Annotated in this window: 73 protein-coding genes and 2 pseudogenes (2 of these 75 cut by a window edge); 34 read left to right on the top strand and 41 right to left on the bottom strand. The window is 54.1% G+C overall.

Annotated elements, in window-relative coordinates; translation table 11 throughout:
- Positions 1–953: the 5' end (the start) of a multiheme c-type cytochrome gene (locus Poly59_RS03730; RefSeq protein ID WP_186776000.1), read on the bottom strand. 955 nt of this gene lie to the left of the window's left edge; the window shows 953 of its 1,908 coding nt (coding positions 1–953); it begins with the start codon at positions 951–953; its stop codon lies beyond the left edge, outside the window.
- A gap of 675 nt (positions 954–1,628) precedes the next feature.
- On the opposite strand from Poly59_RS03730, the gene Poly59_RS03735 reads away from it, so the two are divergent.
- Positions 1,629–2,699: a cytochrome P450 gene (locus tag Poly59_RS03735; RefSeq protein ID WP_222436034.1), complete on the top strand. Its 1,071-nt coding sequence runs from the start codon at positions 1,629–1,631 to the stop codon at positions 2,697–2,699.
- A gap of 26 nt (positions 2,700–2,725) precedes the next feature.
- Here the strand turns inward: Poly59_RS03735 and dnaN are convergent, their stop codons facing one another.
- The 4 genes from dnaN to Poly59_RS03755 all read right to left on the bottom strand — a co-directional run bounded on the left by dnaN (position 2,726) and on the right by Poly59_RS03755 (position 7,651).
- A complete protein-coding gene (dnaN, locus tag Poly59_RS03740; protein ID WP_146532689.1) occupies positions 2,726–3,844 on the bottom strand; it encodes a DNA polymerase III subunit beta in 1,119 nt (372 codons plus the stop codon).
- Between the two features lie 582 nt (positions 3,845–4,426).
- Positions 4,427–5,536, bottom strand: a complete 1,110-nt coding sequence (locus Poly59_RS03745; RefSeq protein ID WP_246151357.1) for a helix-turn-helix domain-containing protein — start codon at positions 5,534–5,536, stop codon at positions 4,427–4,429.
- A 154-nt stretch (positions 5,537–5,690) separates the two neighbouring features.
- Positions 5,691–6,902 carry a cysteine desulfurase family protein gene (locus tag Poly59_RS03750; protein ID WP_246151358.1) on the bottom strand — a complete coding sequence of 404 codons (1,212 nt, stop codon included), beginning with the start codon at positions 6,900–6,902 and terminating at the stop codon, positions 5,691–5,693.
- Entirely contained in the window at positions 6,899–7,651 is a 753-nt protein-coding gene (locus tag Poly59_RS03755) for a hypothetical protein (protein ID WP_246151359.1), read from the bottom strand. The genes Poly59_RS03750 and Poly59_RS03755 overlap by 4 nt, the downstream gene beginning before the upstream one ends.
- Before the next feature lie 75 nt (positions 7,652–7,726).
- Between Poly59_RS03755 and scpB the strand changes: the two genes are divergently transcribed.
- The gene (gene scpB, locus Poly59_RS29240; protein WP_246151360.1) at positions 7,727–8,986 is read left to right on the top strand and encodes an SMC-Scp complex subunit ScpB; all 1,260 of its coding nucleotides are present in this window, start codon (positions 7,727–7,729) and stop codon (positions 8,984–8,986) included.
- A gap of 116 nt (positions 8,987–9,102) precedes the next feature.
- Here the strand turns inward: scpB and hemA are convergent, their stop codons facing one another.
- The 7 genes from hemA to rfbB all read right to left on the bottom strand — a co-directional run bounded on the left by hemA (position 9,103) and on the right by rfbB (position 18,747).
- Positions 9,103–10,383 carry a glutamyl-tRNA reductase gene (hemA, locus tag Poly59_RS03770; RefSeq protein ID WP_146532691.1) on the bottom strand — a complete coding sequence of 427 codons (1,281 nt, stop codon included), beginning with the start codon at positions 10,381–10,383 and terminating at the stop codon, positions 9,103–9,105.
- Positions 10,380–11,288 carry a cytochrome c biogenesis protein CcsA gene (locus tag Poly59_RS03775; protein WP_146532692.1) on the bottom strand — a complete coding sequence of 303 codons (909 nt, stop codon included), beginning with the start codon at positions 11,286–11,288 and terminating at the stop codon, positions 10,380–10,382. The genes hemA and Poly59_RS03775 overlap by 4 nt, the downstream gene beginning before the upstream one ends.
- Positions 11,289–11,499: 211 nt before the next feature.
- Positions 11,500–13,986 (bottom strand): ComEC/Rec2 family competence protein, encoded by a 2,487-nt coding sequence (locus Poly59_RS03780; RefSeq protein WP_146532693.1) that lies wholly within the window; start codon positions 13,984–13,986, stop codon positions 11,500–11,502.
- Positions 13,987–14,200: 214 nt separating this feature from the next.
- Positions 14,201–15,067, bottom strand: a complete 867-nt coding sequence (locus Poly59_RS03785) for a YdcF family protein (RefSeq protein ID WP_146532694.1) — start codon at positions 15,065–15,067, stop codon at positions 14,201–14,203.
- The gene (locus tag Poly59_RS03790; protein WP_146532695.1) at positions 15,060–16,139 is read right to left on the bottom strand and encodes a Gfo/Idh/MocA family protein; all 1,080 of its coding nucleotides are present in this window, start codon (positions 16,137–16,139) and stop codon (positions 15,060–15,062) included. Before Poly59_RS03790 ends, Poly59_RS03785 begins: the two co-directional genes overlap by 8 nt.
- 6 nt (positions 16,140–16,145) lie before the next feature.
- On the bottom strand, positions 16,146–17,075 hold the full coding sequence (rfbA, locus tag Poly59_RS03795) for a glucose-1-phosphate thymidylyltransferase RfbA (RefSeq protein ID WP_146532696.1): 930 nt from the start codon (positions 17,073–17,075) through the stop codon (positions 16,146–16,148).
- Positions 17,076–17,157: 82 nt separating this feature from the next.
- Positions 17,158–18,747, bottom strand: a complete 1,590-nt coding sequence (rfbB, locus tag Poly59_RS03800) for a dTDP-glucose 4,6-dehydratase (RefSeq protein ID WP_146532697.1) — start codon at positions 18,745–18,747, stop codon at positions 17,158–17,160.
- Positions 18,748–19,167: 420 nt separating this feature from the next.
- Between rfbB and Poly59_RS03805 the strand changes: the two genes are divergently transcribed.
- Positions 19,168–20,316, top strand: coding sequence for a Gfo/Idh/MocA family protein (locus tag Poly59_RS03805; RefSeq protein ID WP_146532698.1), 1,149 nt, complete (start codon positions 19,168–19,170; stop codon positions 20,314–20,316).
- A 6-nt stretch (positions 20,317–20,322) separates the two neighbouring features.
- Here Poly59_RS03805 and Poly59_RS03810 read toward each other — a convergent pair whose 3' ends face one another.
- The 3 genes from Poly59_RS03810 to Poly59_RS03820 are packed head-to-tail and all read right to left on the bottom strand — an operon-like array spanning position 20,323 to position 23,622.
- The gene (locus tag Poly59_RS03810) at positions 20,323–20,871 is read right to left on the bottom strand and encodes a serine acetyltransferase (protein WP_222436035.1); all 549 of its coding nucleotides are present in this window, start codon (positions 20,869–20,871) and stop codon (positions 20,323–20,325) included.
- A 10-nt stretch (positions 20,872–20,881) separates the two neighbouring features.
- A complete protein-coding gene (locus Poly59_RS03815; protein WP_146532699.1) occupies positions 20,882–22,168 on the bottom strand; it encodes a glycosyltransferase in 1,287 nt (428 codons plus the stop codon).
- A gap of 32 nt (positions 22,169–22,200) precedes the next feature.
- A complete protein-coding gene (locus Poly59_RS03820; protein WP_146532700.1) occupies positions 22,201–23,622 on the bottom strand; it encodes a sigma-54-dependent transcriptional regulator in 1,422 nt (473 codons plus the stop codon).
- A gap of 997 nt (positions 23,623–24,619) precedes the next feature.
- Between Poly59_RS03820 and Poly59_RS03825 the strand changes: the two genes are divergently transcribed.
- From Poly59_RS03825 to Poly59_RS03880, 12 genes are all read left to right on the top strand, one after another.
- The gene (locus Poly59_RS03825) at positions 24,620–26,011 is read left to right on the top strand and encodes an O-antigen ligase family protein (protein ID WP_146532701.1); all 1,392 of its coding nucleotides are present in this window, start codon (positions 24,620–24,622) and stop codon (positions 26,009–26,011) included.
- 72 nt (positions 26,012–26,083) lie between these two features.
- Positions 26,084–28,177, top strand: a complete 2,094-nt coding sequence (locus Poly59_RS03830) for a GumC domain-containing protein (RefSeq protein WP_146532702.1) — start codon at positions 26,084–26,086, stop codon at positions 28,175–28,177.
- Complete coding sequence (locus Poly59_RS03835) at positions 28,174–29,448, top strand: glycosyltransferase family 2 protein (protein ID WP_146532703.1); 1,275 nt, start codon at positions 28,174–28,176, stop codon at positions 29,446–29,448. The genes Poly59_RS03830 and Poly59_RS03835 overlap by 4 nt, the downstream gene beginning before the upstream one ends.
- 11 nt (positions 29,449–29,459) lie before the next feature.
- Complete coding sequence (locus Poly59_RS03840) at positions 29,460–30,428, top strand: glycosyltransferase family 2 protein (RefSeq protein ID WP_146532704.1); 969 nt, start codon at positions 29,460–29,462, stop codon at positions 30,426–30,428.
- Positions 30,429–30,436: 8 nt separating this feature from the next.
- Positions 30,437–31,033 (top strand): serine O-acetyltransferase, encoded by a 597-nt coding sequence (locus Poly59_RS03845; RefSeq protein ID WP_246151361.1) that lies wholly within the window; start codon positions 30,437–30,439, stop codon positions 31,031–31,033.
- A complete protein-coding gene (locus Poly59_RS03850; protein WP_146532706.1) occupies positions 31,030–32,043 on the top strand; it encodes a glycosyltransferase in 1,014 nt (337 codons plus the stop codon). Before Poly59_RS03845 ends, Poly59_RS03850 begins: the two co-directional genes overlap by 4 nt.
- The gene (locus Poly59_RS03855; protein WP_146532707.1) at positions 32,040–33,323 is read left to right on the top strand and encodes a glycosyltransferase family 4 protein; all 1,284 of its coding nucleotides are present in this window, start codon (positions 32,040–32,042) and stop codon (positions 33,321–33,323) included. The genes Poly59_RS03850 and Poly59_RS03855 overlap by 4 nt, the downstream gene beginning before the upstream one ends.
- On the top strand, positions 33,320–33,871 hold the full coding sequence (locus tag Poly59_RS03860; RefSeq protein WP_146532708.1) for a serine O-acetyltransferase: 552 nt from the start codon (positions 33,320–33,322) through the stop codon (positions 33,869–33,871). The genes Poly59_RS03855 and Poly59_RS03860 overlap by 4 nt, the downstream gene beginning before the upstream one ends.
- A gap of 290 nt (positions 33,872–34,161) precedes the next feature.
- The gene (locus Poly59_RS03865; protein WP_146532709.1) at positions 34,162–34,851 is read left to right on the top strand and encodes a sugar transferase; all 690 of its coding nucleotides are present in this window, start codon (positions 34,162–34,164) and stop codon (positions 34,849–34,851) included.
- 148 nt (positions 34,852–34,999) lie between these two features.
- On the top strand, positions 35,000–36,160 hold the full coding sequence (locus tag Poly59_RS03870; protein ID WP_186776001.1) for a glycosyltransferase: 1,161 nt from the start codon (positions 35,000–35,002) through the stop codon (positions 36,158–36,160).
- A complete protein-coding gene (locus Poly59_RS03875; protein ID WP_146532711.1) occupies positions 36,147–37,691 on the top strand; it encodes an oligosaccharide flippase family protein in 1,545 nt (514 codons plus the stop codon). Before Poly59_RS03870 ends, Poly59_RS03875 begins: the two co-directional genes overlap by 14 nt.
- Positions 37,692–38,278: 587 nt before the next feature.
- Complete coding sequence (locus Poly59_RS03880; RefSeq protein WP_146532712.1) at positions 38,279–39,253, top strand: sulfotransferase family protein; 975 nt, start codon at positions 38,279–38,281, stop codon at positions 39,251–39,253.
- 73 nt (positions 39,254–39,326) lie between these two features.
- On the opposite strand, the gene Poly59_RS03885 is transcribed toward Poly59_RS03880, so the two are convergent.
- On the bottom strand, positions 39,327–41,399 hold the full coding sequence (locus tag Poly59_RS03885; protein ID WP_186776002.1) for a TolC family protein: 2,073 nt from the start codon (positions 41,397–41,399) through the stop codon (positions 39,327–39,329).
- Between the two features lie 320 nt (positions 41,400–41,719).
- Between Poly59_RS03885 and rfbD the strand changes: the two genes are divergently transcribed.
- On the top strand, positions 41,720–42,559 hold the full coding sequence (rfbD, locus tag Poly59_RS03890; RefSeq protein ID WP_186776003.1) for a dTDP-4-dehydrorhamnose reductase: 840 nt from the start codon (positions 41,720–41,722) through the stop codon (positions 42,557–42,559).
- A gap of 144 nt (positions 42,560–42,703) precedes the next feature.
- Positions 42,704–44,755, top strand: a complete 2,052-nt coding sequence (locus tag Poly59_RS03895) for a prolyl oligopeptidase family serine peptidase (RefSeq protein ID WP_246151362.1) — start codon at positions 42,704–42,706, stop codon at positions 44,753–44,755.
- Positions 44,756–44,825: 70 nt separating this feature from the next.
- On the opposite strand, the gene Poly59_RS03900 is transcribed toward Poly59_RS03895, so the two are convergent.
- Together Poly59_RS03900 and Poly59_RS03905 are read right to left on the bottom strand one after the other, a co-directional pair.
- A complete protein-coding gene (locus tag Poly59_RS03900) occupies positions 44,826–45,566 on the bottom strand; it encodes a 3-keto-disaccharide hydrolase (RefSeq protein ID WP_146532716.1) in 741 nt (246 codons plus the stop codon).
- A 245-nt stretch (positions 45,567–45,811) separates the two neighbouring features.
- On the bottom strand, positions 45,812–47,449 hold the full coding sequence (locus Poly59_RS03905; RefSeq protein WP_146532717.1) for a dipeptidyl-peptidase 3 family protein: 1,638 nt from the start codon (positions 47,447–47,449) through the stop codon (positions 45,812–45,814).
- Positions 47,450–47,669: 220 nt separating this feature from the next.
- Between Poly59_RS03905 and Poly59_RS03910 the strand changes: the two genes are divergently transcribed.
- The 5 genes from Poly59_RS03910 to Poly59_RS03930 all read left to right on the top strand — a co-directional run bounded on the left by Poly59_RS03910 (position 47,670) and on the right by Poly59_RS03930 (position 53,409).
- Entirely contained in the window at positions 47,670–48,467 is a 798-nt protein-coding gene (locus tag Poly59_RS03910) for a hypothetical protein (RefSeq protein ID WP_146532718.1), read from the top strand.
- Between the two features lie 315 nt (positions 48,468–48,782).
- Positions 48,783–50,276, top strand: coding sequence for a glycerol kinase GlpK (gene glpK / locus Poly59_RS03915; protein ID WP_146532719.1), 1,494 nt, complete (start codon positions 48,783–48,785; stop codon positions 50,274–50,276).
- The gene (locus Poly59_RS03920; protein WP_390621424.1) at positions 50,273–51,862 is read left to right on the top strand and encodes a glycerol-3-phosphate dehydrogenase/oxidase; all 1,590 of its coding nucleotides are present in this window, start codon (positions 50,273–50,275) and stop codon (positions 51,860–51,862) included. Before glpK ends, Poly59_RS03920 begins: the two co-directional genes overlap by 4 nt.
- Positions 51,859–52,614 (top strand): MIP/aquaporin family protein, encoded by a 756-nt coding sequence (locus tag Poly59_RS03925; protein ID WP_246151363.1) that lies wholly within the window; start codon positions 51,859–51,861, stop codon positions 52,612–52,614. Before Poly59_RS03920 ends, Poly59_RS03925 begins: the two co-directional genes overlap by 4 nt.
- Before the next feature lie 447 nt (positions 52,615–53,061).
- Positions 53,062–53,409 carry an ISAs1 family transposase gene (locus Poly59_RS03930; RefSeq protein ID WP_146532721.1) on the top strand — a complete coding sequence of 116 codons (348 nt, stop codon included), beginning with the start codon at positions 53,062–53,064 and terminating at the stop codon, positions 53,407–53,409.
- A 272-nt stretch (positions 53,410–53,681) separates the two neighbouring features.
- Here the strand turns inward: Poly59_RS03930 and Poly59_RS03935 are convergent, their stop codons facing one another.
- The 8 genes from Poly59_RS03935 to Poly59_RS03970 all read right to left on the bottom strand — a co-directional run bounded on the left by Poly59_RS03935 (position 53,682) and on the right by Poly59_RS03970 (position 77,080).
- Positions 53,682–55,160, bottom strand: a complete 1,479-nt coding sequence (locus Poly59_RS03935; protein WP_146532722.1) for a sulfatase family protein — start codon at positions 55,158–55,160, stop codon at positions 53,682–53,684.
- A 788-nt stretch (positions 55,161–55,948) separates the two neighbouring features.
- Entirely contained in the window at positions 55,949–64,735 is an 8,787-nt protein-coding gene (locus tag Poly59_RS03940; RefSeq protein WP_146532723.1) for a dockerin type I domain-containing protein, read from the bottom strand.
- Positions 64,736–64,855: 120 nt separating this feature from the next.
- Positions 64,856–67,807: a protein kinase domain-containing protein gene (locus Poly59_RS03945; RefSeq protein ID WP_146532724.1), complete on the bottom strand. Its 2,952-nt coding sequence runs from the start codon at positions 67,805–67,807 to the stop codon at positions 64,856–64,858.
- Positions 67,804–68,421 carry an ECF-type sigma factor gene (locus Poly59_RS03950; protein WP_146532725.1) on the bottom strand — a complete coding sequence of 206 codons (618 nt, stop codon included), beginning with the start codon at positions 68,419–68,421 and terminating at the stop codon, positions 67,804–67,806. The genes Poly59_RS03945 and Poly59_RS03950 overlap by 4 nt, the downstream gene beginning before the upstream one ends.
- 154 nt (positions 68,422–68,575) lie before the next feature.
- Positions 68,576–71,236 (bottom strand): serine/threonine protein kinase, encoded by a 2,661-nt coding sequence (locus Poly59_RS03955; protein WP_146532726.1) that lies wholly within the window; start codon positions 71,234–71,236, stop codon positions 68,576–68,578.
- Between the two features lie 34 nt (positions 71,237–71,270).
- On the bottom strand, positions 71,271–72,608 hold the full coding sequence (locus Poly59_RS03960; RefSeq protein WP_146532727.1) for a protein kinase family protein: 1,338 nt from the start codon (positions 72,606–72,608) through the stop codon (positions 71,271–71,273).
- Positions 72,605–73,201: a sigma-70 family RNA polymerase sigma factor gene (locus Poly59_RS03965; protein WP_146532728.1), complete on the bottom strand. Its 597-nt coding sequence runs from the start codon at positions 73,199–73,201 to the stop codon at positions 72,605–72,607. The genes Poly59_RS03960 and Poly59_RS03965 overlap by 4 nt, the downstream gene beginning before the upstream one ends.
- A 198-nt stretch (positions 73,202–73,399) precedes the next feature.
- Positions 73,400–77,080, bottom strand: a complete 3,681-nt coding sequence (locus Poly59_RS03970) for an FHA domain-containing protein (RefSeq protein WP_146532729.1) — start codon at positions 77,078–77,080, stop codon at positions 73,400–73,402.
- A 555-nt stretch (positions 77,081–77,635) separates the two neighbouring features.
- On the opposite strand from Poly59_RS03970, the gene Poly59_RS03975 reads away from it, so the two are divergent.
- Complete coding sequence (locus Poly59_RS03975; protein ID WP_146532730.1) at positions 77,636–78,049, top strand: TraR/DksA family transcriptional regulator; 414 nt, start codon at positions 77,636–77,638, stop codon at positions 78,047–78,049.
- Positions 78,050–78,444: 395 nt separating this feature from the next.
- Entirely contained in the window at positions 78,445–79,497 is a 1,053-nt protein-coding gene (locus Poly59_RS03980) for a S1C family serine protease (protein WP_315852565.1), read from the top strand.
- Between the two features lie 8 nt (positions 79,498–79,505).
- On the opposite strand, the gene Poly59_RS03985 is transcribed toward Poly59_RS03980, so the two are convergent.
- Together Poly59_RS03985 and Poly59_RS03990 are read right to left on the bottom strand one after the other, a co-directional pair.
- Positions 79,506–80,942: an MATE family efflux transporter gene (locus Poly59_RS03985; protein WP_146532731.1), complete on the bottom strand. Its 1,437-nt coding sequence runs from the start codon at positions 80,940–80,942 to the stop codon at positions 79,506–79,508.
- Positions 80,943–80,948: 6 nt separating this feature from the next.
- On the bottom strand, positions 80,949–82,025 hold the full coding sequence (locus tag Poly59_RS03990; protein WP_146532732.1) for a rhomboid family intramembrane serine protease: 1,077 nt from the start codon (positions 82,023–82,025) through the stop codon (positions 80,949–80,951).
- A 337-nt stretch (positions 82,026–82,362) separates the two neighbouring features.
- Between Poly59_RS03990 and Poly59_RS03995 the strand changes: the two genes are divergently transcribed.
- A complete protein-coding gene (locus tag Poly59_RS03995) occupies positions 82,363–82,695 on the top strand; it encodes a HesB/IscA family protein (RefSeq protein ID WP_146533246.1) in 333 nt (110 codons plus the stop codon).
- Between the two features lie 138 nt (positions 82,696–82,833).
- Here Poly59_RS03995 and Poly59_RS04000 read toward each other — a convergent pair whose 3' ends face one another.
- Positions 82,834–84,294 carry a cellulase family glycosylhydrolase gene (locus Poly59_RS04000; protein ID WP_146532733.1) on the bottom strand — a complete coding sequence of 487 codons (1,461 nt, stop codon included), beginning with the start codon at positions 84,292–84,294 and terminating at the stop codon, positions 82,834–82,836.
- A gap of 115 nt (positions 84,295–84,409) precedes the next feature.
- Complete coding sequence (locus Poly59_RS04005) at positions 84,410–89,986, bottom strand: cadherin domain-containing protein (protein WP_146532734.1); 5,577 nt, start codon at positions 89,984–89,986, stop codon at positions 84,410–84,412.
- Positions 89,987–90,473: 487 nt separating this feature from the next.
- Between Poly59_RS04005 and Poly59_RS04010 the strand changes: the two genes are divergently transcribed.
- The 4 genes and pseudogenes from Poly59_RS04010 to Poly59_RS30590 form a co-directional block, all read left to right on the top strand.
- Positions 90,474–91,604: an exonuclease domain-containing protein gene (locus Poly59_RS04010; protein WP_146532735.1), complete on the top strand. Its 1,131-nt coding sequence runs from the start codon at positions 90,474–90,476 to the stop codon at positions 91,602–91,604.
- A gap of 196 nt (positions 91,605–91,800) precedes the next feature.
- Positions 91,801–92,826, top strand: coding sequence for an esterase/lipase family protein (locus Poly59_RS04015; RefSeq protein ID WP_146532736.1), 1,026 nt, complete (start codon positions 91,801–91,803; stop codon positions 92,824–92,826).
- Positions 92,827–93,126: 300 nt separating this feature from the next.
- Positions 93,127–94,228: pseudogene (locus tag Poly59_RS30585) on the top strand (hypothetical protein); the annotation flags it as partial.
- A 44-nt stretch (positions 94,229–94,272) separates the two neighbouring features.
- Positions 94,273–95,121 (top strand): annotated as a pseudogene (locus Poly59_RS30590) (hypothetical protein); the annotation flags it as partial.
- Here the strand turns inward: Poly59_RS30590 and Poly59_RS04025 are convergent.
- The 5 genes from Poly59_RS04025 to Poly59_RS04045 all read right to left on the bottom strand — a co-directional run bounded on the left by Poly59_RS04025 (position 95,118) and on the right by Poly59_RS04045 (position 100,758).
- Positions 95,118–96,257: a hypothetical protein gene (locus Poly59_RS04025; protein ID WP_146532738.1), complete on the bottom strand. Its 1,140-nt coding sequence runs from the start codon at positions 96,255–96,257 to the stop codon at positions 95,118–95,120. The pseudogene Poly59_RS30590 and the gene Poly59_RS04025 overlap by 4 nt on opposite strands.
- A gap of 61 nt (positions 96,258–96,318) precedes the next feature.
- The gene (locus tag Poly59_RS04030) at positions 96,319–96,957 is read right to left on the bottom strand and encodes a hypothetical protein (RefSeq protein ID WP_146532739.1); all 639 of its coding nucleotides are present in this window, start codon (positions 96,955–96,957) and stop codon (positions 96,319–96,321) included.
- The gene (locus Poly59_RS04035) at positions 96,954–99,299 is read right to left on the bottom strand and encodes a serine/threonine-protein kinase (protein WP_246151365.1); all 2,346 of its coding nucleotides are present in this window, start codon (positions 99,297–99,299) and stop codon (positions 96,954–96,956) included. The genes Poly59_RS04030 and Poly59_RS04035 overlap by 4 nt, the downstream gene beginning before the upstream one ends.
- The gene (locus Poly59_RS04040) at positions 99,296–99,913 is read right to left on the bottom strand and encodes a hypothetical protein (RefSeq protein ID WP_146532740.1); all 618 of its coding nucleotides are present in this window, start codon (positions 99,911–99,913) and stop codon (positions 99,296–99,298) included. The genes Poly59_RS04035 and Poly59_RS04040 overlap by 4 nt, the downstream gene beginning before the upstream one ends.
- Positions 99,914–99,948: 35 nt before the next feature.
- Positions 99,949–100,758 (bottom strand): hypothetical protein, encoded by an 810-nt coding sequence (locus Poly59_RS04045; RefSeq protein ID WP_146532741.1) that lies wholly within the window; start codon positions 100,756–100,758, stop codon positions 99,949–99,951.
- A 618-nt stretch (positions 100,759–101,376) separates the two neighbouring features.
- Between Poly59_RS04045 and Poly59_RS04050 the strand changes: the two genes are divergently transcribed.
- Positions 101,377–101,574 carry a hypothetical protein gene (locus tag Poly59_RS04050; RefSeq protein ID WP_146532742.1) on the top strand — a complete coding sequence of 66 codons (198 nt, stop codon included), beginning with the start codon at positions 101,377–101,379 and terminating at the stop codon, positions 101,572–101,574.
- Between the two features lie 58 nt (positions 101,575–101,632).
- Here the strand turns inward: Poly59_RS04050 and Poly59_RS04055 are convergent, their stop codons facing one another.
- Together Poly59_RS04055 and Poly59_RS04060 are read right to left on the bottom strand one after the other, a co-directional pair.
- On the bottom strand, positions 101,633–103,099 hold the full coding sequence (locus Poly59_RS04055; protein WP_146532743.1) for a sulfatase: 1,467 nt from the start codon (positions 103,097–103,099) through the stop codon (positions 101,633–101,635).
- Between the two features lie 117 nt (positions 103,100–103,216).
- Positions 103,217–104,296: a TIGR00266 family protein gene (locus Poly59_RS04060; RefSeq protein WP_246151366.1), complete on the bottom strand. Its 1,080-nt coding sequence runs from the start codon at positions 104,294–104,296 to the stop codon at positions 103,217–103,219.
- Positions 104,297–104,520: 224 nt separating this feature from the next.
- Between Poly59_RS04060 and Poly59_RS04065 the strand changes: the two genes are divergently transcribed.
- Positions 104,521–105,897 (top strand): Gfo/Idh/MocA family protein, encoded by a 1,377-nt coding sequence (locus Poly59_RS04065; protein ID WP_246151367.1) that lies wholly within the window; start codon positions 104,521–104,523, stop codon positions 105,895–105,897.
- Between the two features lie 84 nt (positions 105,898–105,981).
- On the opposite strand, the gene Poly59_RS04070 is transcribed toward Poly59_RS04065, so the two are convergent.
- Positions 105,982–107,028 carry an extracellular solute-binding protein gene (locus tag Poly59_RS04070; protein WP_146532745.1) on the bottom strand — a complete coding sequence of 349 codons (1,047 nt, stop codon included), beginning with the start codon at positions 107,026–107,028 and terminating at the stop codon, positions 105,982–105,984.
- Between Poly59_RS04070 and Poly59_RS04075 the strand changes: the two genes are divergently transcribed.
- A complete protein-coding gene (locus Poly59_RS04075; protein WP_146532746.1) occupies positions 107,016–108,308 on the top strand; it encodes a hypothetical protein in 1,293 nt (430 codons plus the stop codon). The genes Poly59_RS04070 and Poly59_RS04075 overlap by 13 nt on opposite strands.
- 4 nt (positions 108,309–108,312) lie before the next feature.
- Here the strand turns inward: Poly59_RS04075 and Poly59_RS04080 are convergent, their stop codons facing one another.
- Entirely contained in the window at positions 108,313–109,212 is a 900-nt protein-coding gene (locus tag Poly59_RS04080) for a class I SAM-dependent methyltransferase (protein ID WP_186776004.1), read from the bottom strand.
- Positions 109,213–109,317: 105 nt separating this feature from the next.
- Between Poly59_RS04080 and gap the strand changes: the two genes are divergently transcribed.
- Positions 109,318–110,307 carry a type I glyceraldehyde-3-phosphate dehydrogenase gene (gap, locus tag Poly59_RS04085; protein ID WP_146532748.1) on the top strand — a complete coding sequence of 330 codons (990 nt, stop codon included), beginning with the start codon at positions 109,318–109,320 and terminating at the stop codon, positions 110,305–110,307.
- A 182-nt stretch (positions 110,308–110,489) separates the two neighbouring features.
- On the opposite strand, the gene Poly59_RS04090 is transcribed toward gap, so the two are convergent.
- Together Poly59_RS04090 and gyrA are read right to left on the bottom strand one after the other, a co-directional pair.
- Positions 110,490–111,848, bottom strand: coding sequence for a polysaccharide lyase 6 family protein (locus Poly59_RS04090; RefSeq protein WP_186776005.1), 1,359 nt, complete (start codon positions 111,846–111,848; stop codon positions 110,490–110,492).
- Positions 111,841–114,708 (bottom strand): DNA gyrase subunit A, encoded by a 2,868-nt coding sequence (gyrA, locus tag Poly59_RS04095; protein WP_390621437.1) that lies wholly within the window; start codon positions 114,706–114,708, stop codon positions 111,841–111,843. The genes Poly59_RS04090 and gyrA overlap by 8 nt, the downstream gene beginning before the upstream one ends.
- Before the next feature lie 213 nt (positions 114,709–114,921).
- Between gyrA and Poly59_RS04100 the strand changes: the two genes are divergently transcribed.
- A protein-coding gene (locus Poly59_RS04100; RefSeq protein WP_186776006.1) for an MOSC domain-containing protein crosses the window boundary here: on the top strand, positions 114,922–115,343 show its 5' portion. Its footprint extends 223 nt past the window's final position; only the first 422 of its 645 coding nucleotides appear in the window; the start codon lies at positions 114,922–114,924; its stop codon lies beyond the right edge, outside the window.

Raw genomic sequence — 115,343 nt, forward strand, 5'->3', positions numbered from 1 at the left:
TGTGCAAAGTGACCGACGAAGCCTGTTTCGGGCGGATCTGTCGTGATCAAGTCGTAGTTGAACTTCACTTTCGCAAAGTCCTGGCCTGGGTGAAAATCCCAGTCTTGTTTCCCGGGCGCACTGATGGGTGCTAATCCTTGACGGTGGCACTGTGCACAGAGCGACTCCGCTTCGAGTCGTGAAAGCTTGGCTGGCTGAATCAATTTTGCAACGGGCGGGACAGGCGAGGACGCTTCGTTCTTGCCAGCGACCGACCGGTGGTAATCCACGTGTTGACTGCCAGCCCCGTGACATCGCTCACAGCCAATTGACATCTCGTGGATGGTGAAGTGATGTGGATTGTTGTCCGGCTTACGTTCCACATTGCCGGCATGGCAAAACAAACACTGGTCTGTCAACGAGCGTGAAAAACTGCCGTGCATTGGTGTGTCATACCCCGGTGACATAGCGTAGGCATCAGCCTTTGCATACCAAGTCAGTGGCGCCTGCAACAAAAAATCTCCGTCAGCGACTAGGTAGCTTTTGGCAAATTTAGCGCTGCCCATTACGTACTGAATCGGAAATTCTGACAAAACGAGCGGTGGCATCGCCGAAGTCTCTTGGTCTGATTCCAGCAACTTTTCGACATGCCAAACCGAGTCACCCCGCTGGGCCACTTCGTATCTGCGGTGGCTCTTAGGATGATCAATGGTGACGTTTAATTGTTCGGCTTTCGGATCAATCTTCGTAAGCGAACGACTGTGGTGCGAATCCAGATAACTTTCGTGACGCTGTGAATGGCATTCCCTGCAGGCCAACGAACCCACCCAAGCAGGTTCGGTCTCAGTTTTGACCGCGACCAACTCACTGGTGTTGGATTCAGGACGAACTGCCTGCTCAGACGACGGTGGCGAAAGCGAGCTCTTCGATTCGGTTTGGCCAGGCGAGCAGCCAGCGAGAAAGATCAGTAACACTGAGCAAGTGGCTGACAGTCGTAAATGACGCGCCAAATTGGTCATGACAAAGCAAAATTGATCGGGCCGCACTCGATCGTTCGGTAGTGATTGCCAATGCATAAGTTCATGTGCCTCGTTGCGCGGATTCACAGATCTTAGCATAGACATCGTACCGTCGAAGTTGACAAACGAGCACAGGCAGATCTTGCACTTCCGGAACTAGTAGCCACCTACTCTTTGCTGTTTGCTACCAACGCGGACCGCATGACAGTTTGCAACCGTCGATGATTTCGAGCCGATTAGTCTTGCTCTTCCGGCGCCGTTTTGAACTTAGCGGAGCAAATACCGCTTGCACAACGACGTACGAAAACAATACCAAAAATCGCCCTTTTTAATGATCAAATGTTAATCTCTTGGAGGGAAGAATCTGCCCTTCGTAATTTTCGTCGGTTGCAAGCGACTCACCGAGATCGGCGTGGGAGTTGTGGCTAATATTAGATTCGGTAAACCGACGAATGTCACCGTTCAATTTGCGATACAGTCTTAGACGCTCGGAACTTCTCCTCATCTATCCATCCCATTCGCATTGGACACCTCATGAATCTGGAATCGTCCGATAGTGCTGATCCTTTTCGAGAAGCTCGTCAAAAAGACGGAGTCATGCGTTGCCCATTTCGGGGGGAGGAGATCACGATGATTTTGCGGCACAGCGATGTTCGATCTGCTGCCGCTGATTGGCAAACCTACAGCTCCGACGCACCATTTCGTGTGCCGATCCCCTCGGAAGAATCGGTGCGAACGATTCGCCAATTACCCATCGAGCTCGATCCGCCACGGCACGCCGTCTTTCGTGCTCTAACCGATCCATTCTTCGCCCGCCCCAAACACCCCGAAGTCATTGCAGCGGTACGTGAAATCATTCAGCGAATTGTGGCGGATCTGGCGAACGGTGAACCTTTCGAGGCCAACGCCGATCTCGCGTTGCCGCTGCAATCGCGCGCTCTGACACAGCTCTTAAATGTTCCTGAATCCGAGGCCGAGGTATGGATCGGATGGGGCATCCATGTTTTCAGATCGACGGACGGTGACTTCAAATCCGGCAATGTCTTGGAACAGTATTTGAATGAGCGGTTTGATTTAGCGATGGAGCTTCCTGGCAACGACTTTTTCAGTGCACTGGCTCATGGCACCGTCGAAGGCCGGCCGTTGACCCGTGACGAGTGTCTCGGTTTCGCCAACTTGGCTTTCGCCGGCGGCCGCGACACCATCATCCACACTCTGACCTGCATCATTGACTACTTGGGCAAACACCCAGATTCGCTGGAATTTCTGCGAGCGGATCGTAGCCGCATCACCTTGGCGAGCGAGGAGTTCTTTCGCATCGCAATGCCACTGACACAAATCGGTCGTGTGTGTCCCCGCGGTGTCGAGGTGCATGGGTTGCGAGTCGAACCCGGTCAGCGAGTGGGACTGTGTTGGATATCGGCGAACCACGACGAAACGGTCTTCGACGCTCCCGAAACCATCAAGCTTGATCGTCGCCCTAACCCACACGTTTCGTTCGGCTTTCGTCATCACCTCTGCCAAGGTGCGGCTCACTCTCGCTTGTTGATCCGATCGTTTTTAGAGACGCTTTGCGACCAAGTCGATACCATCGAAATTCAGAGCGCCATCCCCGCCCGAGATGTCGAAGCAAAATTCACGCGAAAGAATGGGTTTGAAAGACTGGTTACAGTCTTTCATCCAACCGCCAGCGAAACGTAGATAGAATGTTCAACCGGCGCCTGCTCTTATCGGTCGCGAGCCATTGGCATAATAACGTAGCCGTAGCCATCGTCGGTTGTCAGCAGAGCCGGTGCGGCCCCCGATTCGATCTCCATGATGAAGTTCGATTCATTGTCCAACACTTTGCAAAAGTCGGCCAGATAACGGTGGTCCATTGTCAAAGTGATCGGTTCACCGTCGTAAGCGATCGGCAGTTCAATCTGTGACTCACCAATTTCAGCCGTACTGGCTTCAAGTTTCAAGGTACCGTCGGCAAACGTGAAATCGATCCCGCGACTTTCGTGATCGGTCACAATTGCCGCTTGGCGAAGTGCGGCGAACAGTGGTCCCACAGTCATATCCAACTGGATCGCGTTTTCTCGCTTGGGCAATACTTGTCGCCAATTCGGATATCGTCCTTCGACCAAGCGAGAGTAAATCACCGCACGGCTGGTTCGCAGCAACAGGTCGTTACTGCGAGCCGCGACATCGACGGTCTCGTCCTTGTCGGACAAGGCTCGTTCCATCAACTGAATCGCTCGCGTTGGAACGATCGTGCTGGATCCGGTCGTTTGGTGACCACCGATCGATTCGCCGACGCCTTCCATGCGTGCCAGTCGGCGACCATCGGTACCCACGGCGGTGACGGTTGATTCTTCCAGTTCCAACAAGACACCGCCCAATGCGTAGCGGCTGCTTTCGGGGTCGGTGGCGAAGACGGTTCGTTTGACCATTTCGCGAAACAGACGCGTCGGCAGAACGTGATACTTTTCTTCGTCGAAACCTGCGACAGCCGGAAACTCGTCTGGGTCGTTGCCTGGCAAGCGATACTTGCTGCGACTGCCTCGAACGCGAATCCCCGAGTCATCGGTTTCCATCGAGATCGTTTCGTCATTGCTCTCACGAAGGATGGCCATCGTTCGCTGGACGGGCAACAGAGCGGTGCCCTCGACTTCGATCTCGACGCCGTCTTCGAGCTCCAAACGAATACCGACTTCCATGTCCGTGGCCGTCAGAGTCAGCTTGCCACCAGCGGCCGTGACTTTGACGTTCTGGAGGATTTCTTTCGGTGACCGAGTCGGCGCGATGCTAGCAGCAAGCGAGAAAGCGTTGGTCAGGGATTCACGTTGGCAGGTGATCTTCATGGCTTATCAAGAATCTTCGTTGGACTGTTGATGACGGTGCCATGTTGTACCCCGTCCTGCCATCGAACGCATTAGGCCGCTCGGCTTGCTGGTTTGGTTCTTGATGGGTCTGTCTAAAGATAAAGTTATTTATAATTAACGTCGTCATCGTAATACGTCGGCCAAAACTGTCGGGAACCCACTGCTGGCTGTCGTAAGTCAATATTCAGACGTTAGTTACCGACTTGGCGACTTGGTGGGTAACCTGTCAGGGATTTGTTGGGCTGTTGTTGTAAGACGACGTGAAACTCAACATCCCCCAACACAGCGACTGGAAGTCCAACACAAATGCCGATCGAAGGTCAACAGAGTTCGAACAGGGTTTGAACAAGTTATCCACCGAAAAAAAGACTCAGAAACACTGTTTTCGCAGCTGAAAATCGGGTAGCGAGCGGTCTGAACCGTAGTCGAGTTGGCATTCAATTTGTCTGGATGGGAGCGTCTCAACGTACCGGCGAAAAGGTCCGTACGTGAGTTGGCGACGAGTTCGCGCAGGAGCGAGCGTCGACGCATGCATTAGTACCAACATGGTGACGTTCGCGATTAGACCGCGACGCAAAGCTTTTCGGTGACTTCATCGGCCGCCCGGCGGAGGTCCGAATCGTTCTCTAGCAGCGACTGTGTCTTGCGAATCGCGTGCAGGACCGTGGTGTGATCGCGACCGCCGAAATGGTCGCCGATTTGATGCATGCTCTTCCCCGTCATCTGACGAGCCAATAGCATCGCCAACGAACGGGCACGGACGAGATTCTGTTTTCGCGAGCTGCTGCGCAGTTCAGACGCTTTCATTTTAAAATAGCGAGCGACCGCGTTGGTGATCGACGACAGCGAGACTTCTTTGACATTTCCGAGTCGATCGATCGCCGACTGAATGGCTTCCATCGTCGGATCGCTCTCGTGCATTCGACACCACAGCGAGACCTGTTTCAGAGCCGCTTCGAGCGAACGGGCAGGCAAATTATCGCTCAGTCCGTCGTGAAGCACTTCCAGCAGGCCAGACTCGATCTCTAAACCAAAGTGCAAAGCCAATTCGCGCAGCAACTGTAGTCGCGAGGCACCGGTTGGCAGTTCGATTGGGATCGTCAATCCGGGCAACACGCGGCTGACCAACAACGGTCGCAACCCACGGACTTCCGAGGGCAAGCGACGACATGTCAGAATCGTCGCTAGTCCCATCGCTGTTCGTGTCTCGATTCGCATGGCCAATTCGTCCTGAGCCGCGGATTTGTCAGCGATCAGATGCAAATCATCGATGACCAGAATCGGAGCTTCGTTGATCTCGGTTCTTAGCGGTGGCAAGTCGTCTGCCGCGACCGCTTCTGCGTATTGCCTGGCAAAGTCGATTGCTGGGAAGTGAATCACTTTAACAGGTTCCCCGTCGATCGATTGATCAACCGCCTGACGAGCTGCCAAGTGCATTGCGATCGCTGTTTTTCCGGCACCGCTGGGACCGATCAGCAAGATTGGGTTGCCGAATTCAAAGACCGAGGTTTCGCTGGTCGAAACGAACGTTACCAGGCGGTTTTCTTCGCCGGCAATGAAATACGGCAGTGAACCGGAAGTGATGCGCGTATCGCGACGCCGGGCACGAACGGCGGGCCGTTCGAGCGGGAAGGACGTGACAGCGATCGTTTCTTCGACCAACGCGTTCAAAGCAAAGCCGGTGAACGAAAAGGAACGGAAAGATTGTGTAGCAGAAAGGTCTTAGGAGGCCCTGGTAGACTGGGGCGTTTACCGAGACGACGCGGGCATTGTAAGCGATTCATCCGAAAAAGCGAGTGGAAAAACCGTAGTTATCCACAATCAATCATTGTCGTAAACGTTTGTGAGATAACGATATACGTTCGATCGATGAGGATATTTCTTCGTTAGTGGAAAACTTGGACACTCCGAACCGCAAAGCCGAGCGAATTTCCGGTTCGGGCCGGCTCATCGCGGTCAACACATGGCTGGGCGGGCTGCTGCCACTGCTGCAGGCTGATCCACTGCTGCAAGCAACGCCGGCCATATCCAGACTCATCAGCATCGTTTGTCGATCACTTCCGACCAATGAAAGGCACGATGTTCCCGGCAATCGCGGTTTGGTTTGACCCTGAATCACGATCTCGGGGAATGATTTACAGAGCTGGCTTTCGAGGTGGTCGCGCAGTTTTCGCATGTGGCCGGTTGATGAGTCGCATTCGTCGAAGGCTAACTTCAACGCTTCGGCCATCCCGACGAAGAGCACGACGGGCTCGGTTCCGGGGCGAGTTTCCAGTTGTTGTTCGCCGCCGAATAACATCGGTTGCACGTTTATGTCGCCAGCGATCCACAGCGCGCCGATTCCGGCAGGACCGTGAAATTTGTGAGCGGTGAACGTGACCGCCGACAATCCAAGGGCTTCGACATCAAAAGGAACCTTGCCAATCGATTGGGTCGCGTCGACGTGCAACGGTACACCTGCGGCGCGACAGATCGATGCAATCCGATCGATCGGTTGAATCACACCGGTCTCGTTGTTGGCTGACATGATCGAAACGAGTGACGCGGTTTTGCCGCTGCCGTCGGACACGCCGGAAATCAGATCCGCCAGTTGGTCGACGCGAACTTCACCGTCCTGGTTAACGTCGAGCCAGCGAATCGGGCGACCGTTTCCGGGGAAAGCCTGGTGCCGGCGCTGGCTCGCTTGGGCCGCGGCCAGCACGCTTGAGTGTTCGATGCGGCTGATGACGATCGGACCGGGTGCCGGATCGCCGGCGCTAGCCGCCAGTCCAATACCGCTCAGAGCCAAATTGTTGGCCTCTGTTCCGCCGCTGGTCATGATCAATCGCGGTCCGCCGGGTTGGTCCAACCGCGTACCGATGGCACGCCCGATGATCTCCATGGCGTTTTCGATTTTTGCTCGCCCGCGACGACCGAGCGCGTGCAGCGACGACGGATTGCTAGGGCCGGACGACCACTCGCGAGCCATCACATCGGCGACGCGCGGATCGACCGCCGTGGTGGCGTTGTTGTCCAAGTAGATCATCGAAGCGATCACAGATTTGGGGCGTTGGGATAGTCAGCGGTCGCTTCTTGACGGACCCGGTCGGCCAGTTCGTTGCGGCCGGCCTCGCGAAGGTCGATGATCAGGCTGGCGTATTGTTCGGGCAGATACTGATCGATGGCGGCTTGTAGATCGGCGGGTGATTGGTTCGTCGCCGACAGACGCTGGGCGATTTCCATCAAACGAGGAATCAAAACGTACAGCTCGCGTTCAGCCAACCGCTGAACTACCGGCCACAGGACTTTGGCCATTTTCGGATGGTCGGTACTCCATTTTTCCCAGTACGCGTCAACACCAACAGATAATTCGAGTTGATCGGTCAACAATTGTGCGTCCAAGGGAGTCGCACCCGTCAATCCGCGGGATATTTGGACTAAGTGCCACACATCGGGGGGCCCAGTCATCACGGGGATCAAGTTTTTTTGCCGTAAGTAGGTCGCCGCTTTGGTGGTCGAACTGGAACGAGAGATTGGCGTGATTTGCAGGTGAACGAGTGGGATTTCGTAAAAACGGAAGTCTCGTTTTTGAAAGTGCGTTGGCGAAAACTCACTTCCGCTAACAAACCCTTGAGTACGGATGATTAAAAAACCGACGATTGCCAACATCAAACCAGCGGCAATTGATACCCAAATTCGTGCCGTTTTGTTGTCCTTGCGGCGGCTAGCAGCCGACCCGCCATTGCCGGGCGGTTGGTTCGCCTTGACCGCAGTCAAGGATTTCGGATGAGAAACCGAGGTGGACATGAACGGCTGCTTGCGAGATGTTGCGCGAACGAAGTAAGTGAAGTCAGTATTGGACAAGTCATTCTAGTTTAAGCCATGCAACGTCTTTGGTCCCCCGCCGCTGATCGCGTCGCCGTTTGGAGTGGTGGGTTTTCTGCGTCTTCACGCGGTCTTTGTGACGGGGCAAAGGGTGCGACGAAATTGCCGCGCCCGTACTCAGTAACGTCATTCCCATCCAGCTCGGCTGAAAACGTCGACAAAGTGTCCAGCGATTCAGCAGCCGATGACGAAGAACCCCGTGTCCGGCGAATGCGGTTAGAAGCGGTTTTATTGATTTCAAAAGCGCCTGTAAGCCCCCGAAAAGTTGCCCAATTGGCTCACTTGGCGGACGCTACCGAGGCTCGTACACTTGTCCGCCAGCTCAATCGTGTTTATGACACTCAAGGACGGGCGATTCGAGTCGAACATGTCGCTGGTGGTTTTCGGATGTTGACGCACCCGATGCTGGCACCTTGGTTGGCTCGGTTGGGACATTTGCCTCCAGCAGTAAGGCTGTCCACGCCGATGATGGAAACTCTTGCTGTCGTCGCCTACCGACAACCGGTTTCGCGAGCGGGAGCGGAGGCAATTCGCGGCGTTGCGTGCGGAGAGTTGCTGCGGCAGTTGATGGAACGAGATTTAATACGTATCACTGGTCGTAGCGAAGAACTGGGCAGACCGTATCTTTACGGTACCACCAAACGATTTTTACAAGTTTTCGGGTTATCAACGATCGACACCCTGCCACCCATTGATTGGCAGATGTTGCAAGAAGATTCCCCTCCAGATTTACCCCTTGATGATTTGTCGACACCCACGAAGGAGTCTGTCGTGAGTACCTCTGTCGCGCCAGTTCTAAGCTCAGATGTTTTCGGTCAATCCGAGATTTTCTCAACCGTCCTAGACCCAACTGCCATCGAAACGATCGTTTCGGTGGAGGGTGATTCATTGGAGTCGATCCGCACTGCCGCGGACGGGGTCACTGATTCGGCGCCCCAAGCCATTATCGAAGATGAAGAAGACGATGATGATTGGGACGACGACGATGACACCGACGACGATGATGATGACTGGGACGACGATGATGATGAGGACGACGACGACGACGACGACGACGACGACGACGAACTCGACGGCGACTGGGAAGAAGTCGACGACGATGATGACGAGGAAGATGAGGACGAAGAAGACGACGACGATGACTCGGATGACGACGACGAAGAAGAAGAGTCAGACGAATCAGATGATGACGAAGACTGGAGCGAAGACGACGACGTAGATGATGTCGATGAAGACGATGACGACAACTGGGACTGAGTCGTCGATGCGTCCATCGCAACCATTGGTCAGGACTTGTTTTTGATCAATGGATTCATCGAATCGTCTTGCCACAAGGGGAAAGCGAAATAGCCCAGGTAGCGTCCTAGCTCTCGCTATTCGTCGCCGAGATTAAACAGGTGGCGAACCGCCTCGACCAAGCCACGTCGATGGCCTTCCGCGGCATCGTCTTTGATCGACGTCAAAGGTGGGTGAAGCAGTTTGTTGATCAGTCGATCAAACGACTTTTCAATTTCCTTGACCGTGGCTGCATCGGATTCGCCTAGTCCGAGTTTGTTCTTCAAACGCATCAACTCATCTTGTTTTAGATCGGTTGCCTGCGTTCGCAACCGCTGAATCACCGGTCCGGCCCCGCGATGATGAATCGCGCTGATGAAACGTTCGGTTTCTTCGGCAATGACCTGTTTTGCTTTCGGCCATTCTTTTTGACGTTCGCGCCGGTTGCGTTCACAGGCAGCTTTTAAGTCATCGATACCGTACAAATAGACGCTTGATAGATCGCCAATCGAAGCTTCGAAATCGCGTGGTACGGCAAGGTCCAAAATCAGCAGCACGCGGTTTTTTCGTTTCGCGTGCAGTGGCAAAAACGTCGCTTGATCGATGATCGGCTCCGTCGCCGCTGTCGCGCCAATCAATACATCGGCTGCCACAACTTCATCTAACAGTTCTGTCCATGGCACTGGCGTTACATCAAAGGTCTCGGCAAGCGCGACCGCTCGTTCAAACGAACGGTTCAGCAGATGAATATCCTTGGCACCTGCCTGGATCAGATACCGCAAGGTTTCTTCACCCATTTCGCCAGCACCGCAAATAACAACACGTTTCTTGCTAAGCGAATCAAAGACCTCGGGGATCACTTCACCGACGGCCACACTCGGAACACTGACCCGGCGACGATGGATCGAAGTTTCTTGCTGGACACGCTTGGCAGCGCGATTGGCGGCCTGAAATACGTTATGCGTCAACGGACCGGCGGAACCCGATGTGCAAGCCAAATCATAGGCCTGTTTTACTTGAGCCAAGATCTGTGCTTCCCCGACCACCATGCTGTCCAAACTGGCTGCGACGGTAAATAGGTGCTCAACCGCTTCGACACCAGCGCGGTAAATCATTTGGTCAATGACTTCGTCGGTTGTCAAAGATCGCTGATCAGCTAGAAATCCGGCAACCGCATCCCGGTCGAGTGCTTGGTTATCACCTGATGTCGTATAAAGTTCGATGCGGTTGCAGGTGCTGATTAGCACCAACTCACACGATGGAAAACGATCGTGAAAATCAGCCAGCGCGGCACCGACCTGGTCACTGGTGAAGGCGATCTTCTCGCGAAACTCGACAGCCGCATCATGGTGGCTACAACCGATCATCTGCAGGTTCAAGGAGTCGTCTCCTCGATTACAGTTGTCGCGGTTGTGGATTCAATCGTCGCACCGGGTTCAGCGGCTGCACCTTTTTCGGCTTGGCCATGTGGCGTGGTCAGTACGCCGACGAGCGCTAAAACCAAAAAACCAAGACTCGCCAGCGTTAAGTAAACAGCCTTCCGGCCGCGGCTAGCTGGTGCATAAAAGAACTCAACTGCCGACGCACCCAACAACCAAACCAACAACAGCAAACTCAGCATCACGCCGCGGTCAGTCCAACTAACGTAACCCCAGCGATTCAGATTCATGACCACCCCGGACAGCAATCCCAGTCCGACGGCGACCGTGCTGATCACCAAGCAACGCCGGTTCATTCGGCCTAGGGTCTCGAGCGTTGGCAGCCGTAAAGCCGAACCGGCACGGTGACGTTTCAGACGCCAAGACTGGACCAAGTACATCACGCCGGCCAAAAAACCTACCAATACCGCTGCCGAACCGCCGGCCATGGATACTGCGTGAACGTTTCGCCACACCTCAACCGCTTCGGTGCGAGTAAACGGAGGCAAATCACGAACGGAAACCGCAAACGCGATCAATGCTAAAACCGCCGGCAAAAAGAAGAAGCTGACGATCGTATCGGGCCGCATCAAGTAGAACACAAAGAACGATATTGCTAGCGCAAGGGCTAACAGCAACGACCAATCCAACCATGTCGCCAGCATGCTGGCTTCGACACCTTCGATCGATGTAGCCCGCAGCAATACGTAGCAGACGTGCGTGAATAACCCCACCGTCATCATCACAATCACGGCCAAACCGCGACCAGGGATGCGGCCAAGCAGGCGCAGCAATTCCAACACCAGGACTATCAGATAGCTGGTGAAGAAACAGGGAATCGTGATCTCGCGGAGGATTGCCAACATGAGTTCGCGGGCGTGTGTCCGAGAAAGAAGAGCGGGAAAGACTCAATCCTACCTGCTGGGGAAAAAATGTCTGCGCCGCAGCCCCCAAGCAGCTTTGCATGCGGCGGCATTTTACGCAAAAGCGACGAAACGCCGTCTGTCACTGGGCCTCCCCCGACCCTTTCTTCGGCCGCCGCCTATTTCGCCGCCGCCTATCTCACCGCGACAGATTTCACCAAGGGTCACTTAACCAAGATCGGACCTCGGTTTCACCGTTCGAATCCATCCTGACTCGGACCGCTCCGTCACGAGCCGTCACATGAACGCGGCTGCCATAGGTCCCCAGCATCGCCGCCACGGCTGGTCGCTCGGCGCGCTGTCCACCGCTAACAATCGCCTCAGCCGGTCGGAACCACTGCAATACGACTGCGGCGTCCATTGCCAGACTGCCATGGTGCGGCGCCATCAACAATCCCCCGGGATCAGGCCTGGGAAGGTTCACCAGCACACCGGTGCCGGGCGGTTCCAAGTCGCCAGGCAACAGTAACGGTTTTCCGCCGTTGTCCAGCATCAGCACCAACGAGTTCGCGTTGTCGCTGCCTTCCAACCGCCGTGCGAGCGGATGCAGGACCGTGATCGTTGACCTACCACAACGAATTTCATTGCCGCGTGACAATTCGCGAATCGGAATTTTGTGTTGGGCAATCGCGTCTCGAACCGGATCGAGCGCAGATTCCGGCTCAGCCAACATGCCCGGCGGCGTGCATACCTGATCGATACGAAAACGATTCACGAGCCCCGGCAAAGCGTTGAAATGATCCGAGTCAGCATGAGAAAGAAAAACACCATCCAATTGAGTGATGCCAAGCGACCAAATTGCTTGATCGATGTACCGACTGCTACCCATGTCGTTGCCGAGCCGACCACAATCGTAAAGCCAAACGTCACCACTGCCAAAGCGAGCGATCACGCTGGTCCCATGACCGACATCGACAAAAGTGGCTTCGATTGCGTCTGCCTTTATCGGCGCTGTTCGAGTTGCCAAGGTAAACGCAATCGCAATCCACAATGCTACCCAACCGTATCGCATTCGCCGCACGCGATCGCTGTTTGTAAAACCTAGCGATGCCACGATCACGACATAGAACGCGACCACCCACCAAGTCGGTGGCGCTGGTAACCAGGCATGCCCCGTCGGAACCACGGCGGCCAGTTCGATGATCCATCGCATCGCTGACAAAAATCCATGGCACGCCATCGCAGGAACAATTGTAAACGGCGAATTGATCATCACACATGCTGCCGTCACGATTCCCGTTGCCAAGGATGCAAACAAGAACGGTCCCAACACAACATTTGTTGGAATGCTAATCCACGACACAACATTAAATTGGTGCCAGATCAAGGGCAGACTGATCATCGAAACGCAAAGACTAAACCACAGCAATTGACGCACGATTCCAAATCCCATTCGCAACCGCTTGATCGGCATCGACTGTGATGATTCGGCCAGTTCCGTTAATTGTTCCTCGCGGCGAATCGCGTCGTCGACCACTGGTGAACCCGTGCGACCTCGACCACTTGATAGCACCAACGTCGTGACTGCCATGAACGATAAATGGACACCAACACTAAAAACGTTTTCCGGATTCCAGATCACAAGAATTAGTGCGGCCAGGGACAACGTATTGATGGCTTGCCCTGGCCGCCGCATCCAAATCGCGAACATCAACGTTGACACTAAAACGGCGGCTCGCAACACCGGCGGACGTGATCCTGTGATTCCGCAATAGAAGACGCAAACACCTAGAACCAAGATGACTTTGGTGGTCATTGGCAACCGCAACAGCATCGCGATCCAAGTGGTCATCATCACGACGATCGCCAAGTGCATTCCGCTGACCGACAACAAGTGCGCCGTGCCAGTGACCAACAATTGGTCGCGAGTCGCGCTGTCTACGAAATCACGTTGTCCGATCACAATCGCGACGGCCAGAGGGCCTGTCGTATTACCCAAATGTTCCAGCAGCCCATCACGACTCTTCGCAGCAATGGTCGCCATCATTCGCGAAAAACCATATCCCGGTTCAAGCTTGCCGATCATTTCAATCTGCTCGGCGCGGTCCACGTCCATTCGGCCATGAAGACCTTGCCGACGATAGAAACTCGCCATGCTTTCTTCACCAGGATTAGTTGCAATTCCTACACCACGAAGACTACCAAAGACTCGTACGTGATCGCCTGGCATCCAATCATCACAGCGCCCATCAACACTGATCAGGACGCGCCCATCAATCGGAACAAAGTCTCGCCCATCACGAATCTGTCGCAGTGAGACTTCCAAACGAGTTTCCCAAGGCGACTGGTTTTCACGTCTGCGTCGGCTGATCATCGGGTGGGGACGAAGCACCGGTGATCGATCAATCACTCCTTCGACAATCGCAGGGACGGGATCATCATCAATCAACGAAACAACGGTCGCCCGCTCGTACCACCGTGACTGGATGGCGTGGTCCAATCCGCCAATTCCTAGCATAACAAGAACCGTCGCTATCCCCGAAACGTTCTTGCTGCGATCGCCGAAAAACACAATCCAGAATGTGCAAATCGTGATCCATCCGATCCAGATCGACAGACTGGATGATTTTGATGGGGTTAGTTCCCTTAACACTGCATCTGCCAAGATGCCCACGATCGACGCGGATGCCAAGAACAACATCGGTTGCGTTTGAGTCAACGTTCGCAAACGTGATTGCCCTGAACTTACTTCGCAGGTCGAATGATCCGCAGCCAACAACGGACACTCCTTCGATCAAAGCCCCGACGCAGAATGATTGACGCTTTCGCCGACCTAAACTTTACTGCATCGAATCATGCCAATGTTGATCAAGTGATGCCTGCGTGAAGTTAGGTGCATTTTTCTCGCATGATCCTTATCGGCCAATCAGACCCGCTAAACGCTCTTTCAACGCAGACGCAAAAGTCCCCATTGATTCGGCAGTCGGCACCCATCGGCTTGGCGTGAACGCGTCATAGACCGTCGTTCGAAATGCACAAGGATACGGCACGAAATCCAGATCTTGTTTATCGGCAAGACGCATCGCACGTCGCATGTGAAAGGCGCTTGTGATCAAGATAACTTCACCGTCGGCAGGAAACGTCTCGGGTGGGTTGTCCAAAAAATCACGCATCGCCTGCATCTCTTGGGTTGTGTTTTCGCCAAGGATACGAAAGATCGCCTCGTCCGGAATACCGGCTGATAACAACAAGTCGCGTCCAACGTCACAAGGATTGAACAGTCCATCTGGCGTAGCACCGGTACAAATGATCGAGCTGATCTTGTCAGCGTGGAACAACTGGGCTGCTGAAAAGACGCGTTCGCCATCCATGCCCAATTCGGCTGTGCCAGTTGGGCTGATCATCACACCACCGCCCAGTACAACAGCGCAGCGATAAGGCTGGGCGAGCGTATCGGGAATCGTTTGTTCCGGCCATTCCACGCTGGTCATGAACTTCGACGATGCATACGTGTTGCCGGTCACGTAGATCAAAGCGAAAATCAATCCAAAGGCAAGGCCTGCGGACCATTGCTTCCGAAGTGTGAACCAGAACGTGAACAGCATCGAACCGATCCAAGCCAAGCCGACCGGCATCGCCATCGAAGTTGCCGCTCGCGTAGCCAGCGTCTTCCCTTCGACAAAGTAGGTCAAACCGACCATTCCACCGGTAATCATGAAGGTGATGAGGGCTGCGCGAACGAGAGCTCGAAACGCGGGCGGAGGTTCCTGAACGTTATTCATCGGTCGGCGTTTTGTTTTTCGAGAGCAGCCCTAGGTCGATCACTTTTAAAATCTCAATCGACTGACTCAATGGCATCGTGGAACTTTCCGTCAATCCACGATCCAAACACTCCATCACTTCGCGGGCTTGATATTGGTACCCGTTGCCTCGGTAGCCAGCCGCTAGTGATTTTCCCGACTTAAGAAGTTGTCGCTTGACGGCGGATGCAACATGATGCACTCGAGCACTCACGCCGGATCGTGATTTCGATGATTGAGTCGCCGGTCCGGGGATCGAGGTATGAGTGATTTTGGCCCGAGTAGGCCGATACATTGGCGATTGGATTTCAATGAATCCCTCGGTTCCAATGATCGTTGCCACCGTTGGCGTTGCGGCTGAAATGTCGGCCATCACGGTCGCAATTGCCCCTGTTTGATAGTGCAATGATCCACCCGCTCGAACGTCCGCTCCACCTTGTCCGAACGCGCAGGTAATCCGAACATCATCGGGCATCCCTAAGTATTCAACGGCTAGCGAAATCGGGTAAACCCCCAAATCTCGCAGAGCCCCGCCCTGTTCAGGATGAAACAACCGCGGGTTGGACAGCGGTGTTTGACGCAGTCCGAAATCAGCAGCGACGGAGACGATTTCGCCAATTTCGCCGCTTCGAATACGGCTGCGAATATCGACCATCAATGGAATGAATCGTGACCACATCGCCTCCATGCAAAAAACGCTTTTGGCCTTTGCCAATGCCGCGATCTCGGACGCCTCGGCAGCGCTCATGGCAAACGGTTTTTCGCACAATACTGGCTTACCAGCTTCGATCGCTTGCAAGCACAACTTGCGATGCAGTGGCGCAACTGTACCGACATAAACAATGTCGACGCTGTCGCTGTGGATCACTTCGTCATAAGTTCCAAAGCTCGTTTCGATCGAATGAGACTTTGCGAAGTTGCTCGCACGCTCGGATGATTCCGAACCGACGGCCGTGACGGTCGCGTTTTCAAGCGATTGCAACCCAGACGTGAATTCACGAGCAGCATAGCCCGTTCCCAAAACGCCCCAGCGATAATTCTTGGATGACGACACTTCGGATCAAGCCACTTCGACGGCATCGACGCGAGCCGGGTCTTCGATCAATTGCTTGGCGACACCTTGCAGATACTTCCCGTAGTCGCTCTTCATCGGGTCAGCGAGTTCAGCAAGTTGTTCGGGAGTGATGAAGCCCATGCGAGCGGCAATTTCTTCTGGGCAACAGATTCGCAGCCCTTGTCGTTGTTCGATTGCGGCTATGAAGTTAGACGCTTGCAGTAACGCCATAGGCGTACCTGTGTCCAACCACGCGATGCCTCGACCGAACTTTTGAACGCTCAGCGAACCGTCGTCCATGTATTGCTGGATCACGTCGGTGATTTCATATTCACCACGCGGCGACGGCTTCACAGCTTCGGCAAACGCGACGACGCGATTGTCAAAAAAGTAGATGCCAGGAACCGCATACTTTGACTTCGGCTGTTTCGGCTTCTCAACAATCGCCGTTGGACGCCCATCGGCATCCATTTCGATCACACCGTAACGCTCGGGATCGCTGACTTCATAGGCGAACACGGTGCCGCCTGAATCGGATTGCGCGACCGCTTGCAGCGTCTTGGACAAACCGTGTCCGTAAAACACATTGTCGCCTAAAATCAGCGCGACGCTGTCTTTGCCGATGAACTCTTTCCCCAATACGAATGCCTGGGCCAGTCCGTTAGGTTCTTGTTGAACCTTGTATTGGATCGAGATACCAAATTGCGAGCCATCGCCAAACAATTGCTCGAACTTATTGATTTCGCCTGGCGACGAAATCAATAGCACATCATTCACACCCGCCAACATCAACGTCGACAAAGGATAGTAAACCAGCGGCTTGTCGTAGATCGGAAGAAGCTGCTTGTTGCATCCGAGCGTCATCGGAGCCATTCGAGTCCCGGATCCGCCGGCTAGAATGATTCCCTTGGTGCACGCAGGTTTAGTCGAAGTCATGAAGAGAATAGTCGTTTCTAGGATGTGATATCTTAAGGTTCGTTACCCTTCTCGGAATGAGCGAGAGGGTTGCAAAAGGTAACTAGGCGTCGATCAGTTGGTATTCGCTACCATCGGCTTCTTCATGACGAATTTCGTCGACCGGTTCTTGCTTGCCGTGTCCGGCATACAGGCGGTTCGGAGCGTTGAAGACGATGCCTGGGTGCAAGCTGATGTTTTTGTAAGCGTGAACAACGCCGGGCGGAACAATCACCGACTGCGGATTGGTAGCTCCGACGATGCGAGTGAATCGCTGACCGAACGTCGGCGAGTCCTTCCGCGAATCCCACAAGTACAAACGGAAGTCACCAGGTCCAAAGAATCCAAACAAGTCCGATTGATCGACGTGTTCGTGTGGTCCTCGTGAAACGCCCGGCAGCGTTTGACTCATGTAAGCCATGACTGGTTCGTTCCCAGCGGGGACTTCGTCGTTACGGAACAGTTCGATCAACCAACCGCGGCTGTCTTCGTACTTGCCAAGCTTGTTGAAGACGACGCCTTCGAAGGTACAATCTTCGTTTTGGTTGGGGGCCGCGTCGGTCATGTCTGACGAAGTGATGACGGCTGCGTCGTCGCCATCGTTCCTGTCGATACCTAGACGTTGGCCTTCGTATCCGTGTTTGCGAGTGCTTTCGATCCAGTCTTGGTTCGACAAGTACCATTTTACGGTCGCTTCGATGCCTTCGGCGAAGCTGACCGACGGGTGCCAGCCCAGTTCTTTCGACAGTTTCGACGAATCGATCGCATAGCGGAAATCATGTCCTGGGCGATCGCGAACGAATTCGATTTGATCACTTGACTTCTTGCCCGACGATGTCAGTCGATCAACCGTGTCGCAAATGCTATGAACGACATCTAGGTTTGACTTTTCCGTTCCGCCGCCAATGTTGTAAGTCGTGCCAACGCGGCCCGATTCAAAGATCAATCGCAGCGCCGTGCAGTGATCTTCAACATGCAACCAGTCGCGAACGTTCAAACCGGTTCCGTACACTGGCAACGGCTTGCCGTCTGCGGCTTTTGAAATGATCAGCGGGATCAATTTTTCCGGGAACTGGTAAGGGCCATAGTTGTTGCTGCAATGTGTGGTGATCGTAGGCAACGCGAAAGTTTCGTGGTATGCCCGTACCAAGTGATCGCTCGATGCCTTCGAAGCCGAGTAAGGCGAGTTGGGCGAGTACGGAGTCGATTCGGTGAACGCACCTTCGTCGCCCAGCGATCCGAACACTTCGTCGGTCGAAATGTGGATGAAGCGAAAGCTCGCGCTCTTGTCTTCGGGAAGGGACTGCCAATACTCGCGAGTCGCTTCTAACAATTCGTAAGTACCGACCACATTGGTTTGAACAAAGTCGCCGGGCGAACCGATGCTGCGATCCACGTGTGATTCGGCCGCCAAGTTCATCACCCCATCGACTTCGTAACGATGCAACAGATCCAGCATCAACATGCCATCGCCAATATCACCTTGGACGAAGGTGTAGTTCGGCGACGATTCGAGATCACGCAACGAGAACAAGTTGCCTGCATAGGTGAGCTTGTCGACGTTGATGACTCGGTACTGCTCGGTACGGATCAACTGCCGAACTAAGTTGCTGCCAATGAAGCCGGCGCCGCCGGTGATAAGAATCGTCCGCATGTGAGTTTCCAGAAGAAAATTGAGTTTGTTCGCGCTGCGAGCTCTCTCCATTTTGCAAGTGTCGTTCCGTATTGAAACCCAAAAACACGGAAAACTCTTCAAGCTTCCTTAACGTAAGCTAAGGTAGCCGAGCTCGCCATTAGCCGGGGAACAGCTAAGGAATCGCCTGATTTGATGATTCGGTTGAACGTGTTTTTCGTTAGCTTGCCCGAGAGTCAGATCAAATCGAGAAAAATGCTTCATCAGGATGAGTAAAGCGAGTTGTCCGAGTGGAATTCGTAGTCGCCTTGTTTGCCGGACCCTCACAGCTTCTCAATGTTTGTTGGGCTAGTAATTGCGTTTTCGTTGCTTCCGAATCAAATTGGTGGCTGTTTCTAGGCGGCGGGTTGCCGTTCCAATGTTGTTGAGGGCGAAGGTTTCATGCGTGTTGTGTTTGTCGGATGCGGTTTTGTCTCGTCCTTTTACGCTCGTACGATTCTGAACTACCCCCAACTGGTTCTGGCCGGCGCTACGGACATCGTTCCACAGCATGCTGACGAGTTTTGCAAACTCTACTCGACTAGGCATTACAAGGACTTGGACGAAGTCCTCGCTGACGGTTCGGTCGACGCGATCGCGAATCTGACCAACCCGAAATACCATTATGAAGTTTCTAAAGCGGCACTTCAGGCGGGCAAGCACGTCTACAGTGAAAAACCGCTGGCGACCAATTTAGATCACGCCACCGAGCTGGTGAACTTGGCTAAAACGAAAGGGCTGCAGTTGTCCTCGGCGCCCTGCAACGTGCTTGGCGAGGCCGCCCAGACGATGTGGAAAGAAATTCGGAAAGGTTCGGTCGGAAAGGTTCGGTTGATTTATGCCGAAATGGACGACGGTTTGATCCACCAAATGGGCTGCGAGAATTGGGTCAACGAGATCGGTCGTCATTGGCCGGTCAAAGACGAATTCGAAGTCGGTTGCACGCTCGAACATGCCGGTTACTACGTGTCATGGTTGGTTGCGTTCTTTGGGTCGGTAAAGAGCATGACGACATTCCCTGCCGTTTTGATTGCCGACAAGGGAACGCCGGTCGATATCCAAACCCCCGACTTCACGGTCGTTTGCCTTCGGTTCGCTGACGGCGTTGTGGCACGCCTAACCTGCAGCATCGTCGCCCCTCACGATCATCAAATGCGAGTCATTGGTGACGCTGGTACGTTGTCCGTCGAAGACTGTTGGTACTACGATTCGCCAGTCCATCTGGAGCCGTTTTCAAACCTCTCGATGCGACGACGCAAGATTCCGTTTATGACTCGGATCAAAGGGGTGCACCCGAGAAAAATTTCATTCGTGCGTAATCCCAAAATGCCTCACCGATATCGCACCGGTGGTCACAAAATGGATTTTGCACGCGGCATTGCCGAGATGGCGGATGCGGTGACCGAAGGACGCGACAGCCGTCTTTCCGCCGATTTTTCCCTACATATCAACGAGATCGTGCTGAAGATTCAGACGCCACCGGGCGGCAACACGACTCAGGAATTGACGACCTCAGCGGGTGAATTCAAGCCGATGTCTTGGGCGACTTAAGCCGCGTCACGATCGCATGATCACTCGCGCGGGAACTCCAACGGCAGTCGCGTTTGCGGGTACGTCTTTGATCACGACTGCATTAGCACCTATCTGCGAATGACAGCCGACGGTGACGCCGCCTAGAACGCAACCGCCGGCATGAACGTCGACATGTCCTTCCAATACCGGTAACCCTGGTACCTTTCCTACACCGATCACAGTGTGAGCGCCGAGCAGACAATTTGGGCCGATCTTTGCATCCGGGTGAACCACCACGCCGGAAGGATGTGGCAGGATCAACCCGCCTGCGATGTGGCAAGTCAGTGGGATGTCGGCCGCAGAAACGATCGACCAAAAACGATGGGAAAACACCCAGCGTTTCTTGGCCACGATAGCCGCCAAACGCATCACTCCAGTTTGTGATGACCACCACTGATATCGCCGAATCGAGCGCAGCAATTTTCTTGATGGATCAAAGAACATTCGCGGTTCTTCGCGTGACCAATCCGGAGTCGTCGCCGATGGCATGGATGGCGCTGGGAACGAAGTTTTCGATGCCTGATGCGAGTTCATGGTGATGGATTTAACTCGACGTCACAGCCAGCGGCATCGTCATGGGCGTGCCGTTTTTTTCGGCGGCTTCGAAGGTCCACTGAGCGCGACGTCGATACCAATTTTCCGCGGCGTGATAGATCGCCGCTTCATGCGCTGCTTCTGAAAGCTGGGTCAGTTTTTCGGGTTGCATTGCCAGTTCGGCCAATCGTTTTGCCGAGTTTTCGATGTCGCCGCGAGGCATCAAAAAGGTGGCTGACTCAGCCGACTGGCGCTCGACACAATAGTCGATGTCATAAGCGATTAACGGTAGCCCCGTTGCATAACCATCAAAGATCATTCTTGGTGTGTCTTCGGCCAATGGCGTGAACAATAAACCGTCATACGATCGCAGCTTTTCGAACAACTCGGGACCGTATGCCATTCGGCCCAACATTCGAATTGCGGATCGCATTTTCAATTCGTCAATACGTTTCTCGATTTGATCAAGTTGCTCGCCGTGACCGATGATGTCGAATTCAATGGGGACGCCAAGTTCGTGACACTTCGCAACGATATCGATCGAGTCGACGATCCCTTTGCGTGGTGTCAATCGTCCGCAATAAACAAAGCGAGGCGCACGACCACTTGCGACACGGTTGGACAACGCATGACATCGATCTACGATGAAATCGAGACTGACGATGTCATCAATGGAATAGGACGTGTCGTGGAACAGTTTGGCATTCTTGGCGTAACCGCCATATCGGTCGATGAGTTGTTGACCTTTCAAAAGGCTTAGGCTTGCCTGGCCAACCGACTTTCGAGTCCACCGTTCAAACATCTTGCTGTAGCCAACGCTTAGACCACGGTGCAAAATATCGCGGTCTGCATGCAATTGGCGACACTGAACCGAGATGTCGGTGTCCTGCACGAACACAGTTGTGCGGCCTTGCCGAACGCCTTCAAGAAACCCTTCGTATGAAATTGGCCGATAAACGTCGTCTAATCCAGAGTGAACAACCTTGGCTTTCGAAACCGCGTCACGAAGTTGCTGTTTCCAACCCGACCGATGTTTCAACCAATAATCGCGAATGGAACAATCAATATTGAACGAAGGGATCATTTGAAAGCCTTCGCCCGCCGCGTCGACCCTTTCGAGCGTCTGGGAAGATCCCTCGGGATCATACGCGCACGACGGAGCGATAACAGCGATAGGGCCAAACCGGCCTTCTAACGAATCACGTAGTAACCTAAGAGATTCGATCCAATCGGTTGCCAGATAATTGCCGCCGGCACCATCAACGTGGATGGGAACGTGAATGGCAATCAAGTACATAGCGCACTCTTAACAGGAATGTCGATGAGAAATCAGTAAGCTGATTTTGTTGCCGACTTGATTTGTTTTAGTTCGATGTCGAACCGTTTGATTTTTCGATAAATGGTGGCTTGACCAAGGCCAAGCAACTTTGCCGCTGCAACCGCGTTGCCGTTGGTGTCACGGAGCGCCGAAAGTATAGTTTTCTTTTCAACAGACTCCATTTGACTCAGGCCCGTTTCAGTCTCAGCTACGGCGCTTGCGGCAGATCGTGTTTCTGACTTGATTTCAATCGGAACGTTTTTGATTCCGATGTACGGCTCGCGAGCTAACAAAACCATTCGCGTGACTAAGTTTTCAAGTTGACGAACGTTGCCTGGCCAATCATAAGCGACCAAACAATCCATTGCGTCTTTGGAAAAACCAACAACAGGACGGCGATGTGTCTCGACCGATTTTTCTAAGAACGCTTCGGCCAAAATCGGGATGTCACTGCGGCGCTCACGCAAAGGTGGCATTCGAATGGGAAAGACATTTAATCGGTAGTAAAGGTCTTCGCGCATCAAGCCTTCGCTGACCATGTCTTGCGGTTCACGATTGGTGGCGGCGACGATACGAACGTTCGCGCTTCTGGCTTGATTGGAACCAACTCGCATGTAGGTGCCGTCCTGCAAAAACCGCAGCAGTTTGGCTTGCAGTTGGATGTCCATCTCGCCGATTTCATCCAGCATCAATGTGCCTTGATCAGCCGTCTCGCACCACCCTTCGCTCGTCGTATCAGCACCGGTGTACGAACCTTTCTCGTGACCGAAAAGAATGCTCTCCGAAAGCGTCGCGGGCAATGCTGCGACGTTAACCGGAACGAACGGCATGTGACTGCGAGACGAGCAATGATGGATCGCGCGGGCAAGCAATTCCTTGCCGGTTCCACTTTCACCCAAAATCAAAACGGTGGCATCGGTTTCGGCAACATCGTGAACCAACTCCAGGACGTCTTGAACAGCTTGGCTCTCGCCTAAAATTCCAAAGTTACGAGAATCTGGCTCCAATTGACGGGAAGCCTCGTTCCGGCGTGATCGGTTTCGTGAATCGTTGTCTCGCACGGCGCCGTCAACTAGTACTCGCAACTGAAAGAGGTCAGGTGGATTTGCCACCACGTCAACAGCGCCCAATTTTGTTGCTCGAACCGCCAACCCGATGGTAGCATCTGCCGCCATCGCAATCACGGGAATTGACCGCCACGATTGTCCAAGCGTGCTCAACATCTCAAACCCGCATCCCTCGATACCCAGATCCAGCAGAATCAGGTCTGGCGGGCTAGTTGCCAATCGCTTTAGCAAGTCGTCCATGCACGACGTCGCAGTAACTTCGTAGCCCCACTTCGTAAAATGCGAATGCACCGAACCGACGACGCTATTACCCTCGCAAGCAACGAGGATTTTAGGCTTTGACGATAGGCCGTGTGGGTGGACCATGGCAACTAAGGTGGGCAAGTCGGGGCATGAACTTGTTTATGTGATCAAAGTGATCGCATGGAAATTTCAAAGATGTCAGCTTCCCAGACGCGGGAGTATTTGCTAACGCACAATCTTAGTGCGTCAGTCTGTTTCCGAGAAATCAGATGTCAATGCAGTTAACAGAAGACGGCATCTTTTTTGCCCTTAGCGTTAACGCAGCGTGAATCAGGACCGGGGCGATTCTGATTGTGAGGAATATTATACGCGGCAATCGCTCGCTGGGAGTGTTGAATCAAGGGGAAAGCGGTCCGAACGGTTGGAAACAGAACGGATTTTGCGTAGTCACTTGGTTTTGCTGTTCGACACCAAATGCTCGTAAAATCAAAGCTTTTGAGATCGAATGATGCCACGTTCTTGTCTTGACTTCGCTTTTGGCATCAGCCGACCCGCGGGGGCGTATCTTCCCATCACAAGCTGATGAAACCAGGCTCAGTTTAACTGTGACATGTTTCGGCTTGCGCGATGGATGAATGCGGTTATGGAAGCGCATTATCGCTTAACACTGTGGATGATGAACGGTTGGTGATTGAATGAGTTTCAATTCATTGGCATGCCGTTCTCTATCCGTCGCGACCTCGATTTGACGCTTTATCGAAATGATCGGCTTGCTTCGGGTGTTTTTATCATTCTCGCGTGCTGGCTTCTGCCAATTGAAAATTGAAGTGAAGCGCGATCAAAAAATTTAATTTTCAGAACCTCGAGTTAATTTAGGTAAAGGGGGATAAGGTCGCCTTAGGCATCGGTTGTAACATTTCATAGCCCCCCAAGATTGACCGTCGCTTGGATGGTTGCGGCCGAACGCTACAAAGAACCTGCGAAACCGCGCTTCTTGGGTTGTTTGCGTGGCGGGTGGTACACGTTTTGCCACGTGTATACGACGTCCACCCGGCTGACGTTTGAGGCAGTCCAGGCTCTGGTTCGTCTTCAAGTGTTTCTTTTTTAGCTCTGTTGTTTCATGTTCTTCATCTTCGCTATCGTCATCGCCGCCGTGCTGGCGCTTGCTGCCGTCACCGGCGGGCCGTCTCATGCTATGCGCGTGGCTTGGTTGAGCATGTTGTTTGTTCCTTCGTGGTTGGCGCGAGGCGTTGGATCAATGACCGTCGATCTGCGGATGGTTACCGTGGTGATGGTCGTGCCGATTGCAATTTTCGGTGGCCGACTTGTCCGGCGGCTTAACTTGATCGACGCGATGGTGTTCTTGTTTCTTGGGATTGGTATCACTTCGCTCTTCCAGTCCGACTCGGCGTCGCCGACGGAGGTTGCTGCGGTCCTTGGCACCTTGTTGCTGCCCTACTTCTTCGGACGAATCCTGATTGGATCTCTGGCTGATCTTCGCGCGTTGGTGCCTTGGGCCTGTGCTGCTTGCATCGGGCTGTCGGTGTGGTCGGTATTTGAATCGACCACCAAAATCAATCCGATCAATGTATTGGCCCAGCGAACTGGATCGTTCAACTCCGAATCCGGTAACCGTATGAACTTGCGCCGCGCCGAAGGGCCACTAGGACACCCGATTTATTTCGGGATGACGCTGGCGATGTTGTTTCCTTGGGCTGCCGAGGGTGCTCGTTTGGCTCGCAAGCGTCGCTTGTCGCCAGTTTTCTTGTTGACGCCTGTACTCTGCGTGCTAGGTGTTTTCGGAACGATGTCGCGTGGCCCGATGCTCGCACTCGCCGCTTCTGCAGTTGCGGCTTTGTTTTTCTACCTTCCCTTGCTGAGGTTGCCCTTGATTGGATCGGCCCTCTTGGGCGGTCTTCTGATGTTTTCGATTTGGCCGACCGTGGTCGAGCAACTTGAATCATTCTCGGGTGAGAAAGCAGAGTATGTCGTTAATATTCAAGGCAAAGATCACGCCTACACGGGGACCAAGCACCGCGAACTTTTGTATTACGTCTATGCGGATGCCATGGAACAGGCGGCATGGCTTGGTCATGGAAAATGGGGTTCAAAAATCACTCACGAGATCATGCTCGAACCGCACCTTCGCGCTCAATTTCGTTCGATCGACAACCACTACATCTTGTTGCAGTTGAGTTGGGGGCTGCTGGGTCTGGGAGCGTTCCTCATGCTCGGTGTAATGGTCGTTGGCGGCGGCAGTTTGCTTGCCATCTACATTGATCCCGAAGATCGTCTGCTGATTGGTGGGATCACTGGTTCAATCGCAGCGATCATGTTGTTGTTGCTAACGGTATGGTTGGCATCCGACTTTGGATTCGTATGGTTGATGCTCGTCGGCATGTTAAGCAGTGCAATTACTGCCTGGATGAATCGAAGCTCGTCGCAACCTGCCGTCTCGCCTGTTCCAATTCCAGCAGCAGTTCCTTTGACCGTCTCATTTGGGCCGTCATAGCCAAAACAAAATCAATCGTATTCCGTTCAAATCTCATCAACCGGTTCAATCGCCAAGTTAAAAGAATCTGAAATGACCCAAACTCAACTCCATGCATCTTCCTCGTATTCACAATCGCCAAATTCGGCGCAGGAAGGTGGAACGGCTGGTGCAAGTGCATCGTCACATAGTTCAGCCGAAACTCGCCTGATCGAACTGGCAAAGAGGACCTGGAAATGGTTGGTCGTTGCTGCGGTTATCAGTGCTGGTGCTGGTTATTACTGGGCCAAGGAACATAACTCAACGACGTATCAAGTTGAGTCGCGTTTGGTTTACAACAAAACGTTTTTCGGTGCACCACTGTATCAAGGATTGGATATTCGGACATTGTTGAAGGAGTTCAACTCAAAAGAAGCCATCGCAGAACTGGTTGAGAAACGGGAACTATTGGCGCCAATCGACTTCATGAGCCGCCAAGTCGAAGCCAATGTTGACGGTGGTGAGGGTTCGGTCACGATCACGATGGAATGGGCTGATCAAAAAGACGGCATCGAAATGCTTGACGATTTGGTCGAGATAGGTCTTCGCAGAACTCGCAATATGCGCGATGAAGGCTTGGACCAGCATCTTTTAGGATTGCACAATGCGATTGAAAAAGAAGCGAAGCCCGAAATTGCAGCTTTGAAGGCGCAGTACGCCGCAATCAGCAAAAAGAACGGTGTTGATGACATCACCGTGGCAAGCGAGGAATGGAAATCAAAGCTTGAAGTGATGGAATCCGAGTTGCGAACGCAACAAGCAATCTTTCAAGCCACGCAAGAGCAGTCCGCTCGTTTGGAATCTGGAGTCGCCTTGGTCGCGACGTCGATCAAAGAAAGCGACTTTGTGCCGAAGCAAAAACCGGTCTCGGCCACGGCACTGCTAAGCCGCATTACCGACTTGGAATCGGACATCGTCGAGCAACGAAATCAAGCGATCGTGGAAGCGAAGCTGCGAAGTAAGGAAGCCGAATTGTCACGGATCGAGCCACTTGTTCAACGTGGATTGATGCCTCAGTCTCGCTACAACGAGCTATCAGCAGAGGTAGAACAATTGCGTTTGGAAGCTCGTGGTGATGGTGCAGTCGCAGACATGGAAGAAGAACTCGATCGTCTGAACCGTCAGATGGAATCATTTGGCGACGACCCATCCACGGCGGTCGAAGCGATGCGAGAATCCTCGCGGATCAAATCGGTGCTCGACATGCAGTTGGCAACCTCGCGAGTACATATCGAACACCTTGAAAGCGCGATCGGATATCTCGAGCCAAAAATTAACGAAATGAACAAGTCGATGATCCTTGCTCGAACACTTGAAAAAGCGATCGCTATCGAAGAATCAAAGCTTGAAGTTAAAGAAACGTTCGTCGAACAGCTTGAAACTCTTAAGCATGGTGACGCACACGGTTTTCGTGTGATCGAATCGGCAGCTCCCAGTATGATGCCAGAAAAGAACGACTTTCGTAAACAATTTGCAACTGCGTTTATGTTGTGCTTGATGGGTTTGTCGATTCCTGTTCTGGGAATTGGGCTGCGAAGTGTGATGCCTACGCCCGGGACGTCGTTGGCCGAGCGTATGAACATCGCTGAAATTGGCACCATTTCGAAATCGGAACTGCGAGCCGCATCGTCTACCGGAAAGAAGGCGACGTTGATTCCCGACTCAATTCGCATCGCAGCGGTGCGATTGCAACACGTTTCATCGGGTCTGGCCAATCGTTTGGTCCATGTCGTTGGGCTCAACGGGCGTAATGCGTCGATTGCAACGACAAAGCAGTTGGCTGCGTCGATGGCAAAGCTAGGTGAAGAAGTGATGGTCGTTTTGGTTGGTGAAACGACGCTTGACGAAGGTGAGACCTTCCGAGAAATCACCGAAGACGATCAATCGAGCCGATTGCGGATTGTAGCGATGGGCGATTTGCCTGCTGATGAGATTCTCTCACTGTTGCATACCGACTTCCAAACTGATGGACTGGTGCTGTTGACCGGATTGTCTTGCAAGAATCGCGCTGATGTGGAACTGGTCAGCCTGAAGTCGGGTGCCGTTTTGTTGTCGGCACCTGGTGGAGCGAAGTTCACCGACGCAGCTAATGAAGTGGTGGGAAGTTTGACCAAATTCAACGTCCCTATGATCGGAGTGATCTCTTGATCCTTGGACTAGCTAATGCTGAATTTGAAATCGTCCAACCTGTTTTGGCATCGGGGTGGATCACGGCGTTTGAGTGGACGATTGGGATGGTGGCGGTGACCTTCTTGATCCCCACCTTCATGTTGATGGCACAGTGTGTCGTGGGTTCCTTCCCTCGTCGTCGGTCGATTGATATGCCAACGCAATCAATCGGACGGCCGAGCGTCGATGTGCTGGTGCCAGCCCATAACGAAGAATCCGTTATCGGAGCCACGATCGATTCGATTCGTCGTCAGTTGATGCCGGGCGATCGCTTGCTGGTGGTTGCTGACAACTGTAATGACGGAACGGCCGACGTGGCACGCGCGTTCGGTGCGGTGGTGACGGAGCGTTTTGACGATACCAAGCGGGCCAAAGGTTTCGCCGTTGACCACGGATTGAAGATCCTGCAACAAGAACCTCGCGACGTCGTCTTGATGGTTGATGCGGATTGCGATGTCGTCGATGGCTCAATCGATCGATTGGCACGTTTAGCTATTTCGACGGACGGTCCGGTTCAAGCAAACTATCAGATGCCAGCCGCACAGAGCGGCGGAGCGTGGGGAGCGGTTTCAGGGTTTGCAACCACCGTGAAGAACCAAGTCCGTCCACTTGGTTTGCACCGGCTTGGATATGGTTGTGTGTTGTATGGATCGGGAATGGCCTTTCCATCGGCGCTGGCAAGTCGCCCCAATTGGGCCAGTGATAACATTGTCGAAGACATGAAGGTCAGCTACGACTTGATGATTGACGGACACTCGCCCCACTACTGTCCCGAAGCGATTGTTCGCGCTTCGTTGCCCGCTGAGCGTGGCAATGCGTTGGAGCAACGTAAAAGGTGGGAGCACGGTCACCTGCATACGATTGCGACCCAAACGCCGCGTTTAGTTGGATCCGCAGTCACGTCGGCACGGCCAGCATTATTGGTCGCGGCGATCGATTTGTTGATTCCGCCCTTGGCATTGTTGGTTCAGTGTTGGGTCGTCTCGATGCTAAGCATTTTGGTTGTCACTTGGACAATGCCGGTAAGTCATTTGCCATTGATCTTGATGACACTTGCCGGTGGATTTTTAGGGTTTGGTGTCATGACGGCTTGGTACGCTCACGGGCGAGATCAACTGACAATCAAGCAGTTGTGCATTGTGCCGTTCTACGTGTTGAGCAAGTTCCCGTTGTATGTTGCCGCAATTTTCCGACGGCAAAAAACATGGCGCCGAACAGACCGAGATTCTGCAAATGAGGTATGTGCTTAGCACTGTTCGTCATGCATACATCTGTTGTTATCGTTAATTACCGAACTGCCTCGTTAACATATGATTGTCTTGAATCACTTGCAAAGCATGTGGTGGGACGTTCCGACGTACACGTTACGTTGGTCGATAATTTGTCGGGCGATGATTCTGTGTCCCAGCTTCAGTCGGCGATCGATGATCGTGGTTGGAAATCGTGGGTCACACTGATGCCGCTTGATCGAAACGGCGGGTTTGCGTTCGGAAACAACGCAGCGATTCGAGAAGTCTTGGCGGCGGATGCCGAGCGAAAGCCCGACTACGTTTGGCTGTTGAACCCGGACACTTTGGTTCGGGAAGGATCGCTCGAGAAATTGATCGCGTATTTGGAAGCAAATCCGCAGTGTGGTTTAGTGGGCAGTCGACTTGAGGATCCTGATGGCACGCCTCAGCGGTCGGCATTTCGGTTTCCTAGTTTGGCCAGTGAGTTTGATGACGGACTGCGACTTGGTCTGGTATCGAAGGTGTTATCAAGCAAAACTGTTGCACCACCGATTTCTAATACGGCCGTCAAGACTGGCTGGGTGGCCGGTGCCAGCATGTTGGTTCGTCGCGAAGTATTTGAAGATGTTGGTTTGCTTGACGACGAGTACTTCATGTACTACGAAGAGACCGATTTTTGCCGACAGGCCTCGCTGGTTGGTTGGTACTGTGCGTATGAACCGGCCAGTCGTGTGGTCCATTTAGTTGGCCAAGCCTCGGGGGTCACGATTCGCAATGCCGTTCCGAAACGCCGACCGCAATACTGGTTCGACTCACGTCGCCGGTACTTTGTAAAGAACCATGGCGCTGTCTATTCCGGATTAGTCGATGTGGCTTGGGCAGTTAGTTACGCGTCCTGGTGTGTGCGATCAAAATTGCAAGGCAAACCCAGCTACGACCCACCGAAGTTGTTGGTTGACTTCGTTCGAAACAGCGTTTGGATGCGTGGGGTGACAACTTGATGGATTCGGTGAACCCCTCTGTATTCACGCTGATTCGCGAGGATTATCGAGCCAATGGCAGCGATTGGCACCGGCCCGGATTCCGTGCCTTGGCCACGTATCGCTATGGCGTTTGGCGAATGAGTTTTAAGTATCGAATCGTTCGAATATTGCTGGGGGTTTTTTACAAGGTTTGTCAGCGCCGGTGCATGCATGTGTATGGGATTGAACTTCCCTATTCAGCAAGCATCGGCCGCAACGTTACGATTGAACATCAGCATGGGATTGTGGTTCATGGTGCTAGTGTCATTGGCGATGGTTGCATCATCCGCCAAGGGGTGACGCTGGGGATCCGAGACGAAAAGTGCTTGGACCAGGCACCCCGGTTGGGTAAACGGGTCAGCGTTGGCGCCGGTGCCAAAATTCTTGGCGATGTTACCATTGGTGACGATGCAAAGATTGGTGCAAATGCGGTGGTGTTGTGTGATGTTCCGGCCGGTCAAACCGCTGTTGGCATTCCTGCGCGTGTGATTTGCAAGAAAACACATTCCGATCGCGACGGCTTTGATAACGGTGAATCTGAGTCGCAGCATGCAAGTTCTTCGATCAACGAGGCACTCGCATGAACTTAAGTGAAAACGTACGAAACGAAGTCGGTGTGGTCGCGATTGGACGCAACGAAGGCGAACGTCTCAAGCGTTGTCTGCAATCGGTCCAGGGTTACCGCGCGGTCGTGTATGTGGACTCGAATTCTTCTGACGCCAGCGTCGACATGGCCAAACAGATGGGCGTGTCGGTGGTCGAGCTTGATATGTCGAAGCCGTTTTCAGCGGCTCGGGCACGCAACGAAGGGTTCGACCGGTTGATGGAGTTGTTTCCTGAAACGAAGTACGTGCAGTTCGCTGATGGCGACTGTGAGATCGTGAAAGGATGGATCGATCGAGCGGTATCGGAAATGGACCAAGATTCGGCTCTAGCCGCAGTCGCGGGGCGTCGACGCGAACGCTATCCAAGCTTTTCGATTTACAACCAACTGTGTGATATGGAATGGAACACACCGGTTGGTGATGCCAAAGCATGCGGTGGCGATGCGTTGTTGCGGACTGCAGCGCTTTCGCAGGCGGGTGGATACAACCCGGTTGTGATTGCCGGCGAAGAACCCGAGTTGTGTGTTCGGATGCGATCAATGGGTTGGAAGATTCGTCGCGTTGATTGCGAGATGACACTGCATGACGCCGCAATGACTCGGTTTAAACAGTGGTGGCGGCGGATGCAAAGAAGCGGCCACGCGTATGCTCAGGGTGCGAACATGCACGGTGGCGCTCCTGAACGTCACTGGGTACGAGAGTTACGAAGTATATGTTTCTGGGCATTCGTTGTGCCACTGATCAGCCTTTTGTTGGCGTGGCCAACATCCGGGCTAAGCCTTTTGCTATTGATAGGGTATCCCGTTTTGATGAGGCGAGTCTATCGCTACTACCAAGGACGTGGGTTCACAAATTCGGACGCAAGATTGGCCGCTATTTTTGATGTACTTGCTAAGTTCCCCCAATTCGTCGGCGTTGCGGTTTTTTACGTGAATCATTTACAGTCCAAACACACAAAACTAATTGAATATAAGGGAGCCACCCAATGAGTGTCTTCGTAGAAACACGCCGGCAAATCAGTGAGCTTCCAGTTTCATCACCGACACCGGAATTTACAGGGAAGATAGCCTACTTGGTAAATCAGTATCCCTTTCCTAGCGGAACATTCATTCGTCGTGAAATTGAAGCAATGGAGAATTTTGGAGTCCAAGTTGTTCGGTTTGCAATTCGTCAAACAGATGTTCGCCTTTCTGAGCCGAAGGATTTAGTCGAGGCGTCGCGAACTCGAATCGTTCTAAATCTCGGTGTGATCGGTTTGTTTTCAGCGGCATTTGTCACGGCGCTGACAAGTCCCGGGAAATTTCTGAAGACGCTTGCCCTGACCATCAAGCTTGGCTGGCATTCCGATCGCGGTTTGTTCTGTAACTTGATTTACTTTCTAGAATCCTGCCAGCTAACACGTTGGTTGATTCAGGAAAAGGTCGAACACTTGCATGCCCACTACGGAACGAATCCGGCAGCGGTTGCGATGTTTTGCCGATCGCTTGGCGGTCCAACTTATAGTTTCACCATTCACGGCCCGCATGAATTTGACAAGCCACATTTCTTAAGACTCGGCGAAAAGGTGGCTCGTTCGAAGTTCGCAGTAACGATTAGCGAATACGGTCGTAGCCAGCTTTATCGGTGGACTGAACGAGAGCATTGGGGAAAGATTGCGGTTGTTCACTGTGGTCTCGATAAGAATTACTTCAGTCGAGAGCTCACACCGCCGCCTGCTGCCCGACGACTAGTTTTTATCGGTCGATTGGACGAGCAGAAGGGAACACACCTGTTGGTCGAAGCTGCCAAATTATTGCATGAAGACGGGGTCGATTTCCAATTGACCATGGTAGGTGATGGACCGATGCGTGGCGAACTCGAGACCATGATTCAGAGCTATGGACTCGATGAATGTGTTCGCTTAGCAGGTTGGCAGAACGATGACGAAGTCCGTGAGTCGCTGCTAGATTCTCGAGCACTTGTATTATCAAGTTTTGCCGAAGGCTTGCCCGTTGTGATCATGGAATCTTTGGCGATGGGACGGCCTGTTATTTCAACCAACATTGCAGGCGTTGGCGAATTGGTTCAGCCGGGTGTTTGTGGATGGCTGGTTCCCGCCGGTGCGGTTAGACCACTTGCCGATAAAATGCTCGAAGCGATTGAAATGCCTGTTGATCAATTGGCACAGTACGGCAAGGCTGGTGCCAGATTGGTGATGGCACATCACAATGCGATAACTGAAGCCGAGAAGCTTGCTCGATTGATTGGTTTGACCGAAATCCACTCATGAAATACGACGGAGATACGGTAAAGGCTTGGGCGGGCGATAGCCAATGGCGAGCCTGGCGTGCAGACCTTGCGAGGTTCAAGAAGCAAGGTCATTCAGGTTGGGGATCCGAGGGTTTTTGGGCTTTGACCTTGTATCGCATGCAACGTGCGATCGTGTTAAGCAAGTATCGACAGGCTTTGTTACCACTGAAAATGTTGCTGACACTCGTCAACAAGGTTTTCACGGTGGTTACTCTGATCAACTTGAACAAGAACGCCCCCATCGGTCCGGGCCTCTTCATTCCTCACGGTGGCCCCATCATCGTGCATCCCGATGCCAGCCTAGGGGCTGATTGTGCAATTCATCAAGTTTGCACCATCGGCGCGGGATCCAAGCCTGGCGCGCCACAGATCGGTGACCACGTGATGTTGGGTTGTCACAGTTGTGTGCTTGGGCCCGTTGTGATTGGCAATGGGGCTAAAGTCGGTGCCGGGGCGGTCGTGACATCGGACGTACCCGCGGGTGCAACCGCCGTCGGTGTCCCAGCGAAACCACTTGGAAAGGGTTGAAAAATCAGATTATTTTTCTCATGTTGACGAGAAAAAATTACCAATCCGATCAACTGAAGCGACGTTTTTCTCTCATCGAACTGATGACAATACCGCTAACGGGGATCAAACCCCGCTAACCGACTTCAACGGGGTGCATTTCAACGCCCCAAATTACCCTTTTTGTTGGCATACCGGTTGCAATCTTTGGTGGTCGAAGGGCGGTTCCGTGCGGGGCTTGATCGCAGCGACAAAGTCGTGATCATTGCCGCTACTTAGACTTCTGACTCGATATTCTCCTGTGATACACCATGTCCACTGTTTCAGCTAATGATTTTGCTACGATCCGCTACGACCGATTTGCTCGTCGTTTTGCGAATCTCGTCCGTAGTGCTTTCAGTTACGATCGTCTGAAGCGTTTGACTGATGTGGTGATTGCATCGACGGTGATTGTGATTCTGTCGCCCATGTTCGTGATTGTGGCGTTGCTGATCAAATTCACGGACTTCGGGCCGATACTGTTTGTACAGACTCGAATCGGCCAAGACGGCGTGCCGTTCTCGTGTTTGAAGTTTCGCTCGATGCGAGTCAACGCGGACGAGTTGAAGGCAAAGTTGCTTTCAGAAAGCCATCATAAAGATGGTCGTACGTTCAAGATGCGTAAAGATCCGCGTATCACTTCGATCGGCCGGATCATTCGTAAATTCAGCATTGACGAAATGCCACAGCTTTGGAACGTCGTGCGTGGCGAGATGAGCTTGGTTGGCCCTCGTCCATCATGCCCGCAAGAGGTGGCGATCTATCATCGCGAAGATTGGCAACGGCTTCAGGTCAAGCCAGGTTTGACTTGCATTTGGCAGGTTCGTGGTCGCGGTGACATCCCCTTCGAACAACAAGTTCAAATGGATCTCGAGTACGTCGAAGAGCGTAGTCTATGGCTCGACTTTAAGTTACTTGTCTTGACTGTCCCCGCGGTTGTGCTTGCCAAGGGTGCCTACTAGTCCCCTTTGAAGCTACTTTCGAATCATTCGACGAGTGGCATTTTCGATACATTTGTTGATTGGTCTTCGAGCCTTGTCTTTTGTAATGCTTTCACGTTCTCAAACCCTCATAGATTCCAGCCAGGATCGATTGGCAAACCAATCACCTATGTTGGCAAGAAAACGGGTTGGCATTGTGGAAGGGCCAAATGTCAGCCGCATGGGGTGTCTATCACGGATGGACATTGACGGTTTCGAATTGCAACCGCTGCGAACGATACCGGTGCATCGTTTGGGCAATGAAGATCGATTTTGGTCGTTCTCGCAATTGTCCGCCGATTCAAACTATGACTTGGTCCACGCGACGAACACTATTCCGCTGAATGCAAAGCGTTTTGTCGTGTCATTTCATGACGATCCGGCTCGGCGGCATGTGACGGGCAAACCGTGGCAAGAAAGATTGGGAACGCGAATACTCTCTTCGCCATCGTGCCGGGCAATCACGACACAGAGTGAAATCGCCAAGCGTCAACTTGTCGATCGGTACTTGTCAATTGGAATGACCGAAGCAGCAAAGAAGGTCATTGTCTATCGAGGTGAGGTTGGCGACAGCTATAGCGTACCGCGTGCCGCGTTCGCGGCAGTCGACGCGCGAGCGAGTCAATCGGAATTCGAAGGGCCATTACGATTGATTTTTATTGCTGAGGACGCGTTGGGCATGGGATTGTTACCGACCCTTGACGCTTGTGAATCGCTGCGTGCAGTTGGCACAGATATCCGGTTGACGATCGTTTCGACTTTGGCTTGTGGTGTTGACACCGTGCTGGGGCGATTTGCTCCATCGCGAGAAAGTCTTCACAACCGGATTCGGTCAGCGAATTGGGTAAAACATTGGGCGCCGCCATCGCGACGACGCGTGCGTCAACTAATCGCGAGGAATGATTTAATTGTGATGCCAGCGCTCGACAATGTATTTGGTTGGCAATTGGTTGATGCAGGGATGGAAGGTTGTCCGGCAATCACAACAAACGTTTTTTCGCTACCCGAGATTGTTGAGAATGAACAAACGGGATTGGTCATTTCATTACCAAAGAACAAATCTGAATGTTGGGTTGGATCGACACTGTCTGACAGTGTCAAACGCGATGCCATTATTGACGCCAATCACATTTTGCGTGATCAACTGACGATTCTGATTGCTCGTCTAAATTTCGATCGTGGCCGACTGCGAGAGTTGGGTATGGCGGCGCAAGCGAAGATGCAGCTCATGTTCGGACAGGCTGCTGCAGCAGAACAATTGCGACAGGTTTACTGCAATGCATGTTGCTGAATTGACCGTCAAATCAGAATCGACCAATGCAAGCGAATCGTCGTTCGACTCGGTCGACGAATTTTCGAAGCCTGAAGATCGCCAAGGTGTCTACGTCGCAGGGCCTTCGCGGACGGTTCTAGGCGCGTCCGCTTGGTCGATGGCTGGGTATGGATTTAGCCAGTGTTTTCGATTAGTCAACAACATGGTGTTGAGCTATTTGTTGATGCCGGAAGCATTCGGAACAATGGCAATTGTTAATTTGGTCGTCGTAGGCATAAGCATGTTTTCCGATGTGGGTGCCGGACCTTGCATCATCCAAAACGATCGCGGTGATCACTTCGAATTCTTGAACACCGCCTGGGTGATTGGAATCTTTCGTGGTGCGGTCATTACGTTAATCGCAGCTTTGTTAGCGATGCCTGTAGCAAGTTTTTATCAATTGCCAGAATTGGTTTGGTTGATACCGCTCGCATCGTTAACGGCGCTGATCAACGGTACCGCATCGACGGCGATTTACACGTCGCAGCGACATCTTGACCTTAAGTCACTTGCTTGGTTAGACATCCGATCGCAGGTGATCGGCAGCATCGCAATGTGCATTTTGGCGTTTTATTGGCCGACCGTGACGTCGTTGGTGCTTGGAACGATCGCAACGGCCGTCGCGCACACGATATTCAGCCATCGAATGATTTCGGGTTATCGCAATCAGTTCGCGTTCAGTCAAACCGATGCCAAGAAACTGTTCCATTTTGGACGCTGGATCTTTGTCAGCACTCTGATGATGTTCGCAGCGATGCAGGTTGACCGTATGATGATGGGCAAGCTGTTCGACATAGGAACGCTTGGCGTCTATAGCTTTGGTTTGGCGATCGCAATGTTGCCACGGATGGTAGTCGAAAAACTTTCGTCCGGGATTCTGTATCCCGTGTTGTCGCGATTCGCTCGCGGTTCTAGCGACGGATTGATGCCACAGTTGCGATCAGCCCGCGGTTCGATCCTGGCAGTGGGAGCCGCAATGGTTATTAGTGTGTTTGTGACGTGTCAGGACTTTTTTGAGTTCTTGTATCACGAGGACTACCATGCGGCCGGCTCGATCTGTCAGTGGTTATGTCTTTCGGCTTGGATCGCGATGCTGACAATGACATTGTCGCCTGCCTTAGTCGCGATGGGAAAGACGAAAGAAGTTGCAAACTCAAACTTTGTGAAGTTGCCTGCAACGATCATTGCATCATTAGCTGGCTTTCACACAGCCGGTCTAAGCGGATTTATTTTGGGATTGGCGATTGGTTCACTTATTGCGCACTTGGTCGTTGTCGATGCGTTGGCCAAGACTGGAATGTTGCTGGTCAAACAGGATTTAGTGACCACCTCCGTCGTGGTGTTGGCGATGGTTTTCGTCGTCTTTGTGCAGAACGCAGAGACGATCACTAAAACAGAAATGCGGGTAGCGTTCGCGCTTGTCGCCATCTCGTTTTGGATGTTGGCGATAGTACAGGTTCGCCAGTATCGGAAGGCCGAGCGAGCCAAACCGTCAACATCGATGGGCTGAGAAAATGGCTGCATCCGCCAAGTCCACCGTTGTCGTAGATACGCGGTTTGCTTCTTCCATGTTGTCGGGAACGCAACGCCGTTTCAGATTGGCTGTTTTCGTCGGTATCGCATCAGAGTCTTTTGCATCCGCTGGGGCGTATAGAAACCACCCAGAACCGTCTGTTCTTGGTCCCTGAGCTTGGAATGATGCACCCGTTTCTCGAGTGCTTCAAAATTTCGACTCAGGCACTCTGGTTACCAGAGTGCCCGCAGTGGAGTGGATTTGCACCACGTTGTTTCGAAAACGCGGTATGCCGCGTGTTTATCGAATTCAGGTTTGTGCGATTTGAGTCGTCTACAATTGAAGTGGTGTTTGTGTGGCAATAGGAGGTGATGTAAATCGCATATTGGAGCGTGAAAAACCTTGAATATGGATTGATTGCGGTGTTAAATGGTGGCAAAGCACATTGAGGTTAAGGTCACGTGACCACTTCATTCGAAAGGTGATCGCTGGCGAAGTGCACTGATTTTTGACGTTGTGACTCACTGTGTTTGATTGGTTTCATATCGTCATCAAATATCTTTCGCGATGCATCGGTAAATACAATGATTGAGTTTGAGCTTAACAACGACGTGGGGCCGAGCTTGGATCCATGTGTGTTCTTGTTCGGATGTGACCGTTCGGGCACCACGTTGCTGCGAAGCATGATGAACAGTCATCCCGAATTGTTGATGACTTACGAAGCACCGGCATCGATCATGTTAGAGGGTGCGTTTTCCGATGGCGGATATCGCGCTGTGATTGATGCGATGCGTTGTTTCCCCCAGTTTGATTCAGTGAACTGGGTGGGTGTGATTGACGAATTGTCAGAGTTGGAGAACGTCTCGTTAGCCGACACCGTGGGAGCCGCCTATCGAAATCTTTTGGTTCATGTTGGCAAGAGTCGCTGGGGTGACAAGACACCGGCTTACACCCGATTCATTGACACGCTCGCCGAGATGTACCCAAATGGAACGTTCATTCATATCGTTCGTGATCCTCGCGCGGTCGCGTTGTCTTGGATCGCAGCAGACTGGGGGCCAAATACCGCATTTCACGCTGGCCGTGAATGGTTGCAGCGCGTATCCGAAGCCAATGTTTCCATGGAGTTACTTCCCGAGTCACGGAAGTTGACCGTCCGTTATGAGGACTTGATGGCTTCCCCAGAACAAGTCCTAAAGACGATATGCGAAAAGGTAGACATCGATTACTCGAGTGAGATGGTGGTGTCTCGCGGAAAAGAGAGCAATGCGATGCCTGACCAATATCTCCAAAAATTGCATGCTCGTAGCCAGGAACAATTGGATCCATCGCGAAGCGAACGGTGGCGTTCGATGAATCGCCGTCAGATCGGGATGATCGAGGCGAATTCTTGGGAATTGATGCAAGAGTTTGATTACGAACCTTGCAACAGTTCGGCTCCACAGGTTTCATCGGTTCAAGTCACCGCATGCAAACTTGAAAACCGATGTCGTCAGTTCCTCAATCGATTTCGACAACACGGCACGGCACCGCCCTTCCCGTTACCACAGAATGATTGACGGGTTGGGGATTGAAGAGGCGCGTCGTTAAAAATTTGCGACCCACTTGTATTCTCGCCTGAAGTCGGCAGCCCTATTCAGTGAATTGGACGAACTGTTGTTGGCCGGTGACGTATCGCCACTGAACGATTTGCTGTTGAACAGCAATTTCGGCAGCTTGCTTCTTTAATAAAGAATCGATCAAGCTTGCTTCGGCGCGAATTTTCAAGTCAAGTGAGCCTTCGCCTTCACTGAACAGTTCGTTGCGTCCTTTGACTTGGGCGCGAGCGGTTTCAACTCGCTCAGTCTGAATGCGCAGTTGTTCGATACTCGTTATCACATCTTCCCAAGTTCGGGCGACTTCTGCGGCGATTTCTTGTTCGACCCGATCTTGCTCGGCAATGGCTCGTGCAAGTTGCAATTGAGCACGGCGAAGCGCCGCACAAGCGGCACGCTGGCCAACCGCACGAGTGAATTCAAGCTGGACAACCCAGTCATTGAAGCGATGCTCGGATACGGTTTCGATTGCTTCATCGAGTGCACTTTCGAGGCCCGTGACAGCGTAGTCGACTCGTAGATTCAGATCGGGGCGTAGGGTATCCGCGGCCAGTATGACAGCAAGTTGTGTTGCTCGGATGTTGGCCTGGGCTGCCAATACTTCGGGGCGGGACATTGCCGACATGTCGCCAATTTCTCGCTGGATATCAGCGCTGACGTTTGGCTCGTCGATCGCGAAATCATATTCGATTTGGCTAAGAGGTAAGCCCATCAATTGAATCAACGTGATTCGAGTCTTCTTAACCGCATTTAGCGCGAGTGCGTCATCGATTCGAAATCTCTGCCATTGGTCGTTGGCTTGTTCAAAATCGGGCAAGGTGCCTTCGCCTAGTTTGAGGGCTTCTTTTTCGAGCTCAAGAGTCTTGAGTGCTGTTTGAACAGCATCCTGAGTCACTTTGTGCGCGCGTTGAGCAAGTTTCCAATCCCAGTAGGCGTTCTGGACATCTCGTAGCGTTTTGTTGACTTCGGCCTGAAACTCGTGTGCGGCCAATGACTGATTCGTTCGCGCGATTCGCAATGGTGCTGTGGTCACGTTGCGACCCCTACCTTTACCAAGCGGTTGAATCAAGCTCAGGTTGATGTCAGTACCCCAAGCTGGATTCAGGAACGTGAAGTTACCGACTGGGGTGTCGTACAAATAGTCCATTCCCAAACCTGCGCTGATCGTACCACCCGTTTCAAGCAACTTGGTGATCGACAAGACGTTTTGGTTTGGTGCACCCAAGAAGTCATTTCGCTGCTCGTTCGCACCGGGCGTAAAACCGCCAGGCAAGACACCACCGGTGTTGATAAAGTTTCGGTATTGGCGATTGAGCTGTCCGCCGCGAATGCCTGCGTTGAACACAGGGTCAAAGACTGCACGCTCACTTGAAACAAAGGTGTTGACCTCTTGCGGCAGATAGCCCAACACCGTGATGGATTTGTTTTGAGACAGAGCAACTCGCACCGCTTCGGAAAGCGATAGCGGCTGAGTTCCGACGTAAGACGGTGTTTCTGCCGAATCGAATAGTGAGCTGTCGTTCGGATTGGGTAGCGACTCTTCCTCGGCGTCCTTCTCCTCAGCTTCGGCCTTTTCCTTAGCTTTCTCTTTCGCCCTCTTTTCAGCTTTCACTGATTCGGCCGCCTTGGCAGACTTTTCTTCTTCGGCGCGCTGCAGGGCTGCGGCAGCCTTGGCTACTTCATCATCGTTGATCGCCATCGGCTCGGCAACCTTCGGAGTGACCGTTGTCTTTACTGCTGCGGGATTCGATGATTCGAGTTTTGTCGCGGGCGGAATTTGCTTAACAACTTCAACTTCGTCGACTTCCTTGACCTGAAAGTTAGCGAATGGGTCGTTAGACGCAACCACGACAACGGGTTCACCGGCAACGATTGGCCGACCACCGGTCAAGGCAACCTGTCCGGGGGCACCGTGTTGGTCGCGAGCGTTGATCAGCTCTTCGGAAGAAATACGGTTGGGAATGCCGGTGGTTGGGATCGCTGGTAAGACTGCGGATGAAACTTGAGCGGCTGGTGCGACAGCAAAGTTTGCCGGTTGAGCTTCTGTGACGATCGCACCTTTGTCGGCTGGATTAAACAATTTTGCCGTCGAAACAACACCGTTGGACATTGGGCTTGCACATCCACTTACCGAAGTCAGCAGGGCACTCAACAATGCTGCTCTTTTGGTGTGTTTAGATCGCAACATGGCAACGAATACTCCGACGTGCCCGAAGGCGGTTGTTTTCCATAACAAAGGGGGCATCGATTGATTCGGATCAATCGTCCCTACGGAGGTATCGTCGCGCAAACCATCGGGATCGAAAGATCCTTCTGAAATGTCGCCTCGTACCGATCTGGAAGACTTTGTCGGCTGTCCGGTTTGTGGCGAATTTGGGCTACAATCCGGCTTTAGTTCGGTAAGATTCTCTCGATTTGGAAGGTTTCATTGTGATTTTTGTGACCGGCGCGGCCGGACAGCTCGGTAGCGCTCTGTGTCATACGCTGGGAGACGACTGTTTGGCACTGACGCGAGATCAACTTGACATTGCCGATTCGGCATCTATCGAGGCGTTGGTTCTGGCCAAGCGGCCAGACGTGATCGTTAACTGTGCGGCTTATACCGCGGTCGATCTAGCGGAGGACGAAGTTGAAAAATGTCGCAACATCAATGCGACAGCTGTAAAGTCGTTTGCTGACGCAGCAAATAAGGTAGGCGCGTTGTTGGTCCAGATCAGCACGGACTATGTATATGGCGGTGCGACAGTGTCGGACGGTGCCAATCGAGAGGACTCGCCATTGCGTGCACAAGGCGTCTACGCAAAAACGAAGCTCGCGGGTGAGGAGTTCGCCCAGACTTGCGCCAATCATTTGATCATCCGCACTTGCGGTATCTATGGTCACCTGCCAAAGCCAAAGAACTTCGTCGAGACGATGTTACGAGTTGGCGCCGACCGCGACGAACTGCGTGTCGTCGATGATCAATACTGCAACCCGACCTCCGCTGCGACCATCACCGGAGCGATCCTTGCACTGATCGATTCTAAGGCTCGTGGAGTCTTCAATGTCGCCGCATCACCAGCGATGACATGGTGTGATTTCGCTCGCGAGATTTTCAAGCAAGCGGACATGCCGACAAAGGTCGTTCCGATCACGACCGAAGAGTTTGGTGCCAAAGCTGAACGTCCTCGATACAGCGTCGTGGATACGTCGAAGTACACCCGCGTGACAGGGAAAACGTTACCCACGATCAATGATGACTTGGCAAAGTATTTGGCGACCCGGTCGTAAGCTGGATCGTCGACCGTTGAATTTTAAAACCTAATTTCACCGAGGTTGTTTACTGTGATGAAGCGTCTTGGATTGGCTGCCATTGGCTGTGCCTGTTCCCTAGTTCCGTCTTTCTCTTTCGCCCAAACGGGTTCCGCGACTGCCATGAAGTATCCCGATACCGTGACTGTGGATGTGACCGATGATTATTTCGGACGAAAAGTCAATGATCCGTATCGTTGGTTGGAAGACACCGAAAGCGAAGCGACAGCAGCTTGGATTGAAGCTGAGAATAAAGTGACGCAGAACTATTTGCAGTCGTTGCCGCAACGCGAGCCGATACGAGCGAGGCTGGAAGAGCTTTGGAACTATGAACGCTATAATTTGCCGGCGAAAAAAGGCGACTTCTATCTGTATTCGCACAATGACGGACTTCAAGATCAAAGTATTTTGTACAAGGCCTCGGGGTTGGACACAGATCGAGAGATTTTGATCGATCCCATGACGTTTTCCAAAGACGGCACGGTCGCATTGGCGGGAACGGCAACGTCGGATGACGGAAAACTAATCGCTTATGGACTTGCCGACGGCGGCAGTGATTGGCGTACTTGGAAAGTTCGCGATGTTACCAGCGGTAAGGATCTAACAGATGTCGTTGAGTGGGTGAAATTTAGCAGCATCGCATGGAAACCCGATAGCAGTGGTTTTTTCTATTGCCGTTACGATGCACCGGTCGAGGGTGCCGAACTGACCGGCACGAACGAAAACCAACGGATGTATTTTCACAAGCTAGGTGACAAGCAGAGCCAAGACACTTTGGTGCTCGAGCGACCTGATCAGCCAAAGTGGGGTTTCTCGCCCGTTGTGACAGATGACGGTCACTACTTGGTGATCCAAAACTGGCGAGGCACCGAGCCGCAATCGCAAGTCTTCATCAAGGATCTTCGTGATGACGATGCGTCTGTGGTCCCGATGATTACCGGATTTGACGCTGACTTCGTTTGGGTGGCGTCCGTTGACGATACTCACTACTTTGTCACCGACCACGAATCACCGAAGCGTCGCTTGATCGCGGTACCCGCCGGTGCCGAAAATCGTGATGCGTGGAAAGAAGTGATTGCCGAAACAACCGACGTGTTGGAATCAGCCAGTCTGTTCGGTACGACGTTCTATGTTTCGTATTTGAAAGACGCGCGGGGACGTGTGACACGGCATCACATCGACGGAACAGTGATCAACGAACTTTCACTACCCGGTGTAGGAACAGTCGGCGGATTCAGCGGCAAGCAAGATGCGAATGAAACGTTCTTTAGCTTCACCAACTATGTCACACCAACGTCGATCTACCGCGTTGATTTACAGACCGGAAAAGTGAGCCTGTGGCGACAACCCGAAGTTGCCTTCAACGTTGATGACTTTGTGACCGAGCAACTGTTTTGCAAAAGCAAAGACGGTACGAAGATTCCGATCATCGTGACTCGCAAAAAGGACACCATTCTTGACGGCAGCAATCCGACGATGCTGTATGGATATGGCGGGTTCAACATTTCGATCACGCCGGGTTTCTCGCCGGCAACGGTTGGCTGGATCGATGCGGGCGGTGTTTATGCGGTCGTCAATCTGCGCGGTGGCGGTGAGTATGGGCGCGAGTGGCATGAGGCCGGCATGAAGCTGAAAAAGCAGAATGTGTTTGACGACTGTATCGCGGCCGCCGAGCTTTTGATTGCGAAGAAGTACACGACTGCAACGCGTTTATCACTGTCGGGTCGCAGTAATGGTGGGTTGCTCGTGGGCGCTGTCGTGACACAGCGACCAGATCTGTTCGGCGCATGTTTACCGCAAGTCGGTGTGATGGATATGCTCCGCTATCACAAGTTCACAATCGGCTGGGCATGGGCATCTGAATTTGGCAGCAGCGACGAAGAAGATCAAGTCGATAACCTGCTGTCCTACTCGCCGCTTCACAATATCAAACCGGGCGTCTGTTATCCGGCGACATTGGTGACCACGGCCGATCGAGATGACCGCGTCGTGCCGGGGCACAGTTTTAAGTTTGCGGCGGCACTGCAGGCAGCTCAGTCGGTTGCACCCAACTGTGACCGCCCGACGCTGATTCGCATTGAAACACGCGCGGGACATGGGGCAGGAACGCCGGTCAGCAAGCAGATCGAAGAGTACGCCGATAAGTGGGCGTTCTTGCTGGAAAACTTGAAGTGATTTAAGACCGAACAACGCCCCGCTCGGACTCAGATGTCAGTGCGGGGCGAAGTGTGTCGGTATCTTGAAACTACTTCAACGACTTGTAGCGGATGTTCTTAAATTCTGCCCACATGGGTTTACCCGCATGCAGTTGCACGCCAAACAAGCCTTTGCTGAATGACTTGTCGGTCGCATTGTCGGTGAAGTCCAGCAACAGTTTGCCGTTGAGGTAGTGCTGGATGTGATTGCCTTTGGCAATGATGACCACGTCGTTCCAGTCGTCTACTTTCATGAGCTCTTTGAATGCGGCTTGATCCATCAAGTCATTTCGTAACACCTTTTTGCCGTCTTCGTTCCATTCGGCGACTTCGCCAACGATGCAGATACGTCCACGGGTGCCGCGTTCGTCATAGATGAATCCGGGGACGTTGGGGAAGTCTTCTTCGTTGCGTCCTTCGTACTGATAACCTTTTAATACCCAGTCATTCTTGACGCCTTTGGTGACGTGTTGCGATCGGTACATGATGCCCGAGTTGTTGGTCGCATTGCAGCGGAAGGACAAGCGAACTTCCAAATCATCCATCTCGTCATCAAAAATCAAGAACGTGTTTCCGGCGGCTACGTTCTCAGCGGTCGTTTCGCCGCGGATGACACCATCTTTGACGGACCACAGGCGGGGATCACCGCTCCATCCTTCGAGGTCGGTACCGTTGAAGATTGTGATCATGTCGGCCGATTCGGCTGGCGCGGTCAAGGCCAAGTCTTCGGCAGAAAGCAGCGAGCACGCCGAAAAGGTGGCAAGCACGGTTAGAGCGAGAGCGCGATACATAGGGGAGGTCTCCGGAGGGATTTTCAATTCGAGGAAGATGGAAGTTTAGAGTGGGCAACATAGCCAAGTCAGCCGCCGAGTATGACTGCTGATCCCCAGCGACTCAAATGGCCAGTCAAGAAAACGGACTCTCGACCGGCAATCCTTAAAATCCTGTGACTGGGATGATCGGCGGCGGTAACGGCAATCGTAATGACCAGCAAAAGCGTGGATTTCAACTGTATCGCGTTGGGGCGGTATTTCAACTATTTCAGGCTATTGGAAATGCCGAGAACGTCTTTTCCTTGGCGGAAGACGACGTCGACGGGGATACCTTTTTGGCTTAGCAAGTCTAATTCGGATTGCAATTGTTCGCCGATCACGCCTTTCGTGGTGATCAGATCGACAACCGCATCGTAGTCACCATCGCCTTGCAGTTTTAGCAAAAGTGACGAAAGATCCCGTGTTGCGTCGCGAAATTTGTCAACATTGACGCGGTATTTACCATCGTCTTGACGCTCGAAAGCATTTGCGTCACGAAAAAAGTTGAACCGAATCATGTTGGCCTTTCCGTGCGCGCTCGATGCGCCAAACCGGACGCTGCGGAAAATGCCGGCCATGAAGGTGACGTAGAAGTCCGTCAGATCTTCTTTAATCTCGCCCTTCTGGTGCAGTTGGTTGATCATGTGCAGACCCAAGATGTCAGCTTTGCCTTCTTCGATTGCGCCCGCATGTTCTTTGAGTGCTGTTCGAACGGGCCCGCGATCGTTGATCGTATTCTTGATGCCTAAGCCGTGCGCGACTTCGTGAAACATCGTATTACTGAAGAACGCGTCGAACGTGATGTGCTTACGTTGGTCATCAGCGATCAAGACGTCGGCGATCGGCAGCAAGATTTTGTCGAACTTGGCTCGCATGGCGTTCTTCAACTGCAACCGGCGAGTGCCCTTTTCAAGTTGGACTGTTTCATCGTTAGGCAGATTGATCGCAATGGTCTTGGATCCGGAATTGCAATCGCCGGCATAGTAGATCACGTCGTAGGCGTTCAATTCGGTGTCGGTTCCCGGTTTTTCTTGTTTGTAGGCATCGGCGACAGGCAACGTTTTCTGCAGTTCGGGTAAGAAGGTCGCGTACTTGGCCAGTCGCTCGCTCCAGTCTTTGTCTTTGACTAGCACATAAGCCTCGTGCGCCGTCTTGTAGCCAAATAACTGATCTTCGTAGTTTTCGATCGGACCAATCACCGTATCGATCGTATTGTCGTGCATTTCCAACCATGCCATATCGCTGGGGCGGTAGTCGTCGGTCAATAAAGCGTCAGCGCGGAGCAGCAGGTAGTGCCGAAGTCCTGCGTCGTCGGCGAGCCCAGCGGCATCGATTAACAACTGCGATGCTCGGGTCATTTCCTGTTTGAACTGGTCGCGGTAGGGGACCGATTTGAGCGATCCGTTTTCGTCGCGGCGGATGAAGTTGTAGAGCCCATCTTTGCCGGACAGGTCCGCTTTTTCGAACTCTTCCTTTGTCATATCAACGGGATAGAAGTTGGCACCAAGAGGCTTGGCACCTACGCCGTCAATAAATGGTTCGTTGCCGGCTAAGCGATCCCACGGCCCATAGTTGATCACGGTAAAGCGATTGTCCGTCGGATCCGAGATGCCGGCCAGCAGTTTCGATTTGTCGCCGTAAGCTTCGTACCAAAAACAATCGTCCATGATTTTTGCGGCATCGATCAACAGCCCAATCATCTGGCGTTGTTTCGATGTTAATGCGTCAATATCAGTGGTCAGTTCGACTTCGACGTATTGATCAACACGATCTTTGACGCTTATCGGACTCTCGGTCGTTGTTTGGGCCAAAGCTGGAAAAGAACTCAAGCCGATGGCGATCGAAGCAAGCAAGATTCGCATGGTATTGGGGGGTAAGTGGTCAGAAGCAAGCGATCAGATTCGACTAGTTTAGCGAATCATCCCAGCGAGTACTGTTGCGGAACGCCGCGGTTGTTCAATTCTGAAACGTGTGGTTTCAAGTTTGCATCAATGATTTACGGAAAAAGCCGTTGGCACAGTATCTGCGATGCGTCTGGGACGCGGTGTTTGTCTCAATCCATGTATTGCTGGAAACCTATTCATGCGAATTCAAAAGTTGTGTGCGTTCTTAGTGTTGGTCGCTTTTTCGTATGGGGCGGGACTGAACGATGTTGACTCGGCCGATGCCGCAGAATCGGATACCGCGCAAGATTTCTTTGCAGCAATCGATGCCCGACAATTGGAAGCGACATTCATACCTGCCGACGCGGCCGTGGCACGCGTGATCTTGCGGAACCTGACGAATCACAATTTGGATTTGAAACTGCCCGCCGCGATTGCGGGCGTGCCAGTATTGGCCCAGTTCGGAAACCAACAAGGCCAGGGAGCCGGACAGGGGCAGGCTCAAGCAGGCGGCGGTGGACAATCGGTTGGTGCGGGGATGCAGGGCCAAGGCCAAGGTCAGGGAATCGGCCAAGGAATTGGTCAAGGCTTTGGGCCGCAAGGAGGACAAGTTGGTGGATTCATGCGGATTCCACCTGGCAAGACGATGCGCATGAAGCTTGCCACGGTTTGTTTGCAACACGGCAAGCCTGAACCGAACCCACGGATGCAGTACCGAATAGTTCCAATTGCCGACTTCACCAACAACGCAATCATTGAACGTCTATGCACGATGCTGGGTCCCGACGACTTGAATCAGTCGGTTGCGCAAGCGGCGGCATGGCACGTGATCGATGGCATGAGCTGGGAATCGCTGGCACAGAAAAACCAGTTTGAATCCAAGTACGTTGGTCAGATCAAATTCTTCACCAGCGGCGAGATCGAGCAGGCTAAAAAGCTAGTGACTCGGTTGAACGATTCTTTGACGCTTGTATCGAGCGGCTACGAAACCCGGTAATTTCTTGTTTGCTCATCACCGCATGAAGACGTGCGCTCGTACGGGAAATCGGAGCAGACCGCGCGCGTCTGCTTGCAACACGAACGGGCAAGGAGCAGGCAGACGGCAAGTTACAAACGGCATCGGGTAAGTGTTAAGCTCGGTGGACTCTTGTCACTTGCGCTGTGTTCCAGTTCGAGTTTTGGATTCACCGTGTTGACGTTACCCATGGTTGCTTTGCACAACGGTTCGAAAACTGTGGGTAGCGGAAGAACAGCCGACGAAGATCCGAGTAAGCGAGATAGGTATTCACCCCTTACTACCCAAGTGAACTCAATGAGCGTTGTACTGGCATTCGATCAAGGCACCACCAGCTCTCGAGCGATCGTCTTCGATCACTCGGGGGCGATTCTCGGTGTTGCCCAGCAGGAATTTACCCAGCACTATCCTCAACCGGGCTGGGTGGAGCATGACGCGAATGAAATTTGGCAATCCCAGTTGGACGTCGCACGGCGAGTGCTTGCCCAGTGTGATTTGTCCGCCACCGACGTGGCCTCGATCGGCATCGCCAATCAACGTGAGACGACGCTGCTGTGGGATCGAGCGACTGGCGAACCGATCCATCATGCGATTGTTTGGCAGGATCGACGGACTGCACCATACTGCGATTCGCTGCACGCGGCGGGACACACTGAAATCGTTCAGCAGAAGTCGGGCCTGTTAATCGATTCGTATTTTTGCGCTACCAAGCTTCACTGGTTGCTCGAAAACGTACCCGGTGCGAGACAGCGGGCCGAGCGTGGTGAACTAGCGTTTGGGACGATCGACAGTTGGCTGTTTTGGAAGTTGACCGGTGGCCGTGTTCATGCCACCGACGTGACCAACGCTTCGCGGACGATGTTGTTGAATATCGAATCCTGCCAGTGGGACGACGACCTGTTGTCACTGTTCAACGTTCCGCGGTCCGTCTTGCCAGAGGTTCTGCCGTCAAGCCATCTGTATGGCGAAACGGACGCAGAACTCTTTGGTTCACCGATCAAGATTGGTGGCGCTGCCGGTGATCAGCAGTCCGCACTGTTCGGCCAAAATTGTACTCGCCACGGAATGGCCAAGAACACGTTTGGCACCGGTTGTTTCATGCTGATGAACATTGGCGACAAGCCAAAAGTATCGACGTGTAAACTGCTAACGACGGTTGCATGCAATGTCGGGGGCAGACGTGAATATGCACTCGAGGGCAGCGTTTTCATTGCCGGGGCCGTTGTCCAATGGCTGCGCGATGGACTTGGCATCATTGATGATTCAGCCGAGATTGAATCGCTTGCGGCAAGTGTTCCTGATAGCGATGGAGTTTACATGGTCCCTGCTTTCGCCGGACTCGGCGCACCGCATTGGGATTCTTTTGCGCGTGGAACGATTGTTGGAATCACTCGCGGTACGAAGCGAGCGCACTTGGCCCGTGCCGCGTTGGAAGGCATCGCCTATCAAGTCGCCGATGTACTTGATGCGATGCGACAAGACTCCGGGATTCCGATCGCAGAGTTGCGGGTCGACGGCGGCGCGTCGGCGAACGATTTGCTGATGCAGTTCCAGGCCGACATATTGCAAGTCCCTGTCGTGCGACCGAAAGTTATCGAGACGACAGCGCTTGGTGCTGCGTATTTAGCTGGGCTTGCGGTTGGCTTTTGGAACGACGTCAGCGAAATTGCCGACGTCTGGCAGACGGATAGGGTATTCCAGCCGAGCATGCCGGCAGACGAAGTCGCGCGGCGGCGGGCGCGATGGGCCGAGGCTCTGCAACGCTCGCTTGCATGGGAGCCAAATTTATGACTGTGATTGGGATGAGTCGAGACGAATCGATTGATCGTTTGCGACAACGGACCACACCATGGGACATCGTTGTGATCGGAGGCGGGGCAACGGGCGTCGGCGTCGCGATGGACGCGGCCAGTCGCGGTCTGGATGTTTTGTTGGTTGAACAATCGGATCTCGGCAAAGGTACGTCTAGCCGCAGCACGAAACTGGTCCACGGTGGTGTCCGTTATTTGCGTCAAGGCAACATCACGCTTGTCCGTGACGCACTTCGTGAGCGGACGCTATTGCGCAATAACGCCCCGCACCTTGTTCATGACCTGAAATTCTTGATCCCATGTCACAATCTTTGGCAGCGTTTGTTTTACGGCATCGGATTGAAGGTCTACGATTTTCTCGCCGGCGGAAACAACTTTGGCCGATCACATGGCGTTTCAACTAAGCATGCGATGGTTGCGGTCCCCGGGCTTCGCCGTGATGGATTTCGCGGCGGTGTCATCTATCACGATGGACAGTTTGATGATGCGAGATTGCTTCTGAATATGGCGCGGACCGCCCACGATCATGGTGCCTGTGTACTGAACTACATGACGGTCACGGATCTGACGAAGAATGACAAAGGTGCGATCACCGGCGTGACGGCAATCGACCAGGAAAAGGGCGAAGAGTTCCTTATCAATTCGCGCTGTGTCGTCAATGCAGCGGGCCCGTTTTGCGACAGTGTTCGAAAGCTAGATGACGGCAATTGCGAAGCGATGCTCGCACATAGCCAAGGTGTGCATCTGGTTTTGCCGAGAGCGTTCTTTCCTGGGGATACTGCAATGATTGTTCCCAAGACGCCTGACGGTCGTGTGATTTTCATCATTCCTTGGCACGGACACGCAGTCGTGGGAACGACCGATACTCCGATTTCCGATCCGACGCTTGAACCCGTGCCCCAAGTGGATGAAATTCAATTCTTGCTCGATATGTCAGCGGCCTATTTGTCAAAGGCTCCCAAGATCGAGGACGTGCTGAGTATATTCACAGGCATTCGCCCATTGGTCAAAGGAGATAAGTCGGCACGAACCGCGTCGTTATCGCGTGACCATGTGATTCGCGTTTCTAGTTCAGGGTTGTTAACGATCACTGGCGGAAAATGGACAACAGTGCGAAAAATGGCAGAGGACTGTGTCGACCGCGTCATTAAAGAAACTAAGCTGGCTTCGGCAAACTGCAAAACGCAATCGCTGAAACTGCATGGCTACACAGAGTCATCACTCGTGAACGATCCGCGTGGATTCTATGGTGCTGATTTAGAAGCAATCACAGCCTTGGAATCCGAGATTAATGAGCTTGCGAAGCCGATATGTGATTCACTGCCGATTCGAGAATCGGATATCATCTGGGCGGTTCGCAACGAGATGGCTCGGACGGTCGAGGACGCCTTGGCCAGACGAACTCGCGCCCTATTCCTTAACGCCGAGGCTGCTTTGAAAATCGCACCCGCCGTTGCTCAGTTGATGGCGGCGGAACTCGGAAAAGACGACGCGTGGTGTCGAGAACAAATAGAGAGTTTCGAATCCGTTGCTGCAAATTACATCCCTCAACAAGGTTCGAAATGATGTCTCCCTACACTGCCGAAATCATCGGAACCATGATGCTGATTCTATTCGGCAATGGGGTGGTGGCAAACGTCGTTCTCGCTCGCACGAAGGGCAACGACGGCGGCTGGATTGTGATTGCGGCAGGTTGGGGAATCGCTGTTTTTGTCGGAGCTTTTTGCGCCAACGAATTCAGTGGCGCGCACCTGAATCCTGCTGTCAGTGTTGCGATGGTGGTTGCCGGAAAGATGAGCGTTTTGGATGCGGGCGGGTACATCATGGCCCAATTCGTAGGCGCCATGATCGGTGCAATGTTGGTCTACCTTTTCTATCGTGAACACTTCAACGTCACTGACGACGCGGACGCAAAACTTGCGTGCTTCTGCACGGACCCCAGCATACGCAATTCAAAGCAAGCGTTTTTCTGTGAGGCGGTTGGCACGTTCGCGTTGATCTTGCCAATCTTCTTGATGGCGACCCCCAGTCTGACTCATGGCGATGCTGGCTCCGCTGGCGAATCAATTTTAGGACTTGGCTCCCTTGGCTTGTTGCCTGTTGGCTTGCTGGTCTTTGGAATCGGTCTGTCACTCGGTGGTACCACGGGATACGCAATCAACCCAGCCCGCGATCTTGGCCCTCGCTTGGTCCATGCCTTGCTGCCTATCAAGGGCAAACGCGATAGCGATTGGAGTTACGCGTGGGTGCCAATCATGGGACCACTGCTAGGCGCTGCTCTGGCCGCACTCCTGTACCGTTTTGTGTTAGTGAGTTAACTGGACAGCGTCGCCTTGATCGATGAACACGGTGTCTTGGAAATGACAATCTGTTTTGGCGTTAGCTACGGTCTGTCTGAGAACGAACAAGAAAACTCACCAGAGATCGCTGTTCCGTGGGGTTGTGACCGTTAGATTGCTTAGATGCCCAGAGTGACGTTTTGTGATTCCCAAAAAGTTTGGTTAGCTTTTTATAATCCGGAAATGGTCAGTTCGCTGTAGAGTCGGCTGGATCGATATCGACGCTTATTCTTCCGCGATAATTTTCTACCGTCTTCCCATTTATCCAGCCGTGGGCGTTTAGGAGGCTAACTTGGGTTGGTAGGGACTGCGACGTCAAGTGACGGTAGAGAAGTCTCGGGGCCGCGAAGAACGGCGTGAGTACTTCTGCATTGCGATCGACGATGATGAGATTTTCGTCGATTGGGCGGGAGCCAAAACGATGGCATGATTTACCGTCATCGCGAAGGTGAAGGTAATGTCGCCGAGCACGATGAAAGCATGTTCTTCATCAGCAGCTTGCCAACGAAAGTGAAACGCCTGAGCAAGTTCATTCGTGACCACTGGCAGATTGAAGACAGTGAGCACTATGTCTTGGATGTAACTTTTGCCGAAGATGCCAGCCGAATTCGCCGTGGAACATCGCCGGAAGTTTCAGCCGCAATTCGACGCATGGCACTAGATGTTTTGCAACGCGACACTACTGTGAAAGACAACATTCGCGGCAAACGTATGCGAGCGGGATGGGATGACGCCGTCCTGGATGGCATTTGCGCCGGATTTAGCGGCACTTGAACGTGCGATTTCCCCGCGACGGGACCGCTATTAACTGCGCGTCCTCAAACGGAGGTTGAACAAGTACAAGTTCATGTAGAAGCCAAGACGCGACTATAAACGAGGGCAGGAGTAGGACTTACGCGGATTAGGTGTCATTCGGGTTAGGAGCGGTTCTTGTCTCTTTTTCGTTCTCCGATTTCCGGTTCAGCCAGCGATCTTGGTGGATCAGTCTTCGCGTCAATCCAATGACGGGCACCACGATTGCTTTCGATCACATTCAGAGCGTTGGTCTACATCACTTGGGGCCGTGGTTTCTCATCTTCTGGCAATTTGCCGATTGGCCGCTGCCCGGTTCCCTTGACACCCGTATCACCGAGTTCACGGCGGCCACGCTCGGCCAGCTCTCTCAGTCTCCCAACGATTTCTGGGTGCTGGTCGGCGACGTCATGTTCGCAGGCAATGTCATCTACCACGTTGAACAGCATTTCCCTTGGTGGTTGATTTTTATTGAAGTGTGGATGCCGGCTGAATTGCTCAACTGGTAGGAACAGTTTCCACGGACCGCTACGCACCGCCTGAAGCTGGGATTGATCGTAGTAGTAAAAGGCTTCATAAGGCGTTTTGGCGTCCGCATCGTCGAACAACAACGATGAAATGTCGTGCCCGTCGATTGGGTGAGGCATGGGGGCAACTCGTCCAGCTAGCTTGGCGAACGTGGGTAACAAGTCCATCGTGGTCGCTAGTTCGTCACAAACGGTTCCGGCAGGAACTTTTCCTGGTTGCCAAACGATCGTTGGTACTCGAAACGCGCCTTCGGCTGTGGTGTAACCGCGACCGTTCAGTGGCAGATTCGATCCCCGACTCAGGTCACTTTTGTCGGGACTGAGGGGTGCCCCGTTGTCGGACGTCCAGATCACGAACGTGTTCTCGGCAATCCCTAGTTCTTGTAATTGGTCCAGCATCACGCCCATCGACCAATCGAGTTCTTCGATGGAATCGCCCCATGGACCGTTCTTGCTCTTTCCCTTGAACTCAGGACTCGAAAACGGCGTTTTCGTGCTGCCCGGCATCGCCTGCGGAAAGTACAAAAAGAACGGGGCGTCCTTGTGTTCAGCGATCCATTCCATTGCCTTTTCGGTATAGCGCTTCGTTAAGCCATCCCGATTGCACGGCGCTTCGATAACCGTCTCGTTTTCCATCAAGGGGAGAGGTGGCCAGCGGTCGCCGTTCTTCCAAACTCGTTGCGTCATGTCGTCGGAGTAGGGAACACCATAGAACCAATCGAAACCTTGTCGCGTGGGCAAGAACCGTGGCTGATCACCAAGGTGCCATTTGCCAACGATCGCGGTCGCATACCCTTGTTCTTTCAAGACTTCTGCAACGGTTGTTTCATCTGGGTTCAATCCATACGGCGAAAGCGGTCGGAGCACCAAGCCATCGTGTTCGTTGTAGTGCATCCCGACACGCTGTGAATAGCAACCAGTCATGATGCTGGAACGAGACGGAGTGCAGACACCAGCGGACACACAAAAGTGCGTGAACTTGCGGCCCTCTCGCGCCATCCGATTCAAACTAGGTGTGCGATGGAGTTTTGATCCGAAGGGTTCGATGTCACCGTAGCCGAGATTGTCACAGAACACGACAATGAAGTTAGGCTTGGCGTTTGGAGAAGCTGCCAGAGATGGAATCCCTTTGATTGCGAATACGAGGACAGCCGCGATCACAGCAACGCGGAAGATAGCCGTCCTTTGAATCAAGTCCTTGAGCATGTCTGTTCGCACTCGTATTGGAGGGGATGTTTGTTGGTCCGGATCGTTTGAATTAGGCTGCGTCCAAGCAGGCTTCGATTCTAGTCGGGGCAGCGAACTGCTAGTGTACTAGTGTCAAACATTCCGAGGTCGCCAAGGAATCGATCGGACATCTAGGATCATCGCGAGCGGCGAGTAGCATGCGAGGAGGCAGGTTAGAACAACCACTCCATCGAAGTTTGTGTCGCCTCCTTCCCCGCTGCGCAGGACAAATCAGGTTTTTAGGCTGGGCAATTTCTTTGTGAGCAGCTGGCCGTGAAGACTCGGGCATTTCCGTAGTCCTCACTTTCCAATTTGAATAACTGATTGGCCCCGACGATCCCTATGAATTCGTGTTGTCGATTGCGTGGGAGACGGGAAAAGGATCAGAGATAACGTCTTGCGTAGCTTTATTCTCCCTCGCAGCGGGAGGGTAAAATTCAGTCAATGGTCCTGGTTGCTCACAAAGCCGGATGTCCTCGTAGAGCGGACGGGATGGCGCGCGATCTCCGGTGCCTTACGGCCCGCGGTTCACATTTTTGTTGAGTGTTTGATTAACTTGCCGAAACTCTTGACGAGTGACGTTGTGACGTGCGTTGCAACATTCAATCGTTGATTTGTAGAAACGATGATCGTATACGCGTGAGCGATCACGGCAATTGCCAATGCGTGCAATCAGATCCATGGTGAGAAAAGCTTATCTCCAATCTCTTTGCGCGCTCGCAAGGTCTCTCTTGTGCAGCGAGAACGAGTAGTCTGCCAGAACGAGGTTAGAAGAGTTGGATGATCGCGGCATCGTATACGAAGGATTCGTCGTCTTTGTCTAGGTTGGTGGTAAGTCCTAGACGTCGAGCCAGTTGCTCGGATTCACTCGAGCGAACTCCGAGGCGATTGATGATTTGCAGTGCGTCGAGGGCGGTGACTTCGTTGTCTCCGTTGGCATCGATGAATCGTATCGGACGCAGGCCTCTCGGTAGCGTTCCGAGTCCGCGACGACTGATTTCGTTGATGATTTGCAAGGCATCCAAAGCGGTGACTTCGCCGTCGTCGTTGACATCGAAACGGTTGCGTTTGTTCTGATACGGAGTCGGGTCGACGTGGTAGTCTTGCAAGTCGGTTCGCAGGAAGATTTGCGGTTGACCGGACCGAAGTTCGGTCCAGGCGACGACAACATTGCCTTCGTCTTTGCCGATCGTTAGGTCTTTGATCGCGCCACCAGTTTCGCTGATGCCCGCACCGGTCGGTGTTCCTTCTTCGACAGTTGAAATCACGTCACCGAGCTGATCCGTGACGTAATAGATTCGTCCCAGACTGCTGCCGTCTTGGTGAACACTGTCATCGAAGTATGCCGCATAGATGGATTCGTCGTCTTGCACCATCGTCGGCAGCGACGTGTAGCCAACCGTGTCGCTGAGGCTAGTCGCGTTGCCGGTGGAGCTTTGCAAGATTTCTTGCCATAGCGGTACCGCCGAGTCGCCGACGGTGTAGACATGGGCTTCGATTTGATCTTCGCGATCGCTGGTACGCGCCCACATTCCTTGAACACCCAGTCGAACCTCTCGTTCCAGCGGTCCGGTGCCTTGCGAATCGTCGATGCGAACGGCTACCGAAACGTCGTGGCTATCGTCTTCGTCAAAGTAGCCTGCATCGGTCATCAATCCGAAATGGGGCGATGGCACGAGCATCGCCGGACCGCCACCACACAGGGTTGTTTGATTGAAGACACGAAGCTTATCAGCGAAGGAGATCTTGATTGCTCGTTCTTCACCCTGGTCCAGCGTCACTCCGATCGCTAAGTAGTCTTCGATGATTGCTAAGTCAAACTGAATGACCGATTCTTCTTGGTCAATCAATGTGCTCGGTACTGCGGGCAGCGACGGTGTAACGGTGGAAATGTAGTCGTCAAAACAATCGACTCGCGAGTATTGGTCGATCTGCACTCGCGATGGTTCATCGATAGGAGTATTGATCCAACCCAACAACACACTGAACTCGCCGTAACGCATCAGTTCGGCATGATCGCCGACCGCACGTGTTGCCGTGGACTTTCGATAGAACGTCCTCTCAGCGACAAAGGCCGTTTCAATGTTGCGGAAGTCGTTGCCGTCGATCTTGGTCCATGCGACCATGATGTCGTCGCCCAGTTTCGTGATCGTCGGCCGACGCGACTGTTCGGAATCGTTGCTGATTCCTCCGCCCGATGCGCTACCGCCAATCTCTTGCCAGACTCCGGTGCCGTACAGATGGCGAGCGACGTAGATTTCGGAATTGCCATTTCGGAAATCGACCCATGCGACGTAGACACCGTCTTCATCGGTATAGATCGCTTGTTCGATTCCGCCAACTCGCGTTAAGCCGCCTTCGAGTTTTGCTGGGCCGGTGATCGTGGCAGAACCGGAGAGCTGTTCCCAATCGCCAGCCACTTCGTCTCCGACATTCATTGCGAACGAGGGAACCGGATCCGGGTCGAGCGGGTTATAGGCGACTAAGTTTCCATCGATCAGGTTAATGCCTTCGCCGCCTCGCAAATCATCAGTACCACTGCCGCCGGTGATCGTGTCGTCGCCGAGTCCACCGAGCACTTGATCGTCATCGTCGATGTCTTTCAAGTCCTCGGGGCCGCCGGTGATGATATCCGCGTGGTTGCCTCCGTTGATGGTATCGTTGCCTTCGCCGCCGTCAATCACATCGGATCCACCCAAGCCACTGATGTTGTCGTTGCCGAGACCGCCAAAGATTACATCGCCGAAGTACCGGGTGTCGCTTGGATCGGGATCGTCGCGGCCTTCGTCGGAACCGATAATTGTGTCGTCGCCTGGGCCTCCGTCGAGCAGGTTGCCAACGCCTTGGCCAGCCCACAAGTAATCGTCATCGTTTCCGCCGAATAGTTCGTCGCGTCCATCGTCGCCGTGCAATTGATCGTTGCCGTCGTCACCTTCGAGTCGATCGTCGGCAGGGCCACCTTCGATGATGTCATCGCCATCGCCGCCGCGTAGCGTGTCAGAATCTTGCTGGCCGTCGATACGGTCGTTGCCTGGGCCGCCTTCGATCGTATCGCGGCCGAAGTACCCTTTCAGTACATCGTTGCCTTCGTCGCCTCGAATCGTGTCGTCGCCATAGTGCCCTAGAATCAAATCGTCGCCAGGTCCACCGTTGAGGTCGTCATTGTCGTTGCCGCCACGGATCGTATCGTTGCCATCGCCTCCCTCAACATAGTCTTTGCCGTTGTCGCCATAAATCAGGTCATCACCGCGATTGCCGGAAACTTCATCGTCGCCGTCGTTGCCTTCGATACGATCAAATCCACTGTTTCCGAACAGAGCGTCGTTGCCTTCGTTTCCCGAGATCGAATCTCGGCCCGTACCGCCATCTGCAAAATCATTGCCCAGACCTCCACGAATCACGTCGTCGTCGGCATCGCCGTAGATCGTGTCGTCACCATCGTTACCCTCGATGGTGTCGTCTCCATCTCCGCCACGAACCAGATCGTCGCCTTCGTTACCTTGGATCGTATCGTTGCCATTGCCACCGTCGATTGTGTCGTCGCCCAGCTCACCGAAGATTTCATCGGCGTCTTCGCCACCATCGAGGTCATCATCGCCCGCGCCGCCATGAATGTCATCGAAGCCATTTCCACCGAGCATCAGATCGTCGTCTGCTCCGCCAAACAACTTGTCATTGCCGGCTCCGCCGTCGATGAAATCCTTGTCGGTTTGACCGTCTGTCAAAGTGAAGTCGAGCAGACTGTAACCGTAGATTGAGTCGTCGTCGGCTTCCCCGTACAGTTCGTCGTCACCGAGGTAACCAACGATGGTGTCATCTCCGGTCCCGCCACGAATAATGTCCTTTTCTGACCCGCCGGCTAGCGAGTCATCGCCGGCGCGTCCCCAGATCGTGTTCAGTCCGCTACCGCCGCTGATCGTATCGTCACCGTCTCCGCCGTCGAGCAAGTCGTTACCGGCGTTGCCGTTGATCGTGTCGTCATCCGGGCCGCCAAAGATTGTGTCGATACCGTCATTACCATGGATTGTATCGAGTCCATTGCCACCTTCGATGTAGTCGTCTCCGTCGTCGCCATCGATCGTATCGTCACCGTTGTCGCCGAACAGTTCGTCGTCGTCGGCTCCACCGCTGATCGTGTCGAAGCCGTTGCCACCCGAGATATAGTCGAAGCCCGCTTCGCCGCTCAGCACGTCTGTCCCGTTGCCGCCGTGGATCACGTCATCGCCCTTGCCGCCGTGGATCGTGTCGTTTCCGTCTTCGCCCTCGATCACGTCGATGTCGTCGCCACCCGTGATCGTGTCACGACCAGGACCGCCGTAAACGTAGTTGAGTCCATTGCCGGTGGTGATCGTGTCTGCTCCGCCACCGCCGTGAATAACATCGTTTTCGTTGCCGCCAATGATCGTGTCATCACCTCCACCGCCGGTCAAATGGTTCGTTCCCGAGCCACCTATGATTCTCGCAGGAATGGTCACGCTTTCGTCGATCGTGATCACATCGAAGTCATCACCCGCGTCAACGTAGATCGACGTGACCGGAGTGATGTCGGTATCAATCACCTGCGTGACCCCGAAGGCTTCGACCACGACTAGATTCTCTGTCGCGCCTTGCCTGACTGTGAACGCTTCGTTCGTCGCAGTGGGCATCACAGAGCGTTCGATAGCCAGATCGCCTGCAAGCAAGAACAGGGTTTCATTGGTGACTCGGGCCAGCAAGCTTGCACCGATTACGCTGCCGCCACAAGTAATTTCATGGTTCAGCGGTTCGACCAATGGTTCACTGGCAATCGGGAACACCTTTTTCGCAAAGCCAACCTTCACATCGGCTTCGGCGAACGCTTCGATGCCACCGGAAATGACCATGCAGGATTGAGGCGACGAGAAGTCATCGCCGCGAATTTTGCCGTCGTTGTCATTGTCAATGAAGTCGAAATTGATGTCTGCGCGCAGACCGCCATTGACGCCCGTTCCCACGCCAACGGAAATCTCGTCACCAAGATCAAACGTCAGTCCGACTCCGCCCCGCAGTGCGGCGGTTCCCGTGACGGTAAACTGAGGAATGTCTTCACCAGTTCCGTCAGAGTTCTCGCGGTCGCTGATGTAGAAACCTTTGGCGATGTCCGCGACACGACCAGACTTCGCGAATTCGGCGAGTCCGAGCGTATCGACACCGACGCGAAAGTCCGACGTGACATTGATTGAACCAACGAGCCCCACTTCGATACCGGGAATCGGGATCAGCAGCGCCAGCGGAATCGTCACGTCCACACTTGGCATTTCATAGGTAATCAATTCGGTTTGATTGAAACCCAGCAGCCAACCAAGGATGGAAGTCGGATGTTCCAAGACCGGAAAACGAACACCCTCGGATTCGGCTTTCGCCGCGTTCTCATCTGTCGCGGAAATCGCTTTCGTTACGGCTTCATACAGCGAATTGACTTCTAGGAAATCGAGGATGCCGTTCGCTTCAGCTACTTCGTTGGCAATGTCGTAGATTTCTTGGCTGGCCCCCTCGGCGGTTCTCACCAAACTGACATCGCCAACGTACAGAATTTCTCCATTGAGCCCATTGGTGGACTCTCGCAAATCGATCAACACATCCAGAGCGTCAATGAACGTGATCAGCTTTTGCAGATGGTCCTTAAAACCATTGTCGACCGGGATACTCCTTGCATAGAGGTCGGCGAGATCCAAAATGCTAAGTTCAAGCATCGCACTACCGGATGGATCGATCGCATCGACCATGTCTTGGAAGATTTTGATAGGCTCGGTCAATGCGTCGACGACGGGCTTGGCGGGATCCAGGAAAAAACCAAAATGGTCGAGGAAGTTTCCGACCACGCCGCCGAAGAACTCATTCAAATCGATGCCGACATCTTCGTACTTGATGGTGGGCGCTTGGCCGGTGATGTTGCTGCCATCGAAGTGCCAGCCCATCGAGAACTTCCCAACGACCGACGGCATCCACTGGGTACCCGGCAAGCTTGATTCGGTGGTGAGTGCGAAGGTCACTACGTCGCCCGCCTTGGCTCCTGTGCCGCCAGTCAGACGTGTGCCCTGATTGGGAATGCTGGTGTCAAAGTTGATCACGTTGTTTGGTGAACCAAACGCCGCGAGTGCTTCGCCCATCGTCAACCGATCGTCGCCACTTGGTTCGATCAAATCGACATCAAAATCAACGCGAAAGATCTTGGCGGCTTGTCCGACCTTCACTTCTTTGTCGGCCAAGTCAACGTCCGGTCCACCGACGCCGACCAAATCGAGGCCCACGTTAAGCACTCCCAATCGACCCTCGAAATTGTGGTCGTTGGACAGACGTTCCATCGTGACGTCGATACCAACGTTGATCACTTCGTTGTCCGTCCGCAGGTACACTTCGTTGCGATTGATTCCGAAGGTCAGATCGAGTTCGTAGTTGCCTTCGATGACAAACTCCGTATTCAAATCTGCACCGAGCGCATCCCAACCTAAATTCGAATCCAAGTTAATCGTCTGTTGAGCGATCACCTCTTCGACCTTAATTCTGAACGTGATGTCGTCTTCGTCGTCCGTAACAAATCGGACAACCGTGTCGGCCAGGTTGCAATTGACACCTAAGGCTTCCGCGATCGCGCATTGCATGGCGTTTAAATCGAAACTGGTCAAATCGTCAAAGGCCACCTTGAGCTTTTGTTGCAGTTCGCGAACCTTGTTCGCCGGTCCAGTCAACGCGTTGCCGATCAGCGGCAAGTCGAGCCCGAACACGCCGATATCGAGTGCGTCAGCTAGGCTGCCGAGCCCACCGACAAGCGGCGAAGGAAGCCCCGCGAGTTCATCGGTCAGATCGAGGCCGTCGATCATGCCGATGAAGTCTGGCATGTCCGTGATTTGGATACTGCCGGTTTCATCGTCCAGTTCACTAACGCGGAATGTCATCCGCTGCGGCTGAGGCGTTGTCGATGCTGTTTGGCGAACTTGGTAGTCCACCTTCAACTGGCCTTGGCTGACCACTTCGATGCCCGCGTCGTCAGCCTCTGCGATGAGGTAGCCGTTCGCATCCGGACTTTCTTGCAGACAGACATGGAACGTAGCTGGCGAGTCGGGGTCTGGCGAGTTCGCGTTATCAGCAATTACGATCGAGCCATCTTCCAAGGTGATTCCAAGTACCCCCAGACTCCCTTCGACGTCCGGTGCTTCGTCATCAATGAAGATCTCAAACTGAAAACCTGAGGTATCACTGATGTGAGCTTCCGTGGTTGCGACTTCGTCAAGCACCAAGCGGAGGTCAATGTTCATCGTGTTCGATATGATCGCACTGCTGGGAGATCCACCGGCAATCCATTGCAGCGTGTCGACGGCGACTTTTGCAGTGTCGACGATCAGGTCGATCGCAACGTCCTTGGCGGCGTTCTCGATACTTACAGCGATGTCTATGACGCCGTTGGTGGCATCAACCGTCAAGTCGATCGCTGCATCGGCAACATCCGAGAAGTCGTCCCAGACATCGTCGATCGCGTTGTCCGTCAACAGTTGAATCTTCGCGGCCTCACCTGCTAGCTCGTCGATCTTGGCGTAGATTTCGCTGATGCCTTCGCGACCAGCCGCCTGCAAACCGGTGTCAATGATCTGCTCAATCTTTACCGGAACCGTTTCGATCACTTTGACCGGACGCAGACCGATGTCGATCACCGCGTCAAAAGCATCGTCGATCGCGTCGTAGACATCCTGCATCGTCAAATCACGCAGTCTGTCGAGCATGTCGCTGCCTGCGGTGACGACATTGGGATCTCTCGGCAACGAGCTGCTGAACTGTGACACCGACATCGTTGTGATTGTGGGTAACGTGAACAGTTCGTCTTGAATTGACAAACCACCGATCGCAAAGTCGGTCTGACCAGTAACTCGCAAACCATCGTCGAAGTACGCGTTGTGGTCACCCAGCCCAGCATACAAGTTCAGGATCGAAACCTGATCGTTGCCGGTCGTGGGATCAAGGATGTCGGCGACGAAACCGCTGGTGGATGAAAATGTTCCCTCAGCGAAGTCGAAGCCGAACGCTCCAAACACGCCATCGCCAGCTAAGGTCGTCGGGTTCGCCGAAGTGTCGGTGGTGATTCGCAAGTCTTTGACGGCGTACTTCTGAGCCACCATCGCTTCCGCATCGGACAGATCGATCACCCAGTCAAAGCTGATCGAGCTGTTGATGTCGGTGGTCACCACACTGTCGGATTTTAGGAAGGACAGAGGCGAATCGGGCGAAGCGAACTGGATTTTCTTTTCGAGCGTCGTCGGAGCGAAGGTTTGAGCGATGGGGAACGAAAGTTGTGAAGTCGCTGGGTCGAACGTAGCGGTTGCTCCGAACAACGTCGCGAACGCTTGGATTGAATCGAACGTGACTTCCTGAGTTTCAGCGTCAACAAGCGACTCGGCTCGCTGACTGAGCCGATTGCCAAAGTCGAATAGATCACTGAGGTTCACGTTCCTCATCAACGGCACTTCGACACTGAGTGCGCCGGAGGCTTGAAAGTCAGATATCCACTGTGCGAACTGAAACAAACCGGTCACACTCTCGGTCGCATCGGTCGCCAGGAACGGGGCAAGCTGCTCAAGTCCCTGCGTTTCCAAGGTGACTGAATCGCGATCGAAGCTTGTTCCGGCAAAGGTCAAGAACACTGCATCGTCCGCAGTCCAATCACCCAACGTCGCGGTGACCGTGATATTGGCAGTAAACTGATCCTCGATCGTCCGCACATTCGCGGCCGCGGCGCCGTATCCGTTGAGTTCACTCAGGGTGACGTTGTTTAGAGGGTCTGGGTCAACATCGACGAACTCGATCAGAACTTTGCTTTGCAGGTCGATGTCAAGCGACGAATCGTCACTGCCGAGATATCCGACCAGCAAATCAATGGACGCGTCGTTGTCATCGACATCTGCATTAACAGCGATCGAAGCATCACGGACAAAGAACGCTTGTTCGTCACTGAGACCCGCGGTCAGATCAATGCCAAACGTGAAGTCATAAATAACTCTGCCGGCTACAAGGATTTCAGCGGGTGATGAGACGGTGATTTCCAACGCTTCCGCATCGTCACCAAGATTGTTCACTAAGACCGTGGAACCAAACGATTTTTCGTACCGCAGATCAAAACACCACTCATCGCCAGTCACAAAGAGACCGCCACCAACCAAGCCACCATCCGCGGTCAGTCCGGGAGTTGTTTCCAGTAGTTCGATCAATTTTGTCGATGTACGATCGCGTGGTTGCAACGATTGCCAGTTCGCCTGCAACGGCGTCAAGACATTTTCGACAAACACGACTTGGGGGTCCGCGATCTGGCCCAGGCTGACGCTGGCACCATCGGATTGCAGCATCGAGATTGGTTGGTTGAGCACTCCATCACCTGCGACCAGGCCCGCGAATTGGGCGACATTGTCGAGTCCTTTGAACAGCAAGTCCGATTCCTGTGAACTCAGTGAACCCGCGCGGAAATCGCCCGCCAACAGTCGCCGATCCTCCAGTCGCTCGAACAAATGACGACGTTTGGAACTTGCTGCTTGTTTTCTTGGTTTTCGCATGACCGCGGTCCAGTCAGAGACGGGAATATCCCCGAAATCCGAGGAGAGAGCCGCTGTATCGGGCTCTACAGGGTTATGCGTAACCGACGCGAAAATCAGATCAACGAATTTGAAATATTCTCAATCAGCCAGTTCTACCCGCAATTTTTGGGCCGTCCACTGACTCAGTTTGTCGGGCTGATCCGATAACTCGTAGAGGTGGATATAGTGATCTATGATCAACCACCTGTACGACTGCATCGTACTGTGCCGGTTTCTGGCAACCTTGTTCGCCAATGCAAGCTTTGCCTCGACCTCGGAAAAATCGCTTCGTTTCAAGGCGATACGAGCGCCAAGCAAAGTGACTTCCATGTGGCTGGAACGCCCACCTGCGGATTCGGCCAAAAGCCGGATTGCAGTCGACAAATGCTCGGATGCACCTTCGTGGTTGTCTTGCTGCAACTGCCATTCCGATTCGACCATCGACAACAGCAAGTTCGCATTAGGCGAAGGGATACTTAGCGTTCTTGCGATGATGGATTCTCGTACCACCGACGCCCGATCAAGACTATCAGTAACGATCAGTGCACGAATGAGTTCGTAGCCGATGCTAACCAAAGTAGTATCAACCTGGTCGGAATCCATTCGCTTTGGCGCATCTTGCAGAATTTCACGAACCGAAGAATTCAACACGATCGTGAATGCTTCGTCGAGTGTGTCGATCGCCATGGAATAGTGTCCGGATCGAGATTGTAGTTTTCCCAACCTCAACAGGAACCGAGCTAGTTCTGGCCGACTGCCAACTAAGCCGCGTTTGCAATCGATGGCCTTTGTCCACGCAGTTATGGCTTGGCCGGTATCGACTGACTCTAAAAGTTGAGCCATGTTTTCATAAGCCATCGCGCTGGCGGTGCCTCGATTGGCATCCAGCGAGTCGGCAATGTCAACGGCTTGCTGAGCGAATGTGATTGACGCTTCGCGTCCGGCGTTCCGGCGTTCAATTTGGCTAAGCAGAACATAGTCGGATACCAACCGATCACTTGGACCAATGACCTCGGTATCTGTTTCCAAGGCTTCAAGAACCAACTGTTTTGCCTCGTCGTAATTCCCCATTCGTCGAAGCACCGTGCCGCGAACTCTTTTCGCGAATGCTATGTCGGTAGCGGAGGGTTGGTCCATTTGTGAGAACTGCTCCATCGCGTCAGCCGATAGGTCGTTGGCCTGCCGGATCCTTCCGCCCCCCATTAACGATTGCGACAAATTAAGTTGCATCATCAGCGCTAACGAATCAGATGACGATTGAACGGCCGTTTCATGAGCCACTTTCGATTCATGGTACATCTTTTGAAAGTCGCCATACTCATAGGCGACTCGTGAAAGAACGTGGTGCGCCCATACTTGGTCGTTGATAGGGAGACTCGGTTCTTTTAAAGCGTCGCTTGCCTCGTCGATTGCGCCAGCAAAATCTGCGCGAGCAAATTTGGTCAGTGCCAAGTCGACTTTGATGGACGCGATGTTGACAGAGTTCGGTTCGTCTTGGGATTCGAATAACGCCAACGCACGTGATTGGTTTTCGAAGGCAAGGCGAGTTTCGCCACATGAATAGAACGAACGGCCCAAAATGCGGCGGACAGAGGCTTCGACATCGGGTTGGGCGTCGAGTTTTCCGTCTATTTCACCGTGAAAATCGAAAAGCCATTGGCGAAGGGGATAGTCGGCCGGGTGTCCGGTTGCAATATCGGTTGCTCCGATCATGCGAGCGACCAAATCGGAGACGGCGAGGGCTTTGTCACGCTGGGTGACGGCACGTTCCAACGCATTGGCTTCGGCAGCTAATGCATGCTTTGCTTGGCTGAGTCCGATTGCGGCGGTGATTCCACCGATCGAGACCGCCAACAGAATTGCGAGGGTGGATGCGGTAAGCAGCCAGTTTCGTGCAATCCATTTTCTCGCGACATACAAACGCGACGGTGGCCCGGCCTGAACTGCTGCACCGTGAAGCAGTTTCTGTAGGTCGGAGGCGATTTCTAATACGGATGCGTAACGACGTTCTCGATCTCGCTCCATCGCCTTAGCGATGATCCAATCAATTTCGACTGGAAACACGGCACCGTGTTTTTCATCGGCACAGGACCGCGGGCGTGGTGGGTCAACTTGCTGGAGTAGACGGTAGGCGTCATGGATTGTGTGAATCGGCTGTCCCATCGCTTCGATTGGGGATACACCTGCGACCAAGCGAAACATCAAGGCACCGATTCCATACACGTCTGCGCGAGTGTCGATGTCTTTTGGATGGGTTAGTTGCTCGGGGCTCATATAGCCTGGCGTCCCGAGCATTTGGCCATGATGGGTTTGGGCTAGGTTGGGGATATTGTCGTCAATGATTTTGGCGATCCCAAAGTCGATTACCTTCACTGTTGGCTGGGACGGAGTGTTGGATTGGTGCGTGCCGCGAGTTACCAGAACATTGGATGGTTTGATGTCGCGATGCACGATTCCTTTTAGATGGGCATGTGCGACGGCCTCGCAAACCGAAACAATCAGTTCCACAAATCGCTCAACCGTCATCGTGACAGATTGAAAGTGCTGGTCGATGGGAATTCCATCCACCAACTCCATGACAAAGTAGGGGCGCCCTTGAACGGTCTCGCCCGCATCGTACATCGCGGCGATGCCAGTGTGACTAAGGTTCGCGAGTGTTTGGCGTTCGCTATGAAACCGAGTGACTACCTGAGTCCCGCCCAGTTCGGATCGCAAAATCTTGATGGCGACTTCGCGAACATAGGGCTCGGTTTGCATGCCGCGGACGACGATACCGAATCCACCGCGACCGATGGTTTCGCCGATTTGGTAGGGACCAATTTGATTGGGTAAACTATGGTCGTTTGCAGGTTCCATGACGCCAACATCGAATACAGGCGTCTCCATAAAATCGTCGATCGTTGCTTCGGTTCGCAGCAATTCGAGCACGGACGCTTTCAAGGATTCATTGCCACCGCACGCAACATCCAAGTACTTGATCCGATCGGCTGCGACCGGAATCTGGCTCGCTTGGAAGAACAGTTCTTCTTCCTCGTCCGGTGAATGCGTCATGAATCGAAATCCTCTGTCGGACCAGTGTCACATCCATGATCGGGTGATTCTATTTCCCGTCGCAACCAGACGCGACAGTAAGCCCAATAGCGTTTGACGGTCGGCGGCGATAACTCCAACACTTCAGCCGTTTCGTCGATGGTTAGTCCGACAAAGTACCGAAGCTTGACGACCATGGCCTTGTCGGGACTTTGCTGCTGAAGTTTGTCGAGCGCTGCGTTGAGATCTAGAAAGTCCGACGGAGACTCTGACGAAACCCAGTGATCCAGATCAATGTCCTGGCGTCGTCGATCGCCGCCTCGTTTGAGCGACTGTTTCTTACGGGCTGAGTCGATCAGTATTCGGCGCATCGCATCGGCAGCGGATGCTAAGAAGTGGGCGCGGTTTTCCCAAGTTGGTGTGGCAATCGACAAAGAGACGTCGTCGCCTGCCGGCCCTCCTAAACGAAGATACGCTTCGTGCACCAGAGCTGTCGCCTGTAACGTCTGTCCAGGCGACTCTCGAGCAAGCATTGATTTCGCAAGTCTGCGCAGCTCATGATAAAACTGCAGCAAACCGCGCTCGGTTGGGAAACCGGATTCAATGTTGCTCGTTGGATTTGAAGCGGGCGGCATGATGGTTTTGTCGGAGAAGTGGGACCCGCTCTATCGTAACTATGGATGCCAAACCAATGCCGATAATCTTGTGACGTGGCAGCGACAGGACTGATAGGAACAAGTCTGTGATCGCGTGATGTTCTGGCGTACAGTTGTCCGCGCAATTTCGAGGCTATTTTTCGCCGAAGAGAATGCCTGGGATATAAATGATTACGCCGATGCCTGCAGCAGTAATCCAGGCGGGGATCAGTTCGCTGATCGCGGGGATTCCTAGTGCCGGGCCAATCAAAATCACGATGGTGGCAATCGAAGCCGGTAGGCTCATTCGCCACCCCGCGACAAAAGCAGACATCGCCATCAACAATCCGGCAATGCCAACCGACCATGGGCTGATGTTGCTGCCCATGAAGGTGGACCCTTCGACCGTTTGATTTGCTGTCGCGGCAGCGTCGCGAACAGCGGATCCGAGTTGGTCGAAGTTGGCGCTGCCCGTCCCGATCTTTTTCAACGTTTCGATGTCCTTGATCGAATCGAACATACCCTGGTGGTTTCCCCAGACTGCGAAGACAGCCAAAAGTCCGCAGCCGATGATCAACCGTGTGGGACCACCGATTGCAAATCGAAGCGGTGCAAACTTATCACGCTTGGACTTGTATTTTCCGCTGCGCGCGTCGGCAAGCATTGCCTTCATCTGGTTGCGTTTTGCTTCCGTGGCCGCTCGAGCATTGACTGCGTCAGCGCCGGCTTGAAGCGGTGCGACTTGTGCACTCTTCATGATCGCTTCGGCCAGTGCCCAACTTCGCTGTTCGGCTTCCGAAACGCTCATTCCTTCGCTTTGCAATCCGAGGCGTTCGACCTTGGCCAAGCGTTTTTGCAAGTCTGGTTGTCGATTGGCTTTGGCGCGGGCGGCAAGGTTAGCGCAGACTCTATCTCGAATGCCAAAGCCGGCCGTGGGGCCAGTAAAGGACGGGTCTTGGCGTAGAATCTGTCGCATTTGGATCAGTGAATCGTATCCAAACAAGCGTTCGAACAAGTCTTGCCAACGACCGCCTGCATACCTCGCGGCAAATGAACGTAGCCCGTTTTCGTCGGCTCCATCGATTCGTAAATTTCGAACAAATCGTTGGGCATTCTGCAACGGTTCGTTGCAACGCTTTTCGGTGCTGGCGACCAATCCAAAGTGATACGCTGCGCCCAGAGCCAAGCCAATGATCGCGCCGGCCAACCCACCGGTCCACAAGCCGGCGACGACTATCATCAACAGGAATAAAACGCCGCCAATGCCTGCGGCAATCCAGTCGATCAACGACAGAGTTCCGGTCCACGATCGAATCCGCGCAACGATCGCACTTTGGTGACTGTCGAGAGTCAACACGGTCACGATGGTGACTGCGAACATCACTGTGCCCATAATCCACCATGCGAATCCTAGCCCGAACGAAAGTAATGTTAGGACAATGGCACCGCCTGCGGCCGCATAAAAGAGCGGTGCCTGCAAGCGACGTGGCGCGGCGGCTTGACCATACGTTGCAGCGATCTGTTCCCACTGGTCGGCTTGGTCGGACGACGGTGAGAAATCGCCCTCGGTACTGAGACCTAGAAATTGCTCGAGATCGGCTATGCATTCGACCAAGGATGGATAGCGATCGGCAGGCTGTTTTGCGATTGATCGATTGACGATTTTTGCCAGCGGTTCTGGAATGCGAGAATTGATCTTGGTGATGTCGGGCGGAGCTTGTTCAGCGTGTTGCTGCATCACTTCGGTTGCGACCGGACCGTCGAAAGGTGGTCGTCCGGTCAGCAAGTAGAACAGCGTGCAACCGAGCGAATAAATGTCGGCGCGTGAATCGACATTGGCCGCATCAATCGTTTGTTCAGGAGCCATGAAGGCGGGCGTACCAACTGCCGTACCTTGCATGGTGACTTCGGTGCCGCTGGCAAGTGGACCCGATCTGGATGTGGACGCAGTGATCGATTCGATATCGGCTTGGTCGGGGATTTTGACCAATCCAAGATCGGCAACTTTCACCACTCCATCATCGCTCAATAGCAAATTGGAAGGTTTAATATCGCGGTGGACCATGCCGTGACGGTGTGCGAATTGCAGTCCTCTTGCGGCCTGCAAGATATAGCCGGCGGCCAGTCGTGGATCCAGTGAACCCTTTTGCCTTACAACTGCATCAAGTGGGCCGCCGCGAACCCATTCCATGCTGAAGTAATGTCGTCCGGCATCTTCGCCAAAGTCATAAATCTGGACGACGTTATGGTGCGTCAGTTGAGCAGCGGCATACGCTTCGCGAATGAACCGGGCTAGTGAAGCAGGGTTGCCCGCCAGCCGATCGCGAATCGTTTTTAGTGCGACTTGACGGTCCAGCGACACCTGTTGTGCTTCGTAAACCGCGCCCATAGCGCCGCGGCCGAGCAATCGCACGATCCGGTAGCCGCCCAGTTTCGCTGGCATTTCGGAAACTGATGAATCGCTGGTTCCCGATTTGACAACGATGTCTTGACTTGAACCTTGGCTGACGGTTCCAGCCTTCGTCGATCCTGCATCGACCGTTGCGTCGGTCCCGTCAAACGTTGCCGCGGTATTACTCGCTCGTTTCACGTCGGTTGGGGTGTGATCCGGAGTGGTTGTTGTCGCGGGCTTGGTGGATTCTGGTTTTTGGGGTGAGTTTGCCTTCAGACGGCCAAAACCAATTTTGGGCGGATCATCGCTCGATACTTTTAGCCAAAACGCTTTTCCGCAATGTTTGCATTTGGGTTGGTAACTGCCCGTCTTGGGAAGCGTGAATGAAAGGACGCTCTCGCATTCGGGACATTTGATACGCATGACGTCAGGCAAAAGGATGAAAGAAGGCGAAGATCTAACGCTGGTCCGATGATGGTCCCGTTCGACCAATCCACCAACGTCTGGCTCGTCGACGCCAGGCCCCAACGTCAGGTCTTTCCAACGGTGTCCTGTAGGAACTCGGGCGATCGACCCATCGCATCAGCGTATCGCCCACGGTCGCGCAGGGATTGTCTGGATCCGACGCGATAGATTTCTGGATCGAACGCACCAGTTCGGTCGAACTTTCGGGTTCAACGTCGACCATTGTAGTCGCGATCAGTTTCAATAAGTCATCAACGTCGTTGCCTCTTCGCTGTGAAAAGGTCGAAATTCCTTCTTCGCAGTGGGACCACCTAGCGGCGGTTCGTCGCCCAGTGGCCGCATCGACTAACCGGACTTGGCCTTGCTGGTCGATCAACAGGTTTTGCCCATGCACCGATCCGTGGGTCGCTCCGGTCCGATGCGCCGACGCGAGGCTGTACGCAACGGTCGCCAAATCATGAAGTGGGTTTCGAGTCATCGGTGAAGGACTAAGTTCGGAAACCGCGTTAAAGAGATCGCTTGTGCGAGCGAAAATCCATGGCCGGATGACCGCGAGATAGCGATCTTGCACCGTCGCAACGAGCGGCTGAACCCAAGCAGGGTGAGTCACCATCGATGCAGATTCGCAGATGTCCAAAGTCTGGCTCGTTTGCGAAACGCTCCATAGCGAAGGTAGTTCGACGACCTTCAATGCCAATGCAGTTCCATGAGTCTTGTCACGACCACGAAACAACCAATGTGCTGGTTGTCCATCGACGCCGTGTTCACCTGCCACACACCGGCCGCTGGCGAACCAGTTTGGTGCGGGCAGCGACATCACATCATCGGGCGGCTGGATCGCATCGGTCAGAAGTCTAGGATTTGACAGCACGCTGTCCGCAACTGGGGCGAACATGTCGACCGAAAAATCGTCTTGCTGTATAACCCCGGATGCCGAACCCGCGGACAAGTCGGCTGGAATCTCGTTGATTGCGAATAGTGCAGCAATCGGTTTTGCAAGGTTTGGAAACCTCGCAATGTAGGGCTCCGGTGCAATCAAATGACCTGTCTCTTTTGCCACACAGACCTCTGCGTCGATCACATCCAACAGGTTCGATTCGGACGCCAGCACCGGAAAATCGTTGACGTATTCTTCGACAGTTACCGTTTGACCGATTCGTCGACGATGCATCAAGTCGATGCAAATGAGGTCGACCAATCGGTTGTCATCGATGCGCGGATTCCCGATCAGTTGTGCCAAGCCAAAATGGGGATTCGCATTTCGCAATTGAGCGACCGCTTTGATCATTCCGTTGATCGACAGTTCGTCCCAGTCGAAATCGTGGGTCACGAAGCGTCTCCATCGGGCAGTCCCATTTCTCGGCGTACTTTGTCGAGTGCTCGGCGGATTCGCATTCGAGCGGTATCGGGTTTGATGCCCAGCGATTGTCCGATTTCACTCCAATCACGGTTTTCAAGCATCAGGTCGACAGCCGGAGCATCTGCGTCGTCCAAGACTTCGCGAATCCGATCGAACACCTCGCGGCGGATCGCAATTTGACTGGGGGTGGTGGCGGCCGAGGCAATTGCCATGTCTTCCGGTGGGACCGTTTCATTGCGTCGAAAGTCGCGGCATTGTCGGGCCAACATCCGGAACGTATCGATGACCTGGTTGTCGATCGCACGCATGATGTAAGACAACACTTCCTCGTGCGTTAGGCTCGGTCCATCGCTAGGTTTTGAATTTTGACTTCGAATCAAGTCAGCCATGACATCGTTGCAGATGTCCATCGATTCGGCTTGGCCAGTCAGTCCGTATTGTCGCAACCGTGTGCGGGCCCGTCGTCGAAGTTGATCACCGAACGACTGCCAGACGCCCTGCAGCGACAACGCGTCCGAGGCGTTGTCTTGTGGTGCCGGGGATGGATTTGCAGCGTCGTTCATGGGTGCGCGGGGGGGGGGGAGGAAGGCCGGAAGCCTCGAGATCGCCTCCAACACAGAAAGCGATATCAGGACCACCAAACGAACGAAGGAAGTGTGAAATTCCATTCGCCCCCATTATGCCACATCGGATCCGCTAAGAACGGCGATTGCTCATGCACGAAAGCCGTTACACAGGAACTCCGACGCGGGCATCCACTGCTATTCGTCGGTTTCGTCGTCAGCCGCTTCTGCCTTCGCGTCGGCGTCATCTTGCGCTGAACTTTGGCGCCGTCTGGCTTCGGAAAAGTTGCCCATCGCGTCGCGAACCGAGATGGCGGCAACAATGATTGCCATCGCCCAAGCGACGTACAACAACATGCCGTCGAGCATGACGCTAGCCAACAAGACTGCGATGACGGCCACGCCAGCGACCGCCAAATTGCACAGCCCGGCAATTTGAATGTTGCGTGTCTGGATATTCGCGCTATGGCTGATCGCGCCACGAGCACTTTCGTTTGCCAGTTTACGCATCGCCGACAGGTCGCTGCCGCGTTCAGGTGCCTGGGACCGAGGCACCAAGGGGGCGTTGGGGTCGATTGGACTTTGAGTTTCCGTGGCTTCGACTTCGTCGCCGTTCAGGCTCTCGCTTTTCTTGGTTAAAGTAGAAGTCGACATCGACAGCGATACGGTTTCTGGCTTGGTAGCTTCCAACGATTCTGGTGAGCCTTGAACCCGGTTGAGTAGCCGGTTCATGTAGGCTTCGATCGAGTCATCGTCGCCGTCTTCTGACACGGTTGTTTCGATCGATGTATGTTCTGCGGTTACGTCGCTGGTCGGTTGGTCAGCGTCTTCGGAAAAGGAAGAATCAGTATCACCGATCTCGTTAGCGTCTTCGGATGCTGGATCATCGAAATGGGCCGCGTCCGGTTCGCTAGTGGATTCGTCATTGAAACGGTCGTAGACCATTTCGGTGCGATCATATTCATCGTCGGGCAATTCGTCTTGCAACGCTGAAATCGGCGCATCATCGACATCGGACTCTTCGACATACTCGCGATCCCAGCCTTGTACTGAGTCGTCAGTCATGGAGGAATCAGATTCGTCTGCGTCGTGTCCCCACAGCGAAGAGCTTTCTGACACTGAGTCGTCGGCATCGACCACTGAATTCGACATCAAGAACGTACCATCAACGTCGGCCGCCGGGTCCCGGTCGTAATGTTCATCGTCTGCGAGTTGCGATTCGCATTGATTCGAATCGTCGTAGCCTGATTCCGCTTCGTTGAATTCAGCGTCATTCGAATTAACGATGTCGGACTCGGCTTCGATGTCCTTGATCAAAAGACTTGCCAGCGATCCACCAAACGGCGATTCGGCAGCCGCATCGTTTCCGTTGTTCGTGTCGGCGATTGCTTCGGGATTTGCGTCATCATGATCATCGCTGGCGAGATGGCTTTCGGCTTCGCTTTCCGAATGATCTTGGTCATACAGCGGCGCTTCGGCTTCGCCAGGTTCGTAGTTCCAAACCGAGGCCGAAAGATTGTCGTGTGCGCTGTCGGCGTTGTCTTGAACGACCGAATTGTCCGCTTCGGGTGTTTCATCCCATTCCGAATCTGGTTGCCATTGCGATGCGGGTTTCGGCTCTTGATGGTCACTCGAGTGATTATCAATCGACTCGCCCTGCAGTTGTGCAGCGTCGTCAGATTCTTGGTCGTTTGGTGTCGACGCATCGGCCCACTGGTACGTCGGCCACACTTCATCCTCGTCGGCTTCGGATACCGGTTCCTCCGTAACGAGTTCTCCGGCAGCAAAAGGTGCTTGTGCTTCCGGTTCGTATTCCGGCTGGCAATCCAGAGCGTCTGCTGCGTTGATCGCCCCAAGATCGATTGCGTTGTCGATTGCCAGTTGCGACTCGGAATCATCAGCATCCGACTCGGTTTCGTCCGTAAATCCGTGACCTAGCAAAGCAGCGCCAATCGCAGCAGATCCGAATGCGGCCGCACCAGCGATCGGTGAATCATCGCTGTCTTCACTGGTTCGTAACGCGGCTTCGCTTGCGATCCGGGATGCTTCTTCTTGACGTTTTTGCTCGGCATCGTCCAGACGTGCAAGCGTCTGTTCGTAGTCCGACTTCATCTCTGCCAGTTTCATGTTGGCAGCATCCAGTTCGTCTCGGAGCGAATCGAACGCTTCGTGTGTCGGTCGAGTTTCTGCTTCATCACGTTCGCGCTGGACCAGATCCAATCGAGAGGTAATGGACTCGTTGGCTTCGCTCAACTGTGCGACTTCGCCGTTGGCACGGGCAAGTTCGAGTGACAGCTGGTCGATTGCCGCTCGCAACTCGTCGGCTTCGGCGATCCAACTTTCGCGGTCTGTGTCGCCACGCTGGTTGCTTTGGGCGACCAGGGATTCAAGTTGGCGAACGGATTGGCAAGCTTCTTCATAGTCGTTGCGCAGGCGAGCTGATTCTTCGCTAGCTTCGACCACGGATGCCTGTAGCAGTTCAACCTTTGCACGCAATTCGCCGATCAACTTTTCGCTTGCCGCAAGTTCGGCTTCGTGATCGTCGTTGGACTCGGATCGCAGTCGTTCCAACTGGGCTTCCATCTCTTCGATGCGAGCTTCTGCACTCAAACGGAGTGATTCCGAATGGGCATGCGCATCAATTGCTTCGTCCCTCTGGCGAGCCAGTTCTTCGCGCAATTCTTCATGTTCGCTCTGTTGGCGACCCTCGTGAGCCGACAACTGATGTTGCTGTGACGACAGTTCATCAATTTGCTGATTGAGCGAATCGAATTGTTCACGCATCCGAGCGACGGCTTGCGTGGCTGATTCCGCTTGCTGGCGTGATTGAGCAAGCTGACGCGACGCCTCTTCAAGTTTGCCGCGGTATTCGATTTCTTGACGACGAAACTCAGATTCACGCTGATCGAGTTCGTGTTGGTGGTTTTGAGTTTTTTGACGCAGATCGATGAGATCTTGCTGGCGCTGCAGATAATCGTCGTGTAATTGCAGCACCGACGACTCTTGCGTTTGCAGCCGAGACTCGCGACGGTGCAAATTTTCGGCTCGCGACCACAACTCGGTCTCGCGACCGCGAAGAGTCGATTCGCGTTGATCGATTCGCTGTTCGCGTTGATCGCACTCAACCTGGCGTTCACGCCACTGATCAATCTCGCGTCGCAGTCGTTCTCGCCAGATCACGTCGTCGGCCGATGGCAGCGCAGATCGCGACGTCGAATGATCATGCGGGGATGGTTCCATGCTGGTTGGTGGTTGCGACGGTTGCGGTCCGGAACTGAAAACCGACGTTGATGATCTGAGCGGGGGACGCAATGGCGAATCGGCAAAGTGGTTTTCCAGATTCTCAGAAACGCTTGACGAGACCGAAACCAACTCAAATTGATAGGTACCCAAGCGCATCACGTCGCCGACTTGCAATGATGCTTCGGTTTTTCGAATGCCGTTGACTTCGATTGGTACCGAATAGGCGCGGACAAGCACACGGATGCGGTCGCGAATCAAAACCGCGTGCATCGGACGAAGCGCGTGGTCGTTCAAACGGATCGAACAACCTTCGGCGCTGCCGAATGTGTAACGGCTTCCCGTTAATCGCAAGCGTCGAACGGGCGACCCCGACCGGATGACCCGAAACTCGATACAATCGATTTCGTTTTCGGCATTGCCCGGTGGTTTCCACTGCGGCGAACGTCCGGCCAAGGTGTCTTCGGAAACGGCAGAAGACTCCTGGTGATTGGTTTGCAAAGCATCTTCCACTAATGGCGCACCAGGGATCGGTGCTCCGATGATTGGCATAGTGAAGGGCGCGTTGTCGTTGGACTCGAAGCCGGCACCGACATAGCTGGCATTCAAGGGCGATTCGCTGGCGTGTTCCGTACTCACCGTCACTATCCCTTTTCTGGTCGAACAAATCCGTATTTGGGTGCGCGCCAACACCCAATAGTGTCGGCGCAACCTTACCCCGTCTCTTTTTCGGACTTCCGAACCGATGGGGTGAGTCAATCTGGACCGACTAGACCGCTTTTAGCATCCTGACAGAATTTGGAAACGCCAATCTTGGACTGCTTGTGTGGCTCTGCGGAGGGGTTTTTGGTGTGATTTGTGGGAATGTCCTCCCTAAGGCAGTAAATATCAGTCGGAAAGTAGTGCTATCAATGGGGTCGCAAATCCTTTGCAAACCCTAAGTTAGGTACCGATGGGTCGACAAAATGGCAGGTTTCGTCAAGTAGGAAGGTGGAAAGTTTGCCTATGTTCGTATCATTGAGCGAACTAACCTGTGAGTGGCACTTTGCCACTGATTGTGGGAAACCAACTTCCCCGGCAAGCCGTATAGACCTTCCCGACAGATCACAACGACTTGAAATTGGTGTTCAAAACGGTTTGTACCCCCACCCCGCCCAATCGCGGCGACCTTCTTTTCCTGATGAGGTAAATGCGATGTCCAGAAGTGAATCGATCAAAAAGCTACGAGACCAGTTGGTTCGTCGCCGCGATGCCTTGCATCGAGCGCTCGAAGGCGACTTAAGTCTGTTGCGAGAATTACACCAAGAGAAAACCGGCGACATTTTGGATGCCGCGGCAGACACAGCCCAAGACGAATTGAATAGCCAGCTGATTGAAGCAGAAAGCCGAGAGCTCAACGCGATCAATGATGCCATCGGTCGGTTCGATGCGGGAATGTTTGGAAACTGCGATGGATGCGGTAAGCCGATTCCATTGTCCCGTCTTCGCGCTATTCCTTACGCAACTGATTGTATCGATTGTCGACGAAAGGCCGAATCCAAGAACGGTAGCGGAACGACGGTTTTGTGGAATCGTGTCTTTGATAACGCCGAGGTGGACTCGGTTTAACCGAACGATCGTTGTGATCGTTTCTTAAGTCATGTGTCAAACCAAGAACACACCGAAGCGGCCGAACAATTGTTCGGCCGTTTTTTAATGCGCCGTCGATAGCGGTTCTTACAAATGACCCGCTCAGGGATACCAACGAAAGCTTATGAAAAGCTGGCCCGTGGTAGTGGACGATGCCTATGATTGCACCAACCTCCCGGTCTTCCTCCGTCTTGCCGATCGATGCATTCATGGTTCCATCTTTTATTCCCAAGCTAGCGCGGCGCAGCTTGTTGTTGTGCTCCGTTACGGCGCTATTGCCGTGCCAGGCCTTTGCGCAAACAACGCTGCCTCAGGCGCCGACCTATCTGAATCAAGATCAAAACCACGACAACCAATCGGTGAGTGTGCGACGTATGTCGTTGGACTCGCCTGGGATGTCATCGGTTTCAGTCGACGCCCAGCGCGAGCGACTGTTTAATGAATTAGCCGAAGAGTTCAGCACGTTTGATCGCTTGGGTCACTTGGTTCGCCGTGTGTCACAGTTGGTAAAGCCGAGCGTGATTCATATCGAAGCCCACAAGACCGAAGGGAGTGGTGGATCGCGCCAATCCTACGACGAAGCTGGTAGTGGTGTGATCATTACCGCAGGCAAAGGCGAAAGCTGGGTGCTGACGAATCGCCACGTGATCAATGGCGCCGCACCGAAAGAGATTCGATTGCGGGCGGCTGATGGTCGCGAGTTCTATCCGGACCGAGTTGTATCCGACGCGAGTACCGATGTTGCGATCATGCGAATCGATATGCCCGATCTGCCGCCAGCACGCATCGGTAACAGCGAATCGATCGAGATCGGGGATTTCGTGATCGCGATCGGCAGTCCTTTCGGGCTAAGCCATTCGGTGACCTTCGGCATCCTGTCGGCCAAGGGTCGGCGTGATCTGTCGCTGGGTACGCAAAAGATTGACTTGCAAGACTTTTTCCAAACCGACGCAGCGATCAACCCTGGCAACAGCGGCGGGCCGCTGTTGAACTTGCGAGGCGAAGTGGTTGGGCTCAATACTGCGATCGCAAGCAGTAGTGGCGGCAGCGAAGGGATTGGATTCGCGATACCGATCAACATGGCGTTGAATGTCGCCGAACAACTAGCGACGACCGGTCGTCTGCAACGCGGTTATCTTGGCGTGACGCTGGACCCGGATTTCACGACCGCCGACTTGATCGCGTCGGGATATGACTTCTTGCAAAGCGGTGCGCTAGTCAAGAACGTTCGCAGCGGTTCACCGGCCGAGCAAGCGCATCTGCAACGCGGCGATATCATTGTCGAATTTGGCGGTCGCGCGGTTGAAAGCGATGATCACTTAGTGGCACAGGTCGGGTTGACCCAGGTCGGTAAGAGCACGCCGATGATCATCTATCGCGAAGGCAAACGGTATCGCACCGAAGTCAGTCTTACCGACATGCCGTAAGACCGCCGTTAAACCATTCGCATGGTTTTCCATTTGCCATAGGCGAAACGCAGGGTCATCGTGGTGGCCAGCATCCAGATCCACACCGCAATGATGGTCCACCACCAACTAAGACCGTTTTGATCGGGTTCCCATGTGAACCCGATAGCAATCGCCAACAGGGATGCGCCGACGCCGCCGATCAGCACGAACCAGGTATCACCGGCGCCGCGTAATGCGCCGGCCAATATCAACTGCACCGAATCAAAGACGACATAAATCGCGACGTACTTCAGTAGTCCCCGACCTAGACGGATCGCTTCGATACTGCTGGAATCACCGACGCTCTTTTCGTACAGCGACATCATCACGTCTGGAATCGCAAGGTAGCCCACCATCCAGATTCCGCTGTAAATCAGTCCAATCGTCAAGCTCGCATAGACGCTTCGAACGGCTCGGGCGGGGCCACTTTCGATCAAATGCCGTCCCATCAAAACAGAGGCGGCAATTGAGACGCCGACCAGTGGGATGAAGGCGACCATGTTGAAATTGATCGCCATCGTGGTCGCGCGAAGCGGGATGTCGCCGAGAGTTCCGATCCGCAGAACCATCACTGTGAATCCGCCAGCTTCGGTCAGGTACATCAAACCGGTGGGTAGTCCAAAGTAAATAAGATTGCGAATCATCGGCCAGTCGATGCCGAATCCAGCGATCAATCGGTATCGGGTTTGATGAGTCGGTCGCAGCAGCATCGCGACATACACGACGACTTTGAACCAAAAAGCGATCACGCTTCCGATCGCGGCACCGGCAATGCCCATTGGCAGAAGCTGGATACCAAAGACGGGATCAGGCCCAAAGCCGAAGATCAACACGATGTCCAGGACAACATTGATCAATCCCGATGCAATCGAAACCCACATGATCACGGACGTTCTTTCAGTTCCGCTGAAGAATCCACTCAGTGCGGTCTCTAGAACGTTTCCAACCGCGCCGATCAACAACAGACGCAGATAGGTCGATTCCAGCGACACAAGTTCGTCGGGTTGCCCGGTGGCACGCAACAGCCAGGGTGCGTGGTACGCAACTGCTGCGAACAATGGCAGGAACGCTAACGAGAGCCATACCGATTGCCATAGAAATCGGCCGACACGGTGCGATTGTCCTGCGCCGATGTACTGGCTGATGATCGCGCCGGTCATTGACGCGATCCCAACCGGTAAACACACCATCACCCAAAACAGAGTGCCGCTGGCCATCGACGCACTCATCGATGCGCCGTCATAGCTGAGTAAGAAAGTACGGTCGGCGAAAAGTACCAGCGAGAACGTTCCCGTGCTGATCATCAGCGGGATCGCAATTCTTAGAACTTCTTTAATTGATCCCCGAAACGAATCGTCGATTTGCGAATCGGTCGGTGCTGGATCACCGGCAGCCGGATCACCGTGTGATGGGGCGTCGTTCATTGGTGGCTATCGCTTGGCGAACTTTCCGGTCGCATAATAGCTAATCACGGCCGCGATAACGCCCGCGACTAGGCCGCCCAGGTGGGCGCCGTTCGCCACGTTGGGGATGTAGGGGGTCATGCACACGACTAACCATCCCAGCATCAATACGACGTTGATGGGATCCAGACTGATGGGATACGTCAAATCAAGCGTCGGCCGGATCCAGAGATAACCAAATAAACCATAGACTGCACCGGAGGCACCGATCGCGAAGGGGGTGCCGTGCATCGAAACGGGTAGCCAATCCAGTGGTGGAAGGGAAACTTGCAGCATCATGCCAGCGAGCTGAGTCACCAGCAGCAGCAGTGTAAAGAACAGTGACCCGTGCAGTCGTTCAATCACGGATCCCAGGAAGAAGATCCACAGCATGTTAAACGCGACGTGAAATTCATCACCGTGTAAAAACATCGGAGTGAACAACCGCCATACCTGGCCTTTGCGAATGGAAACGTACGGATCGTTACTCGACTTGGCGTAATCCTGGCGCTCGGCAAACGACAGTGCCCGATAGACGCGTTGTTCAATCGTCACTTCGCCCGGTTTGGCAGAGCCGCGTGGCTTGCCAAAGTTGGTCGTAAAGCTGACGATGACCGAAATGACGATGACAGCGATGGTGACGGGAAACGACTGTTGTCGAACGCGGCCACCGAGCGATCGGCGAACAATCTCGGACGGATGACGCGAGTGAGTTGGAGGCTCGCTTGATGCGGCTGGCTTGGGGGCCGGGCCGGATGATCCCGAGTCGGTTGGCGAACCTGCCGCCGCCTGTCGTAGTTTGGCGATGCGATCGCTTTCGCGGCGGATTCGATCGTCTCGAAGTTGGTTCGCTTGATCGGTCGCGTTGAAACGATCGGCATCGGGACTGGCAACAAATTCAGCAAGCGACGATCGGGCTTTGTCCACATCCTTTTCATCGCGGGCCCAGACATCCCACTGGTCACCGTCGGCCGCCAAAAGTTTGGTTTCGACGGATTCCGTGTACAGAAAATCGGCGAATTTCTTGGCCGTGGATTTGTCAGGTAGGGTGCCGATTCGCCGCATGAAGGTGTCCGGGGCTGTCGGAGGGAATGGACGTCGTCAGGCTGGTTTGAATCCCTCGTTGTACGTGGAAACTTGGAATTTGGCACTCCCACCTGGCGTGAAGCCGCAGCGAAAGCACAATTTGGGGAAGAAATCGCCGCTTCGGGGGCTGCCGTATACGCCTAAAACGCCGAAAAAACGAGCTTTTCAAGGTCCGATGGTTCGATGTTGGATGCTTGCGCTTGCCGCAGACTGGTCAAGCTGAATATCATGGGGGCGGATAAGCGACCGATCGCGATGGTCCGCTATGAAAAACAACTTCACCGACATCGTCCAAGACGAAGGGTTGAATCGAAAGATGGCAGTTAAAATTACCGAACGAGCCGCCGAAGAGGTCAAGCGTTTCCAAAAGGAACACAACTTCGGTGACGACATGGTGTTGCGAATCGGCATTGCAGCAGGCGGCTGTAGCGGATTCAGTTATACGTTGAACTTTGACGACAGCTATGACGACAAAGTCGACACCAAGTACGACCATCACGGCGTCGCTGTTGTGGTCGACAAGAAGAGTGCCCTGTACTTGGACGGAACCACCGTCGATTGGTACGAGAGCCTCGAAAAGCAAGGCTTCACGTTCGAAAACCCAAATGCGGTGAAGAGCTGCGGTTGCGGAAGCTCGTTCCAAGCCTAGTGATGGCTTGTTCACGCTTGCGATGAGCCGAGACAAATAATAAAGCCGTCCGTGGATTCCACGGTCGGCTTTTATTTTGCGATGTTAGATCATCGCCTTGAATGCAAGGCCGAACTCAGGTCTGCGGTCGCGCCCGCATCAATCCGCGTTTCGTTGTAACCGCACGGCAACGTCGGTCTCGAAAGGCATCAGCTTGATCGACATCGGTTCGCCTTTCTGGGCGCTGGCGTGGGTCACCGTTTCCTTCCCCGTTTTGGTGTCGATGGTGGCCACTTGGTAGTTCCCGCGAGGGAGTTGCACTTTGATCGAAGCACCCTGGATCGTTTGCGTGAACGATTCGGGCGACTGATCTTTCAAACGCCCCGGCAGCTCGAGGTGCGCGTATACGAGCCACTGGCTCGAAGCGTCACCAATGGCCGATACGACCAAATCATTCGACGCCGTCGCAAATCTTTTTGGCAGTGGATGAAGTTCGGGCAACGGCAACCGGTCGAATACTCGTTTGAGGATGCCCAGTTGTTGCCGGAGCTTTTTGCTGCCGCCACCAGGCGACGTGTAACCCGATTGGGTGCCGCCAGGATGTTCGACGCTGAATGAGTAGTCCAAGTTGTTGTAGGTTGCTCCGCCGGCCACCAAGAAATCCCAAGCCTCAGTTCGATAAAGAAAATCAGCATTTCCGCGAAACCCCGTTTCGTTTTCGCCGATCACACCACGCACGTTCGCATTCTCGGCAACGACGATCGGCGGATGGCAGTAGTGGAAGTTGAAAATGGAAACCGCCGGATGAGGCGATTGAATCTGTTCTGACTTGTTGGCAACATTCACTGAGATCAGATGGGATGTGCCGATCGCTTTCTGTTTAGCGACGATCGCATCGATGATCGCGTTTTGCCATGCTTTGGTGACGCCGCCGAAGTACGGTTCGTTGCAGATTTCGATGTAGACATTGTCATACGGAGCAATCGATTCGGACAACTTTTCGGCAAGCTTTTTCTGTGCCGCAAAAAGATCATCGCGATCGGTTGTAAAGACCTGCAGCGAACCGACGTCACCGACTCCGTTCACGTTGTTCCGGACGTTCATCGGATTGACGTCCCAAATGTTTGGCTTGTACATCGGGCTGAACAAGCAAAGTTCGACGACGATTCCTCGCTTGGATGCTTCCTCGAGAATCTTGTTCAGGCGATCGAAATAGGCATCGTTCCACTTGGTCAGATCAAAGATCGGCGAACCATCGCGATGCGTCTTGTCCGTACGCTGCCACGGACACATGAAATCATCGTCGGTGGGTGCGAGCGTGTTGTTGGTGATCCCGAACGAACCAGGAACTTCACGATAGGCCCCCGCAAAGATGCGGGTGTGATTGAGTCCATCGGACGCTAACTCGTTTAGATACGCATCAATGTCAAACGCTGCGTTGCATAACAGACCATAGTGTTCGCCCGACGTCACCAAAACGGTCGGCTGGCCACGGAACAAAAAATAGCGAGCGTTTGTCGGGTGCAACGACAACGGTTCGGCGAAAGCCGAATGACAGACGGCAAGACAAGCGCTGAGCATCGCGATGCAAAAACAATGGGACGATTGCGGATGATTCATAGCGGGATCTCGTTAGCGGAATAGAGTCGCCATGTCAGAAAAAAAGCCGACCGTGGATTCCACGGCCGGCTAAGTCTGTGACAACCAAAAAGGTGACGACTAAAACAGTGAGGTTTTAGAACAGCGATGATTCGGTCAGGTATTCGGTCAAGGCTGCGTCGTTTGTGTCATCGCTATCATCCGTCGGAAGTCCGAACTGTTCGCCAGACGCAGCGTTGCCCGGGATTTGCTTCAGCCCGTTGATGACCAACAGAGCGTCAAAGGCAGTGACGAATCCGTCACCCGATGTATCCACAAATCCGCTAAACAGACGCGGGACCGATACCGATGCGTTATTGCCATAGCGGCTGAGGAAGTTGATGATTCGAAGCGCGTCGACTGGCGATACCAAGTTGTTGGCATCGACGTCCAACCGATCACGTTTGTTGGTCAATGCATCGGCACCAGCATTGACCGTTAAGGCGAACGTCTGGTCCGTCTTCAGTTCAAGCGGTCCCGGTTCGAATGCGCGAAGCGTTAGGTTGTGCGTTCCCACGGAATTCGGGGTTGCGTATCCAGAGAGTGTCCGTGTCGCCGGGTTGAAGTTCAACCAACTTGGCAGCCGTCCGCTCTGATCAAACACCGAAACAAAGAATTCGCGTCCTTCGGGATCCGAGATTGCACCTTCGGGGATCACAAATTCGTAGAACACGCCGCTTTCGAGCGTCGTCGAGGCGGGCGGATCGCTGCTAAACGTTGGCGCTTCGTTGACGCCATTGACGATGATGTTGATGACACGTGTGCTGGACAGGCCCGCCCCGTCCGTGACTTGAATTTCGATCGTCAATGGTTCGGATTCAACGTCAGCGTCAAACGTTGCCTCTTCGGCGACTCGCAAGAATCCGGTGGCCGAGTCCAATGTGAATCGATCAGCCGCGTTTCCGCCGACCACTGCAAGGGTGGCAACGTCGTTTGGATCGGGGTCGGAAACTTGGATACGGCCGACCAAAGTTCCTGGGACGGCCAACTCGGAAACCACGATTCGCTCGGTCGTGATGATTGGATGATCGTTCGCGTCGGTTAGATTGATTCGATAGGTGACGATGTTGGACGTATCGGATCCGGTCGTGGTGACGCGGAAGTGAACCGTTTGGGTTGGCTTGGTTTCGAAATCCAGGTTCGCCGCTTCGGCAATGGTCAAGATTCCGGTCGCGGGATCGAACGCAAAGTTTGCGGCATCGGATCCTTCGAGCAATGCGATTTCCGTCGCAATTTCGGCACCATCAGGATCGGACGAAGTCAGCGTTGCGACGACATCGCCGGCAACCGCGTCTTCGGCAACGGTTGCTGAAGTCGTCGTCAGGACAGGCAACTCGTCAACGTTGTTGATCGTGACGGTGATCGTTGACTCAGCGGCCAGCGGCGGTGCGCCGCTGTCGATGGTGCGAACCCGCAGCGTGTACGAGTTGCCTTGTTCGAAGTCGATGCTGACGCCTTCGCGAAGAATGACTTCGCCGCTTTGCGAGACACGGAACAGATCGGCGCCGGTGCCACCGAGCAATTGGAATGTGTGCGTTTGATCAGCATCAGGGTCACTAGCGACGAGTTGTCCGATCAGACGCGTGGCAGGATTTTCGTCAGTGACGATTTCAGTCGTGGCAATGGTCGGTGGATCGTTTTGATCAGCGACTTGAATGACCTGTTCGTATTCGGTCGACGCAGCGGGATCTGCATCGTCGCTGACACGGACCACAAAGCGAAGCTGCTGAGCGACTTCGAAATCGACGGCATCTGCATCGACAAGTGTCACCAAGCCAGAAACTGGGTCGATCGTGAATGCGTTTTGGTCAGGCCCACCGACGATGGCAAAACTGATCGTTTGTCCCAGCCCACCCTCGGGATCAGTCGCGGTGACTTGTCCTAGGCTAGTGCCTGCAGGCGTGCCTTCGGTGACCAAGAACATTGCTTGATCGACCACGGGAGCTTCGTTGATATTGGTAAGCGAGATGGTGACGCGAGTGATTACGGTGATGAACGGGTCGGTGATGGCGACGTCGAAGGTGACTTCGGGTGATGCTTCGAAGTCGAGTACGGTGTCCGGGCCGACGGTCAGTTCGCCGGTCGTCGAATCGATTAGTACACCGATCGTGTTATCACCCAGGATGGCGAACGTTAGGGCTTGTCCATCAAGTTCCGTTGCCGGGACGGTTCCGAGCGAAGTTCCAATGGCTGGATTTTCGTTGGTCGTGATTGCGTACTCGGCTTCGACCACGGGGATCGAGTTAGGCCGAACGTTGGATCCGACGACGAAGTTTTCGTACTTGTCGATCACGATCGGCGTGCTCGAAAGACCTAGCAGCGGGTTATCGGGATCGGACTGAACGACGATGTCGTATTCACCAGGGAATAGTCGCTTGATTTCGTATTTGCCGTTCTCGTCGGTGACGGCGGTGGCTTCGGATTGCTTGTACGTGAATCCGTCCAGGCGTCCGAACGGGCTGGAACCAGTGACTTCGGTGCTGCCATAGGCAATTGCGTAAGCGATGTCGTCCGCGGCGACGGTGATGGTTTGACGGTTCGCGCCGATCACGGGGCGGCTAGTAATTTCGCCGATCAGTTCGTCGTTGGAATTGTACGCTTCTAGTTTTCCATAGACGGGGTTATTGGAGTTCTGGGCGCCGATTGCGACGATGGAAACTTCGCTAGCGGGGCGATCGAATTCAAAACGCAGTTTCCGAATTTCGCTAAAGAAATCGATCCCAACGTGTGAGTAAATGAAGTTGTTGCTGGTGATGAACGAGTTTCGTTCGCGGACTGCTTGGACTTCGAAATTGATTGGTTCGTTGTCGTCACCTGCGGTTGAAATCGTCACACCGGGGAAAGCGTGAGTTAGTGGAATCGTCGGCAGCACAAAGTTTGGGTTGAATCCGACATCGGCCAAAATTTGGTTGACGATGACATTGGGATCGGCGCTGCGCGAAATCGTGTCTTGAATGCCGTTGCCGTTTTCATCGGCCAAGATCGTGTAGCCTACCGCTGGCGACGGCGGCAGCACGGTTGCGTCGGGGTTGGCAGGATCCAGCGGTGACGTTTGTAAGATTGTGCCACGGACACCACCAACAAAGTTAGCTTCACCGAAGTGATCCAGTGATCGTTCCAAAAAGAACATCGATTCGGGCAGGTGCGGTCCAAAGCCATAAAGTTCAAGCAAGTCTCCGCTGCTGTCACCGGATGATTCCACGGCGGTTCCGATGATCCAGTCGTCGGGGCTGCTGCCGACCGACTCGCCAACACGTGCGACATAGCCGCTGCCGTTGGAAACGACGATCGGTGTCCCCGGTTCGACGGTGCGCAGCGTCGGGTCTTCGGATAGTTCTTGTTCGGCCAACAGGATTTGGCCGTAAGCTTGTTCGCCGTTGCCGACAAATGTGTGTGCTGAAACCGAGTCCAATACGGTCCAGTTTGATTTCACGCCATCAGGATCGGCCAAGCCGTCGTCGTCCAAGTCGATATCGTCGCCAATGCCTGGTGCGATTTCGGACCGAATCAAAAAGAAACCGTTCTGGCCGATCAACGTCCCACCGATCCGGCCATCATTTGTATCGATGTCCGAGTAAATGCCATTGGGCAAACCAGCAAATCCATTTCCGGTGCTGGTCAATACAGCGCTGCCCGCGGCAATCGCATGGGGACTGTCGAATTGCGAAAGCACTAAGTAGCCATTCGCGCCAAGTGATTGGTTGCTGAGGTCAAAGATCTCTTGGATTTGTCCTTGGGTATTGTCGTCTTCGCTGACCACGACCAGGTATGTATTCGAAGGGAGTTGCCCACCCGGCAAGCCACGCAGTTCGACCAATTGATCGGTGTCACGGCTAGCAAACAACGGATCAAGCACGAGTTCGCTGATCACGGTGGGGTAGTCGGTTTCGACATCGCGGGTTGGTTTGACACGGGTGATGCCAAAGTCCACCGAAACCAGGTCGGTATCGCCGACGGTCAGACGATGCGGATTGTTTCCGCGCGTGGTGTAGAACAACGACTCCGCTGGGGTGCGCGACGACGCTTGAAAACCGTCGCTGATCGCTCCGGTTTCGGGATCGACTTTGATCACGGACGTTCTGGCATCGTCGCCCTGATCGAACATCACAAAATCGGTGCCGTTGAATGCCAGCGACCAACTGTCCAGCGGGCGAGAAGCGGTGCCAAGAATGGTGCCGACGCCATCGGTCGTGAATTGGAAGAATCGGTCGCTGTTGTTATCGAAACCGACAATCCGGTCGCGGACTGGGTCAAAGGTCAAGTCGCTGACATTTGCCAAGTCGATCGTCGCGGCACCATCGGATGGAATGCCGGTCGCGACCAAAGAGGGGTAGTACGACGTGCTGCCGCCAACGATGCCCAGGTCGGTCGCCTTGCCTGTGACCGGATCGACCGAACCGATTTGAATCGTCGAGCTGAAGAAGGATGCGAACAGCGACCCATCATTTGCCACCGTCAACGAAGTGAAGATTGGTGATGATGGAAAACCGCGGTTCGGTGCCCGGTTAGCGATGCCTGTCTGTGGGTCGAACGTGTAAAGGTGCGATGGGTCGACCATGTAGTGCGTCCCGTCGGGACCGATATCGAAGCCTTGAATTCCCGAGATTGTTCGCCCTTGGTATTGAATGGGAATCCCGGCATCGACGACACCGGTCGCTAGGTCGATGCTGTGGAAAGTCGATGGGGAACTGACACCGAACAGGTTGTCGTCGGCACCGAAACTGATCGCGTCGATCGATGTTGACAGCGTCGAGACCGTCACTCCAGAAGATTCCGAGTTGTCAAAGGCAAACTGTTTGATGTCGTTGCCTTGCAGCCCAAAGATCACACCGTCGCTGCGAACGTCAAGTGTGCTGGCGAACGGCGACAGAAATCCGCGAGTAATTTCGGTGGCCGTTTTCGTAGCTGTGTCGATGTCATAGAACGTGCTGCCACCGCCCATCCCACGAAGTGCAGCAGTCGAAGCGACCGGCGTCCGCAAGGCTCCCGTTTCCGCGTCAACTGTTTTCAAACGCAGCGCACCCGATTCGCGTATCAAGGTATAGATCGTGTCGGTTTCTGCATCGTAAGCCAAACCTGCAACCGTTTCTTTGCCCGTCTCGGCCAACAATGATTCTTGGCCCGTCAGCGGATCAATCGAATAGATCGCATCGCTATTAAAGTTGATGCCGACAAGCATGCCATCGTTGGTTCGCACTAGACCGTGCATGCGCGTGGTCGACGGTGTGCCGATCGTCACCACATCGCCGCTCTCGCTCATTTCAAACAACTGAGTCGGCGCGGGGCCCTCGCCTTCAAAGGTCGTCAGGTAACCGGTGCCCAGATACGCACGAGGACTGGTTTGATCAGCCGCGTCGGCAAGCACACGAATGTTGTAGTCGCCTGCGCCAAGACTTTCAAACTGGTACTGGCCGTTCTCGTCGGTCGATGTGAACAGTTCGCCAATTGCGAATTGGCCGTCGTTGTTAGCGTCGACATAAACGCGCACGTCTGCTGCACCGACTTCGGCATCGTTGCGGATACCATCGCCGTTGGTGTCGATGAAGACTTCGCCACCAAGCGAAGCGAGCAAGCAACGCGGTTCAAGAGACTCGAGCATTCGGCGGCGACGGTCGCGAGTTCGGTTGGCAGTGGCGCGTCGATGGGAATACTTCGAACAAGACGACTTGGACATGGCGAGAACTCGTAAGGAAGTCGGATGAGAAAGGTGCAAAAGCAATGATCGAAACAACACAAGCGTGCGCGAGCGAGAATGAATTGGCCCACACGATCGTGTGTTGCCACAAAAACTAATACTCGGCGACGTCGTCGTCTCGGACTCAAGGGTTAGACGCCTCTAGATGCAGGCGCATCTGGGTTCAGGCGAATCGTGGGTTCAGACAACTTGAATTGTGACCCCGGATAATCGTCACAAGCGAATTTGCCTAAACCTTCGTAACGCCCTAGGATAAGTCTCCGGACGGCCCAGAACAACTCAAAAGAAACACTCTTGCGGGTGGTTTTCGTAATCGTTTGCCTCGACTGGTCCGTCGTCATTTGGATTGTCAGGCCGTTTACCCGCCGGTTTTTCGGCTGACGAAAGTGACACAATGCGTTCGATTGGTTTATCGAACTGATGCAACGGCATACTCCGGCGGTTTATCCCCAGCGAATCACGAGCGATGGAATTCTCTGCTGACTTCACGGCGATCGATTTCGAAACGGCCAATCGCCGCCGCGACAGTGCTTGCCAATTGGCGGCGGTCGTTGTTCGAGGCGGCCAAATTGTGGATTCGGCGATGTGGATGATCCGCCCCGAACCGCTGTATTTCGCCGCCGGAAACATTGAAATTCACGGGATCACGCCCGCAAAAGTGCGTCAAGAACAGCTTTTTGGCGGTCTTTGGTCCGAGATATCGGCGAAGATTGGCGATGACTGCATCGTTGCCCATAATGCTAGTTTTGACATCGGAGTTTTGATCGCGTGCCTGCGACAGGCTGAGCTTCCCGTCCCCGAGTTGTCCTTCACCTGCACTCGCGCGGTGGCCCGGCGAACATGGCCGCATCGTCCACGATTCGGGCTCAAACCGCTTGCGGAGTGGTTGGGAATCCGATTTCGGCACCATGATGCCCTGGAGGACTCGATCGCTTGTGCCAAGATCATGCTGGCGGCGGGAATCGATCGCGAAGCGGAATCGCTACCCGCCCTCGAAAAAACGCTGGCGATCAAACGAGGCCAAGCGGGCGAATGGGGTTACCGGGGACCTCGGTCAGGGGCGGCTCGGCGGACTTCTTCATATCGGAAATCGAATCAAGCATCGATTACTCGGACGGCTGCACCGATCGCACCCGCGACAACAGCCGGATCGCCGTTTCTCTATCCCGGTCAAACCGTTGGCAGCGTCGGTGAGACCAAAGCGGGGTTCACGCGATCGGCGAAGTCGATGGGGAGAGTTGTCCTTTCGCCCGTTTCGGCATCGATCGATGTCCCGGCAATTGACGTGCAACGGTTGATGATCCGGGCTGAATTCATCCGGCCGCTCGACGGGCAATGCGTTGTTTTCACCGGTCGGCTGGGCAGTCTCAGTCGCCTGGAGGCCGAGCGTTTGGCGACTCGCTTGGGGGCCGTTTGCCAACCGGACGTGGATGATTCGACCTGTCTATTGGTGCGCGGTCAGCCTGATTCCGTTGCTACGATCAGCGAAAAAGAAGCAGCAGTTCATCACCGAGTTGATGCGGGGCAATCAATCCGGATTGTGGACGAGGCCGAGTTTTTGGGGCTGGTCATCGCTCCAACGCCTGGAAGTGCCTGAACCGTAGCCACATGATGTAACCACATGACGGCATCTGTTTGTCATATTTGTTGCGCATCGCCGCTCGCACTGTGGGCTCTGGTTTCTTGGGCCACAGGAACGCTACCTGGCCTTCGAACACTGCAACAAACGGTGTCACGAACATCGAACTGGCACACTACCGAACTCGCCCAACACCAGAAACTTGGCTCGATCAATGAAATTGCGAACCACTCTTGCGCTTACGATATTAACGGTCGGATTGACGCTGATCGGCGGAATCAGCGTCGGATCGGCTGTTGCCGACGACCAAAATCAAAACCAAGACGAACAAGAAGACCAAGTGCAAGATTCTGATCAAGACGAGCCCACCGTTTCTCAGCGGTTCAATCTGCCGATCAAAACGGGTGGCGGCACTCAGTTGTGGACCGATCATGTTTATCGAAGTGGTTGTCGAATCCAACAAAATTCGTTGACTGGCCATTGGCGACTGATCGACGAACAGGATGTGCGACGCGCGTGGGGGAGTCGTGACGCTTGTCAATTAGAACTGGATCGACTGAAACCGTTGATTGCAGGTGTGCCAACCGTGCCGCGACACGTTGTGGTTCTGTTGCACGGATTGATGCGAACTCATCATTCGATGAAGCCGCTTGAAACGACGCTGTCCAAAGCAGGTGTCGATGAGGTGATCCGGTTCGCGTATGCGTCGACACGAAGTTCGATCAGTGATCACGCCGCGGCACTTCGCGAAGTGATCGAAGCGATGCCTGCCGATACCCAGTTCAGTTTCGTCGGGCATAGCATGGGCAACATCGTCGTGCGTCACCTGTTGGGAGACTTGCAACGCGACGGTGATCCTGCGGGTGTGATTCCCCGTTGTCGTTCGATGGTCATGCTGGGCCCACCCAACCAAGGTGCCGCGATCGCTCGTCGATTGGCTCCGACCGGACTGTACGGATGGATTACTGGCAAGGGCGGGTTAGAGCTGGGGCCGCAATGGGCTGATTTTGAATCAAAGCTGGCCACGCCATCGTTCCCGTTCATCATCGTCGCCGGCGATGTTTCCGACGGCCGGCTGCAGAATCCGCTGGTCGACGGATCAAGCGATTTTGTGGTCAGTTTGGACGAGGCGAAACTAGACGGGGCTGAAGCGATTCACACGGTGCCAGTGCTTCACAGTTTCCTGATGAACGATGATCGTGCGAACGAGTTGACGGTGAATTACGTGATGGCGCATTAAGAACGACGAAATTTGTGTCGGAAAGATTCGCCGAACGTCGTCGACACACAGCAACTTTGAGGCTTTGTAGCAATGACCTGCCTATCAATGCAAAACGCAGGCGTCGATTGACGCCTGCGTTCGCTTAGAATGACACTTTCATCACGTGAAAGTTCAAATGAATGTTCTCGCAGCGCCGTGTAACCGACCAAAATGAAATCCGTGCCGATGGCATGGGCGTCGATGTGGGCTAAAAATCCCTCTGCGGCGAACAGCGAGAAAATATAATCCCTAGGCGATTTCCATAAAAGGCCAATCTTCATGACTTTTTCGCAAACGTCTCGGGTTCCCGAATTGTTGCGAATCGGCCCGCAGATCGCGTTGTTGCCCGTCGTACACGGCAGCGGCCAATTTGCATTGACGGTTCGCCGCTGGATGTTGGAAGAGTCGTTTGACTGCGTGGCGGTGCCGCTGCCGGAATCGTTTCGCGAAGCAGTCGAAGAGTCTGTTTTGGACTTGCCGACGCCGTCGATCGTCATCCAGCCTGCGATGTCAACGTTCAAGCCCGACCAAGAGAGTTGGGCACCGACGACGTGGACTGGTGAAAGCGACGACAACGGAAACGAATCAGACGAAGACGAAGATGAAGAATCGGTGCCCCTCAGTTATGTGCCGGTCGATCCCTGCCAGGGAGTCATCATGGGAATTCGCGCGGCGATGGGCGAACACATCCCGCGAGAATTCATCGATTTAGAAACTGATCGTTTTCTTCCTTACGCGACCGTGATGCCAGATCCATTTGCGGTGCGGCATGTGTCGCCCGAAAAATTTGCAGCCGCGGTGTTGCCAAGCATCACGCGTCCGCCGGATCAACAGACTCGCGACCGGATGATCCACATGGCGATCCGGTTGATTGAGTTGGAAAAACGATACGACAAGATTCTGATCGTCACCAGCGTGTTGCATTGGCCATGGATCCGTGAAGCCTACCATCAACTCAAGGACGGAACCTTGGGGTCGAACGTCGCCGTTTCGTCGTCGGTGATCGAAAAACCTCAGCATGAAGAAGTCTGCTCGCCGATCCGCTATCGCATCGAACCGCGGACGTTGATGTTCTTGTTCGGTGAACTGCCCTACATCACGAACTTGTATGAACGGGCGCGGGCCGAACTCGAAGACGATGATGACTTGCAAATCGATGGCGTCAAAGAGTTGTTGTTGGCGGCGCGTGATTCGTACAAAAAGGAACTCGGAAATCGGGCTCGCCGAGTCACTCCGTTGCTGTTGTCAAAGTGTCTGCAGTACATCCGCAACCTGTCGTTGATTCATCGCCGAATGACGCCTGACTTGATCACCATTGTGACTGCGGCTAAGCAGGTCTTGGGTGATCAGTTTGCGTTGCACGTGGCGGAACTAGCCAATCAGTATGGTGACCAGACGCAACCGACGGATGTGACCCTATCCAGCGTGACGCTGGGAATCGACCAAGCCCGTTTGCCCGACGGCGAAGTGGTGCCACTGGTCAGTCGTCTGCCGGGACCACCGATCAGTTGGTGTACCTTGCAATTGCAACGCCGACCGAGCGACTCGGAGAAAGACCGCTGGACCTATAAATGGAACCCGTACAGTCAGTGCAGTTATCCGCCGGAAGACGATTTGATCGAAGCGTTTCGGACGCGAGTGATTGATCGGGCTCAGGCGAACATCGGCAACGATTTGGCACGCACCGAAAAGTTCACCACCAGCGTCAAAGATGGCATCGACATTCGCGACACACTTCGGCACTGGTACGAAAAACAGATCTACGTCAAAGTGGTTCCGCCGAGTCGCGGGGTGTTGGATGCGTGTGTGATGCTGTTCGATTCGCCTGCCGATCCACGTGATTATCCCTGGCGTACGACTTGGTTCGCCGAGCACGCGACGGAGTCAACACTGGCTCTGTTTGCGACCAATTTTGAAAAGGAAATGATCGGGCCGGGTATTGGGATGAGCGTCTATGGCGGCGCGATGTTCCTGTATCCGCCCGTGACGATTCCCGATGTGTGGCAAGACACGCGGCTCGACTACACCGAGACGCTTGAAGAACGATTGATCGCTGCGGCTTGTTTGCACAGTCGCGGTCGCGAGATCGCCCTGCTGTCATCGTTGCCGCCGGGCAGCGGCTGGAAACGCCTTGCCCGCCGTCACAAGAAACACCTGGTCCATGTCCCGTTAACGTCGTTTAGCGATGAACAGGTCCAGCGCCTGCGCATGGTCCACGTGCTCAACGGCAGCGAGGTGCGAAGCTACGCCGAAGATTTCATTCGGCGTGTTTAGCGGTTGCGTTGGAAGTTCTGTTGAGTTTCCAAGATTGCTCGTTCCAGTGGATCGAGTGCGGATTCAAGGTTGTCTTCCTCGGCCAAAATCGGAGCCACGGCGGCGGCATTGCCTTGGTTCCTTGCGGCTCGGTAAACATCAATGCTGCCAGGCTGCAACTGGTCGCCCGGCGGTAACGGAAATCTGCCAATGCTTTTGCCGTGGAAGTTGATATCTTCGATCGGGTTGTCGCCGGCACCCGCGGTTCGGTCGATCGCAACCGATTGAATCTTCCATTCGTGAACGACGATCTCATACCGCACCGTCGCCGGAACGTCGTTGACGATTTCGCGAGTCTGTGAATCGCCCAGCGGTGTGATGACGCGAAAGTTTTGGATCTGGCGAGCTCCTGCTTCGCGTTCCAACATGACATCGGCCGAACTGCCCGGGGCGATTCGCAGGGACTGTGTCTTGGCAGGCGTCTTCAAGTCAACGACGCCGACTTGAATTTCGCGTGGTCCACCGTTTCGCAATTGCACGCGGACCGGTTCAAGAGGCGGATTGGGAATGGTCTGCGAATCGATCAACACCGATTGAGGCAGCGGCGGACCGATCGGGCCGATGCCGCCAAACCCTGGCAGCGGCGATGCGCCAAACACTTGCGGTGGAATACCAAAGCCGGGCGCAGTAATGAACGGACCGGGCAAACCAGGCGAAACGTAGCCTGGACCTAGATAGCCTGGACCCACGTAGCCTGGCCCTAAATACCCGGGCCCTAAATACCCGGGCACGTGAAGCGGCACTGGGACCGAATGTCGGTCACCAAGCGGTCGCACCAGTCGCCGGGTCAATCGGTAGGAGGGATTGAAGTCATCCAGGTCTGCGGTTTCCATTTGCCCTCGTCCACTTCGAGGAAAACGCAGGATGCGGTTGAGTTCAAAATTGAAGTAACCTGCAAAACGCCCATCGATCGAGTCGTATCGAGGTTCACGGCTAAAGAAGAGCCGGGCACCGAGACCTTCGTACATGACCAATCGGCCTGGGCGAATTTCAACCCGAGCCACAACGACGCCGCTCGGTTCAAACATCTCAAAGTTCTGAGCGGCCGCCGTCAAAGTCAGGCCAACAAAAATGACCATCGACAATAGGGATCTCATGGCAAGCCTCTGCTTCAGAGTGCGAAAAAATTTATTGTAACGCAACCGAAGACACTGAAACTTACGACGCTGGGAAGCGACGGCTGACGATTCCCAACAACCCGCTGGTACATATCAACAACACCAAGCCGACCGTAGTGAGACCGCCGAGTGCTTTTAGCCGATCGCCGACTTCGATGTTCTTCCAGGCAACGCGAATTTCGTCGCGTTTCTTGCTGTCAAAGTGCAACTCGACTGCAGACTCGTAACGCGTGGAGTCGCCTTGGACGACTTGGCCGGTGTAACGTTTGGAAATCAAGTCGTTCTCGATTTCCTCGTCTGACGGCGAATAGAAATCGAATTCACCGCCTGCATCGACCATTTGAGAGACATACGTCGCAATCGCTGCACGCTGCATCCATTGCAATTCTTCCAGCGATTGTTCTGCTGAATCGCAAGGCAGCGAAACGATCACAATTTTGTGATCAACGCCGCGAACCGATGGCTCTTCATCGAGCGACTTGTTTTCAACAAGCCACTGGGGTCGATCGTCAGGGTATTCAATATGGTCCAGCGGCGCGACCGACAATTGAGCCGGTTCTGGCTTCGATCCGGTCGTGCTGGATTCTTCAGCCGACCAAGCGGATGTTACCATCACCAAGACTAACCATGCTGTGCCACCCATGATCATGGACGGGCGATAAGAGACGACTTGGTTCATGCCATGCTCCTTGATCGAGTCGTTGGGGATGGGGTTTGGTTGGGAAGTGACTGGGTAGCTGCGAGAATCGAGTCGCCTTTACGTTGGCTGACCCACGGTGCCGCCATTTGGACGGTGATCGCAATGCCGCCAGCAATCAACATGCCTGTTGGTTGAGGAATCGGCAGCACTTGGTGCACGCCCCATTCGACCACCACCGCGACGGCGACCGCCCACGGGCTTAGCCGGGTTCGACGTAGTGGGTCGACGGGTTTCCACCATCGAAGAGCTGCAAATAACAACGCAAAGTGCGCCATCATCGCAGATGCCATCGGCACGCCATCAGGCGTATACAACGCTTGCGGCAGCGCCGATGCATCAATGTCACGAAGCAGCCCATGATCGACCGGCAGCTTCAAAAATTCTTGCATCGCAAAGGCAACTGTACCGACTCCCAGACCGATGCCCGCCAATACCAAACGGCGTGGCAGGCCTTCGCCGTCTTCACGCTCCCATAGTTTTCCCATTCCCAAGATGCCCATCGATGACATCATCACCACCATCGCCATCCATCCGTACGGTGCAATGTTCATGGCGGTGACGGGGCCGCTGTGCAGTCCCACCACGCCGGCAGTCACGCTTAGACCGATGACGGTTAGGATCGCTGCGATCCATGAAGTGTTCAGTTCGGCGACACGGTGTACCGAGTGTTTCGCACGCAGTCCGCTTCGCATATGTTCGCGCCATTGCGACCGCGTCATGGGACGAGCCGCCGCACCGTTGGTTGTCGCCAATCGCTGGGCCTGCGCAAAGCTTGGTTGTTGGTGAACGTGCAGCACCATTTGCCTGACGATGTAGTACGGCACATAAAACACCGCGATAACCGACAGTAACGGCAACAGCCAATGTGTGTTGATCAGCAACACAAACCCGGCCACCAACATCAACACCGCTTTCGATACCGGCGATCGATCCAGCGTGCGCCACCATAAATTCAGGTCGTGAAGACTGAGCTGGAGAGCGCGAGCGAACGGTTCGGCACTTGTGGACGGTTCAACAACTGTTGCCATCACGGGCGCATCGTCATCAGTCTCGTCGACAACTTTGTCTGTCGAAACCATTGTCGCCTGAACGGGCACGGCGGTTTGATGGGTTGCTGTGGCGTGTGCAAGTCCTAGTGATTCCAACATTTCCGGGATCGTGTGAAAACGTTTCGCAGGATCTTTTTCTAAACACGTTGCGATCGTTGACCGATAGGGTTCAGCGATGTCCGAAACATCGGGCAACGACGTCATGTGTTTGACGATGATTTCTTGGCAGCTCTCGCCATCGAACGGCACTTGGCCGGTCAACAATTCGTAAAGCACGATGCCCATCGCATAAATGTCGATTTCGCGACCATACTGGCCACGACCAATTTCCGGCGCCATGTAGTGAAACGTGCCAACGCTTTCGGTATGTCCGCCACGATGAGACGTCGAAATGAATTTGCTTAAACCGTAGTCGCCGACTTTGACGATTCCCATGTCGTCGAACACGTTGCCCGGTTTTAGATCTCGGTGAACCAAACCAGCCGAATGCAGATGGTGAACACCGGCGGCGATGCCCGTGAACCAGCGATCGACTTCTGGTTTGGACAGGCCCTCCGGTGAATCGTCTAGCACTTCGCGGAGGTTAGGTCCGGCAACGTATTCCATCACGACCCACCACTGGTTTTGGTCGTCGGGACAGACGTCGTACAGAGCAACCAGATTCGGGTGCTTCAGGTTCAAACAATGCGAAACGCCGCGCAGTTCGATTTCCAGATTCCGCTGGATCCGTTTCAACGCCACCTCTTTGCCCGCATCTGTGACGGCAAAATACACTTCGCCAAATCCACCCATGCCGATACCACGACGAATCGTGGTTCGGGGAAGCGGACTCGATCCGGGCGAATAAGTGAATTTCATCGGTGATGAAGTCGAATGCGGTGAAAAGTGTGGCTCGGACACATGAGTCTCTGCCAACCAAGCTGAATCGGAAGCGTTTTCAAGCTCGAGGCCATCGGAACTTGAATCCGGATCAAGGATCACAGCGATTGGAGTTGCCATTGCCGTTGCCGTGCCGAATTCAGACTCTTTGCTCGAGCCGATCCTTAGTTTATCGAAAAGACGTGACATGACGCGTTTTTTCCGTGAATAAGAATCGGAACTTAAATTCCAGCGGTCCGCGACCAGCGACGCTTTGGCGGCATAATCACAGGCCAAAGCCGCGTCACGACGGGGCGCAAAAAATAAATCTTTCCAACCTTTGGGGTGGCTAGGCGGGTCAATCGCCTTGCTAGCGTCCGAGCTACTCAAGGTGTGGTCAGGAGACTGATTCATGCCGGCTCCAATGTCATGGTGATTGGTCCCAGCGTTACGGGCCGCCCGCAGACGAGCTCCTGGAACTGTCCGTCTAAACCTAACTTGACCGACCAGCCCGCCAAGGAATCTGCTCGCGAGCCCTTTGGGCGGTGAACCAAGATGGCAACGTCTGTCGCATCACGATGCCGCAAATGGCAATCTCGGCCCGCACCAATGAGCACGGTTTTGTCCACCAGCACGATGCCATCAACGTGATGATCGAAACGGTGAGGCGGCGAAACGGTTAAGACGGCCGTTGATGACAGCGGGCTTCGCTTTTCAAGCTTCATGTTCGCCGACCCGACGATGTCCAGCGATTGCCCATCTCGGATTAGGGCTGGCTTTGCACTATCCGAATCGACTGGGGTACCCGGAACAGAAGAGTTCATGGGATTCCAGAAGTAGTCGCCCTCAACTCGCTTGATTGATCCGGCCCGGCGTGGCCAGTCGGCTTGCACAACGATGTCGGCATCGGATCGGCCGACCGAGAGTTTGTCGCCCAATAACAACAAAAAACCGCCGCAACCGTCGATCCACAAACGCCACCCGGTGGCGTTAGCTTCATCATTCGTTGCGGCGGTGAGTGGGAACACGATGCGAGTTTCTCGTCGTTAGGTCATGCGAAGATCTAGTTCAGTTGAATCGAGACCAAAGCGGCGGCATCATCACTTCGAGGAGTGCTGAAGTACGTCGAGATTTGGTCCAACAGTTCTTCTTCGCTTGGTTGATCCAAGTCGATTTCGCCGAAGTATTCGGTGTCGACATGCATCGTTTCTTCTTCGACGTCGATCCGAGTCGCGATCTCGTCAAGCAGTTCACGAGTGTGCGAAAGCTGGCTGTCGTCCAAGTTCAACTGGCTGCTGGTTTGTGCCACTCGCAGAGCACCCAAGCGAGCTTGCAGATTTTCGACTTCGACTTCCAATTGACGTTTCGCACCCATCATCGCATCCATTCGTTCGTGTGCCGCATGCAACGAGCCCTGACGCGCTGAAAGCATTTGCTCCAGCTTGTCGGCTGTTGCTTGACGTGTCTTGAAGCGTTTGAAGCGGTTGCCCAAATCCGTTTTGACTTGCGTCAGCGTGTAAGTGCGACCGGCATACGTGTAAACGGTGTTGTCGTTTTGCAGGTCTTGGCTCAATCGCTCGATGTCGGATTGGCCTTTCGCCAAGCCTTCGCGAGTGTTGGTCAGTTGACCTTCCAATTTCGCAACTTGGATCTTTTCCAACGCGATTCGTTTTGCGTTGTCTTTGATCTCGGGTTCCAAGTCGGCAATCATTTGCCGGGCTCGTTTAAGTTCCCATTCCAGCGGTACCGAGTCGTTGGCGGAACTACGTAGCCAGTCCACACCACAGCGTGCGTAACTCAGCAGTGGCGTTCCAAGCGACACGCTTGAGAGCAGCGCCAAGACTCCGCCGGTAAGAATCATCTTTTTGATCATGGGTCTCCCCTCCGAAAGGAAATGCGAAATTGAATGTGGCATCGAGGTCGTCGGTTGTGGTTGCCATCGATTGACACCAAACGTTACAAACCATCATTCGCACGGCCTTTCCGATTCTTGGGATCGATCCTGAAAAATTTCTTGACGAGGGCAGATAATGCTCCAAACAGTCATGTTTCCTCACTCGATGACCGAAAAGTTGCCGCAATCGTTTTTCGCTTCGCTGAAAAGACGAGTTTCACGACAATGGGAGAATTTCCAACAACAACTTGACTTTTAAGGCATAGAATTACACTGAAGTGGCAGGCTGACCGATAAAGCAACAGTCAGTGCCTGTCGTGTTGGCATTTCGCGACACTTGTGTATCCGAAACGCAACATGAAAGGGCGAAAAAACAACCTTTTCTTGTCTGTTTAAAACCTTTTCAGGAAACGACTTAGAGCAAGTGGTGCTGATTCTTTGAAATGTTCGGCATACTGCTTGCTGTGAACCTAGAGTACCGAGTGTGGCTCTCTTCTGAAGACCCACTCAGTACGAGCCAAAACTCGATACCAACGCACGGGTCTGGTTTGTTTCATCACTAGCGGGTTGACCGCCCAAACAACGGAGCTTTCTCCGATGACAACATCAAGCGATAACAAAACTCCATCCGCTCCCGGGCCGACCGGCGATCACTGGAATGAACTGACGGCAACTTTGTCGCCCGATTCGAAAGAGACGTTTGCCCAATGGTTGAGCAACGACCTGGAAAGGCTGACCGACGAGTTGGCTGACTTTTCGTCGCCACGTTCGATCAGGAAGGGGCTCAGCCGATAGGCTGCGTCCGGGTTCAAGCGACCGGGTTCAAGCGACCGGGTTTTCGTATGAACGGGTTTCAAATGCCCGCTTTCGATTGGGCGCAAAGCTCGGCTAGTTTGGGCAGGATGTCTTCATAAGCTGGGGCGTCAGCAACATTACAGGTTGCGCCCGGATCGTTTTCAAAATCGATCAGTTCGATCGCATCTAGCTTCTCTGTTTTGACTGACCGCCACTCGGTATATCGAAATCGGTCGGTGCGGATGCTGGTTCCCCGCATCTGGTCGCCGCCCGGTTTCTTTTTGAGGTACTGGCTGAATGCGGCCTCCTTGATTCGCGTCGAAGTATCCGCCAGGATTGGCGCCAAGCTCTTGCCTTGGCAGTGATCTGGGACTTCCAATCCAGTCATCTCACAGAGTGTCGGAAAGACGTCAACGAACTCGGTCATCGATAGGCTTGATCGATTCGGCTCGACGCCCGGCGCCGAAATGATCAAAGGAACGCGAGTGGCGATTTCATAGTTGGTGTGTTTGCACCAGACGCCAAAGTCGCCGACGTACCAACCGTGGTCGCCCCATAGGATCACAATCGTTTTGTCTCGTTGTCCCGATCGATCCAGTGCATCAAGAAGTTTCCCGACCTGTGCATCAGTGAAGCTGGTCGCGGCGCGGTAGCCGTGGATCAGTTCGCGAGTCTTATCGTCGTCAAGGTATTTCACGTTGCGAGGGATGTCAGGATAGTTTTTCAGTTCGCCCCAACTCGAATTGGCGTAGGCAACGCCGTTGATGACATCTTCGCGAGCGGGAATTTCGATCGATGCCCGGTCATAAAGGTCCCAGTACTTTCCTGGTGCATTGAACGGTAGGTGAGGCTTTAAAAAACCGACAGCAAAGAAGAACGGTTTGTCGTGGTCCGCGAAACGTTCGATGATTTTGACAGCCCGATCGGCGTTGTGGCCGTCGGTGTACATATCGTCGGAAACATTGCCACCGTTCTCGTTCGATGGGCCGTTCTTCGTTGACGGGTCGTCTCGCTTTCTGGTTTTGGCACCGCCGATTGGTTTCCGATTCACATAAGACTGGCCCTTCCCCGGTTGCGAAGGCGCCCAGTCGCTCGCTTTCAATGTCCATGACGGAGCGTCGTCAGATGGGCTGTGGTAGACCTTGCCCAGGAAGGTGGTCTCGTACCCGCTTTGTTTGAAGTGCTGAGGCAACGTCAGCACATCGGGCATTTTTGAACGCAGCAGCGTGCTGAAGTTCCAGCATCCGGTCGTTTCGGGACGGCATCCGCTCAGCAAGCTTGCTCGCGATGCACCGCAAACGGCGACCTGGCAATAGGCTCGGTCGAATCGAACACCCTGGCGTGCGAGACGATCGATGTTGGGACTGTGAATGGACGAGGCACCGTAACAGGCAAGCTCGGGACGTAAGTCATCAACGGCGATCATTAATACGTTCAAGCCGTTACCGGCGCTTGCCGTGACGGCAACCAACACAAGGGAAAGCAGTGAAATGCTTTTCGCAATTCGGTTTGGGTGAGGTTTCATGGCAACGATCATGGTCGGAAGAGTTTGGGAGTGGGGGCGATGTCGAGATGATAATTCATCTCGACTACCGCCGCGCTACCAAGCCATCACCGCAGATCGTTACCCCGCACCATCAGCTCAGTCGCCCATGAACATTTCGCCGAGTCCGCCTAGCACCGATCCTTCGCCCTTGCGTGATCCGCCACCGACGCCGGGCATGCTGCTGGCGACGCGTCCGGCCAAACGACTGAACGGCAGCGACTGCAACCACACCGGTCCCGGACCGGTGACCGTGGCTAGAAACAAACCCTCGCCACCAAAAAATGCATTCTTGAGTCCGCCGACGAATTGGATGTCGTAATTGATCGACGGGCCGAGCGCCATGATGCATCCGGTGTCGACGCGCAGTTGTTCGCCCTGTTTCAGTTCGCGGTACATCATGGTGCCGCCTGCGTGAACGATTGCGATCCCGTCGCCCTTCAATCGTTGCATGATGAAACCTTCGCCGCCAAACAGGCCGGCGCCGATTTTCTTTTGAAACGCGATGTCGATCTTGATACCGCGAGCCCCGCACAGAAACGCATCTTTTTGGCAAATCAGTTCGCCGCCTAATTGATCCAAGTGCATCGGGATCATGCGGCCGGGATAGGGCGAACCGAAGGCGACTTTGGCTTGGCGACTGCCCATGTTGGTGAACGTGGTCATGAACAGAGACTCGCCGGTCAAAACTCGCTTGCCTGCGGAAAGGGCTTTGTTGAGAAGCCCTTTGTTTTGCTCGGACGGGTCGCCCAATACTGTCGCCATTTCAATGCCAGCGGTCATGTACATCAGTGCGCCGGCTTCGGCGATGGTTTGTTCGCCAGGATCCAGCGTGATTTCGACGTATTGGGCTTCGTGGCCAAAAATTTCGTAGTCGATTTCGTCCGCCGTACGTGCCCGGCCGTCGTTGGACTGGCCGCCCCGCATGGAGACTTGCGCCGTCGCGATTTCGTTACTCCCCGCCATGAAATCGTTATCACCGTCGGCCGCGGAATTGACCATCGGCGCCGATGACTCGACCACCCGTGCGCCGAAAGGCTGCATCGAAAAGGGTTCGTCCGATTCGTCACTTGCGGGGATCGAAAAGTTGCTGCCACAGGCTTTGCAGTTCACTTTTCGGCCAACCATCGAAGCCTCGCCGCGGTACTGTTTTCCGCATTGGGGGCAGTTGAAAATCATATTTAAGCCTCAGGATTGCTGTAAAAACTGAAAATTTGGATGCCGCCGTTCATTTTGCCCAGGCCGATCAAATGCTCAATCGAGGCGCAAGATTGCGTCAAAATATAAAGGTAATGGAAAACGAGTCTTCGCTGGTGGTAAACTGTGTTGTTCGGGAAAGCCTTGCCCGGCTCTCCCACTACTCGGATTTCCCAACCTATCCACGATCTGAAGGTCTCTTAATTTTGTCCGAAATCAACCAACAACGTCGTAAGTTTTTGAAGACGACCGCGATCGCCGGCAGTGCCGCGACGGTTCCATACTTCTACTCCACCCCAAAATCCTTGGCGGATGAATCGACGAGCAAGAACGACCGAATGGCGATTGGCGTGATCGGTGCTGGCGGAATGGCCAACGGCAATATGAATGCGGCCAAGAAATGGTTGGACGTCGTCGCCATCGCCGACGTTGACAAAGGTCGCGCCGATAAATTCAACAAGCAGCACAGCGAAGGCAAAGCCGACACGTACGAAGACTATCGCGAGATTTTGCAACGCGACGATATCGATGTGATTCACGTTGCGACGCCGGATCACTGGCACACGAAACCGCTGATCGAAGCGATGTTGGCTGGCAAAGATGTTTACTGTGAAAAGCCTCTGACGTTGACGATCGACGAAGGCAAATTGATCCGTAAAGTTCAGAAAGAAACGGGCCGTGTTGTCCAAGTCGGAACGCAACAACGCAGCACATTCCCGCTGTTTGTCAAAGCCATGGCGATGGTCAACGAAGGTCGTGTCGGTAAGATCCAGCGAGTGCAAGCCGCTATCGGTGGCGCGCCTTCGTGCGGCGCAATTCCCGTGGTCGATGTTCCGAAAAATCTGAACTGGGATCGTTGGCTCGGTCCGGCACCAAGTGTCGATTATCGCCTCAGCGAAAACGGTAAGAACACGAATTGCCATTACGAGTTCCGTTGGTGGTACGAGTACTCGGGCGGCAAGTTGACCGACTGGGGCGCTCACCACGTTGACATCAGCAATTGGGCTTTGAAGTTGAACGGTCAAACCGAAGGTCCTTTGTCGATCGGTGGCAAAGCGACTCATCCGGTTGAGTTCAAAAATGGCGTGGCGGTCGACAATGATCGCTACAACACGGCGACGAGTTTCCAGTTCAATGTTGCCTACCCAGGTGGCACTGAGATGGTCATCCGGAATGACACTGACAACGGCGTCTTGATCGAAGGTGACAAGGGTCGAATTTTCGTCAATCGCAGGAAGTTGGTCGGCGCGCCTGTTGAAGAACTCAAGGACAACCCGTTGCCCGAAGATGCAATCAGCAAGGTTTATCGCGGCATGCCGATGGAACACAACGAGCGGGCCCAGCACTGGGCCAACTTCTTGCACTGCGTCAAGACTCGCGAGACTCCGATAAGCGACGTTCACACTCACATGGAAATGTTGAATGTGTGTCACTTGGCCGGCATCTCGGCCCGGCTCGGTCGCGATTTGAAGTGGGACGATGCCAACGAGCAAATTGTTGGCGACGAAGAAGCCAACGGTATGCTGACGCGTCCTTATCGCGAAGGCTACGAAATCGAAATGAAAGAAGCTGTCGTTAGTTAATCTGCGACGTCAGTTTTGAGATTCGGCCAGGAACTTCCTGGCCAGTGCTGTAAAGCCAGGATCCGTCCTGGCTTTTTTTGATGTTTATTCAAAGATCGCTTGCACATGTTTGGCCCAGGTTTCCCAATTGTTAGCGGCCGATTCGAACGGTGCTCGCATCCAGCGGATGGGTGTTTCCGGCAACACGCGTGGCGGGAACTTGCTGCCGCGGCTGATTGGCAATTGGCTGCTGTCTCCCATCGCCAAACGGTCTTCGGTTTCGGGCGTGACCAAGTAATCAGCTAGTTTTCCAGCCGCGATCGGATGCGGTGAGTTTTTCAGGATCGCGATCGTATTGGGAATCCGCAGTGTTCCCGGTTGGTCGGATGCTTGATCGGGGTAGACGATGGCGACCGGGAAGCCCTGGTCTTTTTCGATGATCGCGTCGTCCGTATCGGTCAGTCCCCAGGCCACGGTGCCGGCCGACACGGCCAGTGCAACCTGCTTGTTGCCCGACAAGATTTTGGCATTCTTTTCGATCGCACGAAGTTGATCGAGTGTCTCGTCGTGACCGTTGATTTCGCGAAGCACCGCGAAGTGAGTCGCGGTGGTCCCGAACAGCGGCCGCGCCATCGCACAATTGCCAGCCCACTTTGGATCGGCAAGTTCAGCGACGGAAGTGGGATACATGGCAGGGTCGGTCAGCAATTTTTTGTTCACGATCAAAACACGAGCACGCGCCGCAAACCCACACCAAGTTCCGTCACTGGACATCATGTCTCGCGGATAGCCGCCGTCAACGTTCCAGTCATGCTCGGCCAGCAGACCCAGCTTTTGAAGCCGGACCGTGTGCATGATTTCGTTGTTCCAAAACAAGTCACACGTTGGTGCTTTCTGTTCGGCGATGATTTGATTGACCAAGCCGACGGTCTTGGTGGACTCGACATCGAACTTCGAAATGACACCGGTATCGTGATCGGTGGTTCGCTCAAAGGCATCCAATATCGGCATCGCGAATTCTTGGTCGAGCGCCGAATAAACGACCACATCGGACTCTGCTTTGGGGACACACCCGCCGCCGCTAAGGACGCTAAGCAAGACGCATAACCCTAGCAACAACGACGGGTTAGAATGACGGTATGAATCGAACATGGATTTTCGCTTGGTTGGTTTGCGTGTTTACGTTGGTCGGTGATCCGGTCACCGCTGTTGGTCAGGATATAGGCGGACAGAACCGCACCAATCTGTATCGTGTCGACGGTCGCTTCATCGAGTTGACGACGGACTTGGAATCTCGCGAAGAAGCCGAAACCTTGGTGGCTTCCTTTGATGCGGCCGTGCCCCAGTGGACCGGGTTTTGGGATCTAGCCGATGACCGGGTTGCCGGTTGGAAAGTCACCGCCTTCGTGATGCGAGACAAACAAGCGTTTGCCAGCCAAGGCTTGATTCCGATCCGCGTTCCTGACTTTCCGTACGGTTACGCCTTGAACGACTCGGTCTGGATCATGGCTCAGCCGAGTCAGTATTACACACGTCACTTGATGTTGCACGAAGGCGCTCACTCATTGGCGTTCCACTGTTTCGGCGGCGCCGGCCCGACGTGGTTCATGGAAGGGACCGCCGAATTGTTGTCGACCCATTCGGGCCAGGGCCAACAAACCAAGTCGATTGGCATCCCGAATGACAAAGCCGATGTGCCGTATTGGGGGCGATTCACCAAAATGAGCCAGGTTCGTGCCGAGTCAACCATCCCATCGATCGGCAAAGTGATGCAGTATCCGCCAACGTTATCGGGTGACGTCGAGTCGTACACGTTCAGTTGGGCGGCCGCGTCGATGTTCGCAGCTTACCCGGAATACCGAGACGTCTTTCGCGAAGCGGCAAATCGTGGTCGCGAAACCAGCCTCACATTCAATCGGCAATTCCGCCAACGCTTGGCGAAAGACTGGCCCATCGTCCAAGCTCGTTGGCGATTGCTGACGCATGATTTTGATTTTGGTTTCGATTGGGATCAACAGCAGGTCGCGATCTCGATCCAAGATCCGCTGTGGGACGGCAAGCCGATCAAGTTCACGGTTGAAGCGGATCGTGGCTGGCAATCGCCTGGCGTACGAGTGCCGTCGGGTGTGAAAGTCCGCGTGCGCGCCAGCGGCCAAGTCACTCTTGCGCAAGAACCGAAACCATGGATCAGTGAACCGGAGGGTGTGACGATCCAGTACGTCGTGGGCCGGCCGCTGGGGCAATTGATCGCGTGCGTGCTGCCCAACCAAACGCCGCGGCAAGACGAACTGCCGACGATTGATGTTCAAACGATCGGCAATCAATCGGTGGTCGACGTTGCCGCGCACAGTTGGCTGTTGTTCAAAGTCAACGATGCGGTTGGTGACCTGGGCGACAACGGCGGATCGTTTGAGGTCACGATCGAACCGTGACGCGTCACTTTCGTGTAGCAACGACGATGAATCCGCCGGCAACGCCTCCGCCATTTCGGAATTCGCCGAGGAAGCGGTCCGCTTCGATGGCAAGTCGCAAGACTTCGCCGACGTGCCAACCGCAGGCATTCAGATCGGTGACCAATTCGCGTCGCGAGAATCGGTGCATGAACATCTCGCTGAGACCGCGATAGGCATAGGTCGCATCGCCGAAGTCATGATCCTTTTTTGTGATTGATCGCAGCCACGAACGAGTCAGGTATCGGTACCCGCCCGATTCGGCGAGTGCGGCCCAGCGGTTGTGGACGTGAATCACCAATTTGCCGCCTGGTCGAACGATCCTGGCGACATGCTGCATGACGGTTTGGCGATTGGCTCGGCCTTGGATCATGCCCATCGTGGCGAACAGGCAAACCGCGTGGTCGGCGGTGCCGTCCGCGATTCCGCCAAGGTCAACCAAGTTGGCTTTGACCGGAAAGATGTGCCCAGGTGTGGAAGCGTCGGATGGTTTCTGAGTCTGAGCCGCCTGAGCTTGCAGTGTTTGCACTTGGATTTTTTGCACTTGGATTCTTTGCACAAGGATTTTTTGCACAAGAACGCTGAGCATCGGTTCGCTCAGATCGATTCCGATCACGTCGTATCCTCGACCCGCGAGCGGGAACGCGGTTCGGCCGGTTCCGCAACCCAAATCCAGTACTGTTTCGGGCTTGGTAGCAGAATTCGACACCCCTGGCAGTACTTTTGTCAGAATTTCGGCATCGACCCGACATACTGCTGCGTCTTCCACAAAGGCGTCGTAATGGTCCGCGATCGGCCGTTGATGGACATATTGCCAAGTTCCGGGGGCGACACCGGGGGGGCGACGCCACATTGGCGGCGGACTTGATGGCGGGGGCTGTTTCACTTTTCGTATCGCTTCCTATAATTCGCGGCTAAAGAGTCTTTGGTGGGCCGTTCGCCGTCCTAAGAAGCTAGTTCCTCGAACACAATCAGAATAAGGTAAACCAACATGATTAAGGTCGGCATCAACGGATTTGGTCGCATTGGACGCATGGTATTTCGCGCGTCGGTCAACCGTGACGACATCGACGTAGTGGCAATCAATGACTTGCTGGACGTCGATTACTTGGTTTACATGCTCAAGTATGACTCGGTGCACGGCCCCTTCGAAGGCGAAGTTTCGCATAAAGACGGCCATTTGATCGTCAACGGCAAAACGATCCGCGTGACGGCTGAAACCGATCCAACCAAGTTGGCTTGGGGAGCAGTCGGTGCAGACATCGTTGTCGAATCGACCGGCATCTTCTTGACTGGCGACACGGCCCAAGGCCACATCGACGCGGGTGCCAAAAAGGTTGTCATGTCGGCACCATCGAAGGACGACACTCCGATGTTCGTCATGGGCGTCAACTGCGACACCTACGCTGGCCAAGCAATCGTCAGCAACGCATCGTGCACCACGAACTGCTTGGCACCTTTGGCCAAAGTTCTGAACGATAACTTTGGCATCAAGCGTGGTTTGATGACAACCGTTCACGCAGCGACTGCAACGCAAAAGACCGTTGACGGACCATCGAAGAAAGACTGGCGTGGCGGACGCGGTATTCTGGAAAACATCATTCCATCAAGCACTGGTGCAGCGAAGGCTGTCGGTAAGGTCATTCCCGAGCTCAACGGCAAGTTGACCGGCATGGCATTCCGCGTTCCAACCTCGGACGTATCGGTCGTCGACTTGACCGTCGAGCTGGAAAAAGAAGCATCGTACGCAGACATCTGTGCAGCGATGAAGAAGGCTTCGGAAGGCCCACTCAAGGGCATCATGGGCTACACCGAAGACTTGGTCGTTTCGACTGACTTCCGCAGCGACGCTCGCACTTCGATCTTCGATGCCAACGCTGGCATCCAATTGGATTCGACCTTCGTTAAGGTCGTGTCGTGGTACGACAACGAATGGGGTTACAGCAACAAGGTCTTGGACTTGGTTGCTAAGATTGCCTAGTTCGATTACCTAGCGAATTCAGAAAAACGAAAAGGGTTTGGCAGTTATGCCGAGCCCTTTTTTATGCGTTTTTCGTGGCTAGAAAATCACGGCTCCCGCGTCTGAGGTTTACCGTTATGAAATCGATACGTTTTCGTAACGGATTGTTCGATCGATACACCGCGTGATTCTTTCTACGCCGCTCAAATTCCGCTTGCGGCTTTACGGGGCGACTTCGGCGGTTGTCGCCACGACGGTCCGGTAACGACCTGGGTCACTTGATCACGCAGCGACGTGTCAATCGCAGGCGGTTGGTCCAACCGAGTCACGATCGAATCGGGGTCGGCTGGATCTTGGCCTTCGCCTAACCGGTTCCCCTTTCCGAAACAACGATTGTCGATCCAGCGGTGCCTGTCACCGGGATTCTGCAAATCGATCATCGGACCGCGGCGTGATACGATCAGGTTGTTGGTGAACGAACAGTTTTGTGGGGCGACTTGCGAGTCGTGTTCGATATCGGCGCCAATCAAAATGGACCGTTTGCATTCGATAAACGTGTTGCCAACGACTTTGGCACCTGAAACCGGTTCATAACCGTTGGCGGGCGAAGCGGGGATGCCGTTGGTGATTGCAAGAGCGCTGCGAAAGTGGTCGCCTTCGAGTGCCTCGAAGTAATTGTTGGTGACGCAGTGGTCGATTCCGATGATGCGAACGCCGCCGCTACCGCGAGCTTTGTTCCCCAAAAACACGTTGCCATCGACTAGGCATCGGCGCCCGTGACGCAGGGTTAGTGTTCCGCTGCACTGGACGAAAAGATTTCCGCGGTAGACATTGTCACATGACTTGTTTGAAATCGTTTCGGCCTCACCGTCACAGCGTTCGAACCGATTGGCTTGGACCGTGACATTGGCCGATAGGTAGGCTGTCTGGCTGTCGCCAACGCGAATCGTTTCGCCGCCGTTTCGCCCCAACACCGGGCGAGGTCCGAAATGGTTTTGCTCGATCGTGTGGCCACCGCTGTCGTCGCTCAACCAAACCACCATCGTTGCGCCGGGATTTCGCTTGCCGGCCAAATAGCAGTGGTCGACCGTATGGTTTTTTCCGTAGATCGATACGAACTTATTTTCAGTCTTTAAATCGGGTGGGTTGCAATCATCGATATCGATGTTGGTCAGCCTGCACGATCGAGCCAGGTGCTTGCTGTCCTTGCGAAATTCGACCAGTGCCGATTTGTGCCACGCGTCGCGAAAGCAGAAACCGTCAACGGTAACGTGATCGCCAGCGATTCGAATTCGCGTGTTCCCCGATAGTGTCACGCCGCCGGGCGAGGCGGTGCGGAACAAGATTGGCGCATCGATGGTGCCCTGGCCCATCATCAACAAATCGGCATCTTTCCAGACCCCGTCGGCAAGCACGACCGTGTCGCCCGGTTCAAGCTCCTTCGTCGCCGACGCCAAAGCATCGGCGTTTGCGACTTGGTAATCCTTCGCCATGACGGTCCGCGGCGAAATCAAAATAAGGATCGCAAGGCCGATGCCCACGACCGCAAGCTTTCTATTCATCGTCCGATGCGTCATCGGCGTCCGCGTTTCCGTCGGCGTCGTCTATTTCTACATCTGAATCGATTTCGTTGTTGGCTTCCTCGTCGCTGCCAACCGACTGTGTGGTCGGCGTTGAGGGCGCGGTGACGATCTGTTCGGTTTCTTCCGATTCTTCTTCAGCGGGAACGCGAACCACTGCGATCACGCTGTCGCCGTCGTCAACGTTCATGATGCGAACGCCTTGCGTGTTACGGCCAATGACGCTGATGTCCGAGGCTTCAATCCGTTGGATCTTGCCCTTCGACGTCATCATGAAAATCTCGTCGTCATTGTTGACTCGCGCGATTCCGATCACCTTTCCGTTCCGCTCGCTGGTGCGGATGTCGCGAAGCCCCTTACCGCCTCGTTTTTGCGTTCGGTAGCGAGCGCTCGAACTGGTTTCCTCTTCGCTGGCTTCTTCGTCTTCACCAAGCGCGTTGGGACCGAAGGGAGTTCGTTTGCCGTAGCCGTTTTCGCAGACCGTCAGCAGCGTTGCGTTGGGGTCGGCGACCACCATGCCGACGACTTCATCATCGCCGACGAGGCCGATGCCCTTAACGCCGGATGTGTTGCGCCCCATTGGTCGCGAATCCGACTCGCGGAACCGGATCGCCATGCCGCCAGCGGTGACCAGGATGACTTCGTCTCCAGGTCCAACCACGGCCGCGTCGACCAATTCGTCATCATCGCGCAGTTTCAACGCGATGATGCCGCCCTTTTTCGGCCGGCTGTATTGTTCCAGCGGCGTCTTCTTGACCAAGCCCTTTCGAGTCGCCATTGCGACGTAGTAGCCTTCTTGGTCAAAGTCGCGAACCGCCAAGCACTCGGCAATCTTTTCGTCTTTTTCGAGGTTCAGCAAGTTCACGATCGCGCGGCCCTTTGCATCGCGCGCCAACTGCGGCAGGTCGTAAACCTTCTGCCAACGCACCTTACCCGCCGTCGTCAGGAACAACAGGTACGCGTGCGTGCTGGCGACGAACAGGTGTTCGATCGGATCCTCATCATCACTCTTGGCGCCCTTGAGTCCCTTGCCGCCGCGGCGCTGGGTGTTGTAGACGCTTGATGGCGTTCGCTTGATGTAACCTTGGTGACTGATCGAAACGACCATGGTCTCTTCGGTGATCAAGTCCTCCAAGTCGATATTGCCGAGCTCTTCCATCGAGATCCGAGTACGGCGAGCGTCACCGAAGCGACGCTTCATGTCTTCGAGATCTTCCTTGATGATGCCGTAGATTCGCGATTGATTGGCCAGGATATCCAAGTAATCGATGATTTCGGCCAGCAACGCAGCGTGCTCGTCGGTCAGTTTCTCTTGTTCCAGTCCGACCAACTGACTCAGTCGCATCCGCAAAATTTCGTCCGTTTGGACGCTTGTCAGCGGGTACGAATCGGCCACGCCTCGTTCGGATTGGAATTGCTTGAAACCAATATCGCCGAGTGCCCGTTCCATCATCGATGCAGGGCACTGGATGCCCATCAATCGTTGTTTGGCTTCGGGTTGAGTTCGGCTTTCGCGGATCGCTTTGATGATTTCGTCGATGTTCGCTAGCGCTAACAGCAAGCCTTCGACGGTGTGTTTGCGACGGCGGGCGCGGGCCAGCAAAAACTGGGTCCGGCGACGGATGACCGTGACGCGGTGACGGATGAACTCCATCAGCATTTCTTTCAGCGTCAACTCGCGAGGCTTGCCGTCGACGAGCGCCAAAAAGATCATCGAGATCGTCGATTGCAGCGGCGAGAACTGATACAGCTGGTTCAGTACCACTTCGGGATCAGCATCCCGTTTCAGTTCGATGACGATCCGAACCGGTTCCTTCAAATCGCTCTCGTCGCGGATGCCCGAGATGCCCTTGATGCGGTCGCCGTTGACCAGTTCGGCGATTTTCTTGACGACTCCGTCACGCGACTGCTGGTACGGGATTTCGCGGATCAAAATTCGGGAACGCGAACCCTTCTTCTCTTCGATCTCGCACTTGCCGCGGACCAGGATCGTGCTGCGACCGGTTTTGTAACCGCGACGAATTCCCGCGCGGCCACAGATCACACCACCGGTCGGGAAGTCTGGGCCGGGGACGATTTCGAATAGGTCTTCGACCGTCAGATCGGGGTTTTCGACCAACGCGATCACCGCGTCGCAGACTTCGGTCGGGTTGTGCGGCGGAATGCTGGTCGCCATGCCGACCGCGATACCACCGCTGCCGTTGATCAACAGGTTTGGGAATTTGCTGGGTAGTACCGTCGGCTCGGTGCGGACTTCGTCATAGGTCGGGGTGTAGTCGACCGTGTCCAGCTTGATGTCTTCCAGCATCGCCGCAGCGACGGGCGACAAACGGGCTTCGGTATACCGCATCGCAGCGGGCGGCAAACCTGCGATCGAACCGAAGTTACCCTGCTTGTCGATCAGCAGTCGACGCATGTTCCATTCTTGAGCCATCCGAACCAGTGTCGGATAGATGACCGATTCACCGTGCGGGTGATAGTTCCCCGACGTGTCACCCGAAATCTTGGCACACTTGACCCGCTTTGCACCGGGCGTCAGGTTCAAATCGTTCATCGCCACTAGAATCCGTCGCTGGGACGGTTTCAGTCCGTCGCGGACGTCTGGCAAGGCTCGGCTGACGATGACGCTCATCGCGTACACCAGATAGCTGTCGCGAAGCTCGTCCTCGATCGGTTGGTCGATCATCCGGAACGCGCCGGCACCGGTGCCGGTATAAATCATGTCATTGCCGCCAGCCTTGACGGGTGGCGTAAAGTCACCGGCGTCACTCGTGTCGCCTTTGCCAGTCTGGCCAGGCTCACCGTTTTGGGCGGGCTCACCGTTCTCGCCGGTTTCGTCCATCTCGTTTTCGTCGTTGCCGTCTTCGTCTGCCAAGGGAGAAATCCAGAGATGAGGTACGCAAAAAGGTCGAGGATCTCGACCGCCGATCAATCGCGAAATTCTACCCGATTTACCCCACCTTCACAACGACCCGAGGCGTCAGGGGACGCCGTCAATACTTGTCGCAAATCGTTTCCTGGCAGATACTTACGCATCCCTACCCGGAGCCCATCCATGATCGTGATCGAAAGTATCCAGTGCGGCCGAGTCGTCACCGAAGGCGACCCGCTGACCGAAGACCCGACGCGCCGAGAATGGACTACCGCGTTTTACAAGAATCCGATCAACGGTCCGGTCGAAATGGCCCCGATGGGATTGGTCGGTGATTCGGTCGCCAACACCAAAAATCATGGCGGTCGCGATAAAGCGGTGCTTTGTTATGCGGCCAGCCACTACGAAAAGTGGGCTGCAGAGTTTCCCGAATTAGGGATGTCGGCGGGCGGTATGGCCGAGAATCTTACGATCGCCGGTATCGACGAAACAACCGTTTGCATCGGAGACCGCTACACGATCGGCAATTGCGTGATCGAAGTCAGCCAACCACGACAACCGTGCTGGAAGATCAATCGTCGCTGGGGCAACAACACCGTTTTGAA

The sequence above is a fragment of the Rubripirellula reticaptiva genome (assembly GCF_007860175.1).
Taxonomy (GTDB): domain Bacteria; phylum Planctomycetota; class Planctomycetia; order Pirellulales; family Pirellulaceae; genus Rubripirellula; species Rubripirellula reticaptiva.

Coding starts and splice junctions, on each gene's coding strand:
- Poly59_RS04055 (WP_146532743.1), bottom strand. CDS start 103,099: ATGAAACCTCACCCAAACCGAATTGCGAAAAGCATTTCACTGCTTTCC.
- Poly59_RS03810 (WP_222436035.1), bottom strand. CDS start 20,871: ATGAACTCGCATCAGGCATCGAAAACTTCGTTCCCAGCGCCATCCATG.
- Poly59_RS03935 (WP_146532722.1), bottom strand. CDS start 55,160: ATGCTCAAGGACTTGATTCAAAGGACGGCTATCTTCCGCGTTGCTGTG.
- Poly59_RS04090 (WP_186776005.1), bottom strand. CDS start 111,848: ATGAATAGAAAGCTTGCGGTCGTGGGCATCGGCCTTGCGATCCTTATT.
- Poly59_RS04010 (WP_146532735.1), top strand. CDS start 90,474: ATGGAATTCTCTGCTGACTTCACGGCGATCGATTTCGAAACGGCCAAT.
- Poly59_RS03785 (WP_146532694.1), bottom strand. CDS start 15,067: ATGAATAACGTTCAGGAACCTCCGCCCGCGTTTCGAGCTCTCGTTCGC.
- gyrA (WP_390621437.1), bottom strand. CDS start 114,708: ATGGACGAAACCGGCGAGAACGGTGAGCCCGCCCAAAACGGTGAGCCT.
- Poly59_RS03870 (WP_186776001.1), top strand. CDS start 35,000: ATGTTGGCAAGAAAACGGGTTGGCATTGTGGAAGGGCCAAATGTCAGC.
- Poly59_RS03775 (WP_146532692.1), bottom strand. CDS start 11,288: ATGTTGGCAATCCTCCGCGAGATCACGATTCCCTGTTTCTTCACCAGC.
- Poly59_RS03965 (WP_146532728.1), bottom strand. CDS start 73,201: ATGAACGACGCTGCAAATCCATCCCCGGCACCACAAGACAACGCCTCG.
- Poly59_RS04075 (WP_146532746.1), top strand. CDS start 107,016: ATGAATCGAACATGGATTTTCGCTTGGTTGGTTTGCGTGTTTACGTTG.
- Poly59_RS03990 (WP_146532732.1), bottom strand. CDS start 82,025: ATGCGGCGAATCGGCACCCTACCTGACAAATCCACGGCCAAGAAATTC.
- Poly59_RS03780 (WP_146532693.1), bottom strand. CDS start 13,986: ATGTTGTTCTTGGCATCCGCGTCGATCGTGGGCATCTTGGCAGATGCA.
- Poly59_RS03840 (WP_146532704.1), top strand. CDS start 29,460: ATGCATACATCTGTTGTTATCGTTAATTACCGAACTGCCTCGTTAACA.
- dnaN (WP_146532689.1), bottom strand. CDS start 3,844: ATGAAGATCACCTGCCAACGTGAATCCCTGACCAACGCTTTCTCGCTT.
- Poly59_RS03945 (WP_146532724.1), bottom strand. CDS start 67,807: ATGACGCATTCACCGGACGAGGAAGAAGAACTGTTCTTCCAAGCGAGC.
- Poly59_RS03920 (WP_390621424.1), top strand. CDS start 50,273: ATGACTGTGATTGGGATGAGTCGAGACGAATCGATTGATCGTTTGCGA.
- Poly59_RS03880 (WP_146532712.1), top strand. CDS start 38,279: ATGATTGAGTTTGAGCTTAACAACGACGTGGGGCCGAGCTTGGATCCA.
- rfbA (WP_146532696.1), bottom strand. CDS start 17,075: ATGACTTCGACTAAACCTGCGTGCACCAAGGGAATCATTCTAGCCGGC.
- Poly59_RS03885 (WP_186776002.1), bottom strand. CDS start 41,399: ATGTCCAACGGTGTTGTTTCGACGGCAAAATTGTTTAATCCAGCCGAC.
- Poly59_RS03735 (WP_222436034.1), top strand. CDS start 1,629: ATGATTTTGCGGCACAGCGATGTTCGATCTGCTGCCGCTGATTGGCAA.
- Poly59_RS04000 (WP_146532733.1), bottom strand. CDS start 84,294: ATGAATCATCCGCAATCGTCCCATTGTTTTTGCATCGCGATGCTCAGC.
- Poly59_RS04060 (WP_246151366.1), bottom strand. CDS start 104,296: ATGATTTTCAACTGCCCCCAATGCGGAAAACAGTACCGCGGCGAGGCT.
- Poly59_RS04015 (WP_146532736.1), top strand. CDS start 91,801: ATGAAATTGCGAACCACTCTTGCGCTTACGATATTAACGGTCGGATTG.
- Poly59_RS03900 (WP_146532716.1), bottom strand. CDS start 45,566: ATGTATCGCGCTCTCGCTCTAACCGTGCTTGCCACCTTTTCGGCGTGC.
- scpB (WP_246151360.1), top strand. CDS start 7,727: ATGCAACGTCTTTGGTCCCCCGCCGCTGATCGCGTCGCCGTTTGGAGT.
- Poly59_RS04050 (WP_146532742.1), top strand. CDS start 101,377: ATGACAACATCAAGCGATAACAAAACTCCATCCGCTCCCGGGCCGACC.
- Poly59_RS03805 (WP_146532698.1), top strand. CDS start 19,168: ATGCGTGTTGTGTTTGTCGGATGCGGTTTTGTCTCGTCCTTTTACGCT.
- Poly59_RS03825 (WP_146532701.1), top strand. CDS start 24,620: ATGTTCTTCATCTTCGCTATCGTCATCGCCGCCGTGCTGGCGCTTGCT.
- Poly59_RS03875 (WP_146532711.1), top strand. CDS start 36,147: ATGCATGTTGCTGAATTGACCGTCAAATCAGAATCGACCAATGCAAGC.
- Poly59_RS03855 (WP_146532707.1), top strand. CDS start 32,040: ATGAGTGTCTTCGTAGAAACACGCCGGCAAATCAGTGAGCTTCCAGTT.
- Poly59_RS03820 (WP_146532700.1), bottom strand. CDS start 23,622: ATGGTCCACCCACACGGCCTATCGTCAAAGCCTAAAATCCTCGTTGCT.
- Poly59_RS03830 (WP_146532702.1), top strand. CDS start 26,084: ATGACCCAAACTCAACTCCATGCATCTTCCTCGTATTCACAATCGCCA.
- Poly59_RS04005 (WP_146532734.1), bottom strand. CDS start 89,986: ATGTCCAAGTCGTCTTGTTCGAAGTATTCCCATCGACGCGCCACTGCC.
- Poly59_RS03850 (WP_146532706.1), top strand. CDS start 31,030: ATGAACTTAAGTGAAAACGTACGAAACGAAGTCGGTGTGGTCGCGATT.
- Poly59_RS04035 (WP_246151365.1), bottom strand. CDS start 99,299: ATGAATCAGTCTCCTGACCACACCTTGAGTAGCTCGGACGCTAGCAAG.
- Poly59_RS03940 (WP_146532723.1), bottom strand. CDS start 64,735: ATGCGAAAACCAAGAAAACAAGCAGCAAGTTCCAAACGTCGTCATTTG.
- Poly59_RS03865 (WP_146532709.1), top strand. CDS start 34,162: ATGTCCACTGTTTCAGCTAATGATTTTGCTACGATCCGCTACGACCGA.
- Poly59_RS03925 (WP_246151363.1), top strand. CDS start 51,859: ATGATGTCTCCCTACACTGCCGAAATCATCGGAACCATGATGCTGATT.
- Poly59_RS04025 (WP_146532738.1), bottom strand. CDS start 96,257: ATGAGATCCCTATTGTCGATGGTCATTTTTGTTGGCCTGACTTTGACG.
- Poly59_RS03975 (WP_146532730.1), top strand. CDS start 77,636: ATGTCCAGAAGTGAATCGATCAAAAAGCTACGAGACCAGTTGGTTCGT.
- Poly59_RS04070 (WP_146532745.1), bottom strand. CDS start 107,028: ATGTTCGATTCATACCGTCATTCTAACCCGTCGTTGTTGCTAGGGTTA.
- glpK (WP_146532719.1), top strand. CDS start 48,783: ATGAGCGTTGTACTGGCATTCGATCAAGGCACCACCAGCTCTCGAGCG.
- Poly59_RS03910 (WP_146532718.1), top strand. CDS start 47,670: ATGCGAATTCAAAAGTTGTGTGCGTTCTTAGTGTTGGTCGCTTTTTCG.
- Poly59_RS03985 (WP_146532731.1), bottom strand. CDS start 80,942: ATGAACGACGCCCCATCACACGGTGATCCGGCTGCCGGTGATCCAGCA.
- Poly59_RS03930 (WP_146532721.1), top strand. CDS start 53,062: ATGATTTACCGTCATCGCGAAGGTGAAGGTAATGTCGCCGAGCACGAT.
- Poly59_RS03755 (WP_246151359.1), bottom strand. CDS start 7,651: ATGTCCACCTCGGTTTCTCATCCGAAATCCTTGACTGCGGTCAAGGCG.
- Poly59_RS03815 (WP_146532699.1), bottom strand. CDS start 22,168: ATGTACTTGATTGCCATTCACGTTCCCATCCACGTTGATGGTGCCGGC.
- Poly59_RS03980 (WP_315852565.1), top strand. CDS start 78,445: ATGTCGTTGGACTCGCCTGGGATGTCATCGGTTTCAGTCGACGCCCAG.
- rfbB (WP_146532697.1), bottom strand. CDS start 18,747: ATGCGGACGATTCTTATCACCGGCGGCGCCGGCTTCATTGGCAGCAAC.
- Poly59_RS04030 (WP_146532739.1), bottom strand. CDS start 96,957: ATGAACCAAGTCGTCTCTTATCGCCCGTCCATGATCATGGGTGGCACA.
- Poly59_RS03955 (WP_146532726.1), bottom strand. CDS start 71,236: ATGCGTATCAAATGTCCCGAATGCGAGAGCGTCCTTTCATTCACGCTT.
- Poly59_RS03995 (WP_146533246.1), top strand. CDS start 82,363: ATGGCAGTTAAAATTACCGAACGAGCCGCCGAAGAGGTCAAGCGTTTC.
- Poly59_RS04045 (WP_146532741.1), bottom strand. CDS start 100,758: ATGATCAAAAAGATGATTCTTACCGGCGGAGTCTTGGCGCTGCTCTCA.
- Poly59_RS03895 (WP_246151362.1), top strand. CDS start 42,704: ATGAAGTATCCCGATACCGTGACTGTGGATGTGACCGATGATTATTTC.
- Poly59_RS03860 (WP_146532708.1), top strand. CDS start 33,320: ATGAAATACGACGGAGATACGGTAAAGGCTTGGGCGGGCGATAGCCAA.
- Poly59_RS03905 (WP_146532717.1), bottom strand. CDS start 47,449: ATGCGAATCTTGCTTGCTTCGATCGCCATCGGCTTGAGTTCTTTTCCA.
- Poly59_RS03950 (WP_146532725.1), bottom strand. CDS start 68,421: ATGCCGCCCGCTTCAAATCCAACGAGCAACATTGAATCCGGTTTCCCA.
- gap (WP_146532748.1), top strand. CDS start 109,318: ATGATTAAGGTCGGCATCAACGGATTTGGTCGCATTGGACGCATGGTA.